Here is a 115,343-nt window from a genome sequence, read left to right as displayed (position 1 = left end):
TGATCACCGGCTCGGTGGTGATCGATATGTATTTTTCGACCGGCGGTATCGGAAAATTCTTCGTCGATTCCGCGCTCAACCGTGACTATGCCGTGATGATGGGCATTACCATTCTTCTCGGCACGCTCACCATCCTGTTCAATCTTGTCGTCGATATCCTTTACGCATGGATCGACCCGAAAATCAGGTACTGAGCCATGCTGATCGAAAAACAGAAAATGGAAAGCCTCTCCGAGGCGATGAATGAGGAAGCGGAAAAGGGCAGATCGCCCTGGGCGGATGCGCGTGTTCGTTTCTTTAAAAACCGGCAGGCCGTTATCGGCCTCTGTCTGCTCATCTTCGTTCTCGCCTTTGCAATTTTCGGACCGTTCATTGCCCGCTGGCCAATTGATGAGATCGACTTCATGGTCATGGGCGATATTGCCCGCGATGGCGGACCTTCCTTTGCAAATGGCCATTATTTCGGCACGGACGATCTGGGGCGCGACCTGTTCGCGCGCACCGTCCTCGGCACCCAGATTTCGCTGGCAGTCGGCCTAATTGGCGCGGCCATTGCCGTGCTGGTCGGCACAGTCTACGGCGCAGCCTCGGGCTTTTTTGGCGGCCGCACCGATAACGTCATGATGCGGATCGTCGATATCCTGCTCGCTATTCCCTATATGTTCGTTCTGATCCTGCTTCTGGTGATGTTCGGACGATCTCTGGTTTTGCTGTTTGTCGGCATCGGCCTTCTTTCATGGCTGGAGATGAGTCGGATCGTGCGCGGTCAGACGCTCAGCCTCAAAGGCCGAGAGTATATCGAAGCCGCGCGCGCCACCGGCGTTCCTTCAGCCACGATCATTCGCCGCCATATCGTGCCGAACCTCCTCGGGGTGGTTATTGTTTACGCAACATTGCTCGTGCCGGGTATGATCCTGCAGGAAAGTTTCATTTCCTTCCTCGGCCTCGGTGTTCAGGAACCGCTGACCAGTCTCGGCGCACTGATCTCCGAAGGGGCGGCAACCATGAATTACGGCACGCTGTGGCAGCTGATCTTCCCGTTATTCTTCTTCATCGTCACGCTTTTTTCATTCTTCTTTCTTGGAGATGGACTGCGTGATGCACTCGATCCGAAGGACCGCTGACATGTCTCTTCTCCAGGTCAGAAACTTAGGTGTTGAGTTCGAAACAAATGCCGGCCCAGTCTTCGCTGTCCGTGGTGTCGATATGAACCTAGACCGCGGCGAAACACTGGCGATCGTTGGCGAAAGCGGCTCTGGCAAAAGCCAGGCTGTATTCGCCATGATGGGTCTTTTGGCGGCCAATGGCCGGGCCAGCGGCTCAGTCAAATTCGATGGCACCGAGATTCTCAATGCCCCGCCCAAGGTGCTGAACCCGATCCGGGCAAACCGGATGGCAATCATCTTTCAGGATCCGATGACCTCGCTGAACCCTTACATGCGGGTTTCAGAGCAGATGATCGAGGTTTTGAAGCTGCATAAGGGTATGGGCAAACGTGAGGCTATGGCCGAATGCGTGCGCATGCTGGATGCCGTTAAAATTCCGGATGCAAAATCACGCGTCAATCTCTACCCGCATGAGTTTTCCGGTGGCATGCGCCAGCGCGTGATGATCGCCATGGCGCTGCTCTGTCGCCCCGATATGCTGATCGCAGATGAGCCAACCACCGCGCTTGACGTGACGGTACAGGCCCAGATCATGCGGCTTCTGGCGGACCTGCAGCGCGATTTTGGCATGGCGCTCATTCTGATCACACACGACCTTGGTGTCGTTGCGGGATCGGCAGAGCGCGTTATCGTCATGTATGGTGGGCAAGTCATGGAAAAGGGCCCGGTGGGCGAAATGTTTCAGACGCCGAGCCACCCTTATACGCGTGGCCTGTTGTCCTCTATTCCCCGAGTCGATCAGCGCGAAGACCAGCTTCGCTCTATCCCGGGCAATCCGCCCAACATGGCAAAACAGCAGGCGGGCTGCCCCTTTGCGCCGCGCTGTGATTTTGCCGGCGAAGACTGCCTGACCCACCTTGATGCGCTGACCGGATTTGCACCGGGTCGTGAACGCGCCTGCAACCGCCCGGCGGAGCAGGTTATGGGAGCACCGGCATGAAAAACGATGTGCTTTTGAAAGCGGAAGATATCCGCGTCACCTTTGAAATTCATCGCTCCGGAGCCATGCCATGGGAAGAACCGCAGGCACTTCACGCTGTTAATGGCGTGAATTTCGAATTACGGCCCGGCGAGACACTCGGTGTCGTCGGTGAATCGGGCTGCGGCAAATCCACACTTGCCCGCGCTGTGATCCGCATGGTGCCAGCCACTGGCAAGGCCATCTTTGAAGGCGACACCGATATCCTGAAGCTTTCTCCGAAAGAAATGCTGCGATACCGCGCCGATATCCAGATGATTTTCCAGGATCCTCTGGCCAGTCTCAATCCGCGCATGCAGGTTGGCGACATTATCGCCGAGCCTCTGAAAACACACCAGAAGGGCCTATCGAAAGCCGAGGTTCGCGAGCGTGTTCAGGAAATGATGAGCCGCGTCGGCCTGCTTCCCAACCAGATCAACCGCTACCCGCACGAGTTTTCAGGCGGACAATGCCAGCGCATCGGCATCGCCCGCGCCCTCATCGTGCGGCCGAAGCTGATCATCTGCGATGAGCCGGTATCAGCGCTTGATGTGTCAATCCAGGCGCAAGTCATCAATCTTCTGGTCGAGCTGCAACGCGAACTCGGCCTTGCACTGATGTTCATTGCGCATGACCTATCGGTGGTGAAACATATCTCGACACGGGTCATGGTGCTTTATCTTGGTCGGGTGATGGAGATTGCTTCCAGCGATACGCTGTATGAAAACCCGCAGCACCCTTATACGCAGGCGCTGCTTTCTGCTGTTCCGATCCCCGATCCTGAAATCGAGCGAAGCAAAACAGTGTTGCCGATTGAGGGTGACCTTCCAAGCCCGCTTAATCCGCCGTCAGGCTGTGTATTCCGCACCCGCTGCCCGCGCGCGACTGCGCTCTGTGCCGAAAAGGAACCACCGCTTGAGCCGGCGGCAACCAGCGATGCAGCACATCGTGTGGCCTGCCATTATCCCGGCGCTCCGGCTGAGTGAAAAATTAAAATTGACCAGCAAGGCGGGGCCAGTTCCCGCCTTTATCAGCTGTAAAAATCGACGATCCGCTTGCCGTTGAAATTCGTGACAGCAAACGGCGTATCGAAAATCCGCTCCAGCATCGCTTCCTCGATGATTTCGTCCGGTGTGCCTTCTGCGGCGATGCGGCCATTTTGCATGGCAACGATACGATCTGAGTATGCAGATGCGAAATTCAGATCATGCACAACCAAAACCACAGTTTTGCCGAAGTCCCGCGCCATGCGGCGAATGAGCTTCATGGTTGAAACAGCGTGCTTGACGTCAAGATTGTTCAGTGGCTCGTCAAATAAGACACATTCCGTGTCCTGAGCCAGAACCATGGCAAAGAAGGCGCGCTGACGCTGACCACCTGAAAGCTGATCCAGGAACCGGTCTGTAAAAGCGCCGAGATCAGTGAAGGCGATGGCCTCATCAATGTGTTTTTCATCTTCTGCCGTCAGGCGCCCGCGCGAATATGGAAATCTGCCGAAACCGACAAGATCGCGCACCGTCAGTCTCGCCGCAATGTGGTTTTCCTGCCGCATGATCGAGAGTTTACGTGCAAGCACATGGTCGGCCGTTTGCGATACATCCAGCCCGCCAACAGAAACCGTTCCACTATCAGCTTTCAGCAACCGGCTGACGACTGCAAGCAACGTTGATTTGCCAGCACCATTCGGTCCGACAATGCTGGTCAGGCCACCTTCCGGAATTGTAAGCGAAACATTGTCGAGGACTTTCGTCGTGCCATACGCTTTATTGATCTGACGAACTTCGATCATCTGGCCTTTCCCCGCAACAACAAAGCAATGAAGAAGATACCACCGGCAAACTCGATAATGATGGAAAGCGCCGTACTGAAAGAAAAGATGCGCTCCAGAATTGTTTGCCCACCCACCAGTGCGATTACCGACATGAGAACCGCGGCGGGCAAAACCAGCCGATGCCGGCCACCGGGCATAACGATATAGGCAAGGTTTGCCACCAACAGGCCGAAAAAAGTGACCGGCCCGACAAGCGCGGTAGAGACTGACACCAGGATGGTGACCACAAACAGCGTTATTGTTACGACACGCGCATGTGAAACACCAAGCCCGATGGCTGTCTCACGGCCTGTCAACATCACATCAAGCTCCGGCAAAAGCCGCCACGCCAGCAGCGAAACAGCCAGAATAATGATCGCGGAGATGCCAAGAAGGTCGGTGTTCACGGTATTGAAGCTGGCAAAGAAACGATCCTGCAGCACGACAAAATCCGTTGGGTCAATCAACCGCTGCATGAAGGCTGACAGGCTGCGAAACAGTCCACCGAAAAGAATACCGACCAGCATAACCAGATGAATGCTGCGTGTGGCGCCGGAAAACAACCAGCGAAAGAGGATCAGAGCAAAGCCGGTCATCGCCACGGTTTCGATTATGAACATCAAACGCGGGTCGACCGCGTTCAGCCCGCTGGCCCCCAGTACAAAGACGAATGCCGTTTGCAATAACAGGTAGAGCGCATCAAACCCCATGATGGAAGGCGTCAGAATACGATTGCCAACCACGGTCTGAAACAGAACCGTGGATACCGCGATCGCGTAGGCCACCAGCAAAAGTGACGCCAGTTTGACGCCACGAAAGCTGAGCACAAAAGCCCATGAACCTCTGGCCCCCAGCGTCATAAACGCAATTATGCAAAGCACAGATAAGCCAGCCAGAACCAGCAGGATCATGTTTGCTCTTCGTTGATGAATATCAGCGTGCATGCGCCTCCTGCCTTAAAAGGAGGTACAGGAAGATCGCGGAACCGAAAACGCCCATCATCGTGCCAACCGGAATTTCATATGGGGCGATGATGATCCGCCCAAGAATATCGCAGGCAAGCACCAGCATGGCACCGCTATAGGCAATCCAGGGCAGCGTCCTGCGTAAGTTGTCGCCCATGACAAGGCTGATCACATTCGGAACGATCAGCCCCACAAATGGTATCGACCCGACTGTCACCACGACCGAGGCAGAAATCAGCGACACAATGGAAAGTCCTGTCAGCATCGCACGGCGATAATTAAGCCCCGAGGAAACAGCGACGGCTTCTCCCAGTCCGGCCAATGTGAACTTCGCAGCCGTCCAGTAGGCCAGCACACCAAGCGCCATTGAAATCCACAAAAGCTCGTAACGGCCCCGCAGCACCATGGAAAAATCACCATTCGTCCATGCGCTGAGAGACTGAATAAGATCATACCGGTAGGCGATAAAACTTGTAACGGCACTGATCACACCACCGAGCATGATTCCGGTGAGCGGCACCATCAAGACCGACCGTGCCGGGATCTGCCGCACAAGCCTGAGGAACAATCCGGTTCCGGCCATGGCGAAGACGGCCGCCAGCGCCATTTTCCCCATCACTGGCATCGATGGAAAAACCAGCATGGCTGTCAGCATTCCAAGGGCTGCGGATTCCGACGTGCCTGCCGTTGATGGTTCGACGAAACGATTTTGTGCCAGCATCTGCATGATCGTTCCGGCAATCGCCAGACCACTGCCCGCCAGCACAAGCGCAATTGTGCGCGGCAGGCGGCTGGCGAAAAGTACCAGCGCTGTTTCCCGCGATCCATCATCCCTGAAAAGGGAGCCAAGATCGAGTGAAGTCACGCCCGTCATAAGGCTGGCGAGGACAAGAAAAACACAAAGGCAAACAGCGGAGAAAATGCGGATCATAAGGGTCAACTTTTCATCAGCCTGACTTATGAAGCGGAAGCTTTCCTGAGGTCAAGAGCCGACCATGATGCGATCACGCCGATTTTAGTATTTCACAATCTTTCATGCCTTGTCAGCGAAGACGAAATCAATATGTTGACTGCAAAACTCATATAAAGGAGACCCTTGTGAATACTTTGGCATCGGGATTACGATCAGCCGCACTTGCAAGCGGACTGTTGCTGGCATCGACCCTCGCTCCAGCCATTGCAAGCGCTGAGACAATGGATATTTCGCATGCAAGCGGCACAACGGCAGTGGAGAAGAATCCGAAAACCGTCGTTGTTTATGATCTTTCCGCGCTCGATACTCTGGATGCGCTCGGAGTCGACGTCGCAGGTGTGCCTGATGCGCCCATGCCCGCATCGCTTTCCACATTTTCATCGGATGATTACGAGAAGGTTGGCTCCCTGTTCGAGCCTGACTTTGAGGCTGTCAACGCGCTTCAGCCCGACCTGATCATTGTCGGTGGCCGTTCACAGGCAAAATATGAAGACCTCTCGAAAATCGCACCAACGATTGACCTGACGATTTCGAATGATGCGTTCCTGGAAGGTGTTGAAGACAATGCCAGAACGCTGGGCGATATCTTTGGCAAACAGGATGAAGCCGAAGCTGAGATCGCAGACCTTGAAGCATCGCTCGATGAGCTGCAGTCCCAGACCGCAGATGCCGGCTCCGCTCTGGTGTTGCTGACAACCGGCGGCAAGGTTTCTGCCTTCGGCCCCGGCTCGCGCTTTGGCGACGTCTATGACCTCTATGGCTTCACGCCTGCTGATGCCTCGCTGGACGTCGGCAACCACGGTCAGGCCGTTTCGTTCGAATATATCATGGAGCAGAACCCGGACTGGCTTTATGTGCTGGACCGCGATGCCGCAATCGGACGCTCCGGCGAAGCGGCCGAGCAGCTACTGGATAATGAACTTGTCGCCCGCACCAATGCCTGGAAAAACGATCAGGTGATCTATGCCGATGGTGGCCTGCTCTATCTGGCAAGCGGTGGTATTCGCGCTCAGAAGGCACTGGCCGATCAGGTTATCACTGCCCTTCAGGAATAAGCTGGAACAGCATTCACACCTTCAAAGGCCGTTCCGTAGCTGGTTTTACGAAGCGGCCTTTTTGAAGTTTCTTTTCTTCAAAAAGCCAGACGTGCGGAAGGATCGGCAGCATCGATCATCATCCGGGAAGCACCGTCATTCGACAGAAGCACAAGCTCTGCTGCCAGATTGGCGACCACACAGGCGTGGTTGGGATAAATCAGAAGCCGGTCACCGATCTCAAGTCCGGTTCCCTGACGCCCAACAATCCCATGCTCCTCGGAGAGCTTTTCAACAATCAGCGGACGGTCAAGCTTTTCGGACCAGGCTTCACCATAACCTGTCACACCGGCCACACTGTGCGGCCCGAGATCGGAACTGAGCGTCTTTGATCCGGCGTCCACGATATAGGACTCGCTGTTGGCGGAAATGATTGTCGCCACCACGGCCAGAGCAATCTGCCCGCGGTTGACTATACCAAGGCGCACGGCTGTCATATCATAAAAAACGTAATTGCCCGGCCGCACCTCATCAATACCATCAAATCCGGCATTGGCAATCAGCGTCGGCGTGCTCCCGACAGAAACAAGCGGCACAGACACACCAAGGCCCATGAGCTTCGCTTTCAGCGCTTTCAGGATTTGCGCTTCCCCTGATGCAACAGCACGAACGCCATCCAGCCCGCCAGCGCCATAGGAATGTCCGGCATGGGAAAGCAAACCGGCAAAGACCAGATGCGACGCCCCATGGATCGCCTTCGCAACGCTGCCTGCCTCTTCCGTCCCAGGATCGACGCCACAGCGATGCAGCCCTGTATCGACCTTCATGAAGACATCTACGGTTTTTCCCGTGTCCTCAGCCGCAGCTGCGAGCGCAGCCACGCCGGCGTAACTGTCTGCAATGAAGCGCAGCTTCACACCACACTGGCTCCCAAGTTCCAGAAGCTTTGAAAGCGGCTCGGCCTCGATCACCGGATAGGCAAGCGTGACTGGCGAAAACCCGGCACGCACAAAGACCGCCGCTTCTGCCGGATGGGAGGCCGTGACACCCTTTGCCCCTTCTACGCGCTGAAAATCGGCGATTGCAAGCGACTTATGCGTTTTGATATGCGGATGCAGAGCCACACCACCAGCATTTGCGATCGTCTGCATCTCAGCGATGTTTTTCGCCAGACGCAGCTCATCAATGACTACGCAGGGGCTTGCCAGCGATCCCGCATTCGGGAACGCGCCCGCATTCGGATATTCCTTTGCAGTTGTCATGCAATTACCAGACGATCTTATGCGTTTTGCCAGTGGCAACGTTGACCAGCCCTTCCGGCGCATAATCGGAAGGCGCGACCAGAACCCAGCGCCATGGAGCGCAGGTCAGTGTTGCAAAGGCCAGACGCTCGGGGAATCCTGCCCACCAGCGCGGAGAAGACGACGGCTCGAACATCCACTCGATCTTCTCGCCCTCGGCATACAGTTTCTGCATATCGGCATCGAGATCTTCAGCAGAGCGCTGCGACATCAGCCCGGCGACCTCGTAGCGCACCGTTGCCACAATCTCATTGTCACGCACAAGCGCCCATCCGCCGCCGATTTCACTGAGTGCATTGACGGCCTTGGCCATGGCCTCATCGGATGAACCGACGCACCAGATATTGTGCTTGTCGTGGGCAAGTGAGCTGGCCAGTGCACAATCCGGCGTTTTCGGACCGGTACCGGCCCAGAACATTCTGGAAACGGCCTTTTGACCGGAGAAACGATCGACAATCGCAAACTTGGTGATCGCCTTTGCCGCATCGCGCTGCACGAAGCCAGCCTCCACCGGTAACTCATAAGTTAGGAAATCATCCTCCCAGAAAAAGGGACGCAGGACCGCCGCTGTCATGGTTTCCCGTCCGGGCTCAGCACGGATCGCAAAGTCTTCAGCGCTGAACTGTCCACCAACATTGACCGTATTTGTCGCCCATTCCGGCCAGTCGATCTCCGGCACGGGCAGAATATAGTCGTTGCCGCGGGAAACCTGTTTCCCGTCCGCCCAGACCTCAGCAATTTCAAAAGTCTTCAGATCGGACAGCAGGACAATGTCAGCAAACCGGCCCGGCGCGATCATACCAACCCAAGGGGTCAGCCGCATATGCCGTGCGGGATTGATAGTAACGCATTGAATCGCAATTTCCGGCTGGAGACCGGATTGAATCGCGAGGCGGACATTATAATCGGTTGCGCCCTTCTGAAGTGTTTCAGACGCACTCCGGTCATCCGTCGCAAAAGCAATCTGAGACCAGTCAGCCAGCCCGCGTTCCAGAAGCCCGCTGATCACGTCCGGCATAGAATGCGGGCGAAGTTCAGCAAAAAGACCGTGCGTGAGCTTGTTCCAGAATTCCTCTGCCGTCCATGCTTCATGATCAGAGGCCATACCAGCCGCAGCAAAGGCATTGATCGTCGGCAGGTCTTTCAGACCGGCAGCATGACCTTCAACAACGCCGCGCGCGGCGAACGTGGCCTCAATCATACCCCAAAGGCGCTCATGGGAAGGATTCTCCGGATTCCAGACGGCAGGCCAGTCCATGACTTCGTCCAGCCCGGCCACCATCAGGCTTCCGGCCAGAAAGTCACGCTGCTCATCATGCCCAAGCCAGCCGCCACCATGTTCATAGGCCGTCGGTGGAACGGCAGAACCGGGGAGCGGAAAGATTTTCAGCGGTGAGCCATGCTGACGCGCCGTCATCCAGAAATCCAGCGTCTTCGATCCGCGCACATTGGAAAACTCATGGCTGGCTTCGCATGTCCAGGTATTGCCTCGCGGCATCACCAGAGCCGCCTCCCATTCAGGCGTAAGATGCGAGCTTTCAATATGCTTATGCACTTCGCCCAGACCGGGAATGGCCATCATATCCGGGTGCTCATCAATGGTTTCGCACGTTCCCGGCCAGGATCCGGCGGGGCCGACATAAGCAATGCGCTCGCCCTTGATGACAATATCCTGATTTTCACTCCATGTGCGCGTTGCCGTATCAAGCAGCTTGCCGACGCGCAGGATACGGTCGGCAGATACCTTGCCCAGAGCAACAAGCGTTAGCTGCTGGCGCAGCCGGACTTCGGATTTTGCATCAATCATAATTACACCGTGAGATGGTCCGGCGCATCGCCCGAACCGGAATAGCAGATGGAAAGGATACGCGCGCCTTCCGGCCCGCTGGCATAAAAACCGTGTTCGGAGGCCGCATCGAAATAAACCGTTTCACCTGTCGCCAGCACTGTTGGCGCATAAGGTTCCATTTCAAAAACCACGCTGCCAGAAACAACGTAGACAAACTCTTCGCCGCTATGCGCACTTCGCGCTGGCGTGGCACCGGGCGCCAGCGGCGGAACATCAATAATCATCGGTGTCAGTGCCTTGGCCGCAAGATCGGTGGAGAGCATCCTGTAGCGTCCCATGTCGTTCTTCAGCATCCGGCCTTCGCCATCACGGTTGATAACACGCACAGCACGGGCGAAAGGTGTGCGCGAGGACTTTCCCTCAAGAAGATCGGAAAAATCCAGACCCAGCCCACTCGAAAGCCGGGTCAGCACCGAATAGGCCGGATGACTCTGACCATTTTCGATCTTCGAAAGTGCTGAAATGGATACGCCTGTTCTTTTGGAAACCTCAGCAAGCGTCCAGCCATTATCGTGCCGCAGATCTGCAAGGATACGGCCAACAGAATGCGCACCGCCCTCATCCAAAACCGTTTCACGCTGGTTCATTCCAGCCCCTCCCCGCTTTCATGTCCGCCCATTGCCTTACAGCATCGGTCCGAAAATCGGAATCGATTTTCGGAAAGCACGATGCGTAGTTTCAATAGGTTAGAGCGTCCTTGGTACCCCGAATTGATGGACGGCGCTCTAGCTCGTTAACGGTCCTCTGTTTTCGACAATCAGGCGATAGTGCTCAGGTTCGCGATGCCGCGCGAAATCAAAGATCGTCTTGCGATAGAGTGCGGCCATATCGAGATCGCACTTTGCCACGACCACCTCATCATCCGTCGACGTCGCCATCGCAACAATCTGACCGGAGGGCGCCACAATCATCGACTGCCCGATCAGGTTCGATCCTTCTTCATGCCCGGCTTTGGCTGTCGCAATCACCCAGTTGGAATTTTGATAGGCACCGGCCTGTATGGAAAGCTGGTTGTGAAACTGCGTCAGGCTGTCAAAATCGAAATTGCCTGTGTGATCGTCCGGCGTATTATAGCCGACAAGGATCATTTCGGATCCTCTCAGTGCCATAACACGATAGGTTTCGGGCCAGCGGCGGTCATTGCAGATCGCCATGCCAACCCGTGTGCCAAACGCCTCGAAAACATTGAAGCCCAGATCGCCCGGCTCAAAGTAGTACTTCTCAAGGTGCTGGGATTTGAGATCCGGCTGCGGCGCATCCCAGCCCGGCAGGTGGATTTTCCGGTATTTGCCGACGAATTCCCCGTCCCTGTCAACAAGGATCGAGGTATTGAAGCGACGCTTCACGCCGTTTTCGACGACGAGCTCAGCATATCCGAGATAAAAACCGATTCTGAGCTTCTTTGCGGCCTCAAAAAGCGGCAGCGTTTCCCGGCCCGGCATTTCAGTCTCATAAAATGCATCAATCTCGTCCGGGTCGGTCATATACCAACGTGGGAAAAAGGTCGTCAGTGTCAGTTCGGGAAACACCACCAGTTCCGCCCCGCGTGATGCCGCTTCATGCAGCAATGCGATCAGGCGTGCAACGACCTCGCGTCTGGTATCAGAGAGCGCGATCGGCCCCATCTGGGCCGCAGCGGCAACCAGTGTCCGGCTCATGCGAAATCCCCTTCATCTTCGAGGATGCAGCACTGATCAAAATTAAACGCGATACCGACATTGCTTTCCGCTTCAATCGGATTTTGCAATGAACCATTGGCCACCAGCATACCGGCAGCCGTTTCGACCTTATACTGATAGGCACGTCCGAGATAGGAACGCATACGGGTCTGACCGGAGATTGTGTTTTCGCTCGCAGGCTCTGCCAGGCTCAGGCCCTCGGGCCGTGCACCGACAATGAATTTCTCAGGCAAGGGACCTGTTTTAGCCTCATCCAGCACCACGGAACCACCACCACGATTTTCCGCTGTGACCTTCGAACCATTGCGCGCGCTCACCTGCATCGCAATCAGATTGTCAAAGCCCACAAAACGGGCGACAAACGCGTTCACCGGGCGGGTGTAGAGCACTTCCGGCGTATCCAGCTGAACGATATTTCCGGCATTCATGATCGCGACCCGATCCGAAATCGAAAACGCCTCTTCCTGATCATGCGTCACATAAATTGCCGTCCGGTTATTGGCCTTCTGCAGCTCACGGATCTCGACGCGCATATCAACCCTGAGCTTGGCATCAAGGTTTGACAAAGGCTCATCAAACATCAGGAGCGGCGGATCAATTGCCAGCGCCCGGGCAACTGCGACACGCTGGCGCTGACCACCGGAAAGAGCTGCTGGCAGACGGCCGGCAAAGCCGGTCAGCCCGACACGGGCCAGCATGTCTTTCGTGCGGCGCTCGCGTTCTGACGGCTCAACCTTGCGCTGTTTCAGCCCGAAACCGACGTTTTCGGCAACAGTAAGATGCGGAAACAGGGCATAGTTCTGAAACACGATCCCGGCATCGCGCTTGTGCGGCGGCAGGCCTGTGACATCGCGCCCGGCAACCGAAATACTGCCGCCTGTGGGCTGCAGAAAACCAGCCAGCAAACGCAGTGTCGTCGTCTTGCCGCAACCACTCGAACCAAGAAGCGACACCAGTTCGCCCTCACCCACTGAAAGGTTCAGACCGTGCAGAACCTGCGTGGAACCGTAATGTGCGGTTACATCTTTCAGAATAACGGCGTTTTCAGCCATTTTAACTCCTATTGAACGGTCTTTGACAGGCCGAGACTGCGCTCGATCAGAACCATGACAAGAATGGTGACGCCCATCAGCAGAACAGAAACCGCGCTGACGGTCGGATCGAAAAATTGCTGAACATAGGTGAAAACCTCAATCGGCAGAGTGGAAATCCCCGGCCCTGTCAGAAACAGGGCAACTGCCATGTCATTCAGCGAGGTAATAAAGGCAAGCACCATGCCTGCAATCACACCGGAGCGAATGTTGGGCAGCACGATTGTCCAGAATGCCTTTGCCGGATGCATGCCCAGACTGACGGCGGCTTCTTGTATCGAAAAGTCAAAACCGGCCAGACTGGCACCGATAACCCGCACCATGTAGGGCAGGCAGAGGATGGAATGCCCCAGGATCAGCGAGGGCAGGATCGGCAGTTCAAACTGCACAATCAGCGTTTTGAGCAAAGAAAAGCCGAACACGATCTCCGGAATGAAGAACGGCAGAAAGAACACCGATCCATACCAGCCCGGAATGCGCATCTTGTAGCGCGAGAGCGCATAAGCTGCAGCAAGGCCTGTTACCAGCGCTATCAGCGTGCCGCCAACCGCCACCTGCATGGAGATAATGAAGGTGTCGAGAAAGCCGCTATGCTGAAAAACATTGGCATACCATTTGAGCGTGAAGCCTTGCGGCGGAAAAGCCAGAAACGGCGTATCGCTCACCGATGTGCCGATCACGATAATGATCGGCCCGGCCAGAAACAGAATAACCAGCCAGCCGAAGGCTTTCGAGAGCGGGTGAATGCGACGCGACATCATTGGACTGTCCTCCGTGCTGCAAGACGCCCGGCCAGCGAACCGACGACGACGACACAGAATATCGCAGTTCCCATCATGATTGCAGCGATGGTATTGGCCACGCCCCAGTCAAACGAGATCATCGCTTTTTGATAGAGCAATGTTGCAAGCGTCATCTGCGGCTCACCGCCAAGAAGAGTCGGCGTTACAAAGGTCGCAAGTGAACCGGTAAACACCAGGATCGAACCGACCATCATCCCTGGCACAGCCAGCGGCAGCGTGACCTGAAAAAAGACGGCGACCGGGCTGGCACCGAGCGATCCGGCAGCAAGATAAAGATCGTCTTCGATGTTTTCGAGAACGCCGACCAGCGACAGGATCATCAACGGCGTGAACAGATAGGCCAGACCGGCAATCACTGCCCCTTGCGTGAAGAGCATTTCGAGTGGTTCACTGATCAGGCCCATCTTCATCAAAGCGGTATTGACCACGCCATTGCGCCCGAGGATCGCCATAAACGAAAAGGAACGAACCACAACGCTGGTGAGAAGCGGAAACACCGACAGGATCAGAAGCACACGCTTCAGGCCAAGCGACGCATTGGCAATCATATAGGCACCGGCGAACCCCAGCACCAGCGCAACCATTGTAGAGAAAAACGCTATCCGGAAAGACCGGAGCATCACCGTCCGGTTATAGGCATCTGCGAAGAAGTCGCGATAATTCGCAAAAAGCCCGGCGGGATTGGAGAAACTTTCAGCCAGCGTACCGGCAACCGGCAGGACCAGAACAAAAAGCAGGACCGCGGTTGCCGGAAAAACCAGCAGCCACGGACCGAGCGCGCATATGCGCTTTATTGGTGAGACGCGCTGAGACAATATTCTAAACCGTCAGCGTCCGAAAACAGCATTCCAGCGGCTTTCCCAGTCATCATTGACCTTCAGCAGCTTGTCGTAAGGCGTTGGCTGCATGCTCATGACTGCCTCTTCACCGTAAACCAGACTGGAAGCCTGCTCCGGTGTCAGCTCAACGGTCTTGTTTACCGGGCCTGAGCCGCTGACAAGCTCGACAGCGGCATCTTTCTGGGCCTGCCGCGAAAGCGAAAAGTCGATAAAGGCGAGCGCCAGCTCTTTATTCTTCGCATTCTTCGGAATGTTATAGGTGTTCATCATCCGGAAGTCGCCTTCCTTCAGTTCAGCCCAACCGATATTCGGGTTCGCCGCCTGGATAGCCGGGAACGCATAATCCTGCGCCAGACCGATAAAGGCCTCACCCGTTGAAAGAAGATTGGTCAGCTCGGAACCGGACGAAAATGTCTTCACAATATTCGGTTTCAGCTCTTCCATCTTGGCAAAGGCTGCATCAGGGTCCTCAAAAGCATCCGTACCGACGCATTTGGCGGCCATCATGACCGTCAGTGGACCGCCCGTGGTGTTAAACGCCGGCATGGCAATCGACTTTTCAAAATCGGGACGCCACAGATCACACCATGAGGTAATCGGTGTATCCGTGCGGGTTTTGTCATAAACAATACCATAACGGCCGAAAGTATAAGCCGGACCGTAGTCACCCTGCGGGTTCTTGGCCGCATCATAAAGCTCATCGAAATTGGAGAGCTTCGAACCGTCGATTTCTTCAAATGCCCCCTGATTAATGCCAATCTGGGAGAACTTGTCCGTCAGCAGGATCACATCGACACCACCACGAATACGCGCCTTGTTCAGCCGCTCAGGGGCACCACCCGTTTCTGTGACCACCTTAACATTGTGTGCCTTTTCGAAGGGTTCGAAAATAAAGGGCTCATAAAAGTCGTTGGAGTAACCCCAGTTGGAAACAACAAAGGTATCCTGTGCCTGAGCAACAAAAGCAGGCAGGGAGACAAGCGCGGCAACCGCGGTTGCACGGGCAAAAATCGACATATGCGGCATGCGGTGATGTCCTTCGAACTATCGGAACGGAAAACTTTTTTCTTTTTAGAAAAAACTAACCCATGTGTCAATTTTTGAGCACTGAATTTTCATGCTCAAGAAATAGCCATCCACATATTTGACAAAGTATGAAAGCCAGAATTTACGAACCGCTATGCGGCGAAAGCAGCTCCTGCAGATGGAAGCGCTCGGCGAAGAAATCACCGAAGACATAAGGCACCGCTGTCCATACACCAGCCCATAGGATTGCGCCGACGATATTGGCCAGCACAAACGGCCTCCACCGCATCGCCATCGTACCGGCAACGATACCGTTTAGCTGCCGCAAGATGACCACAAAACGCGCCCCCACAACGACCATCGGTCCGCGCCGTTCATAAAGCCCTGCAACCCACTGATGCCGTTTTGGCGTCATGCCGATATAGCGGCCATAGCGCTCAATCAAAGTTTTACCGCCAAAGCGGCCAATCAGATAGCCTGTGTTGTCGCCAAGCACGGCACCAACGACAACGACCACAAAAACCCCTTCAATCGGAAACTGACCGGCACTGGCCAGAAGCGAGGCACCAATCACGCCGCTCTCCCCCGGAAGAGGGGCGCCGAGCGATTCCAGATAAACAATCACCAGCAACGCAAAGAGACCATAGTGACGCAGGTATGGCTCAAGCGTTGTGATCGTATCGTGGATAAGATGCATAACGTCTCCGGAAAGGCAGAAGAAGGCAAACGGATCCGGCGCTCGGCAACAGGGAACGACACGGCATCGAAGCGTCAGCGCCAATGACAGGCGTCGGCTTTGTTAAAAGCTGACGCCCGATCACTATCCTCAAGGGCACTTTGCCTTGTACTGGTTACCGTTCTGATCGCGGTAATAGCACTGATTGTTGCTGTCCTGGACACGCCCGATAAGCGCTCCACCGGCAGCACCAAGAGCGCCAGCCGCCAGGGTCTGGCCGGTGCTGCCACCAAGCAGCATCGAGGTTGCCGCAGCACCGCCGCCTCCGATGGCCGCACCCTTTTGTGTCGACGAGCAGGCAGCAGCTGAAACAGCAAGACCACCAACCATCACGACCGTCATGAGCTTCTTAAGCATATGATCTCCTTTTTGCATATTGCCAGAACACTGTTCCACAAGACACCGCGTTCCGGCAACCAGATTTAAGGATTTTACAAAAGAGCAACACGCGACGGCAGAGCAGATCAGGAAATCACCAGCCCTTTGACGAACAGTATCTCCAGATAACGCGCGGCATCTTCATAGCGCCCCTCACCGGATAACCCCTCACCCAGCACCGCACGGACCTGAACATCAAAGTCGGCATAATGCTGTGTCGTGGACCAGATTGAAAAGATGAGGTGATATGGATCCACCTTTCTGAGCTTTCCGGAGCGCTGCCAGGCACGAATCACCTCGGCCTTCTCGTCGACGAGTTGCTTCAGCTCTCCACGCAAAAGCTCTTCCACGTTCGGTGCCCCATGAATAATCTCATTGGCAAAAATACGGCTTTCGCGCGGGAAATCACGCGCCATTTCCAGCTTTCGACGGATGTATGAGCGTATCTCGCTCTCAGGATCATTGGCAGGGTCGAAAAAGCGTAAAGGATCGAGCCAGACCTGCATAACGCGGTCGATCAATGCGGTGAACATCGCTTCTTTCGTCCGGAAATAGTAGAGCACATTCGGCTTCGACATACCCGCTGTCTCGGCGATCTGATCGACTGTCGATCCTTTGAAACCATTGGCCGAAAACACATCAAGCGCTGCTTCAAGAATAATCTCTTCTTTTGCCTGTTGAATACGCGTCCTGCGCTGTGTTTTCGCTGCTCTTGGAATCATCAAGCCCTGCCCATTGCTCTTACTATCTGGCACAACTTTGCACAAAAACAAATCATGCACACGCTTTAGGCCATTTTTTCGAAAAAACGTCGCGGAAATTGATCATATGCACTTGAGCAGATGACGGGAAGCTGTAAAGTTTAACCAACCGGTCAAAAACCGGAGGGGAACTGAAAAGAATTATCTTCCCTCGATGCAAGACAACACCATGCTCATGATGGCAAACGAGCACCGTGCGGAAAACAAGAACGCGAGGACGGAAACGATATGGTTGCAAAAGCGGGCGAAAACATGCGGGTCAATGGTGACCGGCTTTGGGATGCGTTGATGGAGATGGCGAAAATCGGCCCCGGCGTTGCTGGCGGCAATAATCGCCAGACACTGACAGATGAAGACGCCGAAGGCCGTGCCCTGTTTCAGAAATGGTGCGAAGATGCCGGCCTGACCATGGGCGTGGACAAGATGGGCTCAATGTTCATGACACGCCCCGGCACTGACCCTGAGGCCCTTCCCGTTTACGTCGGCTCGCACCTTGATACGCAACCAACGGGCGGCAAATATGATGGTGTGCTCGGCGTATTGTCTGGGCTGGAACTGGTTCGCACGCTGAATGATCTGAATATCAAGACCAGACATCCGATTGTCATTGCCAACTGGGCCAATGAAGAAGGTGCGCGTTTTTCTCCACCAATGCTGGCATCCGGCGTTTTCGCAGGCGTTCACACACTCGACTACGCTTATGGCCGCCGCGATCCGGAAGGTCTCTCATATGGCGATGAGCTGAAACGCATTGGCTGGCTCGGCGATGAAGAGGTCGGTGCCCGCAAGATGCACGCCTATTATGAGTACCACATCGAACAGGGGCCGATCCTTGAGGCGGAGAAAAAGGAAATCGGCGTTGTGACGCACTGTCAGGGCCTGTGGTGGCTGGAGTTCACACTCACCGGCAAGGAAACACATACTGGCTCCACACCGATGGCCATGCGCTTGAATGCCGGCCTGGCCATGGCAAGGATACTGGAAGCCGTTCAGGCAATCACGATGGACTTTCAGCCCAATGCCGTTGGCGGTGTCGGACAGATGTTCTTCTCGCCCAATTCCCGCAATGTCCTGCCCGGCTCGGTCACGTTCACCGTCGATATCCGAACAGCCGATCAGGAAAAGCTGGACGGAATGCGTGCGCGCATCGAGAAGCAAGCCGCCGAGATCTGTGAAGCCCTTGGCGTTGGCTGCTCGGTGGAAGCTGTCGGCCATTTTGATCCGGTAACCTTTACCCCGGAGCTTGTCGAAAATGTCCGGGAAGCCGCAGTCGAACTTGGCTATGAGCACATGGACATTGTATCGGGCGCCGGGCACGATGCCTGCTGGGCTACCAAGGTAGCACCGGCAACCATGGTCATGTGCCCATGTGTGGATGGCCTTTCCCATAATGAGGCGGAAGACATTTCGAAAGAATGGGCCACCGCAGGTGCCGATGTGCTGCTGCGGGCCGTGCTGAAAACCGCGGAGATTGCGGCTTGAACCTGACGATCTCCATCGAACAGCCTGACCAACCCGAAATCCGGGCGCTGATCGAACTGTCCGACCGCTATATGGCCACACTTTATCCGCCTGAGGGTAATTTCGCGGTCGATATCGCAGCGCTTGGGCAAGCCGATACGACCTTCATGGTCGCACGTCTGGACGGCAAGGCGGCGGGCTGCGGTGCGGTGAAATGGCTTTCTGATACGAGCGCGGAGCTCAAACGCATCTATGTGCATGATACAGCACGCGGAAACGGTGTCGGCCGCGGACTGATGAACAGCCTGGAACAGGCCGCTCAAGATCACGGGATCCAGACGCTTTTCCTCGAAACCGGGCCGCTGAATACCGAAGCCGTCGCCATGTATCGTCGTCGAGGCTACATCGAATGCGGCCCCTTTGCCGACTACGCGGAAAATCCCTACAGCCTTTTCATGTCAAAGGTCCTGCAACCTGATGAAGCGGTCGCAACATGAGGAAGGCATCCGGCATAAAAGACAAAAAGGCGCTGCGCTCCATCGGCTTTATCGGTGCGCGTCCTGCCTCAACAGTTGCAGCGGACACGACGTCTTCAGCCGCTAAATCCGCGGCTCCGGCGAAAAGCCGGGGCGCGATCAAACCGCAGGCCTCGGCCACACCGGCAGGCCTGTCATCCAACATCCGGAAGCCGGGAGGATTTCGGCTGAAATAACTTTCAGAAGAACAAGAAGCGGAAAATCCGCCGGTTCGAACAAAAGGGAACAGCTTCATGAGCACAGTGATCAAGGGCGGGACGATTGTCACCGCAGACCTGACCTATAAATCCGACGTTAAGATCGAAAATGGCAAGATTGTCGAAATCGGCCCTGATCTTTCCGGCGACGACACTCTGGACGCAGAGGGTTGCTTTGTCATGCCCGGCGGTATTGACCCGCATGTGCATCTGGAAATGCCGTTTATGGGAACATATTCCTCCGACGACTTTGAAAGCGGAACCCGTGCAGCCATTGCCGGTGGCACAACCATGGTTGTCGACTTCTGTCTGCCCAATCCCGGCCAGTCACTGTTTGACGCGCTTAAGCGCTGGGACAACAAATCGACGCAGGCCAATTGCGACTACTCCTTCCACATGGCCATCACCTGGTGGGACAAACAGGTGTTTGAGGAAATGGAAGCCGTGGTGAAAGAGCGCGGCATCAACACCTTCAAGCATTTCATGGCCTATAAGGGCTCGCTGATGGTCAATGATGACGAGATGCTCGCCTCGTTCCAGCGTTGTGCGGAGCTGGGCGCCATGCCGTTGGTTCATGCGGAAAACGGCGATGTTGTCGCATCCATGGCAGCCAAGCTTCTGGCAGAAGGCAATAACGGACCGGAGGGCCATGCCTATTCACGGCCTGCTGAAGTGGAAGGCGAAGCCACCAACCGCGCCATTATGCTTGCCGATATGGCAGGCGTTCCGCTTTATGTGGTTCATACGTCATGCGAGCAGAGCCATGAAGCGATCCGCCGCGCCCGTCAAAAGGGCATGCGGGTCTATGGTGAACCGCTGGTCCAGCATCTGCTTCTTGATGAAAGCGAGTATTTTGATAAGGACTGGGATCATTCCGCCCGTCGGGTCATGTCGCCTCCGTTCCGTAACAAGAGCCATCAGGCTTCGCTCTGGGCAGGCCTTCAGGCCGGGTCGCTTTCCTGCGTTGCCACCGACCATTGCGCTTTTACCACCGAGCAGAAACGCTACGGTGTGGATGACTTCACCAAGATCCCCAACGGAACCGGCGGAGTAGAAGACCGTCTGCCACTTCTGTGGACCTATGGCGTTGGCACGGGCCGGTTGACGATGAACGAGTTTGTCGCCGTCACCTCCACCAATATTGCCAAGATCCTCAATATGTACCCGAAGAAAGGTGCGGTACTGGTCGGCGCGGATGCAGACCTTGTCGTGCTGGATCCTGAACGCGAAAAAACGATCTCGGCCAAAACCCAGCAGTCGGCAATCGACTACAATGTGTTCGAGGGGTTCAAGGTCAAAGGTCTGCCGCGCTATACTCTGTCTCGCGGCAAGGTCGTGGTTGATGATGGCGTGGTTAAAGCCGAAGCCGGTCACGGACAGTTTGTCGCCCGGGAGCCCTACCCGGCCGTCAACAAGGCGCTTTCCACATGGAAAGAACTGGTGGCACCGCGCAAGATCGAACGTGCCGGCATTCCGCCAAGCGGTGTTTGATAGATAAACCGGAGACAGACATGACGCTTCATGACCGGCCTGCAGATATCCGCATCGCCGTCGCCATGATCATCAACCGCCACGGTGAGATACTCACCGTGCGAAAGCGAGGCACTGCGAAATATCAGCAGCCCGGCGGCAAGATCGATCCCGGCGAGACTCCACTTGAAGCGCTGATCCGTGAACTGAATGAAGAACTCGCGCTGACCTGCTCCATGGAGAACTTTCGTTATGAGGGCAGGCATCGCGAATGGGCAGCAAATGAACCGGGCATGATCGTCGAGGCGGAATCCTATTCCTGGCTGGCCAGTCCTGATGTCACGCCACAGGCAGAAATCGAAGATATAAAATGGCTGCCGGTTAAGGGGAAAATCACTGTGAAACGCGCGGCACTGACAGAAAAACATCTGTTTCCAATCGCTGCAAAACGCTTTTTGGAAGCGGAGAATGCAGCATGAGCGAGAAAACTCCGCTTTCTGTGGTGAAGGCTGAAGACCTCTGTCTGACCTTCAACACCAATGACGGACCGGTTCACGCACTCAAGGACGTGGACCTTGATGTCAAGAAGGGAGACTTTGTCTCCTTCATCGGCCCTTCCGGCTGCGGCAAGACCACATTTCTGAGGGTTATTGCTGACCTTGAGCAGAAAACGTCCGGCAAGATCACTGTCAACAACACAACGCCGGAAAATGCGCGTCTGGACCGTGCCTATGGCTATGTTTTTCAGTCAGCCGCACTTTATCCATGGCGTACGATTGAGAAGAATATCGCACTTCCGCTGGAAATCATGGGCTACACCAAAGCCGATCAGGCGCGTCGGATCAGCCATGTGCTTGCACTCGTGGATCTTGCAGGCTTTGGAAAGAAATTCCCATGGCAGCTTTCCGGCGGCATGCAGCAACGCGCCTCCATTGCCCGTGCTCTTGCCTTTGACGCCGACCTGCTTTTGATGGACGAGCCATTTGGCGCGCTTGATGAAATCGTTCGGGACCACCTCAATGAACAGCTTCTGAAGCTCTGGGCGGCCACCAACAAAACGATCTGCTTTGTTACCCACTCCATTCCGGAAGCCGTCTACCTTTCCACCAAAATCGTTGTGATGAGCCCTCGACCGGGCCGTGTCACCGATGTGATCGAGTCGCCACTGCCGAAAGAAAGACCGCTGGATATTCGTGAGACGCCGGAGTTTCTGGAAATCGCGCATCGTGTGCGCGAAGGTTTGCGCGCGGGGCACAGCTATGAGTGAGGGCAATTAAATGTCTATCAAATCTGAGCTAGAAACATGGATTATAGAAGCGCTCCGAGATTCTGGGGGGAATGCAGCTATCTCGGATATTTGCAAACATATCTGGGAACACCACGAACATGATTTGAGGGCATCAGGAAAGCCATTTTATACTTGGCAATACGACATGAGATGGGTCGGGCAAGACCTTCAAAATTCAGGACAACTAAAAAAACAAAGAACCTATTGGGAATTGCTCAAATGATCCGTGAGCGCGTCCTTCCCATTGCCACCGTTATCGTCGCCATTCTGGCCATATGGTGCGTTTTCGTTGTGATCATGAACCGGCAGTTTGCCGAGGACCAGGCCCGCCGCGCCGGTGAAACCCTCACCTTCTCGCAACTCGTTGGCGAAACCTACAGCGCCAAACGCCCGGTTCTGCCAGCCCCGCATCAGGTCGCAGCCGAACTCTGGAAATCAACGTTCGAGACGAAAATCACCTCTAAACGCAGCCTCGTTTACCATACCTGGGTGACGTTTTCCTCGACGATGCTTGGCTTCATGATTGGTTCGGCCTTCGGCATCATTCTTGCCATTGCCATTGTGCACAACAAGACGATGGATCGCTCGATGATGCCGTGGATCATTGCCAGCCAGACAATCCCGATCATCGCGATTGCGCCGATGCTGATCGTGGTGCTGAACGCCATTGGTATTTCCGGCATCCTGCCCAAGGCGCTGATCTCTACCTATCTCTCCTTCTTCCCTGTTGCAGTCGGCATGGTCTCCGGCCTCAGGAGTCCGGATCAGCTGCAGCTCGATCTGATGCGAACCTATAATGCCGATGCGCGCCAGGTGCTTTGGAAACTGCGCCTGCCGTCAGCCATGCCCTACCTGTTCACCTCGCTGAAGATTGCCATCGCGATCTCACTTGTCGGTGCCATCATTGCCGAACTTCCAACCGGCGCGGTAGCTGGCCTTGGTGCACGCCTTCTTTCCGGCTCATATTACGGACAGACCGTACAGATCTGGGCCGCCTTGTTCATGGCCGCCATTCTGGCATCTGTACTGGTTGCCATCGTCGGGCTGGCGCAAAACGCAGTCCTGAAACGCATGGGAGGTCCGGCATGAGCAGCAGCGGTTACCTTCTTTTCGCGCTTGTTTTCTGGCTTGGCGCCTGGGCATTCAATGAATGGCTGGTGCGGCAGACATTTTCCGGCAAAACCCTCAACCGGATCGCATGGATTACCGTGCCTCTGATTTTCGGCATTGCGCTGATGGTGATATGGGAAGGGCTCGTGCGCGGGCTTGATATCTCGCCGATCCTGCTGCCTGCCCCCAGCGTCATCTGGGCCAAGATCGTCAACGCGCTTCCAACGCTTTGGAACGATTTCCGTCAAACCATCCTGAAGGCCGTTCTGGCAGGCTATGCCATGGGCTGCGGCGCCGGCTTTGTCGTTGCCATCCTGATCGACCGCTCACGCTTCCTGAAAAACGGCCTTCTGCCGCTGGGCAATTTCGTCTCAGCGCTGCCTATTGTCGGAATTGCCCCGATCATGGTGATGTGGTTCGGCTTCGACTGGCAATCGAAGGCTGCCGTTGTCGTGGTCGCAACCTTCTTCCCGATGCTGGTCAATACGATTCAGGGGCTTGCTGCGGCCAATCAGATGGAGCGTGATCTGATGCGCACCTATGCGGCAAGCTGGTGGCAAACCATGGTCAAGCTGCGGTTGCCAGCGGCATGGCCGTTTATCTTCAACGCTCTCAAGATCAATTCCACGCTGGCGCTGATTGGCGCAATCGTGGCAGAGTTTTTCGGTGCACCGACGGTCGGTATGGGTTTTCGGATTTCCACGGAAGTGGGCCGGGCCAATCTCGATATGGTGTGGGCCGAAATTGCGGTGGCGGCTTTGGCCGGTTCCGCTTTTTATGGCGTGGTGGCGCTCATTCAGCGCGCTGTCACGTTCTGGCATCCGTCCGTGCGTTCAGGCCGGGCGTAAGCCTTCAACGATGCATGTTTATAAATATCCAAAAATGGGGAACAACAGCATGAAAAAGTCAATTCTCGCGGCACTGGCCGCTTCTTCCCTGGCCGTTTTCACCGGTCAGGCCATGGCTGCAGAAGATGTCACCCTGCAGCTGAAATGGGTCACACAGGCCCAGTTTGCAGGCTATTATGTGGCTCTGGAAAAAGGCTTTTATGACGCGGAAGACCTTAACGTCACAATCAAGCCCGGCGGCCCGGACATTGCGCCAGAACAGGTGATTGCCGGTGGCGGCGCTGATGTCATCGTCACATGGATGGCTGCCGCTCTTGCCGCACGCGAACGCGGTGTGCCGCTGGTCAATATCGCACAGCCATTCAAGAATTCCGGCCTGCTCCTCACATGTCTGAAAGAAAGCGGCATTGAGAGCCCGGAAGATTTTCCCGGCCACACGCTCGGCGTCTGGTTCTATGGCAATGAGTACCCGTTCTACGCCTGGATGGCCAAACTTGACCTTCCGACGGATGGCTCGGAAGAAGGCGTTGAAGTTCTGAAACAGGCCTTCAATGTTGATCCGCTGCTGCAGAAGCAAGCCGACTGCATTTCCACGATGACCTATAACGAGTACGGTCAGGTGCTCGACGCCGGTATCACGCCGGACCAGCTGACCGTCTTCAACTATCGTGATGAAGGCGTCGGCATGCTCGAAGACGGTCTTTATGTGATGGAAGAAAATCTCGAAGACCCGGCCTTCGTCGACAAAATGGCAAAGTTCGTCCGGGCTTCGATGAAGGGCTGGAAGTATGCCGAAGAACATCCCGATGAAGCAGCAGAAATCGTCATCGAATATGACGACACCGGTGCGCAAACCCTTGAACATCAGGAATATATGATGGGCGAAGTTGCCAAGCTGACAACCGGCTCCACCGGTGCTCTGGATGTCGACGACTATAATGAGACCGTTCAAACGCTGCTTTCGGCCGTTTCGCCGGATAACCCTGCAATCACGGAAGAACCGGAAGGCGCTTACACGCTGGAAGTCACGGACAAGGCCTTCGCCAACTAAGCGATATAACCTCAGGAGAACCGGAATTCTCCTGACGTGTTGGTACATTTGTCTGAATATTGATGTGCGCTGCCCGAAACGGGTAGCGCATATTGTATTTCTGCATCAGTTTCACGTTAAATCGAACCAATCGGTTTAATTTATGCAAGAAGATGCCATATTGTGCTTGAAGCCTTCACCGGTGTGCCCGGCGTTTGGGCCCGGTGATACTGCGTGCGGAAAACCAGATCACCGCGCCAGGCGTAATTGCGACTGACTATGCATTTTGACCCGCATTGATGAGATGGCCGGATCGCGGCCCGTTTGAGGACCATGTCATGAATACCCGCCGTTTTCCCGCAGCTTCTTTTCTGATGCTTGTGCTTCTTGCATCCCCTGCGCTGGCAGCAGAGACCGGCACGCCCGGCGAGAATAACCTGCCAGCGATTGTCGTCACCAGTGCCACGCCACAGCAACTGACAGAACGTGTGCTGGGAACTGGCATTGTTGAACCTGTCGACGAGGTGTTTGTGCAGCCACTGGTCGAGGGACTTTCGATTGAAACCATCGAAGCGGAAATCGGCGACCGTGTGGAAAAAGGCACGGTTCTGGCGACACTGCGCACCGACAAGCTTCTTCTGGAAAGAAGCAGTCAGATGGCCTCAAAGGCCAGAGCGAAAGCCAATCTTTCGCAACTGGAAGCGCAACTGAAATCCAGTGAGGCCGTGTTGACGGATGCAAGAAGGCAATATGATCGCGCAAAACGCCTGGTCGAAAATGGAACATCAACCCGCGCGGCGCTTGAACAGGCTGAAACAAGCGCGCTCAAAGCCCAGGCAAGCGCGAACGCTGCGCGTGAGGCGATTTCGGTTGCCGAAGCCGACCTTCGGGTGACAGAAGCCCAGATTGAGGATATCGATCTGCGGTTGGCACGCACGAAAATCAAGACACCGGTGTCTGGTATCATATCCGACAGGAACGCGCGCATCGGCGCCATTGCCAGCGGCTCAGCCAATCCGATGTTCACCATTATCGAGGATGGTGCCATCGAACTGGTGGCAGAAGTACCGGAAGACAGCGTCATGAAAGTCAGGCAGGGTCAGGCCGCCCATATTATGCTGGTCGGCGCCAGGGAACCGATTAACGGCAAGGTGCGTCTGGTTTCACCGGTTGTCGATGAGGCCACCCGGCTGGCCGATGTTTTCATCACAATCGAAGAGCCGGAAAGCGCCCGTGTCGGCATGTATGCCAGTGCCGAGATCATCATTGAGCAGACCAGCGCGCTCAGCCTGCCAATGACCGCAGTCAATATTGATGGCTCGGGCGCGACAGTGCGGCGGATCGTTGACGGTACTGTTGAAATCGTACCTGTCTCGACCGGCATTCAGGATGGCAGCCGCGTGGAAATCACCGGTGGCCTTGAAAGCGGCGATCAGGTGGTCGCCAAGGCCGGAGCCTATGTGCGTACCGGAGACCGGGTGCGCCCGGTTTCCAGCGAAAACGCCATCAGCGATTGAGGATATCTCTTATGAACTTCTCAGCCTGGGCAATCCGAAATCCGGTTGCCCCATTGCTTCTGATGGCGCTTCTGGTGATGATCGGTCTGCAATCCTTCAACAAACTGCCGATCACCCGCTTTCCCAATGTTGATATTCCCGTTGTCGCGGTCACGGTTGCCCAAAGCGGCGCAGCGCCGGCGGAGCTGGAACTTCAGGTTACCAAAAAGGTTGAAGACGCCATCGCCAGTATTTCCGGCGTCGACGACATCAACTCCACCATTACCGACGGAACATCGACCACATCTGTTCTTTTCCGCATGGAAGTCTCACCGGATGAGGCGCTCAGGGAGGTCAAGGACGCCATTGACAACATCAGGGCCGACCTGCCCGCCACGGCAGAAGAACCGGTCGTGCGCAAGATTGATGTCGAAGGGCAGGCCATCCAGACTTTTGCCGTTTCCTCCCCCAACATGTCTCTTGAAGAGCTTTCCTGGTTTGTTGACGACAAAATCGAACGGGCGCTGCAGGGCATTCAAGGGGTTGGGAAGGTGGACCGCTACGGCGGTGCTGACCGCGAAATCCAGATATCGCTCGATGAAAACAAGCTGTCCAGTTATGGCATCACCGCAGCTGATGTGAATACCCAGCTTGCAAGCGTTAATGCTGACCGTGGTTCCGGGCGTGGGCAGGTGGCAGGCTCGGAACAGACGATCCGAACTCTGGGCGACGCGCGCAATGTCTCAGAACTCGGTAACACCATGATTGCGCTCGGAAATGGCCGTTTTGCCCGCCTCTCGGCACTTGGAACCATTACCGACACTTATGAAGAACCGCGCACATTCATGCGCCATAATGGCGAACCGATCGTTGCGTTTGGCGTGTTCCGTTCCAAAGGGGCCAGCGAGGTTTCCGTTGCAAATGCCGTTCAAGAAGCGCTTGCAACAGTGCGCACAGAAAACCCGGACGTGTCGATCAAAATGGTCGATGATGCGGTCTTTTATACCAAAGGCAATTATGAAGCCGCGATGCACACTCTCTATGAAGGTGCGGTGCTGGCAATCATTGTCGTGTTTCTGTTTCTGCATAACTGGCGGGCGACGCTGATTGCCGCAACGGCCCTTCCACTCTCGGTCATCCCGACATTCTGGATCATGGACCTGATGGGCTTCTCGCTCAACATCGTCAGCCTGATCTCCCTGACGCTGGCCACCGGCATTCTGGTCGATGACGCGATTGTCGAGGTCGAAAATATCGAGCGGCATATCAATATGGGTAAAACGCCCTATCGCGCAGCGCTGGACGCAGCCGATGAAATCGGACTGGCGGTGATTGCCACAAGCTTCACGATTATCGCCGTATTTGCGCCGGTCTCCTTCATGCCAGGCATTCCCGGACAGTATTTTATCCAGTTTGGACTGACCGTTGCCTTCGCCGTGTTCTTTTCCCTTGTCGTGGCGCGACTGATCACGCCGGTGATGGCTGCCTATCTGCTGAAACCCGGCAAACATGGCAAGCGGGAAGACAGTGAAAGCAACGATGGTCGTTTCATGCGCGCCTACACCGGTTCAGTCCGCTGGACGACACGCTGGCGCTACGCAACACTGGTCGCAGCCATCGGCGTCCTGATTGTCTCGCTGTTCTTCATGATGCGCATTCCCGGCGACTTTCTGCCACCGGAGGATGCCTCACGAATTGTTATCTCTGTCGAGTTACCGCCAGTCACCCGACTTTCCGAAACCGAAGCGGTCACCGATGCCATGGCAGACCGGGTTGCTGCGATTGATGGTGTAGAGAGTGTCACGGTTCTGGGCGGCTCCTCTCCGATGGGATCTCTCGAATATCGCCGCGCGTCCATTACGGTCACGCTCAACCACCTCTCGCACTCGCTGGCCGAAACAATCGTTAATGAAGTTTTCGGCGGCATCCCTCTGATCGGGAAATATCTCCCGAAATTGCCAATTGATGGTCGCGAAATCCCGCAATGGCGGATCGAGGAACAAATCCTTACTGCACTGTCTGATATCCCCGACGCACGCATCACCATTTTGAACGATAATGGTGGGCGCGATGTCGAATTTAATTTCCTGTCAGACAATGACGAAGACCTTCAGGCAGCCGTCGCGACGCTGGAGGCCAAATTGCGGGCCGATCCGCTGTTGCAGAATGTCGCCTCGGAAGGCGCCTTGCCGCGACCGGAACTGAAGATCCACCCAAAGAAGGAAATCGCTGCACGCCTTGGCGTCACACCGGCCGCCATTGCCAATACAGTGCGCGTGGCAACTGTCGGTGACATTGATGCGAACATGCCGAAGATCGCGCTTGATAACCGGTTGATACCGATCCGCGTGCGCACCGACCTTGAGCTGAGACGGGATCTCGCAGCCATTCGCGCCTTGAAGATAAAGACAGCCGATGGCGGGCTTGTGCCGCTTTCTGTCGTTGCCGATGTGGAATATTCAGAAGGCACAGGCACCGTCAACCGTGCCAATCGAAATCGTGTCGTGACCATTGGCGCAAGCCTGCCGCAGGGCGTAGCGCTGGATTCGGCGACACAGCGCTTCAGGCAAATCGTTGAAGACACGGACCTGCCAGCCTCAGTCACGTTGGCGGCGGCCGGAGATGCCGAAATTCAGGCGGAAATGCAGGAAAGCTTCATGAACGCCATGATGCTGGGACTGTTTCTTGTGCTGGCTGTACTGATTCTGCTGTTTAAGGATGTCATCCAGCCCTTCACCATCCTGTTTTCGCTGCCGCTTGCGCTTGGCGGTGTTGCAATTGCACTAATCCTGACAGGCAATTCATTGTCGATGCCTGTGCTCATCGGCCTGCTGATGCTGATGGGTATTGTCACCAAGAACGCCATTCTGCTGGTCGATTTTGCGAAGGAAGCAATCTGGCGTGGGATGGAGCGGCGTGACGCGCTGGTTGAGGCAGGCCGCAAACGCGCCCGGCCGATTGTCATGACGTCGATTGCGATGTCGGCAGGTATGATTCCCGCAGCACTCGGCGTCGGCGAAGGCGCATCGTTCCGTTCTCCGATGGCCGTGGCGGTGATCGGCGGCATCATTGTCTCCACCGTTTTGAGCCTGCTGGTGGTTCCCGCCTTCTACATGATCATGGATGATTTTGCGCGGTTGCTGCGTCGCCTTCTCAGTGGCCTTGTCGGGCGACGAGACCCTGACGACGCTGTTTACTCAAACGAGGAACTCGGACGGCTGAACGAGGCGCAGAACAGAAAACTTGCAAACATCGAAAAACGTTTGGACGATATCGAGCAGGCAAGCGGAGAACCGCGAGACCATAATCCGGCTTAATGTAGAAAATTCTCAGCCAAAACAACCATATGCATAACATTGAAAGGGGCCGGCCATACACCGGCCCTTTTTGCTGTTTGGCATAGACCACCCCATGCTTTGTCCCAAACGTCAAAAAAACAGAGGCAATTGATTGAAATCAAACGTTGGTGACACGGGCGCCATTACTTTGACAGACAGCAGAAACCGGTTGGGAAGCCTTTTGGAAAGCGCTTAAGGAAAGCCACCACAACGCTGTGAGAACCGGTTGCGCTGCTCGGAATTTAAAACGGACAGCTTCGGCACATTGCTTACCCAGGACACAATGTCAAAGCTGCTCCACAGCCGGCGACATTGCGGCGTGCACTGGCTGTTCGGAAAAACGGCAATTGAGCCCTTTCGCCGCGGGATCGGGCCAGGAGACAAAACTGTGAACAGGACCCTATTGCTGAATGAACGCAAGAAAACGCTGTTTGTAGAAACCAAACTGACCGCTGCCATGGATATGGCAACGATGAACAGGCTGATGGAATGCGCGACATTTGCAAATTGCTATCCGCGCGATGTCGTTTTCCGCGAAGGTGACCCGGCGACCCATTTTTACAGCGTACTTTCCGGTTATGTCCGGCTGTTCAGGCAGAGCAGCGAAGGTCGCGAAGCCGATATCCGCGTTTGCGGCCCGGGCGACAGCTTTGGTGATGATCTGATCTTTGCCGGCGACACCTATGAATATCACGCTCAGGCTGCCGATAAGGCCATGCTTGCGCGCTATGACCTGAACAAGGTGCGCAATATCGCTGAAACGGATGGCGGCATGCTGGCCCGTGCGATTGCGTCTTCACTATCCGGCGAACTGCAGGAAACACTGGAATGCGTCGCAAATGACCGCCTGAACACCGCTGTGCAGCGCGTTGCCTATTATCTGCTGGAACAATGCGAGGGGCAGGACGCTCCCGCGTCCTTCCGGCTGGCATTCCAGAAGAGCCTTCTGGCCGGCAAGCTCGGCCTTGCTCCCGAAGCATTGTCCCGTGCATTTGCCACGCTGAAAGACCTCGGCGTGCAGGTACATGGTCGCATCATCGAGATTGAGGATATTGATGCGCTGAAACGCGTTTGAGAAACGCGGCATCTGCGCACCGATCATGCGATCACTTGAGCGGTTCATTCCCTGATGAACCCGCTCGGTATCCGGGAGGAAACAAGAACCGGCGGGTTAAAGCCCGCCGGTTTCTTTCAGAAATGCCACAATATCACTGACGCCTTCGCCGCGTTTCAGATCAGTAAAGACGGTCGGCGCGCCGGAACGCATCCGGCTGGCATAATCAGCCATCACATCCAGGTTGACTTCGACATAAGGAGCCAGATCTTTCTTGTTGATGATCAACAGATCGGATCGGGTGATGCCGGGTCCGCCCTTACGAGGGATCTCTTCACCCTGCGCCACCGAAATGACGTAGATGGTGATATCGGCCAGATCAGGCGAAAAGGTCGCCGCCAGATTGTCACCGCCAGATTCGATGAAAATCACATCCAGATCGGGGATACGCTCATTCAGTTTGGCTATGGCCTGAAGATTGATCGTTGCATCTTCACGAATAGCAGTGTGTGGGCAGCCACCGGTCTCAACGCCAACAATGCGATCTGAGGTCAATGCCTGCATTCGCACGAGGGCATCTGCATCTTCCCGCGTATAGATGTCATTGGTGACGACAGCAACGGAGTAGTCCTTGCCAATCGCTTTGCATAGCTTTTCCGTCAGCGCGGTCTTGCCGGACCCAACCGGGCCACCGATACCGACACGCAACGGACCATTTTCGGATTTCATATTTTACCTCTGAAGTTCAAGACCGGTTTCAAACCGGCAAATACAAATCACGAGCGAAACAGGCGTGAATGCTGTGTTTCATGTTTCAGCGAAGCGACATCCGCGCGGAAAGTGCAGCCACCGAGATCATCAAGGCTGGACGCGACCGCGTTGCCAGCCTGTTCGATCACCGGCCCCTCAAGTGCAGCCAGCACCGCTACACCGGTCACCTGCCCGCAAACGGAAAGCCGGATTGCCGCAGAAATATACTGTGCAATCTGTGCATGCAGATAGGCCTGGCAGGCCGCAGAAAGGCCAATGCGATGTGCTGACGAAACCGCACCAAAGGCCAGAGGCAAAGCCGGGCTTGCAGGCACGTTCAGAGCCACTGAAGCGGGCCATGCTGCCGAGGCCGCCAGAAAGGCTTCTCCCAGAGCCGTTGTCTCCAGAAAGCGCTCTTTTGACCCCGCGAGCGCTTCTGCAAGGGCAGCAATATCATCCAGAGGCTGATTTTCGCCCTGCAGGCGATGACTTTCACAAAGCAGGACAGCGTCATTCCATAAGAAACCGTGTTGCAGACCGGACAACAACCAGCTTTCCAGATCTTCGCCGCTTTGGATCAGACCGTCATGGGCAGCGCGTTCGAGCCCGCCGGAATAGGCAAAGCCCCCCAGCGGAAAGGCAGGAGACAGCCAGGACAGAAGCCTTAAAAGAACAGCACCGGAGACCGGCTGATCAGTCATGGTGGTGATGATGGCCGTGATGGTCATGATCTCCGTGCGGATGATGATGGTGCCCATGATCGTGGCCTTCATGGGAATGACCGTGATCATCATGGCTGTGGTAAGCACCACGCACCGGCTGAAAAGGTTCGACAACCTCTTTGACTTCAGCGCCGAGGCCAAGGAGCATCTGGCGAATGACATGATCCCTGAGAACCAGGATACGGCCTTCTTCAATCTGGGAAGGCAGATGTCGGTTTCCCAGATGCCATGCGAGCTCGATAAGATGCAGATTGTCGCGCGGCCGGATCTCGAACAGCTCCTCATCAGCCGCGACGATCTCGATTCTTTCGCCGTTTTCCAGCACCAGACGGTCGCCGCTGGCGAACAGCACTGCTTCCTTCAGATCGAGCATGACGCTGCCACCGTCACTTAATTTCAGTGCTTTGCGGCGCAGATGACGCTGGTCATGCGTCAACGTAACGCGGCCAGAAACAGCACCGGTTTCCGTGCCGGCCGGCTCATAGTTTTTTACTTTTTGCATTTGCCCCTCAGGCCTTCAAACCGATTTATGAAATATTCTTAACATCAAACCTGATGCGATCAAGACATGCGCTACAAAATGAAAACGGCGGCCCGAAAGCCGCCGTCGATCAGTAAGATAACAAAGCTGAAAGCCTTAAGCGGCCTTGGCCTCGCTCTTGAGGCTTTCAAGAATGTTCTGCGGCGAAGACTGGCCATAGGGGTCGGTTTCGCACAGATCGGAGAAGCCTTCTTCTTCGAACCATTTTTCAACGACACCATCATTGATGACCGCGCCATAGCGCCAGGAACGCATGCCGAAGCCGAGGTTATCCTTGTTCACGAGCATGCCCATTTTACGGGTAAACTCGCCGGAACCATCGGGTATAACCTTAACGTTTTTCAGGCCCTGCCCCTTCGCCCACGCGTTCATGACGAACGTATCGTTGACCGACATGCAATAGATTTCGTCGATTCCCAGCGCGCGGAACTCATCAGCCAGCTTTTCAAAATCAGGCAGCTGGTAGGTCGAGCAGGTCGGCGTGAACGCACCCGGCAGCGAGAACAGAATGGCGCGCTTGCCTTTGAAGAAGTCATCGGACGTCTTGTCTTCCCAACGGAACGGATTATCACCACCGATGGATTCGTCACGCACGCGCGTGTGGAAGGTCACGTTCGGAACTCGTTTACCGATCATTGCAGTCTCCTTAATGCTCAGAATCTTGGGAGCGTCGCTCAAAATTTTGCTGCCAGATACTAACAATTTTCAATCAGGAATAAAGCTATTTATTAGAATTATTCTAAAGTAATAGCTGCCTTGCACCTAGTGCATACCTGAAACTGATTGTTACTGGCGTTGACTCCCATGTCGTTTTCCAACTCCAGTGTTACAACCGCATGACCTGCGACAGAATGGCGCAGTTTTTCAGAATTTCTTATGTCAGAGATGTCGGCTCGTTGAAGATCGCGAGACGATAGTCACCGATCGGAGCAAAACCAAGGGAACGATAAGCCCGCTCGGCGGCCAGATCGTTCGTAAAAAGGATTACCTTTTTCACACCTTGCCCGAATGACGTATGAAGCATCTGACCGATCAGATAGCGCGCATAGCCACGCGAACGGTGCTCAGGCGGAGTGAAGACCGATCCCAGTTGAAGCATCTCCGGCAGCCGTGCGTTAAATCCGGCGAGCGCCACCGGAACATCATTCACCAGCAGGACAAACCGTTCAAGGGCGTCTGGATCACGCACCTCGGCAGCGACAGCTTTCTCAAGCGCACTGGTCGGCTTCTGCCCCATAGCCTCACGACGGTAGACAAGAAGCCAGGCGTGAAGCAGCTCTTGATCGACATTTGACCAATGCGTAACACTGACATGTTCCGGTCGCGGCGCAGGCATCGCCAAACGCCCGACAGAAAGGCTGAACAGCGTTTCACCGCGATTGATGGCAAAGCCGATTGGTCCAGGGTCCAGAACCCTCAGCGCGTCAACGACCTCGGCATCAGGACCGATCACACCGGCAACAGGACGCGTCATATGCTGCCGCAAAGCCGTCAGTACAGCCTGCCTGCCTGATGGCTCGGGAAGTTGCACGATTACATTGCCATTGCTGTAATGGGCAGCGACACCGATAAGATCATGTGCCTCGTCAAAGGCACCCCAATAGTCTCCACCATAGCGTAAATGCGGGTTTTCGATCCCGTCGGCAGCCAGATTGGAAAGCAGGAACATGCTGCTTTCCGCATAAGCCGACAAAAATGAAACCAGCAAATCCTTATCCAGGGATCGCAACGGCCTGACCGCAACCATCAACTTCTCCATCAAGCGCAATGAGCGCAATGAGCGCAATGAGCGCAATGAGCGCAATGAGCGCAATGAGCGCATAATGGTTTCAAGTTCCCCCGAAAGAAAGCTGGTTTATGGGTGGGTTAGATGAAACTTTATGATCCGGGTTTCACAGAAAATGATCTAAAAAGCCGCATCTCACCCGGCATTGCCAAAGCAGTCATGCTCAGTGACGTGAAAGCGCCATTGAACCACCTGCAAGGATCAGCGCGCCGCCGACCATGCGGTTAAGCTGCACAAACATCCGGTTCGATGTGATGAACCGCCCAAGCAGCACGCCGCCTGCAATATAAAGGCAAACGCCTAAAGCCTCCATCGCAAGAAAAGCGAGCCCCATGGCTGTCAGCTGCGGCCAGATCGGCGCACCTTCCACGATAAACTGCGGAAAAAGGCCGTGAAAATTGCAACAGCCTTTGGGTTTGTGATGGCAATCGAGAAATCGCGCTTCATCAAGGCGGCGATACTGGCATCGGTGGCCTGCATCTCCGCCAGTGTCTTCGCCTTCAAGAGAATCCGGATCCCAACATAGACGAGATAAACTGCGCCAATCAGCTTGATCACCAGAAGCGCAGAGGTCGAAGCTGCGAGCACCGTACCCAGCCCGGCGATTGTGATCGCGATCAGAAAGGCGAAAGCGGGCATGCGCCCCATGCTACCGGCAAAGGCCCGAGCCGGACCGAGCCGCGCGCCGTTGGAAAATGCCAGCATATTGTTCGGTCCGGGAGCGCAGTTCAATGCAAAACAGGCTGGAATGAACAATTCCCATGCAATCATAGTACTGCTCCCGGAAACGAGGTCTTGTCGATGCTCTAGAACAGGAAATACCGTTGTGCCATTGGCAGAACATCCGCAGGTTCACATGTCAACACTTCGCCATTGGCCCGCACCTCATAGGTTTCCGGGTCAACGGAGATATCAGGCGTTGCGCTGTTATGCACCATAGCCGCTTTGGAAATGCCGCCACGGGTATTTTTCACAGCAACAAGCTGTTTTGAAACACCGAGCTTATGCGCAATTCCTGCATCCAGCGAAGCCTCGGAAACAAAAGTAACCGACGAATTCGTGCGGGACTTGCCGTAAGCGCCGAACATATGGCGGTAGTGCATCGGCTGCGGTGTGGGGATGGAGGCATTCGGATCGCCCATCTGGGCTGCCGCAATCGTACCGCCGATGATAATCATGTCCGGTTTCACGCCGAAAAGCGCCGTGTTCCAGATCACCAGATCAGCGCGTTTGCCAACCTCAATCGACCCGATCTCATGGGAAAGCCCCTGCGCAACGGCCGGATTGATCGTATATTTCGCAATATACCGCTTCACCCGGTAATTATCGTTATCGCCGGTCTCCTCGGGAAGTGGACCGCGCTGACGCTTCATCTTGTCTGCGGTCTGCCATGTGCGGATGATCACCTCGCCGACGCGACCCATGGCCTGACTGTCGGACGAAATGATCGAGAATGCGCCCATATCATGCAGTATATCTTCTGCTGCGATTGTCTCTTTGCGGATACGGCTTTCCGCAAAAGCGATATCTTCAGGGATTGATGGCGAAAGATGATGGCAGACCATCAGCATATCGAGATGTTCAGCAATCGTGTTCTGCGTATATGGCCGGGTCGGGTTGGTCGAAGACGGAATGACATTTGACAGGCCGCAGATCTTGATGATGTCCGGCGCATGGCCGCCGCCAGCCCCCTCGGTGTGAAACGCATGGATCGTGCGCCCCTTGAAAGCGTCGACCGTATCTTCCACGAAACCGCTTTCATTCAGCGTGTCGGTGTGAATCATCACCTGCACATCATACTGATCGGCAACCGACAGGCAGTTATCGATTGTGCCCGGCGTTGTGCCCCAGTCTTCATGCAGCTTCAGTGCCGCAGCACCACCCAGGATCTGCTCCTCAAGCGCACCCGGCAGTGAGGCATTGCCCTTGCCAGCAAAGGCGAGGTTCATCGGAAACGCATCTGCCGCTTCGATCATCCGCGCAATGTGCCATGGTCCGGGCGTGCAGGTGGTCGCCAGTGTGCCGTGGGCAGGGCCTGTGCCACCACCAAGCATGCAGGTAAGACCGCTCATCAGCGCTTCTTCGATCTGCTGCGGACAAATGAAGTGGATATGGGCATCCATGCCACCAGCGGTAACGATCTTGCCGTCGGCGGCAATCACTTCCGTTCCGGGACCGACGATAACATCCACACCCGCTTGTGTATCCGGGTTGCCGGCCTTGCCAATGCCTGCGATACGACCGTCTTTGATGCCGATATCAGCCTTGACGATGCCCCAGTGATCGATGATCAGCGCATTGGTCATCACCGTGTCAACAGCGCCTTCAGCACGGGTAGACTGGCTCTGCCCCATGCCATCACGGATCACCTTGCCGCCGCCGAATTTCACTTCATCGCCATAATGGGTGAAATCCTTCTCCACCTCGACAAAAAGCTCTGTATCGGCCAGCCGCACCTTGTCGCCGGTCGTGGGACCGAACATGGAGGCATAAGATGCGCGGGACATTTTAAACGGCATGGATCACTCCCCTGGAGTTTTTTCTGGTTTCGGTTCGCGCTTTTAAAAGCTGCGGGACCGGATATTTCAAAAAATCAAAGCTTGCCCATGACTTCCTGACGAAAGCCGTAGACATTGCGGTTTCCGGCAAATGGCACGAGCGTGACATCGCGTGTCTGGCCGGGTTCAAAACGAACGGCCGTGCCCGCTGCAATATCCAGCCGCATTCCGCGCGTCTTTTCGCGATCAAACGTCAGCGCCGGATTGGTTTCAAAAAAATGATAGTGGCTGCCAACCTGAACGGGCCGATCGCCGGTGTTTGAAACCGTGACAGTCACAGTTTCCAGTCCGGCATTGATTTCGATTTCGCCTTCGGCGGGGATCATCTCACCTGGGATCATGGTTTATCTCCTTCGTCACCGGATCGGCTCATGCACTGTCACCAGTTTGGTGCCATCGGGGAAGGTCGCTTCCACCTGTACATCGTGGATCATTTCCGGTACGCCTTCCATCACCTGATCGCGGGTAATCACATGGGCACCGGCTTCCATCAGCTCGGCCACGGGGCGACCATCACGCGCGCCCTCGATCACAAAGTCGGTCACCAGAGCGATGGCTTCCGGGTAGTTCAGCTTGACGCCCCGCTCCAGCCTGCGGCGCGCCACCATCGCGGCCATGGAGATGAGCAGTTTGTCTTTTTCACGCGGCGTCAGGTTCATACGTCCCTCAACTCCCTCAAAAATTTCAAAGATGCCAGACTTTCGGCAGATTTTCGTTTTCCCGCAAGACCTTCAATGCGGGGATCAGGCTTTTTCTCAAGCTATAGCCATCCGGCGCGACAATCCGCGCCACCAGTTTGCCATTCCACTCCGATGCTCCGCCGCCCATTTCGCCAAGCGCCGCGCGAACTTTCGGAAGCAGAGCTTCGCCGCGTTTGCCGCAATATAAAAGCGTGGCAAAGGCCACCTCGCCGCCCAGAACGGCGGTCTGCGCAATCAGGTTTTCGATATCGCCGGTCATGCGCACATCTTCGGCGTGGATCAGCGTGCCGGATCGGCGCACACGCCAGCGATCACGAAACTGGCCGTAGCGCACAGCCTCCCCCATCGCCTTGCGGCCGAGCAGCACCGCCTCAATAGCCAAAAATTCAGAGGTTTCCGCCAGATCGACATCAAGCCGCCGGTTCAGCGAAGCATCATCAAACAGAATGGTTTCCTGTGGCAGCCAGTCCAGTCGTGCGCCCTCGCCGACGCGCAATTCAGTATCGATGACCGCGGGACCACCGTCAGAGCGGTAGATTTTTTCACAAGCCTGCGTGGTCGCTGTCAGCGTTGTCCCATCGGCGGCATCCATCACCCAGTTCAACCGGTCACCGCCGGTCAGACCGCCGGATGTATTGATCAGAACGGCTTCCATGCTGCCATCGAAGCTTTCAGGAATTCGGATTTTTGCGGCACCTTCCTGATAAAACTCATCAAGACGGGTCTTGCCACCGGCCTGTTTTGCAGTCACCTGCCCGCGCCCATAGGTCCGTTGCGGCGGTGCTGTCATGCCGGGCGTCAAAACGCCCACTCCGCCCTGCATTTTGCCTCCTCTTCGCCGCATCTCGTCGCACCACACATTGCCGATCCTTTTTTGCACTTTCTTTATAAAAGAGCCGAAGCAATATTCATGCCGCTTGGCAGGGTGCAGGCGTTTTTTACATCCAAAACGCTTTGTACCCGTAAAGCGCTCGACAAACATAAAAAAGCGCGAACCGCTCAGTCTCCGGTCCGCGCCCAAAAACTTCGCAAATTGCGTTAAGAAGCATCACACAGTCAGGTGCCGGCGTGCCTCATCGGTATCCAGTGTTTCGGCAGCCCCCTCATGCACGATCTCGCCACGGTCCATGATATAGACCTGATCAGCAAGTTCCCGACAAAAATCAAGATATTGTTCCACAAGCAGAATCGCCATTCCGGTGGAATCCCTGAGGTAACGTATCGCCCGGCCGATATCCTTGATGATCGAAGGCTGAATGCCCTCCGTTGGTTCGTCCAGAACCAGAATTTTCGGTCGCATAACCATCGCCCGGCCGATAGCCAGTTGCTGTTGCTGACCGCCGGAAAGGTCGCCGCCGCGCCGTGAAAGCATTGTTTGCAGCACCGGAAACAGGCTGAAAATATCCTCTGGAATGGTCCGTTCACGCGCTGGCAGCGGAGCAAGACCGGTTTCCAGATTTTCGCGTACCGTCAGCAGCGGAAAGATTTCACGCCCCTGCGGCACATAGCCCACGCCACACTTGGCCCGCGCATAGGGCGCCAGACCGTCAAGCGGCTGATCCTGAAAGCGGATCGCGCCGCCCGATGTCGGGTGCTGGCCTGTTACCGCTCTAAGCAGCGAGGACTTGCCAACCCCGTTGCGGCCCAGAACACAGGTAATTTTGCCCATCTCTGCGGAAAGCGAAACATCGCGTAAAGCCTGAGCAGCACCATAGTGCAGATTGACGTTTTCGATTGTCAGCATGGTCACCCTCACCGCCCGAGATAGTTTTCAATGACCTTCTGGTCACTGGATACGAAATCAATGGAGCCTTCCGCCAGAACCGAGCCTTCCGCAAGGCAGGTCACTTTCACTCCCAAATCCCGGACAAAGCCCATATCGTGCTCCACCACGACAACAGCACGGGTCTGCGCGATCTCGCGCAAAAGCCGCGCCGTCTCTACCGTTTCGGCATCGGTCATGCCAGCCACCGGTTCATCGACCAGCAGAAGTTTCGGCTCCTGTGCCAAAAGCATGCCGATTTCCAGCCACTGCTTCTGGCCATGAGAGAGATTGGCAGCGAGTTCTTGCCTGCGAGCCGTCAGGCGGATGATCTCGAGAACTTCATCGATCCGGTCCTGGTCCTCGCCGGAAAGCCGGTAAAACAGTGTGGCGAACACACCACGTTTGCGGTTCAGCGCCAGTTCCAAATTGTCCCAGACTGTGTGGCCTTCAAAAACGGTCGGCTTCTGAAACTTCCTGCCAATGCCAAGCTGCGCAATGTCGGCTTCGTCGCGCCGGGTCAGATCGATCGTGTCAGAGAAGAAAACCTCCCCCTCATCCGGTCGTGTCTTGCCGGTGATGATATCCATCATTGTCGTCTTGCCAGCCCCGTTGGGACCGATGACGGCGCGAAGCTCACCGGGCTCAATCACGAAGGAGAGGCTGTTGAGCGCTTTAAAGCCATCAAACGAGACTGAAACATTATCAAGATATAGAAGGCTTTTGGCGCGTCTTTCCTGCGGGCTCATCGTGCTGCCTCCCCTTCTGCTGGTAGATCCGTATCGATTCCGGCTTCGACATCCACTGATTTTTTCTTTGCGTCAGGATCATCATCCTTTTCACGCCGTTTTGAAAAATATCCGGCAAGCGTTCCGACGATGCCTTTCGGCAGAAACAGTGTTGTGGCCACAAACAGGCCACCGAGTGCGAACAGCCAGAAAGCGGGAAACAGACCGGTGAAGATCGTTTTGCCGCCATTCACAAGGATTGCACCAATGATCGGCCCTATAAGCGTTGCGCGACCGCCAACCGCCGTCCAGATCACGATTTCGATGGAGTTGGCAGGGGCAAACTCGCCGGGATTGATGATGCCAACCTGTGGCACATAGAGTGCACCGGCAACCCCGGCCATCATCGCCGAGGTCACAAAGGTGAAGAGCTTGTAGTTCTCCACCCGGTATCCAAGAAAACGCACCCGGCTTTCCGCGTCGCGCACCCCGACCAGAACCTTGCCGGTCTTTGAACGCACAATGGCAGATGCAATGAAAAGGCCCAGCGCCAGAAACAGCGCCGAGGCCGCGAACAGGGCTGCACGCGTGGTATCTGCCTGCACGGAAAATCCGAGAATATCCTTGAAGTCCGTCAGACCGTTATTGCCGCCGAACCCCATATCATTGCGGAAAAAGGCCAGCAGCAGGGCGTAGGTCATCGCCTGCGTGATGATCGAAAGATAGACGCCATTGACGCGGGAGCGGAAAGCGAACCAGCCGAAGGCGAAGGCCAGTACGCCGGGCACCAGCAGCACCATCAGCATGGCGAACCAGAACATATCAAAGCCATGCCAGAACCAGGGCAGCTCTTTCCAGTTCAAAAACACCATGAAGTCGGGCAAAACGGGATCTCCGTAAACGCCCCGCGAGCCGATCTGACGCATCAGATACATACCCATCGCATAGCCACCCAGCGCGAAAAAGGCTCCGTGGCCGAGCGAGAGAATGCCGCAAAAGCCCCAGACCAGATCAAGCGACAATGCAAGCAATGCATAGCAAAGATATTTGCCGAACAGCGAAACGAGATAAGTCGGCAGGTGAAAAGGGCTGCCAGCCGGAATGAAAAGGTTCAGAAACGGCACGAGCAGTGCTGCAACAAACAGGACACAGATGGCGACAAGAACTTTGCGATCAAGTGACCGGAGAAGATAAGCCGTGATCATGATTCAACCGCCCTTCCCTTGAGTGCGAACAGACCACGCGGTCGTTTCTGGATAAACAGGATGATGAAGACGAGGACCAGAATTTTGCCGAGCACAGCGCCGGCATAGGGCTCAAGAAACTTGTTCAGAATGCCGAGCGAGAAAGCGCCGACCAGCGTGCCCCAGAGATTGCCGACGCCCCCGAACACCACAACCATGAAACTGTCGATGATGTAGGACTGGCCCAGATTGGGCGACACGTTATCAATCTGCGAAAGCGCCACACCGGCCAGCCCGGCGACACCGGACCCAAGCGCAAAGGTGAAGGCATCGACCCAGGGTGTACGGATACCCATGGAGGCTGCCATCCGCCGGTTCTGCGTTACGGCGCGCATCTGAAGCCCGAACGCAGATCGCTTCATCAGAAGAAGAAGCCCGGCAAAAACCGCCAGCGCAAAAACGATGATCCATAGCCGCGACCACGTGATGACCAGACCGCCGAGATCGAATGAACCCGACATCCATTCCGGATTCCCGACCTCTCGGTTCGATGGCCCGAAAATCGTCCTGACCGCTTGCTGCAGGATTAGCGAAACGCCCCATGTTGCCAGCAGTGTTTCCAGCGGGCGACCATATAGAAAACGGATAACCCCGCGCTCAATGATCAGGCCAACCGCCCCGGTGATCAGAAAAGCGACAGGCAGGGCAATCGCAAGAGACCAGCCAAAAAGGTCCGGATAGGTGGTGCGGATCACCTCCTGCACCATGTAAGTGGAATAGGCCCCCAGCATCACCATCTCACCATGGGCCATATTGATAACGCCCATCACGCCAAACGTGATGGCAAGACCGATGGCCGCCAGAAGCAGGACTGAGCCGAGTGAAAGTCCGTACCAGACATTCTGGGCAGCATCCCAGAACGCCAGCCGCTTTTCGATTTTCGTCTGTGCAGCATCAATTTCGGCCTGAAGGTCAGCATCCAGGTCGCCACGGGCCGACAAAAGAATGGAAATCGCATCGCGACCGCCAATCTCGGCAATATCGGCAATCGCCTGCTGCTTTTCTTCGAAACTGCGTGAGGAATTGAGAACCGAAACGGCGCGCGCCTGACGCAAGGCAGCGCTTACCTCTGAATCTTCCTCGCTGGCAAGAGCGTCTTCAACCAGCGCAAGATTGTCCTTACTCGGTGCATTGAGAAGCTCGTGAGCAGCGGCAAGCCGCACGTTGCGGTCCGGGCTTTTCAGCGTCATACCGGCCAGTGCGGCGTTGATTGAACCGCGCAGATTATTGTTGACTTTAATTTTCTCAAGATCGCGCTTCGACAGCTCCCCGGCCTCTTCACCTGTCAGGGGATTAATCAGCAGCAGGTTGCGACGTGATTCAGCATCAGCCGTTATAAAGACCTTGCCGTCATCTTCGCGGTAGTAGAGATCACCATCGGCCAGTGTCTTGAGCACCGGAACAACGGCCGGATCACCGGTGGCAGCCAGCGCCTGAACCAGCTCCTCCGTCTGGCTGAAATTCTTCGACTGCGAAAACTGCGCAATCAGTTCCTCGATACCTTCGGCCGCACGGGCCGGAGAGGACGCGCATGCCAGAATAAAAAGCAGCGGAAATACAAGTGATCTGAAATAACGTATGCAGGAAAAAGCGGACATGCACGCCCCCGAGTTTGACAGCGCACAGCTCCGTGAACGCGCCGTCCCCCTGTTCACCCGGCACGGCAATGGTTCTGCATCGCCATGCCGGGCAATTTCTAAGCTGGAAAGGGCTTATTCAGCCGCCATGCCGCCGCACTGTCCGGTTTCGACATTGAAGTTCCCGCAGGACATAGGCGCGCGCCAGTCGGAGATCAGGTTTTTCGAGTCCGGAAGATAATCGGACCATGCATCGCCAACCACGAGACCGGGGGTCTCATAAACGATATCGAACTGACCATCGTCCTGAATTTCACCGATCATGACCGGTTTGGTGATGTGGTGGTTTGGCATCATCGTCGAATATCCGCCCGAAAGGTTCGGTACAGACACCCCGATAATCGCATCGATCACGGCATCCGGATCGGTTGTGCCAGCCTTCTCGACGGCCTTTGCCCACATATTGAAGCCAATGTAGTGGGCTTCCATCGGGTCGTTGGTCACACGGGTATCGTCACCGGTGAAAGCGTGCCAGGCATCGATGAAGTCGTAATTGGCATCAGTGTCGACGGATTCGAAATAATTCCAGGCGGCCAGATGGCCAACCAGCGGGCCGGTATCGAGTCCAGCCAGCTCTTCTTCACCGACGGAAAAGGCCACCACCGGAATGTCGGATGCGTCAATCCCCTGATTGGCAAGTTCCTTATAGAACGGGACATTCGCATCACCGTTGATGGTGGAAACCACAGCGGTTTTCTTACCTTCAGAGCCGAAGTTCTTGATCGACGCAACTTCCGTCTGCCAGTCGGAGAAACCGAAGGGCGTATAGGTAATCATGATGTCTTCATCGGCAACGCCATGATCTTTCAGGTAAGCTGCAAGGATCTTGTTGGTCGTGCGCGGATAGACATAGTCGGTTCCTTCCAGAACCCAGCGCTCGACACCCTCATTCTCCATCAGATAGTCGACGGCCGGAATGGCCTGCTGGTTCGGTGCGGCACCGGTGTAGAACACATTGCGCTGGCTCTCCTCACCCTCATACTGGACAGGGTAGAAGAGAAGGCTGTTCAACTCTTCAAAAACCGGCAAAACGGCTTTGCGGGAGGCTGATGTCCAGCCACCAAAGACCACATCAACCTGATCGCTCTCAATCAGCTGGCGGGCTTTTTCTGCAAACATCGGCCAGTCAGAGGCCGGGTCGACAACAACCGGTTCAAGCTGCTTACCCAGAAGACCGCCTTTTTCGTTCTGCTCTTCAACGAGCATCAGCATGGCGTCTTTCAGGGTCGTTTCAGAAATCGCCATCGTTCCTGAAAGCGAGTGCAGAATGCCGACTTTGATCGTGTCTTCCTGTGCGAGTGCGCTGGTCGCGGTGGAGGCGGTCAGAGCCGCCAGAAGCGCCGCGCCGGTCAGTGCTTTCTTGAATTTCATGTTTTCCCCTCAACGGATTGTCACCTGATAGGCGTATGGAAATCGCAGGCGTCCATCGAAGAACACCTGCGATAACTATCGTTGAGGAAGCCTTGAGCCCCCATACGTCATTTGACGTAGTTGAGGAGGAAAGTTGCGCCGGGAGCGCTGTTTAGTTCCGGTTTCGAAGCGCTTCGGCCTCGGCATAAAACTTCTTTTCCCAGTCCTTGTGGTTGTCGAGACCTTCGCGGATGAAGGGCGTGAAGATCGCCATATTCATCAAAATCCAGTTGACGAACTTCGCCGGAAAGCGCGTCGGTTTGACGAAATCGACAAACAGCACCACGCGGGTTTTGTCGGTATGGTTCCAGGCTTCGTGCTCATAAGCATCATCGAAGATCAGCACCTTGCCCTCTTCCCAGTGGCAGATCTGATCCTTGACCCGGATCGCGAGCTGATCGGGTTCGGCCTCCGGCACGATCATGCCAAGGTGAAGGCGCAGCACGCCATTATAAGGGCCGCGATGCGCCGGCAGATGCTTGCCTGGTTCAAAAATCGAAAACATGATCGTTTTCAGGCCCGGTATCTTCTGCATGGCCTTCCATGTCTCGGGGCAGGCCTTGATGTTCTGCTCAGACGAGATGCCGTAGCCCAGCAGGAAAAACGTTTTCCAGTGACTGTCGTCAGAAATGGTCTTAACATCGGTCGAGATGTCCTGAAAGCTTGGCAACTCGGCCTGTCGTTCAAGCACTTTCTCAAGCTCTTTTCGAATAGCCGGCGCGGCTGCCTCAATGTCTTTCGACCATGGGAAGGTGGCGTTGTCATAAACCGGCGGGTTGCCATGAATGGCATACTTGAAATTGAGTTTTTCAGCCCAGTTGACGATCCCCATGAAGAAGCGGGTCATTGCGCTCGGCCGCTCCATCGGTTTGATTCCATCCGTGCCAAAACTCTGGCCCGTATTGTCCGACGCCGTTTTGACCATGTCCCCGTTCCTTTCAAACACTGCTCTTGATACTCTGCGCTTATCACCTGAAAGTGCTTAAGGCTAACATTGAGTGACATGATGGAGAAAGTGCGGCAGAAGCGCAGCGGCAAGACACTCTTTTTACTTGCCAAATGCAGCTCTGATCTGAACACTGCGCCGAAGACACATTTTTGTCACCCTCTCATCAGCCCCTTTTAAAAAAGCCAGCCAACTGCTTCATGACCGCACGCCAACGCATCATCCCTGTCCGGCGCGAATATAACCGCTGGGTTGCCAACCAGACACTGGAAGATTACGCGTTGCGCTTTACCGCCAAAAGCGCCCGGCATTTTTCATCGGGCCGGATTTCCCAAACAGCGATCGGGGCCATCTCCTTTCTGGCCCTTGAGGCTATTGGCGGCACGATTACGCTTTCATACGGAACGACAAATGCGTTCTTTGCAGCCCTTGTCGCTGCAATTGTCATGCTTCTGGCAGGCTTTCCGATCGCCCGCTATGCCATCCGTCACGGCGTCGACATCGACCTTCTGACGCGTGGTGCTTCCTTCGGCTATATCGGCTCCACAGTGACCTCGCTGATCTATGCCAGCTTCACCTTCATTCTGTTCGCCATCGAAGCCTCGATCATGTCCGGTGCGCTCAGGCTCGCCTTCGGAATACCCTTGTGGATCAGCTATGTGATCTCCGCCATCGTCGTCATTCCTCTGGTGACCTATGGTGTCAGGATGATTTCGAAATTTCAGCTGGTGACACAACCTTTCTGGATTATCCTCAATATTCTGCCATTTATTTTCATCGCCTTCATGGATTTCGAGAAATTCGAACTCTGGAGAGCTTTCGGCGGCGTGCGCCTGCCCTCGGCAGAACCGGGAATGGCAGCGCCGTTCACGCTGGCAGGCTTCGCCGCTGCTGCGGGGGTGATTTTCGCCCTGATGCCCCAGATCGGCGAGCAGGTGGACTTCCTCCGCTTTCTGCCTGCAGAAGGGAAAAGACGCCTCCATCATCGGCTTGCGATCTTTCTGGCAGGCCCCGGCTGGGTGGTCGTCGGTGTTCCAAAACTGATGGCTGGTTCATTTCTGGCCTATCTGGCCTTTTCCACCGGAATGCCGGTGACTGAAGCCGCGGATCCCGCGCATATGTATGTTGCGGCCTTTGGCTACATGCTTCCCAATGAAACCGCGGCCATGCTGCTGATGGCCGCCTTTGTCGTCGTCTCTCAGCTCAAGATCAATGTGATGAACGCCTATGCCGGTTCTCTGGCCTGGTCGAACTTTTTCTCCCGTCTCACACACAGCCATCCAGGGCGCGTGGTCTGGCTGGTTTTCAACGTCGCAATAGCGCTTCTCCTGATGCAGCTGGGCATTTACCGGCTGCTGGAAGCCTCTCTCAGCGTTTTTTCGATTATCGCAATGGCGTGGCTTTCAACGATTTCAGCAGACCTTTTCATCAACAAGCCGCTGGGTCTGTCACCGCCGGGCATCGAGTTCAAACGTGCTCATCTTTACGATATAAATCCTGTCGGCCTCGGCGCAATGTTTATATCCGGCGGCATCGCGCTGCTCGCGCATTTTGGTCTTTTCGGCTCCCTTGCAGTCAGTTTCGCACCCTTTATCGCGCTTTTTGCGGCTCTGATTGCATCGCCGCTTCTGGCGTGGCTTACGGATGGAAAATACTATCTGGCACGCAAACCGCGCAAAGGCTGGCAGACAAAAACGGCAATCACCTGTTCGATTTGTGAACATCCTTTTGAGCCGGAGGATATGGCATGGTGCCCGGCTTATGCTGCACCGATCTGCTCGCTTTGCTGTTCGCTTGATGGCCGCTGCCATGACATGTGTAAACCCAAAGCACGGCTCAATGCTCAGGTCGCCGCAGTCGCACGCAAACTCCTGCCGGATGGCATTGTTGCGCAGCTGGCCACGCGGCTTGGGCGCTATGGCATGGCATTTGCCGTTTCGATCATGGCAATTGGCGCAATCCTTGGCATGATTGCCTATCAGATGGCGCTTGCAGCACCTGAAACGGCATCAGTCGTTTTTGATACAGCCCTGATTGTATTTTTCGTTTTCGCCCTGATTTCAGGCGTTGTCGCCTGGTTTTTCGTGCTTGCCCATGATAGCCGCATGGTGGCTGAAGAAGAATCCTCCCGACAGACCACGCTGCTTTTGAAAGAAATCGCCGCACACGAAAAAACCGATGCAGCGCTTCAGGCGGCAAAGGAAACCGCAGAGGCAGCCAACCGCGCGAAAAGCCGTTACGTCGTCGGCCTTTCACACGAACTGCGAACACCGCTCAATGCTGTCTCCGGCTATGCACAGCTCCTCGAACGCGATCCGGAGATGCCTTTGGCCCGCAAACCGGCAGTCAGCTCGATCCGGCGGTCTGCCGATTACCTCTCCGGGCTGATCGACGGGCTTCTGGATATATCGCGGATTGAGTCGGGCCGGCTGGAAGTGTTCTCCAACGAGATCAATCTGACCGAGTTTCTCGACCAGATTATGGACATGTTCGAACCACAAGCACGCCGGGCGGGTTTATCATTTTATCACGAGCGTGACCCGAGATTGCCTGCCTATGTCAGGACTGACGAAAAACGCCTGCGGCAGATTCTGGTGAACCTCATCTCCAATGCGATCAAATTTACAGACGAGGGATCGGTCCGGTTTTCTGCCCATTACCGCAATCAGGTCGCGACCTTTACCGTCGCAGATACCGGCAGCGGCATTGCCCCGGACGATCTGGAGCATATTTACGAGCCTTTTGAACGCGGCTCGCAGAACGGCAACGGGCAGATCAAACCCGGTCTTGGGCTGGGCCTGACGATCACACAACTTCTGGTCAACACGCTTGGTGGCGACATTGATGTCAAAAGCAGAACCGGTGAAGGCACGATTTTCACCGTGCGCCTGATGCTGGCCTCGGTCGACCGCCCCGTGCGGCCGGCTGGCCTTGAAGCGACGGCTGGACGTTATGAAGGTATGCCGCTTTCAATCATGGTCGTGGATGACAATGAAGATCACCGCCTGATGATGCAGGAAATTCTTTCATCGCTCGGTTTTTCTGTTGTTCTGGCTGAAAGCGGGGAGGCATGTCTCGCCCAGCTGGCAACGAAGGCGATCGATCTGTTCCTGCTCGATATCCGGATGCCCGGCATGAACGGTTTTCAGCTGGCCACAGCCTTGCGCGACCGTGACATCACAAGCCCGATTGTCATGCTGTCCGCCAATATCGGCGACGATGCCATTATCGGGCGCGGCGATGACAGCCATAACGACACGCTTTCAAAGCCTGTCGATCTCAATCGTCTGCGTGATGTACTGGCCACCCAGCTGCATCTCGAATGGTCGATCCACCGTAACGAAAGCAGGCCTGAGACAAAGGCAGAACCGGCGCAACCATCGCTTCCGGCAAAAAGCGACATGCAGGAATTGCTGAGGCTTGCCGAAATCGGTTACCTGCGCGGAATCAGAGTGAAGCTTGATCAGCTTTCCAAAAACGACGGCCTGAAGGCTTTTTGCGATGAGGCGAATGGCTATGTCGTCAGTTTTGATATTGAAGGGCTGACGCGCTTTATCAAATCTGCCGGTCAAGACCGGCGAGAGGATGGGGAAAATCAGAAACATGGATGATGGCACTCAGGAAATCGTCCTTCTGGTGGATGACAGCCCGGATGCACTCAACTTTCTCACCGAAGCGCTTGAGCAGGCCGGTTTCTCTGTGCTGATTGCAACCTCCGGCCAATCGGCACTGGCGATCGTTGAGCGCATCACGCCCGATATCGTGCTGATGGATGCCATCATGCCGAAAATGGATGGTTTTGAGGCCTGCAGACGCCTGAAGGGAGGGCCTGCCGCCGCTGCGCCTGTTATATTCATGACCGGACTTTCAGAAACCGAACACATTGTGCACGCCCTGGAATCCGGCGGTGTTGACTACCTGACCAAGCCGATCAACATCGACGAACTGCGTGCACGCATTCGGGTGCATCTGGCCAATGCGCGCTCGGCCCAAAGCGCCCGTGTCGCGCTTGATGCGACCGGACGGCACCTGATGGCTGCAGGCCCTGATGGCGTTCCTTTATGGATGACGCCACAGGCAACAAAGCTTGTTCAGGATGCTTTGGGTGGAGAACCAGATTTGGCCTCCGTGACCGACCAGATCAGACAGTGGTTTTTGTCTGACGGATCAGAAAACACATCCGGTGACATGGCTGTTCTGCCGATCCTCAAAGATGGTCAGAAACGTTTCCAGCTCGCTTTTTTGGAACAGGCCGGGCCGGAAGAATTCCTTTTTCGCGTCACAATCGCCAATCCGCTCAGCGAGGACGCCGTGCTTCGACAGCATTTTCCGCTGACGGTGCGCGAATCCGAGGTTTTGCTATGGATTGCAAAGGGAAAGGCCAACAGAGACATCGCGGAAATTCTGGGACTTTCCGCCAGAACCGTGAACAAGCATCTCGAGCAGATCTATATCAAGCTCGGTGTTGAAAATCGGGCGTCTGCGGCCGTCAAGGCCGCCTACGTGCTGCACGACCTTTAAAAACATAAAAGGCGCAGATGATCACATCTGCGCCTTTTATAATCAGATTAAGGATCAGACAAAGGCCGTTACTGGCCAAGCCCTTCAAACAATGCGGTCGACAGATAGCGCTCTGCAAAAGACGGAATAATGATCACGATGTTCTTGCCCTCATTTTCCGGGCGGGAACCAACCTCAATCGCTGCCTTCAGCGCCGCACCGGAAGAGATGCCAACCGGAACACCTTCCAGTCGAGCCACTTCACGTGCCAGAGCGAAGGCATCATCGTTATCGACTTGAACGATTTCATCATAAACCGATGTATCGAGTACGCCCGGCACAAAACCGGCCCCGATACCCTGAATTTTGTGGGGCGCTGGCGAACCGCCCGAGAGAACCGGAGAGGCTGAAGGCTCAACTGCAATCACCTTCACATCAGGCTTCCTTGATTTCAGCACCTGTCCGACACCGGTGATCGTGCCGCCGGTTCCAATACCGGAAACGAAGAAGTCCACCGCACCGTCGGTGTCGTTCCAGATTTCCTCTGCCGTGGTATTACGATGAATTTCCGGGTTCGCCGGGTTTTCAAACTGCTGCGGAATAACCGCATTTTCAATTTCGGCAGCCAGCTCTTCTGCCTTGGCGACAGCGCCCTTCATGCCCTTTGGCGGGTCGGTCAGCACCAGCTCAGCACCAAGTAGAGCCAGCATTTTGCGACGCTCGATCGACATCGATTCCGGCATGGTCAGGATCAGGCGATAACCCTTGGCAGCAGCGGCGAAGGCCAGCGCGATACCGGTATTGCCGGATGTCGGCTCCACCAGAACGGTTTTGCCAGCTTCAATTTTCCCGGCTTTCTCCAGCGACTCAATCATGGCAAAGCCTATACGATCCTTCACCGAAGCAATTGGATTGAAGAATTCGAGCTTGGCCAGAAGATTGGCCTTCACGCCCTTTTCCTTCGCCAGCTTATCAAGGCGCACAATCGGCGTATCGCCGATGGTTTCCAGGATAGAGCTGTAGATTTTCCCGCGACCGGGCTTGCCATTCTGTTCCATGATATCGCTCCCTGAGTGACTTACCCTTAGTTAGGGTCCACTGCAGAAAAATTCGAGGTAAGAAACCACTTGCCCAGCGACCGTAATGAAATCTCATTTTAATTATACAGCGTTTCATGGAACGTGATTTCACGCGCGAACAACGGCGCTGCTTTTAACCCCAAAATGCCAGAAAACCGGCAAAGCAGGCACCACCGATGGCAATGACGCTCAGGGTCACCAATGCCAGCATCCAGCCATAAAGACGGGTTCCGCTGCCAAAGGCCAGAACGACCTTCGTCACCAGGTTGGAACAGGTGGCCAGCAAGACAGCAATCGCCGCCGTATTGAGTGGCACGGATGTGCCAGCCAGATGCGCTGTCGACAAGGTAATCGCATCAAGGTCCGGAATGCCGGAAACGAGCGCGATGACAACGATACTGTCAGGTCCGAGGAACCGAACGAGTGTTTTCGCGAGAAAGCTGACTGCTCCCAGCAATGCGCCGAACCGCAGAACGGAGCCGAGTTCAAACGGATTGGTGAGCTTTAGGTCAGTGCTGGCATCGGCGCGACCAGTTTTGCCAATCAAAATCAGGCTGGAGACGATGAAGACGGCAAGACCGGGCCCCAGAGCAACAGCCAGCGGCAGCAGCAATTGCGGCGCAACCGCTGAACCGATGATAAAACATCGCACGAGTGATAGGCCGCCTGCAATTGAGGCAGCACCGGCGAGTTGACGCGAAAGCCCCGGTTGCGCAGCTGAAATATGCGCGAAAGAAAGTGTTGTCGCGGTGGAAGATACAATGCCGCCTGTGGCGCCAGCAAACAGAATTCCGCGCTCCGGACCTGCCACGCGCATAGCCACATAGCCGGCATAGGAAAGCGCTGCGATCAGCACTGTCATCAGCCAGACCGAGAAAGGATTAAATCCGCCCCATGGATCAACCGCGTGATTTGGCAAAAGCGGCAGAACGACAAAACTCATCGCCAGCAACACAAGTGCCGAGCGCAACTCCAGCCATGTCATGGTTTTAAGAAAACCATGACATGGCTGTGACGGGCAGCCAGAAGCACTGTGGTGACAACGCCACCGGCTGCCGCGAGACGCATATCACTGGTGACTGAAACAATGCCCAAAGCAAAGACAACAAGGCCCGCGACCACGCTGGTCGCGCTGAAATCATGCTGAGGCTCAGCCGCCCGATAGCTGAAGACAATCAGCGTCAGTGTCAGCGCAACCCCGAGCATGGATGGAACCACCGGACCGACGACCGGCCCAAGATACCCTGCAAGACCACCGAGAAGGCCAATCAGTGCAAAGGTGCGAATGCCTGCAGCACGCGCGCCGTCAGCCATCTCACGCTCCTGCCAGCCGCGCTCGATCCCAACCAGAAGCCCGATTGCGAGCGCCAGAGCGACACGCTGGAAAGCTTCCATCATCTCCATGGCAGTCAACCTTAAAACCGCTTCGATGCGTCCAGTCTAGCGCAGCCACCGGGAAACGGAAGTGCAACAGACACCGTACTTTATCATATGCCTGTCGACCCGAAGCCACCCTCACCACGCATCGTTTCCGTAACATCATCAACGACTGTTACCGGCATTTGCGTCACCGGAGCGATGATCACCTGGGCGATGCGCATGCCGCGTTCGATAGCGAAGTCTTCGTCGCCGAGATTGATGAGCAGCACCTTCACCTCGCCGCGATAATCGCTGTCGATGGTGCCGGGCGTGTTGAGGCAGGTGATGCCATGCTTGAAAGCAAGGCCGGAGCGCGGGCGGATCTGCGCCTCGAAGCCTTCCGGAATCTCGAAGATGAAGCCGGTCGGCACCAATGCACGCTTGCCCGGTGAAAGGATCAAAGGCGCCTCAACAGCGGCGCGGATATCCATGCCGGCGGAGCCGGTCGTTTCATAAGCCGGAGGCTCGATACCTGCAGCATGATCAAGACGTTTCAGTTTCAGTATCATGGAATTTTCCGTCGTTGTTGATATGGGCGGCATCCTTGTCACGCAGGCATCACAGGTCAATTGCATCGCGATGCGATAATCGCTACACAGTCGACCATCAACAGGATTTAACGTTCAATGCCCGAGACCATTGCCGAGGCGGTCGCCCGCCGTCGTACTTTCGCTATCATCTCCCACCCGGACGCCGGTAAAACCACGCTGACGGAAAAGCTGCTGCTTTTTGGCGGTGCGATCCAGCTTGCCGGTGAAGTGAAAGCCAAGAAAGACCGTATCCAGACCCGATCCGACTGGATGAAGATCGAGCGTGAACGCGGTATTTCCGTCGTCACATCGGTAATGACGTTTGAATATGAGGACACCGTCTTCAATCTGCTCGACACGCCCGGCCACGAAGACTTCGCTGACGACACTTATCGCACGCTGACGGCCGTGGACGCGGCGATCATGGTGATCGATGCGGCCAAGGGTATTGAGCCCAGAACGCTGAAGCTGTTTGAAGTCTGCCGACTGCGCGATATTCCGATCATTACCTTCGTCAACAAGATGGACCGCGAAGCCCGCGACACCTTCGAAATCCTTGAGGAAGTGTCGGAGAAGCTGGCGCTTGATACCGTGCCGATGACCTGGCCTATCGGACAGGGCAAGAGCTTTTGCGGCACTTATCATCTCGCTGAAAGCGCCATTCGCCACGGCGATGACGAGCGCGAGCTGACCAAGGTCAACGGCCCTGAAACCGTTGCGGAGAAGCTGCCCCAACATGAGCGCGAAGACTGGGCAGAGGGCACAGAACTGGCCATTGACGGTTATCCGGCATTTTCAAAAGAAGCATTTCTTGAAGGCCATATGACCCCGGTCTATTTCGGTTCTGCGCTTAGGAACTACGGCGTACGCGACCTAATTCATGCACTTTCCGAATACGGCCCGCCGCCGCGTGCTCAGGTAGCGGACAAGCGCACAGTCGAAGCCACCGATCCCAAAATGAGCGCATTCGTGTTCAAGATTCAGGCCAATATGGATCCGAACCATCGCGACCGCATTGCCTTTGTGCGTGTGTGTTCCGGCGAGTTGAAGCGCGGCATGAAGGCCAAGCTTGCCCGTACCGGCAAACAGATGGGCCTGACGGCGCCGCAATTCTTCTTCGCCTCGCAGCGCCAGATTGCCGACACCGCCTATGCAGGCGATGTTGTGGGTATTCCCAACCACGGCGCCTTGAGGATCGGCGACACGCTCACCGATGGCGAACAGCTTGTATTCCAGGGCGTGCCGAACTTCGCGCCGGAAATCCTGCGCCGCGTGCGCCTGGAAGATGCGATGAAGGCGAAAAAGCTTAAAGAGGCCCTGCAGCAGATGGCAGAAGAAGGCGTCGTTCAGCTGTTTACGCCAGAAGATGGCTCGCCAGCCATTGTCGGCGTGGTCGGCGCTCTTCAGCTTGACGTTCTGAAAGAACGTCTTCGTGCAGAATATGGTCTGCCGGTTTCTTTTGAGATGGCGCGTTTTTCAACCTGCCGCTGGATTTCGGCGGAAAAGCCCGCCGATGTCGAAAAGTTCGTCGACAGCCATCGCGGCGATATTGCTCGTGACCTTGACGGGGACCCGGTTTTCATGGCGCAGGATGGTTTCTCGCTCAACTATGAGAGCGAGCGCGCACCAGAGATCAAGATGGTTGCCATTAAAGAATATCAGCAGGGCAAAGCAGCCTGAGGGACGATGATGAACGATAGGGAAGTCATTGGCATTTGCGGCGTCGGCCGAATGGGCAGCGCCATGGCTGCGCGCCTTGCAGGACAGAGTTTCAAACTAGTTTTGTGGTCGCGCAGCGGCGTAACAGATGCCTTTGCTTCGGATAACGGTGCGGAGATCGCTTTTTCTCCGGCAGCTCTGGCCTTCAAGGCCGATATCATCATCACCTCGCTGATCAATGACAGTGCCGTTGAAACGGTCCTCGATCAACTGGTTGAGACATCCCTGCCCGGCAAGCTGGTTGTCGAAATGTCCACGGTCAGCCCGAAAACGCTGAAAAACTATTCCGAGCGTATCAAGGCCAAAGGCGGCAGCGCAATTGATGCACCTATTTCCGGTGGCCCTGAATTCGTCATGGATGGCAAAGCAGGTGTCTATATCGGCGGCGCAGATGTCGACTACAAGCGGTTCAGGCCGATTGCAGAAGCGCTTTCCGACCGGATTCATCACACCGGCTCATTGGGTACAGGTGCGGCGGCCAAAGTCGTCAACAACATGATGCTGTGCGGTTACTGGGAGGTGCTCAAAGAAGCGCTGCTGACAGGAAAGCAAGCCGGACTTTCAGTCGAGACCATGCTCGACGTTTTGTTGACCAGCCCCGGCGGTTCACCGGCACTTAAAACCCGTGCGCCTCGCATTCTCGGCGAAGATACGAGTGTTGGCTTTCCGGTCAAGGGCGCGTTGAAAGATGCGAAACTGTTTGCCAGCGTGGCCGATAGTTTCGGGATCGAAACACCGGCCATTGATGCTGCTGTAAAAAGCTATTCCGCCTGCCTGGATGCCGGTCATGGCAATGAAGACCTGTCAGCCATGGTGCGCACAGCGCTCGCGTCTGAAGATCACTAGAGCGCCGTGCATCCGAATGGATGCACAAAGGACGCTCTAACCCATTGAATCTACGCATCGTGCTTTCCGAAATTCGATTCCGATTTTCGGGCCGATGCTGTAGGCGCCAGCTTTTCAGCTTCTCAGCATTTTCCCGGAACAGGCCATCTGAGCTTGAACAAGGAAGCATGGACCATCAAATAGATGGTATCATCTGATTGGAGCCAGGCGATGAATATCGGGCATGCAGCAGAAAAATCGGGCCTACCGCCGAAGACAATCCGCTACTATGAAGAAATCGGCCTCGTCGTTGCAGACCGTGCATCAAATGGCTATCGCAGCTATTCAGATGATCACATCCATCGCCTGAACTTCATTCACCGCGCGCGTGATCTGGGTTTTTCAGTCGAAGAGTGCCGACAACTCCTCTCACTTTATGACGATAACGGACGGGAAAGCGCCGAGGTTAAGGCGCTGGCGCTGGCAAAGATCGCAGAGATCGAAGAGAAGCTTAAAAAGCTGGATTCGCTGAAGACGACGCTAAGGCATCTTGCAGACAACTGCCACGGCGACCACAGACCGGACTGCCCGATTCTGGAAGAGCTTTCCGGCGAAAAGGACGGTTGCTGCCGCTCGCACTGAAGACGCTCAGCGCGTCGGCACCGGCTCTTCCCCGCGGTAATCGTAAAATCCACGACCAGCCTTTCGACCCAGCCACCCGGCATCGACATATTTCACCAGAAGCGGGCATGGCCTGTACTTGTCGTGACCCAAACCGTCGTGCAACATCTGAATGCCTGAGAGGCAGACATCAAGACCGATAAAATCGGCCAGCTCCAGCGGCCCCATGGGGTGACGCGCACCGAGTTTCATGGCCGTATCAATTGAATCGACCGAACCTACACCCTCATAAAGAACGTAGATTGCTTCATTGATCATCGGCAGCAGCACACGATTGACGATGAAGGCCGGAAAATCCTCCGAGACCGTCGGGGTCTTGTCTAAAGAGCGTACGAAAGTCTTCGCCGTTTCAAAGGTCACTTCTTCGGTGGCAATCCCGCGCACAAGCTCAACGAGCTCCATTACCGGAACCGGGTTCATGAAGTGAACGCCCATGAAGCGTTCCGGCCGGTCTGTTGAAGCGGCCAGTCTTGTGATGGAAAGTGTCGATGTGTTTGTTGCCAGAAGTGCTTCCGGCTTCAGGATCGGGCAGATTTTTGCATAAAGCGCACGCTTCTCGTCTTCATCTTCCGAGATCGCCTCAACCGCCATATCCACTGGCGCAAGGTCCTGCAAATCAGTGGAGGCGGATATACGGCCAAGCGCCTGCTTGCGCGCATCGTCACTCAACTTTCCGCTGGAAACCTGCCGCGCAAGATTGCCGTTGATTGTCGCAAGCCCACACTCAAGCTGTTCGCGCGACAAATCAATCAGATGCACATCATATCCCGCGACAGCGCAAACATGAGCCACACCGCAGCCCATGGCACCGGCACCGATCACACCGATTTTCCTGATCTCTTCGGCCATTGTGAGCTCCCTTGCATGATATTCGACAGGCAGATGACGCGACGCTCCATCTTCCCGCTTCAAAAGGTTAGGCTTTCTCAACCCGCATTGCCAGCATTTCAGCGCAGAACATGTCTTTAGAAACGCGGATTTTTCGCGCGCACACTACCGCGCGGAAAAAAACTGGTCTAGGACCGGACTGTCTCGTTTCAAACGATAATTTCAGGCGATCATGACACAAAGACGCATTGCCGTTTTCGGCGCAACCGGCTCCATCGGCGTCAACACGCTGGATGTGATTAACCAGCTCGGCGGGCAGGATGCCTTCACTGTTTCCGCGGTGACGGGCAACAGAAATGTTGAAAGGCTCGCACAGCAGGCCATTGACCATAACGCAGAAATGGCTGTCACGGCTGATGAACAACAGTATGCGGCGTTAAAGACGGCACTCTCCGGCTCTGGCGTGCGCCCCGCTGCCGGTGCTTCCGGGCTGATCGAAGCTGCGGTGATGAACAATGATCTCGTCATGGCCGCCATTGTTGGAACGGCCGGGCTAAAACCTGCCCTTGCAGCAGCCCGCGCCGGTGCCGATATCGCTCTGGCAAACAAGGAATGCCTGGTTTCTGCAGGCCCTCTGTTTTTGTCTGCCGTTCATGAGGGTGGCGGGCGACTACTTCCGGTCGATAGCGAGCATTCCGCCATTTTTCAGGTTTTGGAACAAAATCAGCGCCGGGCGCTGGAGCGTGTCATCATCACGGCCTCGGGTGGCCCTTTCCGCACCAAAACGCTAGAAGAAATGCGTCATGTCGACGCCGCAACCGCACGCGCTCATCCCAACTGGTCGATGGGCCTCAAAATCTCGATCGACAGCGCCTCAATGTTTAATAAGGCGCTGGAAATGATCGAAGCGCTTCACCTTTTTTCGCTCCGGCCGGATCAGGTCGAAGTGATCGTTCACCCGCAATCGATCATTCACTCGATGGTGGGATATGCTGACGGTTCTGTTCTGGCGCAGCTCGGCTGCCCGGATATGCGCTCCGCGATTGGCTATGCCCTTGCTTATCCGCATCGTCCGCCGCTCAACGTTGAACGGCTGGATTTTGCAAAATTGGCGCGTCTCGATTTTGAATCCCCGGATGAACAACGCTTTCCAGCACTCAAACTGGCACGCATTGTGATGGAACGCGGCGGCCTTCAGGGCGCAATCCTGAACGCTGCAAAAGAAATCGCGCTTGAAGCCTTTATTGAAGGACGGTGCGGCTTTCTGGAAATGGCAGATATCACCGGACAGGTGATGGAAAACATGCGCGGCGCACCCTCTGCCTGTGGCATTGAGGACATCTATGCCGCCGACGAAGAAGCGCGACGGCAGGCCGCCGGGCTGATCAGAGCCTAGAGCGCCGTGCTTCCATTCGGATGCAAAAAGCACGATGCTGTAAGCTGCCACTTTACCATTCAATTTCGCTGCCATCATAGGCAAGAAAAATACCGGTACGCCCGTTCGCCACACCATTGAGCGCCCTCAGCATATCGGCAGCGGCCTGAGCCGCCTCGACACGCCGGTTTCCCGCAGCAAACGGCTCGGAAAGCGGTGTAGCCACGGTTCCGGGATGAAGCGCCACAAGTGACAGCTCAGGATATTTGCGCTTCGCTTCGATCGAGCTTGTGCGGATGACCTGGTTCAGCCCGGCCTTGGCTGTGCGATAAGACATCCAGCCACCGATATGATTGTCGCCGATGGATCCCACACGCGCAGAAAGACAGGCAAAGATCGCTCTCCTGTCTTTCGGCACCAGCGGCAGAAAATGTTTCAATACCATGGCCGGCCCGACGGCATTGACCGCAAACTGTTTCATCATCGCATCCGCCTCAACCGCACGAACAGACTTCTCCGGTCCGACGCCATCAATATGAAGCGCCCCGGTCGCAACCAGCACCAGATCAAACTTTTCTCCGGAAAGGTTCTTCGTCGCAGCAGCGATACTGTTTTCATCGGTGATATCGAGTCCGTCACGGCGTCGGGAAATCCCGGTGACGCTGCCGCAGGCAGGGTCCGCTTCAAGTGCCTGAATAAAAGCTGAACCGATGCCACCGGAAGCCCCGAGCACCAGTGCCTTATAATCTGACTGCAGCGTATCCACCGAATGTCCGGCCATCAGAATTCTCCCGCTTTTGAAGAACTTTACGGAGAAAAACGGTTTGCAGATCAGAGATCGAAGACAGCACGCCAGATATCGAAGGGGTAAGCGCCATCGCAGCCTTCGGGCGCAGTGTTGGTCATCGCGACTGCGACAGTTCCTGTTGCCGGGTCATAGCACCAGCGATTGCCATAAACACCGCCCCATGAAACAGCACCATCCGGCAGAGGAGAATTGTCGAGGGCTGCATCTTCCGTGACAGCGCCGAAGAAACCAAATTTCACGCCCGGTCGGACGTTGAGGGCGCCAATCTGGTTTTGAATGGCCGAAGCGACGGTTTCCGGCTTAAGGACCCCATCGCCCCCTTTTCGGATCATTTCCAGCAACCGGATCACATCGCCTGCCGTCCCGGCCATTCCGCCGCCGCCACCCTGAAAGGCATGGCGGTTGAAGATACGGGCAGGCGAAAAACAGTAGACGACATCATAAGGGCCCGGCACGCGCTCCGGTTCGTCCATGGCACGCGGCGCCGGCGACGCATTCACGTAAGGAACGGCGACGCGCTCCCCGTCAACAGCAACAAAACCGGTATCGGCAATTCCAAGTGGCGAAAATACGTAACGCCGGATTGCATCTTCCACGCTGCCGCCATCGATTGCCGACAAGACCGCTCCCAGGATATCGGTTGCAATCGAATATTCCCAGGCTGTTCCGGGAACATAGGAAAGCGGAACCGTATTCAGCCGCGAGAAATTCTCCTCCAGCGTCAGCTCGGTATTTTCGAGCCCGATCAACACCGGATCATGCGGTGGCAAAACGCCTGCGCCTGGACGATAGTTGAGCCCGGCTGTATGCGTCAGCAGATTGCGGATGACGATTTCAGCCGTCCGGCCATCTGGCCCCGGAGGATGAAACCACGGCAAATAGTCACTGACACGATCTTTGAGAGACAAAAGGCCTTGATCTATCATGGCCAGAGCTGTCGCAGCGACAAATGGCTTGGTCACAGACGCGAAACGAAAAATCGTATCCAGTTGAGTTGCCCGGCCCGCTTCCCGGTCGGCAAACCCGGCGGCGCGCTGGTAAACCGGCTGACCTTCGCGCCAGACCATCACCACACTGCCAACAATACGCGCTTCGTCAATGGCGCGATCAATCGCACCGTCAATCCGTTGAGCCAGTTCCATCACAAATCCTCCGGGCAACAAACCTGTTGCCCGCTTGATCAGAAAAGCCGGAGTTTCTGTCAAGTCAATTCAAGGGCCCGATCAGGCTGCTGGAGGGCGCTGTCAGGCGACAGCGCGCGCCAGCGCACATTGCGACCAGAGACTGTGAAGCGAGGAAACAAGATGCTCGATATCGGCATCACTGTGCAGTGGCGTCGGCGTGAACCGAAGCCGTTCGGTTTTGCGCGGCACGGTCGGGTAGTTGATCGGCTGAACATAAATGCCGAAATCATCCAGAAGAATATCGGAGATCCATTTGCACTTGGCAGCATCGCCGACCATGACGGGAACGATGTGGCTTGGATTATCCATATGCGGAATACCCATCGCATCAAGCCGCTTGCGCAGCGTCTGCACCCGCTCCTGATGCCGTAACCGCTCGATCTGGCTTGTTTTCAGATGCCGGATCGAGGCAACAGCACCGGCGGCCAATGAGGGCGGAAGCGCAGTTGTGAAGATAAAACCGGATGCAAACGAGCGAACGAAATCGACCAGAGCCTGAGACGCGGTGATGTAACCGCCCATCACGCCGAAAGCTTTTCCAAGCGTACCTTCAATAATCGTCAGACGGTCCATCAGGCCTTCGCGCTCGGCAACGCCACCACCGCGCGGTCCATACATGCCGACGGCATGAACCTCGTCGAGATAGGTCATCGCGCCATACTTGTCGGCCAGATCACAGATTTCCTTGATCGGCGCAATATCACCATCCATCGAATAGACCGACTCAAAGGCAATCAGCTTCGGCGCATCGGGATCAGCAGCTTTGAGCTTGGCCTCCAAATCTGCAAGATCGTTATGCTTGAAGATCACGCGCGGACACTTGCCGTGGCGGATGCCTTCAATCATAGAAGCGTGATTAAGGGCGTCGGAGAAAATAATCAGGCCGGGAATTTTCTGGCCAAGAGTGCCCAGTGTGGCCCAGTTGGACACATAACCGGAGGTGAAGATCAGAGCAGCTTCCTTGCCGTGCAGATCTGCAAGCTCGTCTTCCAGCTGAACATGGTAGTAATTCGTGCCGGAAATATTGCGTGTTCCGCCAGCCCCTGCACCACATGCGTCGATCGCCGCTTTCATGGCGTCGACCACGGTGGGACACTGCCCCATGCCAAGATAGTCGTTGGAACACCAGACCGTCACATCAGATGCAACACCATTCTTGTATCGCGAAGCACGCGGGAATTCACCGCGATGACGCTTGAGTTCGGCGAACACGCGGTAGCGGCCTTCCTCATGCAGTCCATCCAGTTCTGACTTAAAAAATGCTTCGAAATCCATTGCTCGAGTGCTCCAACCGCAGCCTTATGTTTTATCAAACAACATTTGACGAAGTTTACCTTACGTCAACCCGACGAGCCCCGAAATCCGGCCCGTGCGTCAATTGGCCCTTGTTTGAATTATTCCAAACTGCTTCTACACGCAACAGCGATGACCAAAACTTGACCGTAGTCAAATTGTCGAAAAACAATTTCCTGCATCCTGAACATTTCGTGGAAGCCGCAGTTTATACACCGGTTTTCACTTCCAGCCCATTCGCTTATCCTGTATGGAAAAGGATGGCGGCCACGTCGGCTCCAGTCAGAATAAACTGGATTCAATCGGGCATGTTTGCCAATGGCCAGCCGCTATGTGACCTTTTTGGCAACCGTAGTGAGGGATGAATGAAAAAGATCTTTGCTGGACTGATTATTGGCGTTTCCGCGCTGGCTGCAACAGCCTGCACACCGACACAGGAAGGTGCTGCCATTGGCGCAGGCACCGGCGCTGCCGGCGCTCTGCTTCTGGGCGGCAATGCTGGCGAAACGCTGGCTGCAACGGCAGTTGGTGCTGCCGCTGGCGCGCTTATCGGCCGCACACAGGAAGGTAGCAACAAGTGTTATTATCGCGACCGTTATGGTCGTGAATATGTTGATTCCTGCCCTTCCGGCTATCGGTAAGAGCATAACAGAAACCGCCGGCTCTTAAGGGATCCGGCGGTTTTGCGAAAAGACCGGCAACCACGGCTGTAACCAATGGTTAACGATGCTGCGAAACGGCACCGCACAAAAGCCTGTCTGGTGCGTTTTTATGTTAAACTGCCAAAGCTTTGAACATATTACGGCCGTATTGCCGTCGTTGCGACACGGCTTGTTCTGATCTGCGTAATAGTCGCGCCCACCCCTCGGACTTGTCCGGAGCCTGACCTGAGTGTTTTTTGAGTATCAGATGGTAACCCGCTTCAGAAAAGACCGATCCAGACGATCAGCTCCACTTGGCAAGGGATTGCTGCTGGCTGCAGGGTTGTCTGTGGGGCTCTCATTCAGCGTTCAGGAAACATATGCTTTTTCTCTTTTTGGCGTTCATCTTTTCGGCGAAAAGGAAGAAGAAACACAGGATGTTCAGGATCCTGTTCGCTACACGGTCTCGTTTTCGGTCGAGGGCGGCAATAGTGAGCTTGAAAGCTTCCTGAAACGACGCTCCCTTCTGATCAACGGCGAGAATAGCCCCGTCGATGGTGACCTTGGCGTTGTCGTGCGTGCGCGCGACGACCTTCAGCTTCTCGTGGGCTCCCTTTTTGAGAAGGCCTATTATGGCGGTGTCGTCAATATCGTTATTGACGGCAGACCCCTAGATGAAATTGCCGGGGTTCCGTCTTTCGGACGCATTGATCCTGTTCCGGTGAAAGTGAACATTCAGGCTGGCCCGCAGTTCACCTTCTCCACGATTGACCTTCAGGACGATGCAGCTCAGTTTAATCCAGCAGACCTTGGCCTCGTAACAGGAACTCCTGCTTACTCGACGGCCATCCTGTCAGCGGCGCGAACCATCACGGCGGACCTGAAAAGCGACGGCCACCCGTTTGCCAAGATCACCAATCGTGAAGTGATTGCCAATCATGCAAGAAACACGGTCAAGGTGGTCATCAGTGCGCTTGCCGGACCAAAAGCCAATCTCGGTCCGATTGCAATTCAGGGGTCTGAGGCCGTCGATCCGGATTTCATTCGCACCTATTCACGCCTCAAGGCTGGCGAAACATACTCACCGGAAGAACTGAACGAGGCGGCCAACCGTCTCCGCAAGCTAAATACGTTTCAGACCGTCAATATCGTGACCGGTGACACGCTGGACGAGAATGGTCAGCTGCCAACCACGATTAATGTCAGAGATGGCAAGTTCCGTTATTTCGGCTTCGGTGCGCAGGTTTCATCGATCGATGGGCTTGGCCTTGAAGGCTACTGGGGACACCGCAACCTCTTTGGCCATGCGGAAGGTCTCCGCCTTGAAGCTTCTGTGTCGCGTATCGGTGAAGCATCTGATATCAGCGATCTGGATATTGCAGGGGGTGTCACCTACACCAAACCCGGTTTTCTCAGCCCGTCAGGCACGCTGAAAGCGAGCCTGATTACCACTTCAGAAAACCCGGATCCTTATGACGCGCTTTCTGTTGCTGCGACGCTCGGCTACACTTTTGAGCAAAGCGATTACAACACGATCACCCTTTCTACAGCAACGACCTACTCCAACATCAAAGACGCCTTCGGAACAGAAGACTACCTGACGCTGTCGGCTCCGCTCGGCTTTGATCGCGACACACGCGACGACGCCCTGAACCCGACCAAGGGTGTTTACCTGATCACGACGGCTGAGCCTGCTTATGATTTTCTGGGCAATACATTCTACACCAGTTTTGATGCCATCGGTTCGACCTACTTTACGCCGGGTGAATCCGACCGGCTGACACTGGCAGGCCGGGTTGGTGTCGGTACGATCGTTGGCGGAGACAGCCTCAAATCGATCCCGGCCACACAGCGTTTTTACGCCGGTGGCGGTGGTAGTGTTCGCGGTTACGCTTATGAAAGCATCTCTCCGCGCACGGCTGATGGGCAAGCCACCGGTGGCCGCTCTTATGTTCAGGCAAACCTGGAGGCCCGGATCGGCATTACAGAGAACATTCAGATTGTTCCGTTTATGGATGCTGCCGATGTATCTGACAAAAACTTCCCGGACTTCAGCAATGTCAAAGCCAGTGCCGGTCTGGGCGTACGGTATCTGACGGGCTTTGGCCCCATCCGGCTTGATGTCGCATTGCCTCTTGACCGTTACCCGGACGGCGACCGATACGGAATTTATGCCGGGATCGGCCAGAGCTTTTAGTGCTTCGTCAGAGCAGTCAGGCAACTGCAACCCAAACGCTTCCAACACAGCCTTAAATATGGTTTACGGCCTTATCTGTTAGCATTTTCATGTCATATAAATGCTTGCAGATAACGCTCAAAGAAAGATGGCTTCGACGCGATGCGCAAGAAAACAGGCCCATTCAGATTTCTTTTCCGGATTGTTGGCGGACTCGTCCTTGCCATCATCCTTCTGATCGCCGCCGTATTCATCACCGTTGGCTACACTGATTTTGGTGCCAATTTTGCTGTCCGTGAGATCACCAAACGCATCGCGTCTCCGAACCTTTCTATTCGCGTCGGCGAAGTCAGTGCACCGCTGACCGGGCACTTCACAGTTTCATCGGTCGAAGTTTCTGACAAGAATGGCCCCTATGTGACGGTTGAGGATATTGATCTTCAGTGGTCGCCAATGGCGCTGTTCAGCCGGCGGTTTTCAGCCGCAAGTCTTTCGGCTGCATCGATTGATCTGAAGCGCCTGCCTGAAAGCGATGTGACAGAAAAAGAGCAGGCAAGCACAGGCGGTGGCTTTTCCCTGCCCATCGAGATTGCAGTCGACCGGTTTGACTTTCCGAAAATCGATATCGGGGAGCCGGTTCTGGGCGAGGCTTATCCACTCTCAGCAACGGGGCGCGCGGAAGCACTGAGCAACCGCATTTCCGCCGTTCTTGATGCGCAGCATCGCGCCCGCCCGTCGACTTATGTCAGCGCAGATGTCGACTATGCTCCGAACGAAAACCGTCTCGATATCAAAGCTGAAGTGAACGAGCCACAGGGCGGGCTCGTGGCAACGCTGATGAAATTGCCGGGTGCCCCGGCCCTGAACATTCAGGTCAATGGCGGCGGCCCTTTAAACGACTGGTCCGGCAATATTGATGCGAAGCTCTCAGGTAATGATCTGGGTTCTGTGACTGTTACACACGCGCTGAACCAATCGGGCGAGCGAACCGTCACCGTATCGGGAAGCGGACAGTTCGCACCACTTGCTCCCGAGCCCTTCAATGCTCTGGTAGAGGGTACGACCGACCTCGATATCGCAGTCTCAATGGCACAGACTGGCCGGATTTCGGTCCGAAAGGGTTCTGTAAGCACCGGAAGTTTCAAGCTATCAGCCAGCGGCGCCTATGATCCCAAAGGCCAAAACGACCTGCGGGCAAACCTTTCCGGTATTGATGGCGCAGCAATCCCGTTCTCATGGCCGCTGGGTGACGACGCACTCGATCTTGCCATCGGTGGCGCTGATGTCACGCTTACGGGCAGCGCCGACAATGCCAGCCTCTCGGCCAATATCAGCCTGAACCGGCTCGCAGCGCCGCAGGCAACAATATCCGGCATCGCACTGACCGCAGCCGGTCAAGGCATCAACCTGCAGAACCAGACCGGTAAAATCGAAACGGCCCTGTCGGTGGATGACATCGCGCTTGCCAATGCGAGTATCGCCCCATTTGTTCAGGCACCGCTGACACTCGAAGCACCGGTTATGCTGAAAGCCGGCAGCATTTCGGCTGACCCGCTGACGCTGGAAAGCGGCAGTATTGGCGCAACCATCAATGCCGCTTTCGATAAAAGTGCGAAGACCGTCGACGGCCATGCCAAAATCTTTGTTCTGGCTGATGCTTTGCCTGCAGCTGCCTCAGAGATGATTGACGGCGTGACCCGGCTTGAAAGCGGATTCTCCGCTACGATGGACGGCAATCTTAAACTTTCCGGACTTGAAATCGAAAACAACCTCCTGAAAGCCGATGGCAATGTGGCTCTGAACGATGGAACGCTTGATGCGAGCCTGAACACTGCCTTCAAGGATCTTTCCCGTCTGGCTGGCCAGCTTGCCGGCAAAGCGACACTTTCTGTGTCCGCGAATGGTGCAGTTGCCAGTCCTGACATTCGTGCTGATCTGCAAACGGATACTTTGCAGATATCAGGCGAAACCCTTAAGGACTTCTCGCTCGCACTGAACGGCAACGCCGACCCTGCGGCCCCGTCCGGAACGCTGAAAGCCACCGGTACCTATGCCAATGCGCCGCTTTCTCTGGCTGCAAACGTCGCCACATCTGACGGAATGATCAACATTGGCAACATTGAAGGGAAGGTTGGCAACAACCAGCTCGCCGGTGATGTGACACTGAACGGCAAGTTTCTTCCCGCCGGTCAGGTCAGTTTTGATTTCCCGGATCTCAAATTGCTTGCGGGACTGGCAGGACAGTCGGCCAGCGGCGGTATTTCCGGCAAGGTTGCGCTCGATAATACATCAGACAAGCTCGGCCTGTCGTTAACCGCAAAAAGCGACAGCGTAACGTTTTCCGATATCACAGCGCGTGCGATCAATGCCGACATTGCCGTCTCGGACGCCGCCGCGCTCAAGGCATCAGGCTCGATCAATGTTGGCTCAGTTGCTGTTGCAGGCAAAACAGTCTCTGACATCGCCCTGACCGCTTCCAATGCCGGATCATCCACGGATTTCAACCTCTCTGCGAAGTATGAGAACGACCCTGTTGAAATTGCTGCCAGCGTTGTTCGCGGGCAAACAATGGAGATCGACCTCACCAAGCTGGAGGGGTCACCGATGGCGCTAGCACTCAGCCTTGCGGAGCCGGGCCGCATCGTTGTTTCCAATGGCACAGCGGATATCAGGAACTTTGCCATCGGTATTGGCGGCGGAACCGTCAGCGCCAGTGGAACGGCTGGCAAGAACCTTAATCTCAGGATCGCCATCAATGGCGTTTCACCGAGCCTTGCCAATACATTCGTCCCCAATCTGGGAGCGCAGGGCGCCATTTCCGGCACAGTCAATGTTTCAGGCCAGGCCTCAAACCCTGTTGTCGATTACGATATCCGGCTGACCAACGGCAATGTTGCGCAGAGCAGAAACCTCGGCGTCCCGCCCATAACACTCGCAACAACAGGGCGATATGCGCAAAACCGCGTGACGACCAACACAACCGTTACCAATGCGCGCGGACTGAATTTAACGGCCAGTGGTTCCGTCGGTCTTGGCGGGAACATGCCTCTCGATCTTGCGGTCAGAGGCGACTTTCCGCTCACGGTTCTGTCTGACATGGCTGCCGATGCGGGCTTCGCCGTTTCCGGCAGTGCCAATGCCGACCTGACCATTGGCGGACAGGCCTCCAATCCCTCGTTTGGTGGCGGGATTAACCTCAACATTCGCTCTGTCACCGATCTCAGACGGAATATCTCCCTGAACAATATCAATGGCAGGTTGTCATTCAGCGGCAACCGAATTCTGACGGAAAACATCAAGGGGAACCTCAGTGGCGGTGGCACAATTGCTGTCGATGGCACAATCGACCTCACAGGCCAGTTCCCCGCATCGCTAAAGCTCACGGCGGACAGAGCGGTCATTACCGATGGCTCTCTTCTGTCGACCACAGCAGATGGCAATCTTTCGCTGGATGGCCCGCTTCTCGGTGAACCAACGATTTCAGGTCGCATAGGTCTTTCGCGCACAGCAATCACCATTCCTGAGCGTCTGCCTGCCTCGATTTCAGAAATCCGCATTGTTCATGAAGATGCCTCTTCTGCTGTTCTGCGACAGGCCGAAGCGATTCAGCCGGGTGAAGCGACTGAAGCACGCACCGCATTCAAGCTCGACATTACCGTTTCTGCCCCCAATGCGATTTTCGTGCGTGGTCGTGGTGTCGATGCGGAGCTGGGCGGTGAGGTCGGGATCACCGGCACAACGCTTAATCCTATCGTGTCCGGCGGTTTTGAGCTGGTGCGTGGCCGGTTGTCCATCCTGAACCGGCGCCTCGATTTTGAAAGCGGGCGTATCACCTTTGGCGGATCTCTGGTCCCGATCATCGATCTGCGTGCCGTCACATCGGCAGACAGCACCAACATCACCATCACATTACAGGGGGTTGCAACCAACCCGCAGGTGGAGCTCAGCTCTTCCCCTGCCCTGCCTCAGGATGAAATTCTGGCAAGACTTTTGTTCAATCGCCCCTCGGCCAATCTGTCCGCACTGCAGATTGCACAGCTTGCCGATGCCGTCATTCAGCTGACCGGTGGAACGGAACAGTCGCTGTTCAACTCCCTGCGTGACGTCTTGGGTTTCGACAATCTTGACCTTTCCACCGATGAAAGCGGCAACACCTCAGTCAGCGTCGGCAAATATCTGAACGAAAACACCTATCTGGAAATCGAGCAGAGTCAGGACACGGGAACACAAGCCAATGTGAACATCGATATCGGCCGGAACTTTATCCTGAAAGGTTCCGCCGGATCACGTGGTGAAGCTTCCGGCGGCATATTCTACGAGCGGGAGTACTAGAGCGCCGTGCATCCATTCGGATGCACGGCGCTCTAACTTATTGAATCTACGCAGGTGGCGATCGGCAACGTGGCGTTCGCGTTCGGATCGCGGAAGATTTCAGAAACAGGCAGAACCCGGTTTCTGCCCCTGTCAGACGTATAAAAGCCAGTAGCGGCGCAGTGTGTTTTTGACACTGAACCGGGGTTCATCCCATGCCTTAAATGAATTGCTGAAAATACCACCCGAATTTGTCGCAATGTGGCCCCATGCGGGCTTTCAGACAATCGCGCAGATCGGAATAGATCTCCTCGCTGATCACCTGAAAGGGCGAGGAAACGGCCTCAGAAAACAGAGCAAGATCGACCTCTGGCACGACAACACGATAATGCCCTGCTTCGATGTTTTCAGCGATATATATGGCAGCGACGGCAAAGGTTTGAAGATCCCGCCGCATACAAACGCAAATGACATTGTCGATCATCGCTGATGGCCGCTAAATTGTGAGTGTCATTCCCACTCGATTGTACCCGGCGGTTTGGATGTAACGTCATAGACCACGCGATTGATGCCGCGGACTTCATTGATAATACGCGTGGCCGCCTTACCAAGGAAGTTCATGTCATACTGATAGAAATCCGCCGTCATGCCATCAACAGATGTCACGGCGCGCAGCGCACAGACAAACTCGTAGGTCCGCCCATCCCCCATCACCCCGACAGTCTGGACCGGCAGAAGAACAGCAAAAGCCTGCCAGATGACATCATAAAGGCCAGCTTTTCGGATCTCATCGAGGTAAATCGCATCAGCCTCGCGCAGGATATCCAGTTTTTCGCGGGTCACGCCACCGGGAAGCCGGATAGCCAGCCCTGGCCCTGGGAAGGGATGCCGGCCAATGAATGAATCCGGAAGCCCCAGTTCACGGCCAAGCGTTCGCACTTCATCCTTGAACAACTCACGCAGCGGTTCAACAAGCTGCATGTTCATGCGCTCCGGCAGACCGCCAACATTGTGATGGGATTTGATTGTGACCGACGGACCACCGGAGAATGAGACACTTTCAATCACATCCGGATAAAGCGTTCCCTGTCCCAGGAAATCAGCCCCTCCGAGCTTCGCGGCCTCTTCCTCGAAGGTTTCGATGAACAGCCGACCGATAATCTTGCGCTTGGTTTCCGGATCAGCCACGCCTTCCAGTTCGCCCACGAACTTATCGACGGCATCGACGTGGATGAGGTGCAGGTTATAGTGTTCGCGGAACATGGCGACGACTTCGGCCGCCTCGTTCTTGCGCATCAGTCCGTGATCAACAAGGATGCAGGTTAACTGCTCGCCGACGGCCTCATGAATGAGGAGCGCGGCGACAGACGAATCGACTCCACCGGAAAGCGCACAGATGACCTTCTTGTCACCCACCTGATCGCGGATCTTCTGAACCATCTCAGCGCGGTACGCAGCCATGGACCAGTCAGATTTCAGACCGGCAACGTTGTGAACGAAGTTTGCCAGAAGCTTTGCACCATCAGGTGTATGTACGACTTCCGGGTGGAACTGAACGCCGTAAATCTTGCGCGCCTCATCCGCGATGAAGGCAAACGGAGCGTTGTCGGAAACCGCCAGCACTTCAAAACCTTCAGGCAAGGCGGTGACCCGGTCACCATGGGACATCCACACCTGATGCTCCGAACCGACGGACCAGAAATTGCTGAAGATCTCGGAAGGCTTCTCGACGCGCAATTGTGAGCGACCGAACTCGCCGTGGTGGCCCGCTTCCACCGTGCCGCCGAGCTGGTGACACAGCGCCTGCTGGCCAAAGCAAATCGCAAAGGTCGGCAATCCGCTTTTAAGAATGGCATCCGGCACGAGCGGGGCATTTTCATCAAGAGCAGAGGCCGGGCTTCCCGAAAGGATCAGCGCCTTAGGCTTCAGGCGCTCCAATCCCTCTTCCGCTTTCTGAAACGGCACGATCTCGCAGAACACGCCGGTCTCGCGCACGCGGCGGGCGATCAGCTGCGTAACCTGGCTGCCGAAATCGATGATAAGAACGGATTCGGGATGCGTAATCTCTGTCATGACATGACCTTCTGTCGGCGAAAGGAAGGGCTAAAAGCTGGCTTTAGATGGGAATCGCCCCGGTTTCAATGGCGTGATCGAGCCGATCGACAATCGCTGCCAGTTTTTCATCGATTATGCTGAGATATTGAGTCCAGTCATCAACATGTTTGAGTTCTTCCCGACCGTCGGAAATGCCGCGAAGCGCCAACAGCGGCACATCAAAAGCCTGACAGGCGCGCAAAAGCGCAAAGGTTTCCATATCAACCATATCCGCGCTGATCGCATCATAGGCCTTGCCGGAGATCACCTGACCGCCGGTAGAAAGGCTGGCCGATGTAACGCCGGGCAGCCGGAAAGGCAGTGAGACATCGGCTGGCAGATCGAGAAACGGCGTGCGTCCTTTCTCAAAACCCAGCGGCGAAGCATCGATATCCCGGTAACTGACGCTGACAACCTGATAGACCTCTGTCTGCTCCAGTTTTGCCGAGCCGGCAGAGCCTAGCGAAACGACAAGATCAGGCAGGCCACCGTCCACACCCGCCTCTGCGAGTGCTTTGGTCAGTTGAACAGCGCCTTCAACAGGACCAATCCCGGTCATCAGCGGATCGATCCTCGCTCTCAGATATTCGCCATACTCTGCCGATGCGGCCATCACGAAGAGAACCTTTCTGCCGCCAATCTGGTCCATACGCATTTTATTCCTCAAACCCTTCACGCCCTCTGAGAACCATGCTGGTCCCGGTCATGGAGGCAATCAGCTTGGCTGGACCATCGCCAATGGCATAGCCGCGCCCGTCCGTGACGATGATGTTGCTGCCGGGTTTGGTCACTTCGCCGCGAAACAGGAAACGACTTCCGCGCCCGGGCGACATCATATTGACCTTGAACTCGATTGTCAGCAAAGCCGCGTCAGTATCAATCACCGTATAGGCGGCATAATTGCAGGCGGTATCCAGCCCGGCCGCAATAATTCCGGCATGGAGAATACCATGCTGCTGCGTCAGCTTCCTGTCGAACGGAAACTCGATCTCGACAACACCATGGCTGATGCGTGTCAGCTCTGCGCCGATCATCGCCATAGCGCCCTGACTGGCAAAACTGTTCACGATCCGGGCGTGAAAATCGCCGTGTTCATATCCCGTCATGCTGCACCCCTTATCCTGTCGGAACAGTGGCATGCAGCGCCGTGTGCAACAAGCAGGCGTTCAGTAATTCCTCAGTTGAGGTAAACGATGGCCCCGTTGAGCACCATCGCAAAACCAACCCAAAGCACATAGGGCATGAAAAGGATCGCCGAGAAACGCTCACGATGCCACGCCAGAGCGATGAAGGCGATGATGCCAATGAACATAAAGAGGATGATCAGGAAGGCCGCGAAGGTGAAATGCAGGCCAAAGAAAACCGGCGACCAGCTGAAGTTCATGACCAGAAGTACAATCCAAAGCCAGAACAAGACAGCTCTGTCCTGACGCCGCAAAAACAGGCGTGCACCGACCCAACCGATCAAAACATACAATAAAGACCATGCCGGAGCGAACAACCAGTTCGGCGGATTGAACGATGGCTTTGCCAGCGACTCATACCATTCACCAGGCATATTGGTCATGCCGATGATGAAACCGGCCACAAGCACGGCGCATATGAAAAAGGCGTGCGTATAAATTCTGCTCATCATCTCACCCCATAACGCCTTTCAGGACATTTACCCTGCAAGTCTTTGTATATGCTGATCGAATGCGACATCATGGTGGCGTCCGTGAAACTGGCCATCATAGGTGCCGACGGCAAAACCGTGATCAGCAGCGGCTATACCGGCGGCTTTCGGCATCCTGCCAGACGATATAAAGCGACCGTTGCGCTCATCCAGTGTCACCACCATACCCGTGCCCTTCGGCGAGGCAAGCCCGATCAGTCCATCACGCTGGTTATAGGCGATTGCGCCCACATAATTGCCGAGCCCAATGGTGATGACCTCCGGCAATTCGGCAAACCGGATTGCCTCGCCGGGTGCAAAATGTCCCGCCAGTGGCGGCAAATCATTGCGCGGGCCTTCAAACTGGCAGGCAAACCACACCCTGCCATTTTCACCGATGGCCAGATGACGTGTCGAAAGCTGCCGCAGTTTTTCCGGCAGGTCATGCTTTTCGACCAGATCTCCGCTTGCTGCATCGATAAGCGCCAGAGATGGCTCCATATGATCAAGGTTAAGCTTTGTCCGGCCAAAGTCCGGATGCGTTTCAATACCCCCGTTCGCAGCGACCAGATAGGCGCCATCCGGCGAAACGGTGAGGTCGTGCGGACCGATACCATAGGTCGGGTATTCCCCCACACGACGAAAACGGTCTTCAGCGTCGTAAAGACCGATTACGCCTCGGCGATTCTCAAAATCGTTTTCGCTTATGTAAAGCAGGCGGCCGTCAGGCGAAAAAGCGCCGTGACCATAAAAGTGTCGCCCGGGGACGGAATGAAACACCAATGGGCTGCGGTGTCCGGCTGGCGAAAACGCCATGACAAATGTTCCGGGACGACGGGCAAAGGCCGCAGCCATTCCGGTTTCAGGGGAAAATGCCAGACCATGGATGCGATCCGGCAAGGCGATCTCGGATATGAAGTCGCCATTTTCGCTCATCAAAGCGAGGGCAAAGCTGCGATCGGGCTTGCGAATACCTGTGGCATAGACCGCATCTGCACGGGAAAGCGCGAACGCAGCGGCAGGAGACAGCGACAGCAGGAATGACGCTCCTGCTGCCTGCATGAAATGCCGCCGGTCCATGAGCCCCGAGCGCGTCATTGATCAGTCTCCGTCAGAAAACGAAAAGCCTGCGCCAAGGCCGATTGCACCACCGTAGTTATCATTCAGCCTGAGAATCAGGTCTTTGGTGTTGATCAGCAGGAAGTCGAGCTTGGCACGTTGTTCCGGATCATCCAGAACCGCCTGAATATCCGGGTTCAACTGCTCCACGACACCATCCAGGGACGAAAACAGGAAGTTGATCGACGATACAATCGAACGAACACCGGGATCGAGCAAATCGACCATATCGGAACCATTCAAGAGCGCCTGCAAACCATCCAGATTGGCCAGAATGGAAGGCCACGTGTTTTCTGACCGCCAGTAGATCGCACGCTTGGCAAAGTTCGGCCCATCTTCGCCCCGATAGAAATACTCAATGCGATAGTCGCGCACAGTTTCTGTTCCGTGCACAAGAATACCAAGAAGAGCCGTCAGCGCCTCATCATTTGTGCGAAACAGAGGATTGTCAGGCCCGGGCGTCTTCCAGTCTTTGGCAACGCCGTCAGGGTCATTCCATGCAGAGGTCAGTTCGCCTGCAATATTGTGCATATTGGTAGCAATCGTCTCACCATAGTGGCAGCGATAGGTCTCTGATTCCGCCATCATGGTTTCATACTGCGTGCCGAAAAGCACGAATTCGAGCGCAAGCAGCCCCTGCATCGCAACGCTTTTCTGCGGCAGATATTCAGGATCAAGCGCTGTCTCATCCTTTTCAATGATGGCCGCCTGAACCTGTTTCAGGCCGATACTCTTGCGATCAGGATAAAACAGGATCCGCTCGAAACGGTGGTCACGAATGACAGGTCCGGTTCGTACGATCTCGATATTCGACCAGGAAAGTACCGTTTCGTCAAAAGCGGCGCGCGCTTTGCCATAGGTCTCATCACCCGGCGCGGCGCAAAAGGCATCCATGGCGGTGACCATATTGCCCGTTGCCACCTCGAACCGCTCGTAACCGGGGCGGATAAATCCATCCACGGCCGTTTCAAGAACCCTGGGCACTGCCTCTTCATTCATGGCGCAGGCTGAACCTGCCATAACCGGAAAAGCAGCAAGGGCGGCGAGAAATGGTCCGGCGAAATGTTTCACAGCGACTCCAGAAATTTGATCAATGCATCACGATCCTGCTTCGGCGCGTTGGCAAAGGCCTGTTTGGCGCGCTCCGCCTCGCCGCCATGCCAGAGGATGGCTTCTTCACGATTGCGCGCTCGGCCATCATGGAGAAAGAACGAGTGGCCGCTGACAACTTCCGTCAGTCCGGTACCCCAAAGCGGAGCGGTGCGCCATTCATAGCCATCGGCAACGCCAACCTGCTGATGATCAGCCAGCCCTGGTCCCATATCATGTAACAGAAAGTCAGAGTAAGGCCAGATCAGCTGGAAACGATGCGCCTTGTTCTCTGCATCTCTGCTGGTGACATATTTCGGCGTGTGGCAGGCGACGCAACCGGATTCGTAAAAGACCTGTTTGCCGCGCAGCACCTGCGGATCATCCACATCACGGCGGGCGGGAACAGCAAGATTTTCAGCATAAAATGTGACCAGTTCCATCACCGGATCAGGTGCCTCGGTGTCGCCCAGACGCGCCTGGGCACCATGCGGCATAGCCAGACAATCCTCCTGCGCCTTGGTACAATCGCCCCAGTTTCCGGGCGCATCCGGCGAGGAAAGCCCCATATCTCCATTAAAGGCACCGGAAGACTGATCTCGGACGGATGCATTCTGTGCCTTCCACCCAAAGCGGCCAAGCTTGATTTCACCGGTTCTGTGGTCACGCACGATGGCGGGCTTTCCTGAAATACCATCGCCGTCTTCATCATCGGGATCGGCCTGCGTCAGAATATCGGCCGGATGGATGGCCTGTATCAGCCCAAGGCCGGGCATCTGATTGGCAATGCGTGGTGAAAGCGTCGTGTCTTCACCCAGCGGCCCATATTGCGGATTATCGATACTATAAGTGGGCTCACGCAACATAACGACGGTTCCATCGCCGAGCGTGACCGGAAAGTCTTCATAGGTGATTTTCATATGCCCTTCGTCTGCCAGACCGGGAACGGCATAGTCCTGAAGTTGACCGCCATACATGGCATCAGGAAAGTTCACCACCTCGAAATTATCGATTTTCGCCTGCTCTTCCGGCGTGCGCGCCGGTCGCGCCAGTCGCAGGAACATCGAAGTGGTGTCGCTGTCGCCTTCAGGCGGATGACCGCGCCCATCCTTTAAATGACAGCTCTGGCATGAGCGCGCGTTGAACAGTGGGCCAAGACCATCAGAGGCTTGCGTGGACGACGGCGAGGACACCCAGAATTTACGAAACAGGGCATTGCCCAGCTTGAACGTTTCTTCTTCTGCAAAGGTGATATTATCGGAAGACTGGGAAAACACATTCCGGTTCACTGTGGCCTTGGTTGTGGCTGCACCACCCTGCATGGTTTCAAACCGTTCGGCCTTGGAGAAATCCGTCGTCGGGCGGGTGACACCCTCCACCCGCGCCTTGTCTTTGTCAGACAGATCGGTGCGTGTCTGCGGAAGAGGCAATTCTTCGGCCAGACCGGCAGAAAAACCAAAACAAGCGGCAAGCGCCGCCAGACAAACCGTTCGGAAATGCATATTCAGCATCGGACTTCACATCACCTGAAAAAGACGCCCTGCCGCGGAATCCGGCAGGGCGCTGTTCTTAATCTTATTGGAAAACAGCGTCGGGATTGTCGAGGCTGTCGGACCCTTCAAGTTCGATCTGGCCAAGCTCCAGAGACGCGATGGCGCGCTCAATCGATGGCGTCTGAGCAATCAGGCCGTCGATAGCCGCCTGCACAACGGCATTGCCTTCGGTATTGCCTTCGCCGATCATCTGATCGTAGGCCTCAACCTCTTCAGCGCGGGCAGCCATGGCTTCCATCGCTTCAACCGTATCGATCAGCTTGACGCGGATTTCCTTGTCCAGTGCCGGGTCGTTTGCAACAACAAGATCGGAAACAGACGGGCCTGTGATTTCCGTACCGTCTACGCGGGTATAGTCGCCGGTATAGGCCTGGAAGATGCCGATGGCGTCGTTAAGATGCGAAGCATGCGTGTTGTCCGAGAAGCAATCATGTTCTTCTTCCGGATCGTGGAGCAAAAGACCCAGCTTCATGCGTTCACCGGCCAGCTCACCATAGGAAAGCGAACCCATACCCGTGAGGATGGCAGAAAGGCCGGTTGCAGGGTTCTCCGTAACATAGCTATAAGCTTCGCCGCCCTCTTCCCAGGCCGCAACCATATCTTCCAGATCCGCGATCAGAAGTTCGGAAGCAGCAGACAGATAGGCTGCACGGCGGTCGCAATTGCCGTTGGTGCAGTCTTCAAGGCTGTAATCGGTGTAGGGACGCTCCCCGGCTCCGGCATCCGTGCCATTCAGATCCTGCCCCCACAGGAGGAATTCAATGGCATGGTAGCCGGTGGCTACATTGGCCTCGATCTCACCGGCTTCATGCAGCGTGTTGGCCAGAAGCTCCGGCGTGATTTCGCTGGCGTCAACCGTCTCGCCATTGATCTGAATTTCAGGATTGGCGATCACGTTGGCGGTGTAAAGTCCGTTCACATCGCTTTCCATGCCGTAGGAAGCATCGACATAGTCGATCAGACCCTCGTCAAGCGGCCATGCATTGACCTTCCCTTCCCAGTCATCAACAGCCGGATTACCGAAGCGGTAAACTTCTGTCTGCTGGTAGGGAACGCGCGCGATAATCCATGCTTCCTTTGCGGCAGCGAGCGTCTCTTCGCTCGGCTCTGCCAGAAAAGCATCAATGGCACTGTCGAGCGCTTTGGCTGTAATCAGCGAATCTTCATATTTTGCATGCGCAACATCAGCGTAGTGGTCCACTACCGTTTGCGGCGTTACATCCTGAGCCATGACCGGCATAGCGGTCAGAACTGTCGAAGCGGCAAAGGCCGCCAAAGCAGCGCGCATCTTCGTCGTTGCTGTCATAAATCCCTCTCCTTCAAAGAAGACAAACATCATCTCCTGTAACGGTTTAAATGAAGGAAAAAGAAACTTGTGTCAAATAATCAGGTTAGAAATTTCACATATCTACAGTTGATGAAACCAAAACCTGACAATCGTCAATATCGGCCCATTTCAGCTCTTTCGGCGCAAAAGTGCCGAAAAGAAACCATCTGTACCGGTTTTCGCAGGCGTCAGGGTTGCAAAGCCAGCTGCTGAAAAGTGCGGACTCGTCCCGGCGGATGGAAACTGCCCGGACCAAACCTCTTGTAGCGAAACGATTTCAAACTGATTGTTATGTTCAAGAAAACGCTCAATCTGGTTCTGGTTTTCAGACGGCAGCAGAGAGCAGGTGACATAGGAAATCAATCCGCCCGGCTTCACATAGCCACAAGCGGAATCCAGAACCTCAGCCTGTTGGGCTGTGCGCTCCTCAAGGTTCTTTTCCGAAAGCCGCCACTTGATATCAGGACGGCGGCGCCAGGTGCCGGTGCCCGTGCAGGGTGCATCGATCAGCACCCGGTCAAACCGGCCCTCCATGCCCTCCAGACCGGAAGCGGCATCATGGACCTGAACATTGCGGGTTCCGGCACGGCGCAACCGCTCTATTATCGGCGCCAGTCGTGTGCGGTCGGCATCATAGGCATGAATCTGTCCGGCATTTTCCATAAAAGCCGACAGTGCGAGCGTCTTTCCGCCACCACCGGCGCAGTAATCCAGCACCTGCTGGCCACTTTCGGCACAGGCGAGTGCTGCAACAATTTGAGAACCTTCATCCTGCACTTCGAACCAGCCTTTCTGGAAGGCAAGCTCTGCGGTAACATTGGGCAACCGGTCTGCCCCCTCGCCGGGGGTGATGCGCAAGCCATCCGGCGCGATCTTGGCAAATTCAGCACCGGCACGCGACAGCGCCTTCTTCACCTTCTCAGGTGTGGCCTTCAGCGTGTTGACTCTCAGATCCAGCGGTGGACGCCGATTCAGCGCTTCAGCCTCTGAAAGCCATCCTTCACCGAAATTTTCCTGAAATGCAGGCAGAATCCATTCCGGCAAATCTCCCCGAATATAGTCCGGAGCATCGGCCAGATCACGGTTTGCAAAAGCCTGAAGCGTCTCTTGCGCCAGTGGCGCAGGTGCGAACTTATCACCCTCAAGCTTTGCCGCGAGTGTCTCTGGCGTAAACCCCCACTGCCGGAAAAACACCGCATGGGCCAGCGCTGAGGGAGCATCACTATCCATCATCCAGGCATGCGAAAGTTTCAGCCGCAGCGCATCATAGACAATATTGCCTATGGCCGCGCGGTCACCGGAACCTGCAAAACGGTGGGCAGTACCCCAGTCTTTCAGCGCATTGGCAATCGGTCGGCGCCGCGTTTCGACATCTTCCAGAACTTCAATGGCACCCGCCAGGCGTCCGCCTATGCGCATTCACTCTCTCCCGATTGAAAAACAAAAACAGAGCTTGCCGGCCGCCTAAGCGAACAGCCCGAAAGTTGCCAGCCCTGCAAGGTAAACGAGCACCAGCACGACCAGCCACAGCGCTGCCCGGCCAGAGCGTGTATGGCGCGCTTCAGCGCGGCCAATCGCATCAGCTGTTGCCTCATCAAAGCGCAAGCCATTCTCACTCATCGCAATGATCTCATTGTGAAACTTCTCGGTCTTGTCAGCAATTTCCGGCACAGCCTCGGCCAGTTTCAACGCCGCTTTCAGGCCTTCACGCATATCGTCAAGAACGCGTTTGGGGCCCAGGTTATCCTCAATCCACTTCGACACGACAGGCTCAGACGCCTTCCACATATTGAAATGCGGATCCAGCATGCGCGACACGCCTTCAACAACCACCATGGTTTTCTGGAGGTTGATCAGCTGTGTCTGGGTCGACATATCGAAGATTTCGGTAATCTCGAACAACAGCGTCAGCAGTTTACCCATAGAAATGGTCTCAGCTGACTGGCCGTGGATCGGCTCACCAATCGCGCGGATAGCCTGTGCAAAAGAGGCCTTGTCGTGGTGGGCAGGAACATAACCGGCTTCAAAGTGCGCTTCGGCGACGCGCATGTAATCGCGCGTAATAAAGCCATAAAGGATTTCTGCGAGAACCCGGCGTTCCTTTTTGCCCAGACGCCCGACAATGCCCATATCGACTGCGACGATCATCCCGTCCGGGTCAACGAACAGATTGCCGGGGTGCATATCGGCATGGAAAAAGCCATCGCGCAGCGTGTGGCGCAGGAAGGACTGGATCAGAGTGACTGCCAGCTCCTCCAGGTTATGCCCTGAGGCGCGCAGGGCCTCAATATCCGACATCTTGATACCATCGATCCATTCCATGGTAACGACATCGCGGCCGGTACGCTCCCAATCGACTTTCGGCAGACGAAAGCCCGGATCGCCGGCGGTATTCTCCGTCATCTCGGAAATCGCCGCAGCTTCCAGACGCAAATCCATCTCGATCTTGGTCGTGCGTTCGAGCGTGCGTGTAACCTCCACCGGACGCAAACGGCGGCTGGAACGCACAAAACGCTCCTGAAGCCCTGCAACCAGATACATCGCGCCAAGATCTTCATTGAAACGCTGACGGATACCTGGGCGGATCACCTTGACCGCGACTTTCCGGGTGGAGCCATCAGCAGCCTTCACTTCTGCAGGATGCACTTGCGCAATCGAGGCAGCCGCGATCGGACCATCAAAGCGTGTGTAAAGCTCATCAACCGGACGCCCGAGCGAGCCTTTGATGGTGGATTTGGAGGCCTCGGTGGGGAAAAAAGGCATCCGGTCCTGAAGCTGGGCCAGATCATTGGCAAAGCCATCCCCCACGACATCAGGCCGGGTCGCGAGAAACTGGCCCATCTTCACATAAGACGGGCCGAGGCGAGCAACGGCCTTGCCGATCCGGTCAGATCGGGCCTCTTTACGCGCCTTCGGGCGCGCCAGTGGCACCATCATGGTTTTCGCCAGCTTCACCAGTGGCGGCAAACCATCCGACGGCAGGGCATTGATCACGCCTTCGCGCATCAACACCCAGCCAACGCCGAGAAGGTTCATATAGGATCGGAATGCACTCATAAAACTGCCTGAGACCTAGAGCTTCCAGCCGGAATGAAGGGCGGCGATGCCACTTGAGTAATTTGTGTACTTCACGCGCGAAAACCCTGCGCGTTCAATCATTTTCGCAAAATCACCCTGATTGGGAAACTTGCGGATCGATTCGACCAGATAACGATAAGGCTCTCCATCACCAGCCACGACCTTGCCAATGGCAGGGATCGCATTGAACGACCAGAGATCATAGACCTTATCGAGAATCGGTGCCTCAACCTCGGAAAATTCCAGCACGAGCAAACGGCCACCACGTTTCAAAACACGGTAGGCTTCCGACAACGCCTTGTCGATATGCGGTACATTTCGAATGCCAAACGCAATGGTATAGGCATCGAAGGTCTTGTCTTCAAAAGGCAGTTCTTCTGCATTGGCCTCCACAAAGGTGCAGTTTTCAGCAAGGCCTTTCTTTTTTGCCCGGTCTTCACCGACGGAAAGCATGGAACCATTGATATCCAGCACGGTCGCCTTCGCCATCTTGCGGGACGCCTCAACGATACGAAATGCAATATCGCCGGTTCCGCCAGCCACATCAAGAATCCTGTATTCAGGATCCGGCGGCGGATTGAGCGCAGAAATCATGGCATCTTTCCACGCCCGGTGCAGCCCTGCCGACATCAGATCATTCATCATGTCATAGCGCTTGGCGACCTTGTGAAAGACATCATTGACAAGCGGCTGCTTGTCTCCATCAGCAACATCTTTAAAACCAAAGGATGTTGCCATGCCACCATCGGCTCTGGTCCGGTTTTCCGCCATATTGTGCACCTCATCTTCTCCCGGGAACAGATAGGTCAAGACCATAGCGAAATCAAAATCAATGCGCTATCACGGCTGCTCTCGGGAAGGCAGCCTTCTGTCTGAAGCGGCTATAAACCGAAATGAACCAAAGCGAAACGTCAAAGGCTTTAAAAAACCATGCCGGAACTGCCAGAAGTCGAAACTGTACGCCGTGGACTGGCGCCGGCCATGGAGGGAAGCCGGCTGGAACGGCTGGAACTCCGCCGGGCAGACCTGCGCTTTCCGTTTCCTGCCAACTTTGCCGGCCAGACGGAAACACACGATATTTTGGCATTGGGCCGACGGGCCAAATATCTTCTGATCGACCTCGATAATGGCAAAACCATCATTGCGCATCTCGGCATGTCGGGTTCCTACAGAGTGGAGAACGACACAGCCACGACAACACCGGGAGACTTTCATATCCCGCGCGGACAATTGTCACAGCATGATCACGTCATTTTTCACCTGAGTCGAAATGGCGAGAGATGCCGTGTCATTTATAACGACCCGCGCCGGTTCGGCTTCATGAAACTGGTTGAACGTGCCGCGCTTGAAGACGACCCGAGCTTTTTCAGTCTTGGCCCAGAGCCGACCGGAAATACCCTTGACGCCGATTTTCTTGCCAGCCGTTTTGCCGGCAAGACCCAGGCAATCAAGTCTGCCCTGCTGGATCAGCGCAATATTGCCGGGCTTGGCAATATTTATGTCTGTGAAGCGCTCTGGCGCGCTCGGCTTTCTCCATTCCGGGCTGCCGGACATCTGGTGACGGCCAAGGGGAAGCCAGCGGCAGGTCTTCAGCGCCTTGTCCCCGCAATTCGCAACGTCATTGCCGAGGCCATTGACGCCGGAGGCTCAACACTGAGGGACCACCGCAAAACCGACGGGACGCTTGGCTACTTCCAGCACGCCTTCTCAGTCTATGACCGGACCGGCACAGCCTGCCGCCATCAAGACTGCAACGGCACGATTACGCGCGCCGTTCAGTCGGGTCGTTCAACGTTTTACTGCCCTGCCTGCCAGAAGGGCTGAGGTATCAGCGCATCGTGATCGGGTGCAATGCTTCGCCGTTGTCTTCATAAGCGGAGATATTGGCAATCGTCGTGTGAGCGATATTGATCAGCGCTTCCTGCGTGAAGAAGCCCTGATGTCCGGTAATCAGCACATTCGGAAAGGTCAGAAGGCGGGCAAAAATATCATCGCGGATGACAGTGGAAGACAGGTCACGGAAGAACAGGTCTTCTTCTTCTTCATAAACATCCAATGCCAGCGATCCGATCTTGCCGGACTTCAGCCCTTCAATCACCGCCAGCGTGTCGATCACACCGCCGCGACTGGTATTGATCAGCATCTTGCAGCGCTGCATGGCGTCAATCGCATCTTCATCAATGAAATGCCGTGTATCGGGCGTCAGCGGGCAGTGCAGAGATATGATCTCAGCCTTCTCCATCAGTTCATCCTTATCCACGTAGCGCGCGCCAAGAGCCTTGGCCTCGTCATTGGGATAAGGGTCGAACGCAATAATCTTGCAGCCGAAGCCGGAAAATGCGCGAATGACGTTACGGCCGATACCACCGGTTCCGACAACACCAATCGTCTTGCCATGCAGATCAAACCCCAGAAGGCCGTTAAGTGCGAAATTCCCCTCTCTGACCCGGTTATAGGCCCGGTGTATCTTCCGGTTCAGCGTCATCGCCAGGGCCAGCGTATGCTCGGCAATGGCATAAGGAGAATAAGATGGAACGCGGGCGGCATGAATGCCAAACCGGTCAGCGGCTGAAAGATCCAGCCGGTTAAACCCGGCGCAACGCAGCGCAATCAACCCGACACCTGCTTTTTGCAGTTCCGAGAGGGTCGACGCGCCAAGGTCGTCGTTGACGAAGGCGCAGATTGCTATCGATCCGGCTGCCAGTTTCGCAGTTGGCGCATGCAAAGGTGCTTCTGTGAAAACCAGATCATGCCGGTCTTCATTTGCATGTTTAAGAAACTCTTCGTCATAGGGCTTGGCGGAAAAGACGGTGACACGCATAGCCGGTCCTTAAGGGTAAGATATCTGAAGAATCGCCTGCATTCGTATTGCAGGAACTCGGTGTTGAAGTTTAAGCCTGATCACCATAAAGACAATGACAATGGCCTTCAAAAGCCCGAAAAGTCCTTATGAACCGGCTATTCACCGGATTCCTCGCTTTTGCGCATTGACGGAAGCCACGGAAGCCGTTATATCGCCGCCCACAGTATTGAAAGCTTTTAAAGCTTGATCAATGGCTCCCGTCACAAAAGTGATCTGCGCCTTTCGCGGTGTTCAGCCGTGACAGGAGCGCGACAGAATTCGAAGAGAGACTAACATGGCAAATACAACTTCGGCGAAAAAGGCGACCCGCAAAATGGCCCGCCGTACCGCCATCAACAAAACACGTCGTTCGCGTGTTCGTGGTTTCGTACGCAAGGTCGAAGAAGCAATCGCTTCCGGTAACGCTGATCAGGCAAAGGCTGCCCTGCAGCTCGCCGAGCCGGAGCTTGCACGTGCCGCTGGCAAGGGCGTTCTTCACCGCAATACAGCATCGCGGAAAGTTTCCCGTCTTGCCCAGCGCGTAAAGGCAATCTCTGCCTGAGAACGTTTTAAATTACATGTTTTCGAAGAACCCGGCTTTCAGGCCGGGTTTTTTTGTTATGTCTGAATGGCTTGGCTATTGTGACATCTACATTTCAGGATCATGTCATCAAAATGACGAGCTTTTTCCCTTAAAATCAAACCTTTACGGGAGAAGGCCATATTTTCTCCCGATTCCTGAGACGTTCTTCAACTCAATTTCATGTCAAGCCAAATTATTTTTTCGAAGGCAGAATCCCACATCTGATTTCAGTAAAAAATGAATCTCGTTGATTCAAAAGCGATTCTTCGTTTCACCCGTTTTACGAGTCAAAAACGGCTATCAGAGTCAATGCAAGCAGAGCCGCTTCGCCAAAAAATCCCTGTTGAAATCGATGTCCATTCTTGCCTAAATGCTTTTCAGAACAGCGGACGGGTTGAGCTTCCATTCGAATGGAAGGGGCATGCATTCCTCAATGTATGCTGTCATCCGAAAGCTGGAGGCGAAGCTTCCTGGTTTCGTTTTCCCAACATCTTCTGATTGATCTTCGGTGTTTCAGCATGAAATGCCGACGGGGACTTTTTGTGCCTTTTTCAGGCACCGACAACGAGGGGAGAGACAATGCAGAAGGAAAGACAAAAAGAGCGAATAATAACCTGACACTCAGAGTCGTGTCCGGCAACGAGGGCCGGAGATAACACTGAACAGTCAGGCAACCCGGTCAGCCATGGCCGGGAGAATTATAAAAGCCGAGCAAAACGGCAGAATGATAAACGGCGACGGACACGCAAGCTGTCTGCGCCGGGGTGATGACTTCGAAAGGCGGCAAAATGAAAATGAGAGTGGTGGCCTCCCGGCTTAACAATGATGCGGAGATTTCGGGAGAGCAGCATGGCGCGCAGGCGTCTTCCATGCCCATGCAAACCGAGCCGGATGAAGGCGACGATGTTTTCTTCGAGCGCTTTTGTGTTGCGCTGAAAGCGCATGTCGGTGCTGATATCTACGCCAGCTGGTTTGGCCGGCTGAAACTGCATACGGCATCCAAGAGCGTACTGCGTTTTTCTGTCCCGACCGCGTTCCTGAAATCCTGGATCAACAACCACTACATCGATCTGATGACCGAACTGGCTCAGTCTGAACGCCCGCATGTCCTCAAAGTCGAGGTTCTGGTTCGCTCTGCCACGCGCTCACCGCGGCCTCAACCTGTTGCAGAAAAGCCCAAAGCGGCGGCCTCGGAGCGACCAGCAAGCTCAATCCGTCCGGCCTCCCGCGCGCAGGCTGCCAATCAGCCCCTTATGCCGGAACCTGAAAGCCCGACGCAGCGTTCTGCCGGCGGTGGTGCGACGACAGTCTTCGGCTCCCCGCTTGATCCCTACTTCACCTTTGACAGCTTTGTCATGGGCGCCTCCAATCGCGTAGCGCTGGCAGCCGCCCAGGCTGTGGTTGAATCCGGCTCCGCCGCCGTGCGCTTCAACCCGTTGTTTATCCATTCCTCTGTTGGCCTTGGCAAAACACACCTGTTGCAGGCCATTGCCAATGCGGCAATCAATGCCCCGGAACAGCCGCGTGTGGTCTATCTGACGGCAGAATACTTCATGTGGAAGTTTGCCTCCGCCATTCGGGATAATGATGCACTGACGCTGAAGGATTCGCTGCGCAATATCGATCTTCTGGTTATCGACGATATGCAATTCCTGCAGGGCAAGATGATCCAGCACGAATTTTGCCATCTGCTGAATACGCTTCTGGATAGCGCTAAACAGGTTGTCGTTGCTGCCGATCGAGCTCCTTGGGAGCTGGAATCGCTTGATCCACGTGTGCGTTCACGCCTGACCGGCGGTGTATCGCTGGAGATCGAAGCACCGGACTATCAGATGCGCCTTGAAATGCTGAAGCGCCGTCTGTCACAGGCTCAGACTGACGATCCATCCATCGATATTCCTGCTGAAGTACTGGAACACGTTGCCTCCAAGGTTACGGCCAGCGGTCGTGAACTCGAAGGTGCCTTCAACCAGCTTCTGTTCCGTCGTTCGTTTGAACCAGACCTTTCGATCGAACGTGTAGATGAGCTGCTTGTTCACCTTGTGGGCACCGGAGAACCGAAACGTGTGCGCATCGAGGATATTCAGCGCGTTGTTGCCCGCCATTACTGCGTGACACGGCAGGAGCTTGTATCCAACCGGCGCACCCGCGTCATCGTCAAGCCGCGCCAGATTGCAATGTTTCTGGCAAAAACCATGACGCCGCGCTCTTTCCCGGAAATCGGTCGCCGGTTTGGCGGTCGTGATCACACCACGGTGCTACATGCCGTGCGCAAAATCGAAGATCTTCTGGATCAGGACTCAAAGCTTTCGCAGGAAGTTGAGCTTCTGAAACGCCTGATCAACGAATGACAATCTGAACTGTTTTGAGGATTTGAAAGCCCGGTCGAAAACCGGGCTTTTTTCATGACCTCCTGCTTGCTATAGCCAGTGTCAGTCTGAAACCTTTCTGAAGGCAAGCCCATGTCTGTCACGCTCTATGGTATCAAGAACTGCAACACCATGAAGAAAGCCTGGACCTGGCTTGATGAGCGAGGGATCGATTACACCTTCCACGACTACAAAAAGGCCGGGATCGAACGGGATCATCTGGAAGACTGGTGCAGCAAGGCGGGCTGGGAAAAGGTCCTGAACAAGACCGGCATGACATTTCGAAAATTGCCCGACGATAAAAAAGAGAACCTTACGCGCGAGAGCGCGATTTTGCTGATGCTTGAACAAACGTCCATGATCAAGCGTCCTGTGCTTGAGAAGGACGATGCCATACTGATCGGTTTCAAGCCCGATGCCTATGCAAGTTTCTTCGAAACGGACTGAGGATCATGGCGAAAACAACTCGGGCAACACAGTTTCTGAACAAAGCTGGAGTCACCTTCACCGTCCAGCAATATGACTATGACCCAAACGCCTTCAAGGTTGGCCTGCAAGCGGCAGAAGCCATTGGCGAGCCGGCAGACCGAGTGTTGAAAACACTGATGGCCGATGTCGATGGCAAGCCGGTATGCGCAGTAGTGCCCTCCAACGCGGAAGTTTCGATGAAAAAGCTGGCTGCAGCTTTCGGCGGCAAACATGCTCACATGCTTGAAGCACATGATGCGGAACGGCTGTCCGGATATCATGTTGGCGGCATCTCGCCGTTTGGCCAGAGAAAGCGCCTGCCGGTCGTATTTGAGGAAAAGGCGCTTTCAGAACCCTATATTATCATGAATGGTGGCCAGCGTGGTTTGCAGGTAAAGCTTGCCCCGGCCGACGCTGTGAGCGCACTTTCAGCCATAAGCACCGGCGTGGTTGCCTGAGCGAGCGCGAAAGGCCGAAATAAACCGGCCCGTTCCGGCGCTAATCCAAGACTTGGGTTGCACCATGGCGCTTCAATTTCATGGCAAGACGCACTAGATAGTCATACAGCAGAAACCACTAGCATGAGGCAGTCATGACCGGCGAAACCAAGCTTCCCCACCCGATCAATACGAAAAAGCTGGAAAAACTGGCCGAAGTCGCCGTCAGGGTCGGCCTTAACCTCGAAGACGGCCAGGACCTGATCATGACGGCGCCGATTGAAGCGCAACCGCTGGCCCGTTTGATTACACGTCATGCTTATAAGGCAGGTGCGGGGGTGGTCACCACGATTTACTCCGACCCGGAATCCACACTGGAACGCTTTGAAAACGCAAACGATGCCAGCTTCGACAAGGCCGCTGGCTGGCTTTATGAAGGCATGGGGAAAGCCTATGCCAATGGTGCTGCGCGCCTTGCGATCTCCGGTGACAATCCGATGCTTCTGGCCGCTCAGGATCCGGAGAAGGTCTCGCGGGCGAACCGTGCAAACTCCACCGCCTACAAGCCAGCGCTCGAGAAAATTGCCAATTTCGACATCAACTGGAATATCGTCTCGTACCCTTCACTCGCGTGGGCCAAGACCGTGTTCCCAGGTGATCCGGATGGCATGGCCGTGGCCAAGCTGGCGCGGGCAATCTTCGCCGCGTCGCGCGTTGACCAGCCCGATCCGGTTGCTGCCTGGAAAGAGCATAACGATACCCTGCACGCTCGTTCTTCCTGGCTGAATGGCAAGCGGTTTTCAGCACTGCGTTACACCGGTCCTGGCACAGACCTGACCATCGGTCTGGCCGATGACCACGAATGGCAGGGTGGCGCCTCTCCAGCCAAAAACGGAATCATCTGCAATCCGAACATCCCGACCGAGGAAGTGTTCACGACACCGCACCGGCTGCGCGTGGAAGGCCATGTTTCCTCGACAAAACCGCTTTCCCACCAGGGTACGCTGATTGATGATATCCGCGTCCAGTTTGAAAAAGGCAAGATTGTTCACGCTGCCGCGGCCAGGGGTGGCGATGTGCTGAACAAGGTTCTGGATACAGATGAAGGCGCTCGGCATCTGGGTGAAGTGGCGCTTGTGCCCCACTCCTCTCCGATTTCCCAGAGTGGCATCCTGTTTTACAACACGCTATTTGATGAAAACGCCTCTTGCCACATCGCACTCGGCCAGTGCTACTCAAAATGCTTCCTGAACGGCGCATCGCTTTCTGCCGATGAAATCGCAGCCAAGGGCGGCAACGCATCATTGATCCATATCGACTGGATGATCGGTTCCGACAAGACCGATATCGATGGCATCGATGCCGATGGGAATGCGACTCCGGTTATGCGCGGTGGTGAATGGGCCGATTGAGGGCCAGACCCTGCGATCTATTTTAAAGATAAAACAGCCCGCCTCACCCGCTTGAGGTGGGCTTTTCTTTGCCGGTCGGTTGAACTGTCGACGCCATGCATATTGACCATGCGAAACCCCGGCATTTTCGGGCAGTATGAGCGTGTGCCGCGCTTCAAAAGTCGCCGGACCGGATGTCCCATGTAAAGATTGACCACCCACCAGGGCGTGCCGGTGGTGGTAAAGGCCCAGACATAATCCAGATTGCCGAGCGCTGGCTTGATAAGCCCGCCGGTGGGATTGTGCTCAAAGCCGATACCGGGGGCAAAAATACGGTCGAAAAACCCCTTCATCATCGCTGGCATATTGAAGCTCCACTGCGGGAACACCAGAAACAGACCATCTGCGGTGCGAATGCGGCGGGCAATATCATCGACACCAGAACTATCATAAGGATCATCGTAATAGCCACGCCGCTCGGAAGCACTTAAGCGGGGATCAAAGTCTTCGGCATAGAGATCGAGAAAATCGACCTCATGACCGTTTTCGGACAAGGCTTTTCTGATTTCAACTGCAATAGCCGCATTAAAACTTTCGGCCAGCGGATGGGCCAGAACAAGAAGAATACGCATCAAAATCCGGTCGTCTTTTCAAAGGCTGAGGACCGGGAGACAACATCGCGGCAAAACGACGGTTTTATCCCGATCCGGATAAACCTGTCCGGCAGACAGGAATACGCCTTTTCCAACCGGAACCTTGTGAAACATCAGGGCTTACAGCAGCCATATCTCACATTCACATCAAAACAGGCTGCCCTGCTCGGGAGGATTCCGGGTTTTCTTCTTTTTTGCAACTGGCTTTTTTGCCGCATCAGGTTCAGCTTTCAGCGGTACCTCTGGTTCAGACACAGAAGCGGCTTGCGCATCTGGCGCCCCTGCACCGGTAATCGCACTGACGCGACCATCGGCAAATTCGATTTCGACCCTTACCCGATCACCAAGACCGGAAGCACGCGGCAGAGGTACATTGTTCTCGTCGCGCACAACAGCAAAGCCACGCGAGAGAACGTTCTTGTAAGACAGCGAATTCAGCACCCGCTCCTGCCCGGCAATGGCGGCGCGGCGCGCCTTGAAATCGGCATTCATGGCTGTATCGGCCCTGCGGGTTAAAACACCAAGCCGCTCGCGATCCCGCTCGACCATCATTGCAAGACGGCGCGGCAGCGCAGAAAGCCCGGCGGCCCGTCCTTCAAAGGCTCGGCGTTTGTTGATGGTATTGAGTTCCAGCGCACGTGTCAGCCTGAGGGCTGCTTCATCAAACCGGCGGCGCGGCAGTGCCAGTATCTGATCGATCGACGGCAGCCCCCGCGCAAGCCCTGTCAACCGCTGCCGGCGAAAGTCCGTCAGGCGCGTCATCGCCGAAGCAAGTCTTGCAACAGTGCGCGCATGATTGGCGACAAGCTCGGCTTTGACAGGTACTGCCCGCTCTGCTGCCCCCGTGGGTGTCGGCGCGCGATAATCGGCAGCATGGTCGATCAGCGTCCAGTCGGTTTCATGACCGACGGCAGAAATCAGCGGAATATCGCTTTCATAGGCCGCCCGCACCACCGCCTCATCATTAAAGCCCCAAAGGTCTTCAAGAGAACCGCCGCCGCGCGCCACAATCAGCACATCCGGGCGCGCCACCGGCCCGCCGGGAACGGCTGCATTAAAGCCGCGAATGGCAGCGGCAACAGCATCGCCGGAACCTTCTCCCTGCACTTTAACCGGCCAGACAACCACATGAACGGGAAAGCGATCCGTGATCCGATGCAGGATATCGCGGATAACCGCTCCTGTTGGCGAGGTAATAACACCGACAACGTGCGGCATGAAAGGCAGCGGCTTTCTGTGCGCCTCATCAAAGAGCCCCTCGGCTGCCAGTTTTTTCCGGCGCTCTTCCAGCAGTGCCATCAGCGCACCAGCACCGGCAGGTTCCAGCGTCTCGATCATGATCTGGTATTTCGAAGCGCCGGGAAAGGTTGTCACCTTGCCTGTAGCGATGACTTCCATACCCTCTTCCGGCTTGATCTTCATCTTCGAAAAAGCACCGCGCCAGACCACAGCATCAATGCGCGCGCGCTCATCCTTCAAAGAAAAATAGGCATGACCAGATGAATGCGGGCCGCGATAGCCAGAGATTTCGCCACGCAGACGTATACGGTCAAAGCGGTCCTCAATAGTCCGCTTGATCGAGCCGGAAAGCTCGGAAACGGTAAACTCCGTCAGATTGGTTGCCGAATCGGCTGAGAATAAATCGTTCATGGACTTAGTTTAGCGAAGGATTTTGTCAGCATCATCCCCGACACGGCCTATCCACGAAAATCGGAAACCGCCATCCGGCAAACAGCGGCTTCCGTTTAAAAATCAGGTGGCACTCAGACTGTCTGCCAACCGTCTTTTTCTCCGGCGCGATAGATCGCATCAATCAGTTTCTGGTTCTTCACTGACTGTTCAAGCGTAAAGATCTCCGCTTTTTCACCGGCAGCGGCGTGTGCAAACGCCTCAACCTGCAGCATATACTGGCGACTGTCCTGAAAACGAAAGATCTGCGTTTCAGAATGGGACTGGTTGGAAAGCAGAACGCTTTCCTCCCCCCAGCGATTGGCATTGAACGGAGCGGTCACGTCGATCAGCCCCTTTGTGCCATGAAAGGCCATCGTCTGACGGTTGGCAAGCTGGGTGGAGATATAGAAGCTCAGCTCAAAATCCTTAAAGGCTGCTCGAACCGAAGCGTAAACATCAGTTCCGAATGCCTTGTCGAAGCGCACCGTTGCCTGCACCTGCTCAGGCTCCTGGCCTGTGGCAAAACGTGTCGTCACTGTTGGATAAACCCCGATATCAGGCAGACCTCCACCGCCAAGCTCAGGCTTATTGCGCATATTTTCAGCGTCTTTGTTAAAGTAGGAAAACGCCCCCTGAACCTGCACCAGATCACCAATCGCCCCCTCTGCAATCAATGAGCGGACCTTCTTCCAGACCGGAGAATAGGTCACCATGAAGGCTTCGCTGATCAGCACCTTGTTGCGATCACGCGCGGCGATAACGGGCGCAATCTCGTCGGCCTTCAAAGCCAGTGGCTTTTCGACGAGAACATGCTTGCCTGCATCCGCCGCCCTGATGGCCCATTCCACATGTTGTGACGTCGGCAACGGAATATAGACCGCATCGATCACATCGCTTTCCAGCATCTCTTCATATGAACCGAAAGCGTGCCCGGCGCCAAAACGATCTGCCATGGCGCGTGCGCGCTCCTTATCCCGGCTGGCAACAGCAGAGATCACAGCATTGCCAGCATCAGCAATGGCAGGTGCGACCAGTTCGCGACCGATTTTGGCCGTCGATAAAATTCCAAAACGAAGCATGATTATTGTTCCTCACCATTCATCCCAAAGAGCATAGGAATGGTATGCGGCCGGTGCAAGCCATGACCGGCTATGGAACTGATGCTTTTCATTGTCATTAATCTTAACGGCGCCTAGGCTTAAACCGAACAAAGCGCAGGGCTATGCGCGCACCGATGACCATGGAGGAGATTATGCAAAAACGAACGCTGGGCCGGACCGGCATCGAAATCGCGCCGGTCGTCTTCGGCGGCAACGTGTTTGGCTGGACCGCCGATGAGAAGACATCGTTTGATCTTCTGGACCGCTTTATCGAGGCAGGCTTCAATGCGATCGATACCGCAGATATCTATTCCGCCTGGGTTCCGGGCAACAAGGGCGGCGAATCTGAAACCATCATAGGAGACTGGCTACAGCGCAGTTCCGTCGCGCGCGATGATGTTGTGATCATCACCAAGGTCGGTTCGGAAATGGCACCCGAAAAGAAGGGACTCAGCGAGAAATGGATTCTTCAGGCCGTTGAGGATTCTCTGAGCCGCCTTAAGACAGACTATATCGATGTCTACCTTGCGCACTGGCCCGATGAGAACACGTCTTATGACGAGACGATCGGAGCGTTCACCAGATTAAGAGAACAGGGGAAGGTGCGGGCCATCGGCGGCTCCAACCTCGATGCCGGGCAGCTGGAAGAAGCACTTCGTATTGCAGAACACACTGGCCGAGCGCGCTATGATGTTCTTCAGCCAGAATACAATCTCTACACCCGTGACGGATTCGAGGGCGCGCTCGCCGAACTGTGTGTCGAGCACGATATCGGCGTGATCCCGTATTTCAGCCTCGCGGCAGGCTTCCTGACTGGTAAATACAAATCATCGGATGACATCAGAGGCGTCGCCCGCGAAAGCGCTGTCGGCAAGTATTTCGATGAACGCGGTGAGCGAATCCTGAAAGCGCTTGAGATCGTTTCAAAGGAGGCCGGCGAGCACCCGGCCAGTATTGCACTTGCCTGGCTCATGACCCGGCGCGGTGTGACCGCCCCCATTGCCAGCGCCTCCAAACCAGAACAGCTGCAAAGCCTGTTCCGCGCGCCGGACATCGAACTTGATACCGACGCGCTGCAGCTGCTTCAAAAAGCCGGAGAATGACCGGCTTTTACTTGGTTCCGTACATCCGGTCACCCGCATCGCCGAGGCCGGGAACGATATAGCCTTTTTCATTCAGATGGCTGTCGATTGACGCTGTATAAACGGGAACATCGGGATGGCTTTCGCGGAATTTTTTAATGCCTTCCGGGGCAGCGAGCAGGCATAGAAAGCGCATATTGGTAACGCCGCGTTCTTTCAGCCGGTCGATTGCGGCAATCGCTGAATTCCCGGTGGCAAGCATCGGATCAACGATGATAACGAGACGCTCAGCGATATCTTCGGGCGCCTTGAAAAAATACTCGATCGCTTCCAGCGTTTCATGATCGCGATAAACGCCAACATGCGAAACACGCGCCGAGGGCACCAGATCAAGCATGCCTTCCAGCAATCCGTTGCCCGCACGAAGGATCGATGCGAAAACCAGTTTCTTGCCCTCAAGAATTGGCGCTTCCATCTTCGTCATCGGCGTTTCGATCGTCTCATGCGTCATTTCGAGGTCGCGTGTCACCTCGTAGCAGAGCAATGTCGAAATTTCCCGAAGCAGGCGACGGAAACCGGCCGTTGAGGTTTCCTTTTTCCGCATGATGGTCAGCTTGTGCTGAACGAGAGGGTGATCGATGACTGTAACGCCGTCCATGGCTTGCATCCCGCTTTTCGTGTGTCTTTGCATCCGTTATGGCGCAAAACAGAGGATTGCGGCAAGAAACACAGGCCAAATTGCCGAGATATCAACCGTTTCCGTTCTCAAGACGCGCCAAAAGCTGCGCGCGGGTTGCTTCATCCACAAACGCAGCATTGATGGCGGTTCGTGTCATCTCATCAATTTCAGAACCTGAAAAACCAAGGACGCCTTCAGCGAGATCATATTCGCGCTGAAGCGTGGTATGGAAAAATGGCGGATCGTCAGAATTCAGTGTCACCTTAACACCGGCATCATAAAGCCTGCGCAACGGATGGGCGCTAAAATCGGGATAAACCGAAAGGGCGATATTGGAGCCGGGACAGACTTCCAGCACAGTGCCAACATCAGCAATGCGGTTGACCAGTTCGCGATCCTCAACTGCACGAACACCGTGACCGATCCGGTCCGGGCGCACGATATCAAGCGCATCGCGCACTGAAAACGCCCCGCACACCTCACCGGCATGGATTGTCAGCTTAAGCCCGGCATCACGGGCGATGTCAAAGCCACGTGCAAAATCAGCCACCCGACCATGACGCTCCTCACCGGCGATATTAAAACCGGTCAGCAGCGGAAAATCGCAAGCGGCGGCATAAGCGGCGGCACCTTCAACCTGCTCAGGCCCCATATGCCGTTCACCAATCATCACCATACGGCACTCAATACCGGTATTCGCCTTTGCAGCCTCGATACCGGCTGTGATCGCACGCATGTAGCCATCACGCGACAGACCGGCCAAAAGCCCCTGCTCCGGCGAAACGAAAAGCTCGCTGTAAATCGTACCATAGCCTGCAAGCTCTGTGAGATAGGCTTCAGCCAGATCGGCAAAGTCTTCTTCGGCACGGAACACATTCGCGATGGCGGCATAACAGGCTATGAAGCTGGAAAAATCATTCCAGACATACTGGCCGTCACGCAGATAGTCGGACAGATCGACGCCATATTTTATCGCCAGTCTTGCCGCGAGCTGAGGCGGCGCAGCCCCTTCAATATGACAATGCAGTTCGGCTTTCAGTCGCTTTTCACTCATAGGAATGATGTCCCATACTGGCCCGGCGCCAGTTTCAGATGGTGTGCAATGCTTTCGCCGATATCGGCATAGGTCGAACGGATGCCTGCCGACCCTGCTCGGATGCCTGCGCCGAACATGAGTGCGGGAACCCGCTCGCGCGTATGATCACTGCCACGCCATGTCGGGTCACAACCATGATCGGCCGTCAGGCATAACAGGTCGCCCGGCTTCATGCGTTTTGTGATTTCACCGATGCGGGCGTCAAAAGCTTCCAGCGCTGCGGCATAGCCAGGCACATCGCGGCGATGACCGTAGACCATATCGAAGTCCACGAGATTGGTGAAAACAAGCGATCCGTCATGAGCGCCTTCAATTGCCCGCAGGCTCGCATCCACAAGCGCTTCATTGCCATCGGCTTTAAGATGATGGGTGACACCCTTGCCTGCGAATATATCTGAGATTTTGCCAACGGCGATCACATCGCGGCCTGCTGCCACGAGCCGGTCAAGAAGGGTTTCTTCCGGCGGTGAAATGGAGAAATCACGGCGATTGCCAGTGCGTTTGAACGTTTCAGCCGTTTCACCGACAAACGGGCGGGCAATCACACGGCCGATATTATAATCATAGGTGTGCCTGCGCACGATTTCGCAAAGCTGCAGCAACCGCTCCAGCCCGAAATGATATTCATGAGCGGCAATCTGGAAGACAGAATCTGCCGAGGTGTAGAAAATTGGCTTGCCGCTCCAGATATGCATCTGGCCAAAACGCTGAATGATATCCGTTCCCGAGGCGTGGCAATTGCCAAGACTGCCCTCAAGACCGGCCTCTTCAAAGATTGCTGAGAGCAGAGCCTCTGAAAAACATTCTTCCTCATCCGGGAAATATCCCCAGTCAAATCGGACGGGCGTTCCGGCGATTTCCCAGTGACCGGACGGCGTATCCTTGCCGCGTGAAACCTCGCTTGCGGCGGCATACCGGCCATATATCCGGTTTGCTTCAACCATGCCTGCCGGCCAGTTTCCTGTGCTCATCTTTGCAGACTCAAGCAACCCAAGCGCCGCCATATTCGGCAGATGCAGACTGCCTTCGCGAAGACCACTGCGATCCCCCAGCCCGGCCGCGCAGAATTCCGCGATATGTCCAAGCGTATCGGCACCAAGGTCGCCATAGGCCTTTGCATCCGGCGCACCACCGATACCAAAAGAATCGAGAACATAGACAAATGCACGCGCCATGAAGCTATTTTCCTGCAAGGCTGAAACGGTTTTCAGCCTTTCTAACCTGCCCCGCCCCCCTTGGCAAACAGGGAACTGTTCTTGTGTTTCAGACGTTTAGAAAACGCTAACCTTATTTCTTAACGGCATAAGAAGGTGAAAACGCGATGCTTACAGCATTGAAGATCAACAGACCGTTAGACCTCATGCCACAGCGTTACGAAACCGGCCGCAAATCTATTTCCGGCAGCCAGACAACAGAATTTGCACTGATCGCCACCGCCGTGATTGCCGCAATCGGCGTCGTGGTTGTGGCTGCTGTCCAGCTTTATCTGGCCATGTAAGGATTTCAAGCCGCAAGCCGCATCAGCGCTGCGAGCATCAGCTCAGCCCCTTTTTCGATATCCGCCCATTCTGAGTGCTCTTCCGGTGCGTGCGAAATGCCATCGCGGCTAGGTACAAAGATCATGGCAGACGGGCAAAACGCCATCATTGTCTGTGCGTCGTGACCCGCACCGGAAATCATCCTTCTGGCGGCGAACCCAAGTCTTTGCGCCTCTTCATCCAGCATACTGACAAGCGCCTCATCAAAGGCAACAGGTGGGATGCAGCTTTTTTCCTCAATCTCAAATGTGAGGCCATGCTGACCGGCGACGGCACTCACGACATGGCCGAAAAGCGTATTAAGCCCCTTCATCACCTCTTCCGAAGAGTCCCGGATGATCACCGAAAAGCGTGCCTCACCGGGAATGGTGTGTGGGTGGTTCGGCAAAAGCTCAACCTTCCCGATTGTGATCCGGGCAATCTCTGAACCGGTTCGCTCAATCATCGCCGGGATTTGCGTTGCAATTTCCGCCAGCCCGGCAAAGGCATCGGCACGCATATCCATTGGCGTGGTGCCGGAATGATTCGCTGTGCCTTTCAGCGTCACAGACAGGTTGATAACACCGGTTGCGCCTTCCGGCAGGCCAACGGGCAGCTTTTCCCGTTCCAGAACCGGACCCTGCTCGATATGCAATTCCAGAAATGCTTTCACCGAGCCCTTTTTACGGGCCGCATTCAGCAACGCGCTCGGTTCCAGACCTTGTTTACGCATGGCATCGGTGAGCAACACACCATCCGCATCGGCCGCCTGCTCCAGCCAGTCGCGCGTTACCAGACCGGCGATGGCCTGTGAGCCAAGCATACCACCGAAACGTCCCTCTTCTTCAGAGGTTGCCACCACTTCAACCGGCACTTTCGGCGTGACACCCGCCTCTTTCATTGCCCGTACGCATTCCAGTGCCACCGCAACGCCAAGCGAACCATCAAAGGCACCGCCATCAACCACTGTGTCGAGGTGAGAACCAACCATCACAGAGGCCCCGGTGTCAGGCCCGAAGCGCCCGAACAAAGAGTTTGCCCCGTCCCGCGAAACCTTCAGCCCGTCTTTCTCCATCTCGTGCGCAAACCAGTCACGCACGGCAATATCGGCGTCAGAAAACCCGACCCGGTTAAAGCCGCCCGAACGATCAGGCGCCCCGAATGTGTTGATGCCGTCGAGAAGTGCACGCAGACGTTCCGGATTAATCTTGGGTTGGCTGGTCATTGTCGCTCGCTCATCATTGCTTCGGCCCGAACTGGCCATATTGGCGTGTTGCGACAATTGATTATAATAAATAAACAAATTCTGCAAAATTTTAGTAATAAATCGATTGTCCGGCGTTTGTCCTCATGAGGAGGCACGGATCAGAAAAGTCCGGCACACAAAGGCATGTACCGGACAGAACAACAAACCAGATCTTGAGCGCGATTATCCACGCAGCCCCTGATGCAAAGCCCTAAGCATCACGAGATGAGACTCGATGAAGGGCACCAGCACCGTCGAAATGGTTTTCGCAATGCCCTCATCCGCCGAGGCAGCCTCAGCTTTCTGTATCATCAAAAGCTCCTGATGCCCCTCGATTTCCGCGACGAGATACATACGGTCAAATCGGTCACCGGCGTCCATCTTGTTCAGCTTGGCCAGCGTATCTGCGAAAGGTTTTGGCCGCTCCGGCTTTGAGGCCCCTGCCCCCAGGAGAAGACCACCGACGGCGCTCGCCTCGTCATATTCGAGCGATGCAAATTGCTTCACCTGAGAGTGGGATGCCTTGTTTTCCGCCAGCGCACTGATGTCACCTGAAAACAAGCCGATTTTCAGTGTCTCCTCTGCATAGTCCGCATTCAAAGCGCCAGCAGAGGCAGCCGAAGCCAGAGAGGGCGCAAGTCCTGCCAGCGCTGCCGTCATGGCTCCGCCTATCAGCAGTCTTCTGCGAGAAACAGTCTGCCCGCTCAGGGCAAGCCCATCAATATTTCCGAAACGCATGATCAGCTTCCTTCCAGATGGATAACACGTTTTTGAATTCACTATAGGTAGTATAAATACAATAAATACCATTTTTCCGTGTAAACTCAATTCATGTCATTTCGAAGGCCTGAAATCCGGTGCAGTTGCACTGACATCGCGGTTATCCCGAAAATGCAGAACATCAGAAAAACGCGTTCAACCGGGTGAGCAACGGCTCGCTCAATTTTGTCCATTGAAAATTTATTATAATCAATCCTTGAAAATTACCGAACTTTCATAATTAATTGAGTCAACACCAACAGAGGAGAACTGACATGAAACGCCTTCTCGCCGCAGCGTTTGCGGCAGCGACGCTGATGTTCAGCGCCCCGGCTTTCGCGCAAACACCGCCCAATGTTCTGATCGTCGGGCAAATTGCAGAGCCGAAATCACTCGATCCGGCAGTCGATACCGCGGTTAACGACTTCCGAATTCTGGTCAACATGTATGACGGTCTCGTCCGCTACAAAGACGGAACGCTCGAGGTTGAACCCGCACTGGCAAAGAGCTGGGACATTTCCGAAGACGGCAAGACCTACACCTTCAAGCTGCGCGAGGGCGTGGAGTTTCATGACGGTTCGCCATTCAATGCCGAAGCGGTGAAATTCAATTTCGACCGGATGCTGAACGAAGACAGCGAGTATCACGACACCGGTCCGTTCCCGCTCTCCTTCTTCTTTTCAGCTGTCGACACTGTTGAAGTCGTTGACGATATGACCGTGAAGTTCACGCTGAATGAGCCTTACGCGCCTTTCCTTTCCAACCTTGCTTATCCGACCGGCCTGATCGTTTCACCGGCTGCAGTAAAGGAATACGGTCAGGATTATGGCCGTCACCCCTCCGGCACAGGTGCCTATAAGTTTGAGGAATGGGACCCGAATTCCCGCGTCGTCGTTTCACGAAACGAAGACTACTGGGATGGTGTACCCGATCTGGAAGCCGTGGTTTTCCGCCCGGTGACCGACGCCAATACCCGCGTTGCTGAAATGATGTCAGGTGGACTTGACGTTATGGTTGAGGTTCCGCCGGATTCCCTTTCCCAGTTTGCCGATGACCCGAATTACACGGTTTACGAGCAGGCCGGACCGCATGTCTGGTTCCTGATCCTGAATACCAAGGACGGTGTTTTCGCAGACAAGACGATCCGTCAGGCTGTGAACTACGCCATCAACAAGGAAGCCATCGTCAATGATATCCTGCAAGGCACTGCTGATGTCGCGGCTGGCCCGACGCCTCCGGCCTTTGCATGGGCGCATGATGACAGCCTGTCGCCCTACCCTTATGATCCGGAAAAGGCCAAACAGTTGCTGGACGAAGCCGGTTATGACGGTTCGGAACTGACCTTCTACGTTACCGAAGGCGGATCGGGCATGCTGGAGCCGCAGGCCATGGCCACCCAGATTCAGGCAGACCTTGAAGCCGTTGGCGTCCCGGTCAAGATCGAAACCTATGAGTGGAACACCTTCCTTGGAAAGGTTAACCCCGGCCTTGAAGGCAAGGCTGACATGGCTGAAATGGCATGGATGACCAATGACCCGGACACGCTGCCCTTCCTGGCGCTGAGAACCGATGCCTTCCCGGAAAAGGGTGGTTTCAACTCCGGCTATTATTCAAACCCGGAAGTCGACACGCTGCTTGAAGAAGCCCGCACCGCGACCGATCAGGCCAAGCGCGCCGAGCTTTACAAGCAGATGCAGGCGATCGTTCATGACGATGCACCATGGGTTTTCGTTGCCAACTGGAAACAGAATGCTGTGACCAAAGCCAGCGTTGAAAACTTCAAACTGCAGCCGTCTTTCTTCCTGCAGCTTCAGGACGTCGCAAAGCCGAACTGATATCTGCAGATGGCAGCTTTACACGACAAAATCCGGCAGATCTGTCTTGATCTGCCGGAGACCTTCGAACAGGAGGCCTGGGGCGATCCCACATTCAGGGTTCGCAACAAGATTTTCTGCATGGTGAAACAGGGGGATGGCCGGATTTCAGCCTGGATCAAAGCCCCGGAAGGCATGCAGCAGGTTCTGATCGACGCGGCCCCCGAACGCTTTTTCCGCCCGCCTTATGTCGGCCACAAGGGCTGGGTCGGCATCAGGCTTGATGATGCGCCCGACTGGGCAGAAGTCGTTATGCATGTGCGCCGGAGCTATGACCTGATCGCACCTGAAAAGCTCCGCAGGCAGAAAGACGATCCCGACAAGCGAGAATAACTCATGGCACGTTATATCCTGCGGCGGCTTTTGACCGTCATACCGGTGCTTTTCGGCCTGACCATCATCGTCTTTCTGATCATGGCGATGATCCCCGGCGATCCGGCAACCGCTATTCTGGGCGCCTATGCGACGCCTGAAAATGTTGATCGCATCAATCGCGCTCTTGGCCTCGACAAGCCGTTGTTCCAGCAGTACTTCATCTGGCTCGGTAATATTCTTCAGGGCGATTTCGGCCGCTCCTATACCCAGAACCGGCCTGTCATCGACATCATTTCCGAACGCTTTGGCAATACGCTGATCCTCGCTGGCACCTCGCTGGTTCTATGTTCCATCCTCGGTCTTCTGGCGGGCATCATCTCGGCTGTGCGCCAGTATGGCCTCACGGACAAGCTGGTGACGTTTTTCGTTCTCATCGGCATTTCCATTCCATCCTTCTGGCTCGGCCTGCTGCTCATCCTCGTTTTCGCCGTCAATCTGAAATGGTTTCCGGCCAGCGGCATGTACGCCATTTATGGTGGCGGGGGGCCGATGGACCTGCTGCGCCATCTCGTTCTGCCGGCCTTCACGCTCGCCGTTGTTGCAACCGGTGTCATTGCCCGCCTGACCCGGACCTCGATGCTCGAAGTTCTCAGGCAGGATTATATCCGCACCGCCCGCGCCAAGGGGCTGAAAGAACGTCGCGTCATCCTGCGCCATGCCTTCAAGGCGGCACTGGTTTCCGTCATTCCTGTACTCGGCATTCAGGCCGGCTTTGTGCTCGGCGGCGCGGTCTATATCGAAACCGTGTTCCAGTGGCCCGGTATCGGCTCAATGCTCGTAACAGCAATCTCAACCCGCGACCTTCTGGTCGTGCAGGGCGGTGTTTTGGTGGTGGCAGCCGCTTATGTCCTTTTCAATCTGGCCGCAGACGTGGTTCAGACCATGATCGATCCGAGGTTGCGCTGATGACCGATACGACAGCAAACACCGCCCCGAAGGCGAAGAAGCAGAGCAGTCGCCCCAGCGCGATCAGCCTGCTTTTGAACAACACACTGGCAACCGGCGGCCTGATCGTGTTCACCATCATCGTGCTTGTGGCTCTGGCCGCTCCGATCCTGCCGCTTCAACCGCCGAACATCACAGATCCTTCGGTACGCCTGACCCCGCCTTTCTCGGAAGGCCACCTTCTTGGGACTGACGCGCTCGGTCGCGATCTGCTCTCCCGGTTGATCTGGGGAACACGCGTCAGTCTGGCGGTCGGCATTTCTGCGACCCTGATTGCAGCCTTTTTCGGCTCTCTGATCGGTCTGGTCGCCGGTTATGCAGGGGGGCGGGTTGATAATGTGCTGATGCGCGGCATCGATATGGTCATGGCCTTTCCGTATATCCTTCTGGCACTGGCGATCGTTGCAGTGCTGGGACCGGGGCTTTTGAACGCGCTTTATGCCATCGCCATTGTCAACATCCCGTTCTTTGCCCGAAACATTCGTGGCATGACGCTGGGGCTTTCAAGACGTGAGTTTGTTGATGCTGCCCGGCTTTCCGGTATGTCGCATACGCGCATTCTGTTCACCGAAGTACTGCCAAACGTGTTGCCGGTGATCATCATCACCATGTCGACCACCATCGGCTGGATGATCCTGGAGACGGCTGGTCTGTCCTTCCTCGGTCTGGGCGCACAGCCGCCGCAGGCCGATCTGGGTTCTATGCTTGGTGATGGCCGCAAGGTTCTGTTTACAGAGGCTTATGTTTCCATCGTACCGGGATTGATGATCTTTGCGCTGGTGATGAGCATCAACCTTCTGGGCGACGGCATTCGTGATGTTCTGGACCCCCGGCTGAAATCCGGGGCGCTGGCAAGACCGGGTGCACGCACTGCGGTCAAACGCGAAAATACCCCGAAGGACGGTCCAAAAGAAGGAACGGTACTTGATGTGCAGCAGATGCGCACCGAGTTTCACATCGGCGGCAGCATATACAAGGCTGTTGGCGGCGTCGATCTTCACCTGCGTGAAGGCGAATGTCTCGGACTGGTGGGTGAATCCGGCTCTGGCAAGTCCGTGACGGCGATGTCGCTGATGGGACTTGTGCCGACACCGCCTGGACGGATTGCAGGCGGTGCTGCCTGGCTCAATGGTGAAGACCTGTTTGCCACAAGCGACGAACGCATTCGTCAGCTGCGCGGAGCGGATGTGTCGCATGTGTTTCAGGATCCGCTGTCCACATTGCACCCGCTTTATACAGTTGGCGATCAGTTGGTGGAGGCCATTCAGGCGCATCAGCCATTGTCCAGGTCCGAAGCGCGCCAAAAGGCCACCGATCTTCTGGAATCGGTCCGCATCCCCAATGCCGCGAACCGGTTAGATGCTTTTCCGCATGAGCTTTCCGGCGGCATGCGTCAGCGTGTTTCGATTGCCATGGCACTGGCCAATGATGCCAAGGTGATTGTCGCCGATGAGCCGACCACGGCACTGGATGTGACGGTTCAGGCGCAGATACTGGAGATGATGGATACACTGCGCCGCGAACGCCAGACGGCGATCCTGTTCATCACCCATGATTTCGGTGTGGTCTCAGCGATCTGCGACAGGGTTGCGGTAATGTATGCCGGACGCATTGTTGAAACAGGCACAACGGCTGAAATCCTTGAAAGCCCTGCGCACCCCTATACCGCAAAGCTGATCGACTGTGTGCCGGTTCTGGGTGAACCGGAACGCCGCCTTGATGCCATCGAGGGCCGCCCGCCGGTGGTCAACAATCTGCCGGAAGGCTGTGCCTTTGCAGATCGCTGTCCCTTTGTTCAGGATGACTGCCGCAAGGGCGATATCGCGCTGACAGCGCTTGGTGAAGAACGCGGGGTACGCTGCCTGCATCCGCTGAATCGGGAGAACGCCCATGGCTGATGATCTGCTGATGGAAATCAATGGCGTTGAACGCACATTCGGCGGCGGAAAATCCCTGTTTGGAAAACCAAAACCGGCAGTTCATGCGGTTCAGGATGTCACGCTGGAGGTCAAAAAGGGCGAAACACTTGGCATTGTGGGTGAGTCCGGTTGTGGCAAATCCACTTTGGCCCGCGTTCTCTCCGGTCTCGACAATCCGACGGAAGGCCGAATAAAATTTCAGGGCAAAGACCTGATCGAAGAAGCGCGGAAAAATCCGCGTGAGCTGGCCCGTCAGGTTCAGTATGTGTTTCAGGATCCGGTGTCTTCGCTCAACCCGCGCAAGAAGATCCGCACCATTCTGGAAGCGCCGCTGATCCACCTTCTTGGAATGAAGAAGGCTGAACGCGCAGAACGACTGAAAACACTGATGGATGCGGTTAACCTTGCACCGGAGTTTCTGGATCGCTACCCGCATGAATTTTCCGGCGGTCAGGCCCAGCGTATCGGCATTGCCCGCGCACTGGCTGCCAGACCGGAGGTTATCGTGCTCGATGAGCCGGTTTCCGCCCTCGATGTCTCAGTTCAGGCGCAGGTCCTGAACATTCTCGATAATCTGAAAGCCCGCTTTGGACTGACCTATCTGTTTATCAGCCACGATCTTTCCGTTGTCGAAACCATTTCCGACCGTGTTGCAGTGATGTATTTTGGCCGGATTGTTGAACTCGGCACCCGCGACAAGGTGTTTGCCGAGGCACGCCACCCCTACACGCATCTGCTGCTGAATTCTGCACCTGCACCTGGCCGCAAGGCCGTTTCGGGCGGAGACAGGGAGGCGGAACTGCCGGACCCTTACAACCCTCCGCCCGGATGCGCGTTTTTCGCGCGCTGCCAGAATGCGGCTGATGACTGTCGGAACGCCGTGCCGTCACTTAGCGAAACGAGCGATGGCGCCGGCCATGGTGCCGCCTGTTTTCATCCCATGACGAAAAAGACAGTATGATCGAACCCAGAAAAAGCCGACACGAATTTGGCCCGCCTCTGGCCGAAAAGAAGCGCAAGCGGCCTGATATTACCGCTGATCGCCTGCGTGAACGCATGATTGAGGACGCGCTGAAGCCGGGAGATCGCATACCGGCCAACTGGCTGGATCCGGAGGCTCTGGGCATTTCTCGCGGGACACTGCGCGAGGCGCTGAAGATTCTCGAGTTTCAGGGCATGATCGCGACAAAAACCGGCCCCGGCGGGGGTGTCTTCGTGCGCCAGATCGAGCCATCCGAAGCCATTCAGACGGTCACCAATCTGTTTTTGCAAACGCCGCCCTCTATTGCCGACATCTATGCGCTTCGAAAAAAGCTGGAACCGGAACTGGCTGCCGATGCCGCACGTGATTTCCCCCTCGACAAGATTGAAGAGCTGCAGGAAACTATTCGACTTTATGAGGCGCAGCCGGAAACAGGGGAAGAAGAATATATTCAACGCCTTGCCGAGCTGGACTTTCATGCCGAACTCGCGCGCCACGCCGCAAACACGGTCCTCGGCTTCACCTGCGGGTTGCTGCTGAACCTGTTACGCGATCTGGCAGAATGCCGGGCAATTTACGAAACGCCCAATCCGGGCTTGCGCGAGACCGGTATTTTATATCAAATCTCTTTGATCAGAGCGATCCAGGCACGTGATGCTGAAGAGGCGCACCGGATTATGCATGAGCATATGACCGAGGCAGAGAGCTACATGCTGCAACGTGCCGAGATCAACAAAAAGCGCATACGCGGCGAAGCTTGATTGCTTCCAGAGGAGTGACCGGGAAAATGCATATCGGGCACAGGCACACCATTCATGATCATGACGGACATCTGGGCTGGAACCGCGCCCTGCAGCCGGTCATGCGTGCAGTCTCTGGCGACACCATCACCTTCTGCTGCCGTGATGCCGGGAACGGCCACTATCATCACGGCTCTACCGCCCATGATGTTCTGACAGCTGACCCGCACGCATCCAATCCGCTCACCGGCCCCTTGTTTGTCGAGGGGGCAGCACCCGGCGACGCGCTCAAGGTCACGATCCATGAGTTCGCACCATCGGGCTTTGGCTGGACAGCGATCATTCCCGGTTTCGGGCTTTTGTCCGATCAGTTTCAGTCTCCGAAGCTGAAACTCTGGGATTACGACACCGGCATTTCGAAACCGGCCGTCTTCAATGCCGATGCCAGCCTGCCATTGAAACCGTTCATCGGCACGATTGGCGTTGCACCAGCAGAACCGGGAACGCATTCGGTCATTCCCCCTCGTCGTGTCGGCGGCAATATGGACATCCGCGACATCGCAGCCGGAACAGTGCTCTATTTGCCTGTCGAAGTGGAAGGTGCACTGTTATCGATTGGCGATACCCATGCCGCACAGGGCGATGGCGAGGTTTGCGGCACGGCCATTGAAAGCGCCATGGATGTTTCCGCCACGGTGGAGGTGATCAAGGATGCGGCTCCCAAAACGCCATATTTCACGACGCCCGGCCCTATCACACGCCATCTCGATGGCGCAGGCTATGATGTGACAACAGGCATTGGCCCGGACCTGATGCAAGCGTCTCGCGATGCGGTTTCCGCCATGATCGATTTTTTGGCGCGAACACGAAACCTCAGCGCCGAAGACGCCTATATGCTTTGCTCAGTCTGCGGCGATCTGAAAATCAGCGAAATCGTCGATGCGCCGAACTGGGTCGTCTCGTTTTATTTCCCGCGCATCGTGTTCGGCTGAATTCACTCAGGCATGGCCTGAGTGATGGGGATGTTCCGGATCGTCAATCTTTCCGGTTTCGACATCGGCTGAAAGCTCCTGATCGGCCTTGCCGGTCGGCTGCCGGGTAAAACCAGTCATCGGGCCGTGCTGCTGAAAGTCGCGTTTAATCTCGACATCCGACGTCAGATAGGCAGTGATAAGCTCTGCCAGCGATCTGAGCGCATGCATATGAATACGCTCATAGCCGTGAGAAGCGTCAACGCCGAAGGTGATCAACGCCGTGCGCACATCGGCCCCTGCTTCCACAGCGCTGGCTGAGTCAGAACGATAGTAACGGAAAACGTCTTTCTGATAGCGGATATCGTTGTGGCGGCAGAGATCGACGAGTTTTTTCGTGAGATGAAAATCAAACGGCCCGGTCTGGTCTGCCATGGCAATCGTCACGCCGAATTCCGATGAGTTCTGTCCCGGTGCGCTTGTTCCGTTGTCTACCGACACCAGTGAGGCAACGTCGTGGTCAACGATCGATGACGCGCCAACCCCCACCTCTTCGGCAATCGTAAACAGCCAGTGTGTTGCCACTGGCGTTTCGATCTTTTCATCCTGCATCGCTTTGAGCGCCGCCAGCATCAGGGCCACACCAGCCTTGTTATCGAGGTGGCGCGAAACGATGAAACCATTGTCCAGAAATTCCGGCTGCGGGTCGATGGCAACGATATCGCCAATCTCAATGCCCAGCTTGTCCAGATCTTCCTCATCGCGCGTTAAGGCATCAACACGCAGTTCGACATAGCGCCAGCCGACCGGGAGTTCATCGATTTCGTCGTTATAGGTATGGCCGGAGGCCTTGAGTGGCAGGATTGTGCCGCGATAGGCGCCTTTTTCGGTAAAGATCGTCGCACGCGCGCCTTCTGCAAAACGCGCAGACCATGTGCCAATCGGCACCAGTTCCAGCCGGCCATTGCCTTTGAGATACTTAACCTGCGCACCCAGCGTATCAACGTGAGAGACGATGGCACGCGCACCGCGACTGTCGATACCGCGGCGAATGGCGCGAATGGCACCACGGCGGGTCAATTCAACATCCAGACCAAGCTTTTCGAGTTCGCCGGTCACAAAACGAACGATCGGGTCGGTGTAACCTGTCGGGCTGGGGATCGAAAGCAAGGCTTTCAGGATGTCGGACAGGTATTCGGCATCAATCGTCAGACGTTTCATTGCTTACTCGCTTTTTGGCCCCTCGCGCGCTGAAAGCCGCGCAGATGCGGGCATTGAAAGAGGAAACAGCAGGTCAACAAACCGTTCGGCTGTCGGCTGTGGCTCATGATTGGCGAGGCCGGGTCGCTCATTCGCCTCGATAAAGGCATAGTCTGGGTTTTGGGGCGACTTGATCATCAAATCAATCCCCACGACGGGAATATTTATCGCCCGCGCTGCGGAAACCGCTGCATCCACAAGCTTGGGATGGATGATATCGGTCACGTCATGGATCGTGCCGCCCGTGTGCAGGTTGGCCGTGCGCCGCACCCGGATTTCGGTGCCTTCTTCGGGGACATCGGCAAAGGTGTAACCGGCAGCGCGTACGGTTCGTTCTGTTTCTGCATCCAGCGGTATCGAGGATTCTCCGCCCGTTGCCGCAGATCGCCGGGCACTCTGCGTGGCAATCAGCTGCTCGATGCTGGAGTGACCATCGGCAACAATTCTGGCCGGGCGGCGAACGGCAGCGGCGACCAGCCGGTAGTTGATCACAATCAGCCGAAGGTCCTCGCCTTCAACCATTTCTTCGATCAGAACTGTATCACAATAGGCTTTTGCTGCCTCAATGGCTTCACGAATTTCCTCAAGCGTCGTTACACCGACAGAAATGCCCCGCCCCTGCTCGCCACGGGCTGGCTTGACCACCAGTGCGCCTGCCTGCTTCAAAAACCCCTCAATGGCCTCTTCGCCCGCATCGGAAGTCATCTGCCGCGGCACCCGCACACCTGCCGCCTCGACAAAGCGCCGCGTGACGGATTTGTCATCACAGATCGACATCGAAACCGCCGATGTCAGCTCAGACAGGCTTTCCCGGCAGTGGATTGAGCGACCACCGTAGGACAGCCTGAAAAAACCGCCCGCTGCATCGGTGATTTCGGCCGAAATTCCTCTTCTGTGCGCTTCGGCAACAATCAACCGTGCATAGGGATTCAAAGCTTCATACTCTTCCTGCTCGGGTCCGGTGAAAAGCTTTTCGTTGATGTGGTTCTTGCGTTTAACCGTGAAAAACGGAACCCGTTTGAAGCCAAGCTTTTCATAAAGCCGGATCGCCGGGTTATCATGCAGGACAGACAAATCAAGGTAGGCCGCGCCGCGCGCCATGAAATGCTCAGCCAGCCGACGCACCAGCGCCTCGCCAATGCCGCGATGACGGGCCTGCGGGTCGCTTGCCAGACACCAGAGCGATGCCCCGCGTTCGGGATCATTGAAAACCCGCGAGTGATCGATACCAGTGACGGTGCCGAGAACATCACCGGTATGCTCGTCTTCGGCGACAAAATATACGATCGAACGGGCATCACGCTGACGCCAGAAGAAATCAGGACGCACCTGTACCATGGACCTTGCGGCATAGATCCGATTGATGGCTTGTGCATCGATCTCGGAGGTCAGACGCCGGATGAAAAAACCGTGAGGTGGCTCGGAAGCCGAACGATAGGTCGAAAAATCCAGCCGGTAAGTATGCGAGGGATCCAGAAACACTTCCTGCGGCGCCGTCGCCAGAACCACATGCGGATCGCGGACATAGATCGCGATGTCACGATGGTCCGGCACTTCCGCACGCAGCGTTTCGATCAGAAGCCTGGTATCAGAAAAGGTCTGGCCGAAGACGATCCGGCCCCAGCCGCAGTCAACAGAGACATCCTGCTTCGGCCGGTTCTGCTCTTCCTGCCCGCCAATCGGCGGTTTCATCCCCTGTTCGCGCATCCGCTTCAGGCGATGTTTGTAGGCTTCGCGATTGCGATGATCCCGGCCGCCGTGATCATGCGGCTCTTTAGGCCCCTTGTCGGATGTCATCCGCCTGCTCCCCTAGATATCGTGGGACTGCAACCACATTTCCAGCAAGGCAACCTGCCAGAGTTCCGATCCACGCAGCGGCGTAATATGGTTGATCGGGTCTATGAACAGATCATCGAGATAGGACTTCTTGAACAGGCCACGCTCGCTGGAAACCTGACTGGTCAGCGTATCACGCACCATATCGAGATATTCACCCGAAATATATTTCAGCTGCGGCACCGGGAAATAGCCCTTCTTGCGATCAATGACCTCATGCGGAACAACCTTGCGCGCAGCGTCCTTCAGAACCCCCTTGCCACCATCATTCAGCTTGAACTCCGGCGGAATCGTAGCCGCAAGCTCTGCCAGCTCATGGTCCAGGAAAGGCACACGCGCTTCCAGCCCCCAGGCCATCGTCATATTGTCCACACGTTTCACCGGATCATCGACCAGCATAACCTGACTGTCGAGCCTCAGTGCCCGATCCACCGGGCTTGCGGCACCCGGCTGCAACAGATGGCTTTCGACAAAAGCCCGGCTGACATCTTCTTCCGCCAGCCATTCCGGCGAAAGGTGGCGCGCCATCTTGGCATGATCTCGGTCGAAAAAGCCCTTGGCATAATCACCAACCACATCATTGGAGTTTTCGAGCGGAGGATACCAGTGATAGCCCGCAAAGATCTCGTCCGCCCCCTGCCCCGACTGCACAACCTTGATGTGCTTCGACACCTCCCGCGAAAGAAGGAAGAAACCGATATTGTCATAGGAGACCATCGGCTCTGACATCGCATTGATCGTATCCGGCAATGCGCTCATCAGATCCGATGACGGCACGAAAATCTTGTGGTGATCCGTACCGAAGCGTTCGGCGATCAGGTCGGAATAGCTGAACTCGTCACCCTTTTCGCCATTGGCCTCTTCAAAGCCGATAGAAAACGTCATCAGGTCTTTCTGGCCTTCTTCTGCCAGAAGCGCTGTAATGATCGATGAGTCCACACCGCCAGAAAGAAGAACACCAACCGGCACATCCGCCACCATACGGCGGCGCACGGCCAGACGCAGGGCCTCGAGCACCCGGTCACGCCACTCCTCACGCGAAAGCTTGGCCGTTTCGGGATCGCGCTCATGGTTTGGCGACCAGTAACGAATATCTTCAAACGTGCCGTCAGGTTCAAAGCAGCGGATCGTTGCCGGTGGCAGCTTGCGAACGCCCTTTAAGATTGTATAAGGCGGGGGAACAACCGCATGAAACGACATATAATGGTGCAACGCCACCGGATCGATAGTCTTGTCGATGCCACCGCCTTTCAAAAGTGCAGGCAGTGTGGATGCAAAGCGGATATTTTTGCCGCTCGTGGTGTAATAAAGCGGCTTGATGCCGAAACGGTCACGCGCAATCATAGCGCGACCGCTTTCACGCTCCACCACCGCAAAGGCAAACATGCCATGGAAGCGTTTCACGCAATCGCGTCCCCAGGCATGATAGGCTTTCATGATCACTTCGGTGTCGCCGGTGGAGAAAAAGTGATAGCCAAGCGAAATCAGCTCTTTGCGCAACTCCGGATAATTATAGATGCATCCGTTGAACACGATCGTCAGCCCCAGATCAGGGTCTGTCATCGGCTGGGCTGCCTTTTCTGACAAATCAATGATCTTCAGCCGGCGATGGCCGAACGCGAACCGTCCCTGCGCGAAAATCCCGCTTCCATCGGGCCCGCGCGGCGCGAGTGCTTCAGTGATGCGCGCCACGGCTTCGGCGTCTGCAAGCGTTCCATCGAATCTGATTTCTCCGGCAATACCACACATGATCTGGTCGGGCTCTCCTGTGAGATGCAGTTAACGGGCGAATGCCCAGTGAGGGTTGCAATTTAATTACAACAAAAATTGTTTGAGTTCAAATGATTTCTACTGTAATGAAATGGTATGACCAGCAACAGGAACTTCGGACTGAATCGAGACAACTCTGTGGCACCCGGAAATGCGCAGTCAGTGATGAAGTCAATTCGCCGCATTGCCCATGCCATCGACACGCGATCGAAAAGGATCGGCCGCGAAACAGGCCTGACGATCCCGCAGATTGTTGTGCTGCAGGCCGTCCATGACCAGGGCGCGCTGACGACAGCGGCCATCTCGAAGCAAGCTGATTTAAGCCCGGCAACGACTGTTTCCATTCTGGACAAACTGGAAGCAAAGGGACTGATCGAGCGCAAACGCTCCTCGACAGACCGGCGCAAGGTGCAGGCGGTTTTGACGGATACGGGCACCGAAACGCTGAAACACGCCCCTGACCTGTTCGCCCGTGGGTTTGCGGAGGAGTTCTCGGCCTTTACCGATGGCGAACAGAAAGCCATCGTCACGGCTTTTCTCAAAGTGGCAGACCTGCTTGACCCGCAGGACACCGAAGCGGGCACGCTGCCGGAACCGGCATATCGCGACATCTGAATTTTCTGACCTGCCACTGCCATGCCCCTACGCTCCCCGGTCAGTGGTTGCGCAGGGCAGAGACGAGTTCACTCTTATTCATTCTCGAACGCCCATCAATGCCGATCTCCCGCGCGCGATTGTAAAGATCTTCGCGTGACCAGGCTTCATATGGACCAGAGTGACCACCTCTTTTCGATGGTTTCATCGTGCTGTTTGCCTGTGCATTGGCGATGCGCGCCGCCTTCTCTTTGGAAGCGCCTTCGCGCCGCAACGCCTGGTAGGTCTCTTCGTCTTTCACCGACGGCCTTTGGTCCTGAGCTGCCATAATACATCCCTTTCCATTGCGCTTCAAAACGCCGCAGAAAGGGGGATTGTTCCACGCAAGCTCCAAGAACCCGCCATTTTCAGCTGTTTGAACGCGCCTCGGCACCTTCGACAATCGCGCGGAGCGTCTCTGCGAAACGATACTCATGGGCGAAGGCACCATCAGGTTCGAGGCCCGGGTCTTCGGACTGCTCCTTGACGGTTAGAAGACCATCGAGTGCTGCGCGAAAACACGTCTGTGCCTCACCTTCGGGCAGAGATACCGCCAGCGCAATCAACACTTCCTGATGTGCGGCCAGCTGTGCCTCAAGCCGCTGCAATCGTTCTTCGGTCATTTTCACTCCTCTCAGACTGTTCCTTCGAAGTGGCGATCATAGGCCGATAATCAATGGCAAGCTTGAAAAACATCACTTTGTCCGCCGAACAATCCGTCATAAAAATCATTGTAGAGAAGTGAAATGCTAAGCCTGCGCGTGTCCCAGCAAAAGCCGAAAGCGATTCAATGAAGCCGAATATTCTGCTGATTACCGCTGACCAGTGGCGGGGTGACTGCCTCGGCGCAACCGGTCACCCGACCATCAAAACACCGAATATCGATGCACTTGCCAGTGAAGGCGTTGTCTTCCGGCGCCACTATGGCGGGGCTGCTCCATGCTCTCCCGCCAGGGCAAGCCTTTATACCGGGCTTTACCAGATGAACCACCGGGTCTGCCGCAACGGGACCCCGCTTGATGACCGGTTTGACAATATCGCGCGGCTGGCACGCCGTGCCGGATATGACCCGACACTGTTTGGCTATACAGACACCGCACCGGATCCCCGCGGCTTGTCGGAGGCCGACCTTGCTTTGAAAAGCTATGAAGGCGTGCTGCCGGGCTTCACTGTAAGGCAGCTTTTGCCTGAGCATGAAAAACAGTGGCTTTCATGGCTGCGGATACGCGGCTATGACGCGGCGAAAGATCGCAGCATCCACACACCTGAAAAGACCGGGGAACGAGCTGCAACCAATGCGCCGCCGCGCTACAGCTGCGATGAAACGCAAACAGCTTTTCTCACCGATGAATTTCTGCGCTGGCATTCCGAGCAGGATGAGGCCTGGTTTGCACACCTTTCCTTCGTGCGCCCACACCCGCCCTATGTGGTGCCCGAACCTTATAACACCATGTTTTCGACAGAGCAGAATATCGGCTTTGCCTGCGCGCCAGATCGCGAAGCCGAAGCTGAACTGCACCCGTTTCTGGCCTGGCAACTGGAACAGCAGGGCGCCAAGAAAAAGAAGAAATTCCTGCCCGGCACGAAAGGTCGCATACGCGACTGGACGACCGATGACTTTGCCACCATCCGCGCCGTTTATTATGGGATGATTGCCGAAGTCGACGCCCAGATCGGGCGGATTTTGGATAGGCTGCGACAATCCGGTGAATGGAACAACACGATCATAATCTTCACCTCGGACCATGGTGAGATGATGGGCGATCATTGGCTATTGGGCAAAGGTGGTTTCTTTGATGCCAGTTATCATATTCCGCTGGTGATCCGTGACCCGAAATTCATCAAAGGTCATGGTCGCAAGGTCGATGCCTTCACATCTGCCGCCGATCTTATGCCGACAATTGCGAACCGGCTTGGCGAAGGCCCGGAGAACCACACTGATGGCGGCTCGCTGATGCCGTTTGTGCGCGGCAAGAAACCGTCGAACTGGCGCGACGCCGCATTTTTCGAGTTCGATTTCCGCGACATTGCGAAGGAAAAGGCTGAGAGCCATTTTGATCTGCCGTCCGCACGCTGCAATCTGGCGGTTTTACGCGACGCAGCTTTTAAATATGTTCATTTTGCCGGGCTTCCGCCGCTGCTGTTTAACCTGAAAGATGACCCGCAAGAGCTCCATAATCTTGCCGAAGACCCGCATTACTTTCAAAAAAGACTGGAATATGCCGAACGCCTGCTTGATCTGCGCGCCACCCATCTGGATCAGACCATGGCCTCACTGGAAATGACAGATGAAGGTCTTGTGCGACAGGGCGGGGGAACCTGATACCCGCGTTTGACGTTTGACAGGAAACCAGTCCAAGACCGTCCTCCGCCTTTCTATGTAAGAAACGAGGCGGGCGCGGCATTCTGGTTTACCCGTCAACATCGCCGGTTTCGCAGTCTCTTGCCTGTGTCACCTGACCATTGGAGTTCGTATCGTGAGTGAAGCCAGTCAGACCAGCGAAGACCATCTGGATTCTCTCACCAGCATTGTCGAGCGTACGATCTCTGCGACCAGTGGCCGGAAGATTTCCGTAGGAGACCTGCTGAGCTCGTTCGGACACACCTCTTTCGCGCCATTGCTGATCCTGCCTGCGCTGATTCTGATCACGCCTTTAAGTGGTATTCCCGGACTGTCCACAGTGTGCGGCCTGATCATTATGCTGATCGCAGGCCAGCGGCTTGCCGGGCACAGGCAGATATGGCTTCCGGGATGGATCACGCGGCGCGAACTTAAAACAGCGCGACTGCATCAGGGGCTGAAACAGATCCTGCCGTTTACCCGCTTTATAGACCGGCACAGCCGGAAGCGTCTGACGTTTTTGTTCAAGCGTCCGCTCT

General features: G+C 55.5%; 110 protein-coding genes (2 of these 110 cut by a window edge). 45 read left to right on the top strand and 65 right to left on the bottom strand.

The window, feature by feature from the left end; genetic code table 11:
• The 4 genes in view from oppB to EDC90_RS05515 are tightly spaced (at most 3 nt apart) and all read left to right on the top strand, a layout consistent with a single transcriptional unit that may run on beyond the window.
• Positions 1–194 carry the 3' portion of an oligopeptide ABC transporter permease OppB gene (gene oppB, locus EDC90_RS05530; protein WP_132309398.1) on the top strand. Its footprint begins 733 nt before the window's first position, so the window shows 194 of its 927 coding nt (coding positions 734–927); the start codon falls outside the window, past its left edge; the stop codon is at positions 192–194.
• Between the two features lie 3 nt (positions 195–197).
• Positions 198–1,124: an ABC transporter permease subunit gene (locus EDC90_RS05525; RefSeq protein ID WP_132309396.1), complete on the top strand. Its 927-nt coding sequence runs from the start codon at positions 198–200 to the stop codon at positions 1,122–1,124.
• 1 nt (position 1,125) lies between these two features.
• Positions 1,126–2,106, top strand: a complete 981-nt coding sequence (locus EDC90_RS05520; protein ID WP_132309394.1) for an oligopeptide/dipeptide ABC transporter ATP-binding protein — start codon at positions 1,126–1,128, stop codon at positions 2,104–2,106.
• A complete protein-coding gene (locus EDC90_RS05515; RefSeq protein WP_132309392.1) occupies positions 2,103–3,110 on the top strand; it encodes an ABC transporter ATP-binding protein in 1,008 nt (335 codons plus the stop codon). Before EDC90_RS05520 ends, EDC90_RS05515 begins: the two co-directional genes overlap by 4 nt.
• Before the next feature lie 44 nt (positions 3,111–3,154).
• Here the strand turns inward: EDC90_RS05515 and EDC90_RS05510 are convergent, their stop codons facing one another.
• Genes EDC90_RS05510 through EDC90_RS05500 form a run of 3 tightly spaced genes read right to left on the bottom strand, consistent with a single transcriptional unit; the run spans position 3,155 to position 5,830 of the window.
• Positions 3,155–3,913, bottom strand: a complete 759-nt coding sequence (locus EDC90_RS05510; RefSeq protein ID WP_132309390.1) for an iron ABC transporter ATP-binding protein — start codon at positions 3,911–3,913, stop codon at positions 3,155–3,157.
• Positions 3,910–4,866 carry an iron chelate uptake ABC transporter family permease subunit gene (locus EDC90_RS05505; protein WP_207903851.1) on the bottom strand — a complete coding sequence of 319 codons (957 nt, stop codon included), beginning with the start codon at positions 4,864–4,866 and terminating at the stop codon, positions 3,910–3,912. Before EDC90_RS05505 ends, EDC90_RS05510 begins: the two co-directional genes overlap by 4 nt.
• 1 nt (position 4,867) lies before the next feature.
• On the bottom strand, positions 4,868–5,830 hold the full coding sequence (locus EDC90_RS05500; protein ID WP_132309462.1) for an ABC transporter permease: 963 nt from the start codon (positions 5,828–5,830) through the stop codon (positions 4,868–4,870).
• Positions 5,831–5,997: 167 nt separating this feature from the next.
• On the opposite strand from EDC90_RS05500, the gene EDC90_RS05495 reads away from it, so the two are divergent.
• Positions 5,998–6,927, top strand: coding sequence for a siderophore ABC transporter substrate-binding protein (locus EDC90_RS05495; RefSeq protein WP_245510946.1), 930 nt, complete (start codon positions 5,998–6,000; stop codon positions 6,925–6,927).
• A 77-nt stretch (positions 6,928–7,004) separates the two neighbouring features.
• Here EDC90_RS05495 and EDC90_RS05490 read toward each other — a convergent pair whose 3' ends face one another.
• From EDC90_RS05490 to EDC90_RS05440, 11 genes are all read right to left on the bottom strand, one after another.
• The gene (locus EDC90_RS05490) at positions 7,005–8,168 is read right to left on the bottom strand and encodes an alanine racemase (RefSeq protein ID WP_165972749.1); all 1,164 of its coding nucleotides are present in this window, start codon (positions 8,166–8,168) and stop codon (positions 7,005–7,007) included.
• 4 nt (positions 8,169–8,172) lie between these two features.
• Positions 8,173–10,014, bottom strand: coding sequence for an adenine deaminase (locus EDC90_RS05485; RefSeq protein WP_132309382.1), 1,842 nt, complete (start codon positions 10,012–10,014; stop codon positions 8,173–8,175).
• Between the two features lie 2 nt (positions 10,015–10,016).
• A complete protein-coding gene (locus EDC90_RS05480) occupies positions 10,017–10,643 on the bottom strand; it encodes a helix-turn-helix domain-containing protein (protein WP_132309380.1) in 627 nt (208 codons plus the stop codon).
• Between the two features lie 138 nt (positions 10,644–10,781).
• The gene (locus EDC90_RS05475; protein ID WP_132309378.1) at positions 10,782–11,714 is read right to left on the bottom strand and encodes an N-carbamoyl-D-amino-acid hydrolase; all 933 of its coding nucleotides are present in this window, start codon (positions 11,712–11,714) and stop codon (positions 10,782–10,784) included.
• A complete protein-coding gene (locus EDC90_RS05470; RefSeq protein ID WP_132309376.1) occupies positions 11,711–12,787 on the bottom strand; it encodes an ABC transporter ATP-binding protein in 1,077 nt (358 codons plus the stop codon). The genes EDC90_RS05475 and EDC90_RS05470 overlap by 4 nt, the downstream gene beginning before the upstream one ends.
• 8 nt (positions 12,788–12,795) lie before the next feature.
• Positions 12,796–13,587: an ABC transporter permease gene (locus EDC90_RS05465; protein WP_132309374.1), complete on the bottom strand. Its 792-nt coding sequence runs from the start codon at positions 13,585–13,587 to the stop codon at positions 12,796–12,798.
• Complete coding sequence (locus EDC90_RS05460) at positions 13,584–14,444, bottom strand: ABC transporter permease (RefSeq protein ID WP_132309372.1); 861 nt, start codon at positions 14,442–14,444, stop codon at positions 13,584–13,586. The genes EDC90_RS05465 and EDC90_RS05460 overlap by 4 nt, the downstream gene beginning before the upstream one ends.
• A gap of 12 nt (positions 14,445–14,456) precedes the next feature.
• Entirely contained in the window at positions 14,457–15,494 is a 1,038-nt protein-coding gene (locus EDC90_RS05455) for an ABC transporter substrate-binding protein (RefSeq protein WP_132309370.1), read from the bottom strand.
• 142 nt (positions 15,495–15,636) lie between these two features.
• The gene (locus EDC90_RS05450) at positions 15,637–16,191 is read right to left on the bottom strand and encodes a DedA family protein (protein WP_132309368.1); all 555 of its coding nucleotides are present in this window, start codon (positions 16,189–16,191) and stop codon (positions 15,637–15,639) included.
• Between the two features lie 129 nt (positions 16,192–16,320).
• Positions 16,321–16,587, bottom strand: a complete 267-nt coding sequence (locus EDC90_RS05445; protein WP_245510945.1) for a hypothetical protein — start codon at positions 16,585–16,587, stop codon at positions 16,321–16,323.
• 107 nt (positions 16,588–16,694) lie between these two features.
• Entirely contained in the window at positions 16,695–17,330 is a 636-nt protein-coding gene (locus tag EDC90_RS05440) for a TetR family transcriptional regulator C-terminal domain-containing protein (RefSeq protein WP_207903850.1), read from the bottom strand.
• A gap of 267 nt (positions 17,331–17,597) precedes the next feature.
• Between EDC90_RS05440 and EDC90_RS05435 the strand changes: the two genes are divergently transcribed.
• The 13 genes from EDC90_RS05435 (at position 17,598) to EDC90_RS05375 (ending at position 31,218) form a co-directional block, all read left to right on the top strand.
• A complete protein-coding gene (locus EDC90_RS05435) occupies positions 17,598–18,851 on the top strand; it encodes a Zn-dependent hydrolase (RefSeq protein ID WP_132309364.1) in 1,254 nt (417 codons plus the stop codon).
• A complete protein-coding gene (locus EDC90_RS05430; RefSeq protein WP_165972748.1) occupies positions 18,848–19,327 on the top strand; it encodes a GNAT family N-acetyltransferase in 480 nt (159 codons plus the stop codon). The genes EDC90_RS05435 and EDC90_RS05430 overlap by 4 nt, the downstream gene beginning before the upstream one ends.
• A complete protein-coding gene (locus tag EDC90_RS05425; protein ID WP_132309360.1) occupies positions 19,324–19,542 on the top strand; it encodes a hypothetical protein in 219 nt (72 codons plus the stop codon). The genes EDC90_RS05430 and EDC90_RS05425 overlap by 4 nt, the downstream gene beginning before the upstream one ends.
• Positions 19,543–19,599: 57 nt before the next feature.
• Positions 19,600–21,054: a dihydropyrimidinase gene (gene hydA, locus EDC90_RS05420; protein ID WP_132309358.1), complete on the top strand. Its 1,455-nt coding sequence runs from the start codon at positions 19,600–19,602 to the stop codon at positions 21,052–21,054.
• A gap of 20 nt (positions 21,055–21,074) precedes the next feature.
• On the top strand, positions 21,075–21,512 hold the full coding sequence (locus tag EDC90_RS05415; protein WP_165972747.1) for an NUDIX hydrolase: 438 nt from the start codon (positions 21,075–21,077) through the stop codon (positions 21,510–21,512).
• A complete protein-coding gene (locus EDC90_RS05410) occupies positions 21,509–22,300 on the top strand; it encodes an ABC transporter ATP-binding protein (protein ID WP_132309354.1) in 792 nt (263 codons plus the stop codon). Before EDC90_RS05415 ends, EDC90_RS05410 begins: the two co-directional genes overlap by 4 nt.
• A gap of 10 nt (positions 22,301–22,310) precedes the next feature.
• The gene (locus EDC90_RS05405) at positions 22,311–22,544 is read left to right on the top strand and encodes a hypothetical protein (RefSeq protein ID WP_132309352.1); all 234 of its coding nucleotides are present in this window, start codon (positions 22,311–22,313) and stop codon (positions 22,542–22,544) included.
• Positions 22,541–23,410 carry an ABC transporter permease gene (locus EDC90_RS05400; RefSeq protein ID WP_132309350.1) on the top strand — a complete coding sequence of 290 codons (870 nt, stop codon included), beginning with the start codon at positions 22,541–22,543 and terminating at the stop codon, positions 23,408–23,410. The genes EDC90_RS05405 and EDC90_RS05400 overlap by 4 nt, the downstream gene beginning before the upstream one ends.
• Positions 23,407–24,279 (top strand): ABC transporter permease, encoded by an 873-nt coding sequence (locus EDC90_RS05395; RefSeq protein ID WP_132309348.1) that lies wholly within the window; start codon positions 23,407–23,409, stop codon positions 24,277–24,279. Before EDC90_RS05400 ends, EDC90_RS05395 begins: the two co-directional genes overlap by 4 nt.
• A 49-nt stretch (positions 24,280–24,328) precedes the next feature.
• Positions 24,329–25,330 (top strand): ABC transporter substrate-binding protein, encoded by a 1,002-nt coding sequence (locus EDC90_RS05390; RefSeq protein WP_132309346.1) that lies wholly within the window; start codon positions 24,329–24,331, stop codon positions 25,328–25,330.
• Positions 25,331–25,647: 317 nt separating this feature from the next.
• Positions 25,648–26,826, top strand: a complete 1,179-nt coding sequence (locus tag EDC90_RS05385; protein WP_132309344.1) for an efflux RND transporter periplasmic adaptor subunit — start codon at positions 25,648–25,650, stop codon at positions 26,824–26,826.
• 11 nt (positions 26,827–26,837) lie between these two features.
• Positions 26,838–30,122 (top strand): efflux RND transporter permease subunit, encoded by a 3,285-nt coding sequence (locus EDC90_RS05380; RefSeq protein ID WP_132309342.1) that lies wholly within the window; start codon positions 26,838–26,840, stop codon positions 30,120–30,122.
• Between the two features lie 409 nt (positions 30,123–30,531).
• Positions 30,532–31,218 (top strand): Crp/Fnr family transcriptional regulator, encoded by a 687-nt coding sequence (locus EDC90_RS05375; RefSeq protein WP_245510944.1) that lies wholly within the window; start codon positions 30,532–30,534, stop codon positions 31,216–31,218.
• A 96-nt stretch (positions 31,219–31,314) separates the two neighbouring features.
• On the opposite strand, the gene ureG is transcribed toward EDC90_RS05375, so the two are convergent.
• The 17 genes from ureG to EDC90_RS05295 all read right to left on the bottom strand — a co-directional run bounded on the left by ureG (position 31,315) and on the right by EDC90_RS05295 (position 45,961).
• Positions 31,315–31,926, bottom strand: a complete 612-nt coding sequence (gene ureG, locus EDC90_RS05370) for an urease accessory protein UreG (RefSeq protein ID WP_132309340.1) — start codon at positions 31,924–31,926, stop codon at positions 31,315–31,317.
• A gap of 47 nt (positions 31,927–31,973) precedes the next feature.
• Positions 31,974–32,648, bottom strand: a complete 675-nt coding sequence (locus tag EDC90_RS05365) for an urease accessory protein UreF (protein ID WP_132309456.1) — start codon at positions 32,646–32,648, stop codon at positions 31,974–31,976.
• A complete protein-coding gene (ureE, locus tag EDC90_RS05360; protein WP_132309338.1) occupies positions 32,641–33,171 on the bottom strand; it encodes an urease accessory protein UreE in 531 nt (176 codons plus the stop codon). Before ureE ends, EDC90_RS05365 begins: the two co-directional genes overlap by 8 nt.
• Positions 33,172–33,306: 135 nt before the next feature.
• Positions 33,307–33,846, bottom strand: a complete 540-nt coding sequence (locus EDC90_RS05355) for a peroxiredoxin (RefSeq protein ID WP_132309336.1) — start codon at positions 33,844–33,846, stop codon at positions 33,307–33,309.
• A 238-nt stretch (positions 33,847–34,084) separates the two neighbouring features.
• The gene (locus tag EDC90_RS05350) at positions 34,085–34,918 is read right to left on the bottom strand and encodes a GNAT family N-acetyltransferase (protein ID WP_165972745.1); all 834 of its coding nucleotides are present in this window, start codon (positions 34,916–34,918) and stop codon (positions 34,085–34,087) included.
• A gap of 241 nt (positions 34,919–35,159) precedes the next feature.
• Entirely contained in the window at positions 35,160–35,366 is a 207-nt protein-coding gene (locus EDC90_RS21165) for a hypothetical protein (protein WP_245510943.1), read from the bottom strand.
• Positions 35,336–35,767 (bottom strand): LysE family translocator, encoded by a 432-nt coding sequence (locus tag EDC90_RS05345; protein WP_245510942.1) that lies wholly within the window; start codon positions 35,765–35,767, stop codon positions 35,336–35,338. Before EDC90_RS05345 ends, EDC90_RS21165 begins: the two co-directional genes overlap by 31 nt.
• Before the next feature lie 35 nt (positions 35,768–35,802).
• Positions 35,803–37,515 (bottom strand): urease subunit alpha, encoded by a 1,713-nt coding sequence (gene ureC, locus EDC90_RS05340; RefSeq protein ID WP_132309332.1) that lies wholly within the window; start codon positions 37,513–37,515, stop codon positions 35,803–35,805.
• A gap of 74 nt (positions 37,516–37,589) precedes the next feature.
• Positions 37,590–37,895, bottom strand: a complete 306-nt coding sequence (locus EDC90_RS05335; protein WP_132309330.1) for an urease subunit beta — start codon at positions 37,893–37,895, stop codon at positions 37,590–37,592.
• Positions 37,896–37,910: 15 nt separating this feature from the next.
• Positions 37,911–38,213 (bottom strand): urease subunit gamma, encoded by a 303-nt coding sequence (locus tag EDC90_RS05330; RefSeq protein WP_132309328.1) that lies wholly within the window; start codon positions 38,211–38,213, stop codon positions 37,911–37,913.
• A 25-nt stretch (positions 38,214–38,238) separates the two neighbouring features.
• Positions 38,239–39,078, bottom strand: a complete 840-nt coding sequence (locus EDC90_RS05325) for an urease accessory protein UreD (protein ID WP_132309326.1) — start codon at positions 39,076–39,078, stop codon at positions 38,239–38,241.
• A 225-nt stretch (positions 39,079–39,303) separates the two neighbouring features.
• Positions 39,304–39,999, bottom strand: coding sequence for an urea ABC transporter ATP-binding subunit UrtE (urtE, locus tag EDC90_RS05320; RefSeq protein WP_132309324.1), 696 nt, complete (start codon positions 39,997–39,999; stop codon positions 39,304–39,306).
• A gap of 8 nt (positions 40,000–40,007) precedes the next feature.
• On the bottom strand, positions 40,008–40,766 hold the full coding sequence (gene urtD / locus EDC90_RS05315) for an urea ABC transporter ATP-binding protein UrtD (protein WP_132309322.1): 759 nt from the start codon (positions 40,764–40,766) through the stop codon (positions 40,008–40,010).
• Positions 40,763–41,950, bottom strand: a complete 1,188-nt coding sequence (urtC, locus tag EDC90_RS05310; RefSeq protein WP_132309320.1) for an urea ABC transporter permease subunit UrtC — start codon at positions 41,948–41,950, stop codon at positions 40,763–40,765. Before urtC ends, urtD begins: the two co-directional genes overlap by 4 nt.
• Complete coding sequence (urtB, locus tag EDC90_RS05305) at positions 41,947–43,587, bottom strand: urea ABC transporter permease subunit UrtB (protein ID WP_132309318.1); 1,641 nt, start codon at positions 43,585–43,587, stop codon at positions 41,947–41,949. Before urtB ends, urtC begins: the two co-directional genes overlap by 4 nt.
• Before the next feature lie 114 nt (positions 43,588–43,701).
• Complete coding sequence (gene urtA, locus EDC90_RS05300) at positions 43,702–44,997, bottom strand: urea ABC transporter substrate-binding protein (protein WP_132309316.1); 1,296 nt, start codon at positions 44,995–44,997, stop codon at positions 43,702–43,704.
• A gap of 151 nt (positions 44,998–45,148) precedes the next feature.
• Complete coding sequence (locus tag EDC90_RS05295) at positions 45,149–45,961, bottom strand: aspartyl/asparaginyl beta-hydroxylase domain-containing protein (RefSeq protein WP_132309314.1); 813 nt, start codon at positions 45,959–45,961, stop codon at positions 45,149–45,151.
• 221 nt (positions 45,962–46,182) lie between these two features.
• Between EDC90_RS05295 and EDC90_RS05290 the strand changes: the two genes are divergently transcribed.
• Positions 46,183–49,593: a hybrid sensor histidine kinase/response regulator gene (locus EDC90_RS05290; RefSeq protein ID WP_132309311.1), complete on the top strand. Its 3,411-nt coding sequence runs from the start codon at positions 46,183–46,185 to the stop codon at positions 49,591–49,593.
• Positions 49,586–50,503: a response regulator transcription factor gene (locus EDC90_RS05285; RefSeq protein ID WP_132309309.1), complete on the top strand. Its 918-nt coding sequence runs from the start codon at positions 49,586–49,588 to the stop codon at positions 50,501–50,503. The genes EDC90_RS05290 and EDC90_RS05285 overlap by 8 nt, the downstream gene beginning before the upstream one ends.
• 68 nt (positions 50,504–50,571) lie before the next feature.
• On the opposite strand, the gene cysK is transcribed toward EDC90_RS05285, so the two are convergent.
• From cysK to dut, 4 genes are all read right to left on the bottom strand, one after another.
• Positions 50,572–51,540 carry a cysteine synthase A gene (gene cysK / locus EDC90_RS05280; RefSeq protein ID WP_132309307.1) on the bottom strand — a complete coding sequence of 323 codons (969 nt, stop codon included), beginning with the start codon at positions 51,538–51,540 and terminating at the stop codon, positions 50,572–50,574.
• 154 nt (positions 51,541–51,694) lie between these two features.
• Entirely contained in the window at positions 51,695–52,546 is an 852-nt protein-coding gene (locus EDC90_RS05275; protein WP_245510941.1) for an MgtC/SapB family protein, read from the bottom strand.
• On the bottom strand, positions 52,543–52,965 hold the full coding sequence (locus EDC90_RS21160; protein ID WP_245510940.1) for an MgtC/SapB family protein: 423 nt from the start codon (positions 52,963–52,965) through the stop codon (positions 52,543–52,545). Before EDC90_RS21160 ends, EDC90_RS05275 begins: the two co-directional genes overlap by 4 nt.
• Before the next feature lie 83 nt (positions 52,966–53,048).
• On the bottom strand, positions 53,049–53,489 hold the full coding sequence (gene dut, locus EDC90_RS05270) for a dUTP diphosphatase (protein ID WP_132309305.1): 441 nt from the start codon (positions 53,487–53,489) through the stop codon (positions 53,049–53,051).
• Between the two features lie 117 nt (positions 53,490–53,606).
• On the opposite strand from dut, the gene EDC90_RS05265 reads away from it, so the two are divergent.
• The 3 genes from EDC90_RS05265 to cueR all read left to right on the top strand — a co-directional run bounded on the left by EDC90_RS05265 (position 53,607) and on the right by cueR (position 56,696).
• Entirely contained in the window at positions 53,607–55,190 is a 1,584-nt protein-coding gene (locus EDC90_RS05265) for a peptide chain release factor 3 (protein WP_132309303.1), read from the top strand.
• A gap of 6 nt (positions 55,191–55,196) precedes the next feature.
• On the top strand, positions 55,197–56,075 hold the full coding sequence (locus tag EDC90_RS05260; protein WP_245510939.1) for an NAD(P)-dependent oxidoreductase: 879 nt from the start codon (positions 55,197–55,199) through the stop codon (positions 56,073–56,075).
• 210 nt (positions 56,076–56,285) lie between these two features.
• Positions 56,286–56,696 carry a Cu(I)-responsive transcriptional regulator gene (cueR, locus tag EDC90_RS05255; RefSeq protein WP_132309299.1) on the top strand — a complete coding sequence of 137 codons (411 nt, stop codon included), beginning with the start codon at positions 56,286–56,288 and terminating at the stop codon, positions 56,694–56,696.
• Between the two features lie 6 nt (positions 56,697–56,702).
• Here the strand turns inward: cueR and EDC90_RS05250 are convergent, their stop codons facing one another.
• The gene (locus EDC90_RS05250) at positions 56,703–57,584 is read right to left on the bottom strand and encodes a 3-hydroxybutyryl-CoA dehydrogenase (protein WP_132309297.1); all 882 of its coding nucleotides are present in this window, start codon (positions 57,582–57,584) and stop codon (positions 56,703–56,705) included.
• 211 nt (positions 57,585–57,795) lie between these two features.
• Between EDC90_RS05250 and dxr the strand changes: the two genes are divergently transcribed.
• Complete coding sequence (gene dxr / locus EDC90_RS05245; protein WP_132309295.1) at positions 57,796–58,959, top strand: 1-deoxy-D-xylulose-5-phosphate reductoisomerase; 1,164 nt, start codon at positions 57,796–57,798, stop codon at positions 58,957–58,959.
• 52 nt (positions 58,960–59,011) lie between these two features.
• Here dxr and EDC90_RS05240 read toward each other — a convergent pair whose 3' ends face one another.
• The 3 genes from EDC90_RS05240 to hemA all read right to left on the bottom strand — a co-directional run bounded on the left by EDC90_RS05240 (position 59,012) and on the right by hemA (position 62,205).
• On the bottom strand, positions 59,012–59,719 hold the full coding sequence (locus EDC90_RS05240; protein WP_132309293.1) for an SDR family NAD(P)-dependent oxidoreductase: 708 nt from the start codon (positions 59,717–59,719) through the stop codon (positions 59,012–59,014).
• 50 nt (positions 59,720–59,769) lie between these two features.
• Entirely contained in the window at positions 59,770–60,888 is a 1,119-nt protein-coding gene (locus EDC90_RS05235; RefSeq protein ID WP_132309291.1) for a serine hydrolase domain-containing protein, read from the bottom strand.
• Positions 60,889–60,990: 102 nt separating this feature from the next.
• A complete protein-coding gene (hemA, locus tag EDC90_RS05230; RefSeq protein WP_132309289.1) occupies positions 60,991–62,205 on the bottom strand; it encodes a 5-aminolevulinate synthase in 1,215 nt (404 codons plus the stop codon).
• 383 nt (positions 62,206–62,588) lie between these two features.
• On the opposite strand from hemA, the gene EDC90_RS05225 reads away from it, so the two are divergent.
• The 3 genes from EDC90_RS05225 (at position 62,589) to EDC90_RS05215 (ending at position 69,372) form a co-directional block, all read left to right on the top strand.
• Positions 62,589–62,864, top strand: coding sequence for a glycine zipper 2TM domain-containing protein (locus tag EDC90_RS05225; protein WP_132309287.1), 276 nt, complete (start codon positions 62,589–62,591; stop codon positions 62,862–62,864).
• A 268-nt stretch (positions 62,865–63,132) separates the two neighbouring features.
• Positions 63,133–65,061: an autotransporter assembly complex protein TamA gene (locus EDC90_RS05220; RefSeq protein ID WP_132309454.1), complete on the top strand. Its 1,929-nt coding sequence runs from the start codon at positions 63,133–63,135 to the stop codon at positions 65,059–65,061.
• A 141-nt stretch (positions 65,062–65,202) separates the two neighbouring features.
• The gene (locus tag EDC90_RS05215; RefSeq protein ID WP_132309285.1) at positions 65,203–69,372 is read left to right on the top strand and encodes a translocation/assembly module TamB domain-containing protein; all 4,170 of its coding nucleotides are present in this window, start codon (positions 65,203–65,205) and stop codon (positions 69,370–69,372) included.
• Positions 69,373–69,571: 199 nt separating this feature from the next.
• Here the strand turns inward: EDC90_RS05215 and EDC90_RS05210 are convergent, their stop codons facing one another.
• The 12 genes from EDC90_RS05210 to ubiE form a co-directional block, all read right to left on the bottom strand.
• Complete coding sequence (locus EDC90_RS05210; RefSeq protein ID WP_132309283.1) at positions 69,572–69,835, bottom strand: hypothetical protein; 264 nt, start codon at positions 69,833–69,835, stop codon at positions 69,572–69,574.
• Between the two features lie 26 nt (positions 69,836–69,861).
• A complete protein-coding gene (guaA, locus tag EDC90_RS05205) occupies positions 69,862–71,424 on the bottom strand; it encodes a glutamine-hydrolyzing GMP synthase (RefSeq protein WP_132309281.1) in 1,563 nt (520 codons plus the stop codon).
• A gap of 43 nt (positions 71,425–71,467) precedes the next feature.
• Positions 71,468–72,100: a 5'-methylthioadenosine/S-adenosylhomocysteine nucleosidase gene (locus EDC90_RS05200; protein ID WP_132309279.1), complete on the bottom strand. Its 633-nt coding sequence runs from the start codon at positions 72,098–72,100 to the stop codon at positions 71,468–71,470.
• Between the two features lies 1 nt (position 72,101).
• Complete coding sequence (locus EDC90_RS05195) at positions 72,102–72,551, bottom strand: PaaI family thioesterase (protein ID WP_132309277.1); 450 nt, start codon at positions 72,549–72,551, stop codon at positions 72,102–72,104.
• A gap of 71 nt (positions 72,552–72,622) precedes the next feature.
• Positions 72,623–73,081 carry a TspO/MBR family protein gene (locus EDC90_RS05190; RefSeq protein ID WP_348633665.1) on the bottom strand — a complete coding sequence of 153 codons (459 nt, stop codon included), beginning with the start codon at positions 73,079–73,081 and terminating at the stop codon, positions 72,623–72,625.
• 27 nt (positions 73,082–73,108) lie between these two features.
• Positions 73,109–74,197, bottom strand: a complete 1,089-nt coding sequence (locus tag EDC90_RS05185; protein WP_132309273.1) for a DUF1513 domain-containing protein — start codon at positions 74,195–74,197, stop codon at positions 73,109–73,111.
• 3 nt (positions 74,198–74,200) lie between these two features.
• Positions 74,201–75,238 carry an imelysin family protein gene (locus EDC90_RS05180; protein ID WP_132309452.1) on the bottom strand — a complete coding sequence of 346 codons (1,038 nt, stop codon included), beginning with the start codon at positions 75,236–75,238 and terminating at the stop codon, positions 74,201–74,203.
• Positions 75,239–75,285: 47 nt separating this feature from the next.
• The gene (locus EDC90_RS05175; protein ID WP_165972744.1) at positions 75,286–76,818 is read right to left on the bottom strand and encodes a di-heme oxidoredictase family protein; all 1,533 of its coding nucleotides are present in this window, start codon (positions 76,816–76,818) and stop codon (positions 75,286–75,288) included.
• Between the two features lie 64 nt (positions 76,819–76,882).
• Positions 76,883–78,166: an imelysin family protein gene (locus tag EDC90_RS05170; RefSeq protein ID WP_207903849.1), complete on the bottom strand. Its 1,284-nt coding sequence runs from the start codon at positions 78,164–78,166 to the stop codon at positions 76,883–76,885.
• A 150-nt stretch (positions 78,167–78,316) separates the two neighbouring features.
• Positions 78,317–79,606, bottom strand: coding sequence for an RsmB/NOP family class I SAM-dependent RNA methyltransferase (locus EDC90_RS05165; RefSeq protein WP_132309271.1), 1,290 nt, complete (start codon positions 79,604–79,606; stop codon positions 78,317–78,319).
• 45 nt (positions 79,607–79,651) lie between these two features.
• Positions 79,652–81,244: a 2-polyprenylphenol 6-hydroxylase gene (gene ubiB / locus EDC90_RS05160; protein WP_132309269.1), complete on the bottom strand. Its 1,593-nt coding sequence runs from the start codon at positions 81,242–81,244 to the stop codon at positions 79,652–79,654.
• Between the two features lie 15 nt (positions 81,245–81,259).
• Positions 81,260–82,036 carry a bifunctional demethylmenaquinone methyltransferase/2-methoxy-6-polyprenyl-1,4-benzoquinol methylase UbiE gene (gene ubiE / locus EDC90_RS05155; protein ID WP_132309446.1) on the bottom strand — a complete coding sequence of 259 codons (777 nt, stop codon included), beginning with the start codon at positions 82,034–82,036 and terminating at the stop codon, positions 81,260–81,262.
• A 159-nt stretch (positions 82,037–82,195) separates the two neighbouring features.
• Between ubiE and mutM the strand changes: the two genes are divergently transcribed.
• Positions 82,196–83,089, top strand: a complete 894-nt coding sequence (mutM, locus tag EDC90_RS05150) for a bifunctional DNA-formamidopyrimidine glycosylase/DNA-(apurinic or apyrimidinic site) lyase (protein WP_132309267.1) — start codon at positions 82,196–82,198, stop codon at positions 83,087–83,089.
• A gap of 4 nt (positions 83,090–83,093) precedes the next feature.
• Here mutM and EDC90_RS05145 read toward each other — a convergent pair whose 3' ends face one another.
• Positions 83,094–84,086 carry a 2-hydroxyacid dehydrogenase gene (locus EDC90_RS05145; RefSeq protein ID WP_132309265.1) on the bottom strand — a complete coding sequence of 331 codons (993 nt, stop codon included), beginning with the start codon at positions 84,084–84,086 and terminating at the stop codon, positions 83,094–83,096.
• Positions 84,087–84,402: 316 nt separating this feature from the next.
• Between EDC90_RS05145 and rpsT the strand changes: the two genes are divergently transcribed.
• From rpsT to EDC90_RS05120, 5 genes are all read left to right on the top strand, one after another.
• Positions 84,403–84,669: a 30S ribosomal protein S20 gene (gene rpsT / locus EDC90_RS05140; RefSeq protein WP_132309263.1), complete on the top strand. Its 267-nt coding sequence runs from the start codon at positions 84,403–84,405 to the stop codon at positions 84,667–84,669.
• An 890-nt stretch (positions 84,670–85,559) separates the two neighbouring features.
• The gene (gene dnaA / locus EDC90_RS05135) at positions 85,560–87,041 is read left to right on the top strand and encodes a chromosomal replication initiator protein DnaA (RefSeq protein WP_432419988.1); all 1,482 of its coding nucleotides are present in this window, start codon (positions 85,560–85,562) and stop codon (positions 87,039–87,041) included.
• 111 nt (positions 87,042–87,152) lie between these two features.
• Positions 87,153–87,506 (top strand): ArsC family reductase, encoded by a 354-nt coding sequence (locus tag EDC90_RS05130; RefSeq protein WP_132309261.1) that lies wholly within the window; start codon positions 87,153–87,155, stop codon positions 87,504–87,506.
• A 5-nt stretch (positions 87,507–87,511) separates the two neighbouring features.
• The gene (gene ybaK / locus EDC90_RS05125) at positions 87,512–87,985 is read left to right on the top strand and encodes a Cys-tRNA(Pro) deacylase (protein WP_132309259.1); all 474 of its coding nucleotides are present in this window, start codon (positions 87,512–87,514) and stop codon (positions 87,983–87,985) included.
• Between the two features lie 134 nt (positions 87,986–88,119).
• Complete coding sequence (locus tag EDC90_RS05120; protein ID WP_132309257.1) at positions 88,120–89,376, top strand: aminopeptidase; 1,257 nt, start codon at positions 88,120–88,122, stop codon at positions 89,374–89,376.
• 17 nt (positions 89,377–89,393) lie between these two features.
• Here the strand turns inward: EDC90_RS05120 and EDC90_RS05115 are convergent, their stop codons facing one another.
• The 3 genes from EDC90_RS05115 to EDC90_RS05105 all read right to left on the bottom strand — a co-directional run bounded on the left by EDC90_RS05115 (position 89,394) and on the right by EDC90_RS05105 (position 92,758).
• Positions 89,394–89,987 (bottom strand): NAD(P)H-dependent oxidoreductase, encoded by a 594-nt coding sequence (locus EDC90_RS05115; RefSeq protein ID WP_132309255.1) that lies wholly within the window; start codon positions 89,985–89,987, stop codon positions 89,394–89,396.
• Positions 89,988–90,155: 168 nt separating this feature from the next.
• Positions 90,156–91,658: an exodeoxyribonuclease VII large subunit gene (gene xseA / locus EDC90_RS05110; protein ID WP_132309253.1), complete on the bottom strand. Its 1,503-nt coding sequence runs from the start codon at positions 91,656–91,658 to the stop codon at positions 90,156–90,158.
• Between the two features lie 113 nt (positions 91,659–91,771).
• Positions 91,772–92,758: a Gfo/Idh/MocA family protein gene (locus EDC90_RS05105; RefSeq protein WP_132309251.1), complete on the bottom strand. Its 987-nt coding sequence runs from the start codon at positions 92,756–92,758 to the stop codon at positions 91,772–91,774.
• Positions 92,759–92,931: 173 nt separating this feature from the next.
• Here EDC90_RS05105 and EDC90_RS05100 point away from each other — a divergent pair, with 173 nt between their 5' ends.
• The gene (locus EDC90_RS05100) at positions 92,932–93,882 is read left to right on the top strand and encodes an aldo/keto reductase (RefSeq protein WP_132309249.1); all 951 of its coding nucleotides are present in this window, start codon (positions 92,932–92,934) and stop codon (positions 93,880–93,882) included.
• A gap of 7 nt (positions 93,883–93,889) precedes the next feature.
• Here EDC90_RS05100 and upp read toward each other — a convergent pair whose 3' ends face one another.
• The 3 genes from upp to EDC90_RS05085 form a co-directional block, all read right to left on the bottom strand.
• Positions 93,890–94,519: a uracil phosphoribosyltransferase gene (gene upp, locus EDC90_RS05095; RefSeq protein ID WP_132309247.1), complete on the bottom strand. Its 630-nt coding sequence runs from the start codon at positions 94,517–94,519 to the stop codon at positions 93,890–93,892.
• 91 nt (positions 94,520–94,610) lie between these two features.
• Complete coding sequence (locus tag EDC90_RS05090; RefSeq protein WP_132309245.1) at positions 94,611–95,594, bottom strand: adenosine deaminase; 984 nt, start codon at positions 95,592–95,594, stop codon at positions 94,611–94,613.
• Complete coding sequence (locus EDC90_RS05085; protein ID WP_132309243.1) at positions 95,591–96,811, bottom strand: phosphopentomutase; 1,221 nt, start codon at positions 96,809–96,811, stop codon at positions 95,591–95,593. Before EDC90_RS05085 ends, EDC90_RS05090 begins: the two co-directional genes overlap by 4 nt.
• Positions 96,812–96,957: 146 nt before the next feature.
• Between EDC90_RS05085 and EDC90_RS20830 the strand changes: the two genes are divergently transcribed.
• A complete protein-coding gene (locus tag EDC90_RS20830; protein WP_165972743.1) occupies positions 96,958–97,134 on the top strand; it encodes a hypothetical protein in 177 nt (58 codons plus the stop codon).
• Between the two features lie 5 nt (positions 97,135–97,139).
• On the opposite strand, the gene EDC90_RS05080 is transcribed toward EDC90_RS20830, so the two are convergent.
• Together EDC90_RS05080 and EDC90_RS05075 are read right to left on the bottom strand one after the other, a co-directional pair.
• A complete protein-coding gene (locus EDC90_RS05080) occupies positions 97,140–98,378 on the bottom strand; it encodes a Zn-dependent hydrolase (RefSeq protein WP_132309241.1) in 1,239 nt (412 codons plus the stop codon).
• 204 nt (positions 98,379–98,582) lie between these two features.
• Positions 98,583–99,137: a DUF4142 domain-containing protein gene (locus EDC90_RS05075; RefSeq protein WP_165972742.1), complete on the bottom strand. Its 555-nt coding sequence runs from the start codon at positions 99,135–99,137 to the stop codon at positions 98,583–98,585.
• 296 nt (positions 99,138–99,433) lie between these two features.
• On the opposite strand from EDC90_RS05075, the gene EDC90_RS05070 reads away from it, so the two are divergent.
• From EDC90_RS05070 to EDC90_RS05040, 7 genes are read left to right on the top strand one after another with little or no spacing between them, the layout of a single operon-like run.
• Positions 99,434–100,993: an ABC transporter substrate-binding protein gene (locus EDC90_RS05070; RefSeq protein ID WP_132309237.1), complete on the top strand. Its 1,560-nt coding sequence runs from the start codon at positions 99,434–99,436 to the stop codon at positions 100,991–100,993.
• Positions 100,994–101,002: 9 nt separating this feature from the next.
• Entirely contained in the window at positions 101,003–101,365 is a 363-nt protein-coding gene (locus EDC90_RS05065) for an MmcQ/YjbR family DNA-binding protein (RefSeq protein ID WP_132309235.1), read from the top strand.
• 3 nt (positions 101,366–101,368) lie between these two features.
• The gene (locus EDC90_RS05060; protein ID WP_132309233.1) at positions 101,369–102,313 is read left to right on the top strand and encodes an ABC transporter permease; all 945 of its coding nucleotides are present in this window, start codon (positions 101,369–101,371) and stop codon (positions 102,311–102,313) included.
• The gene (locus EDC90_RS05055; protein WP_132309231.1) at positions 102,313–104,250 is read left to right on the top strand and encodes a dipeptide/oligopeptide/nickel ABC transporter permease/ATP-binding protein; all 1,938 of its coding nucleotides are present in this window, start codon (positions 102,313–102,315) and stop codon (positions 104,248–104,250) included. The genes EDC90_RS05060 and EDC90_RS05055 overlap by 1 nt, the downstream gene beginning before the upstream one ends.
• Positions 104,243–105,232: an ABC transporter ATP-binding protein gene (locus EDC90_RS05050; protein ID WP_132309229.1), complete on the top strand. Its 990-nt coding sequence runs from the start codon at positions 104,243–104,245 to the stop codon at positions 105,230–105,232. The genes EDC90_RS05055 and EDC90_RS05050 overlap by 8 nt, the downstream gene beginning before the upstream one ends.
• Entirely contained in the window at positions 105,229–106,014 is a 786-nt protein-coding gene (locus EDC90_RS05045; RefSeq protein WP_132309227.1) for a FadR/GntR family transcriptional regulator, read from the top strand. The genes EDC90_RS05050 and EDC90_RS05045 overlap by 4 nt, the downstream gene beginning before the upstream one ends.
• Before the next feature lie 26 nt (positions 106,015–106,040).
• The gene (locus EDC90_RS05040; RefSeq protein ID WP_132309225.1) at positions 106,041–106,985 is read left to right on the top strand and encodes an acetamidase/formamidase family protein; all 945 of its coding nucleotides are present in this window, start codon (positions 106,041–106,043) and stop codon (positions 106,983–106,985) included.
• Between the two features lie 6 nt (positions 106,986–106,991).
• On the opposite strand, the gene EDC90_RS05035 is transcribed toward EDC90_RS05040, so the two are convergent.
• The 3 genes from EDC90_RS05035 to EDC90_RS05025 are packed head-to-tail and all read right to left on the bottom strand — an operon-like array spanning position 106,992 to position 111,809.
• Positions 106,992–108,185 (bottom strand): osmoprotectant NAGGN system M42 family peptidase, encoded by a 1,194-nt coding sequence (locus tag EDC90_RS05035; RefSeq protein ID WP_132309223.1) that lies wholly within the window; start codon positions 108,183–108,185, stop codon positions 106,992–106,994.
• A 3-nt stretch (positions 108,186–108,188) separates the two neighbouring features.
• Positions 108,189–110,021, bottom strand: a complete 1,833-nt coding sequence (gene ngg / locus EDC90_RS05030) for an N-acetylglutaminylglutamine synthetase (RefSeq protein WP_132309221.1) — start codon at positions 110,019–110,021, stop codon at positions 108,189–108,191.
• Positions 110,022–110,033: 12 nt separating this feature from the next.
• Complete coding sequence (locus EDC90_RS05025) at positions 110,034–111,809, bottom strand: N-acetylglutaminylglutamine amidotransferase (protein ID WP_132309219.1); 1,776 nt, start codon at positions 111,807–111,809, stop codon at positions 110,034–110,036.
• 186 nt (positions 111,810–111,995) lie between these two features.
• On the opposite strand from EDC90_RS05025, the gene EDC90_RS05020 reads away from it, so the two are divergent.
• Complete coding sequence (locus EDC90_RS05020; protein ID WP_245510948.1) at positions 111,996–112,445, top strand: MarR family winged helix-turn-helix transcriptional regulator; 450 nt, start codon at positions 111,996–111,998, stop codon at positions 112,443–112,445.
• Between the two features lie 40 nt (positions 112,446–112,485).
• Here EDC90_RS05020 and EDC90_RS05015 read toward each other — a convergent pair whose 3' ends face one another.
• Both EDC90_RS05015 and EDC90_RS05010 read right to left on the bottom strand, forming a co-directional pair.
• Entirely contained in the window at positions 112,486–112,752 is a 267-nt protein-coding gene (locus EDC90_RS05015; protein WP_132309215.1) for a DUF7218 family protein, read from the bottom strand.
• A gap of 79 nt (positions 112,753–112,831) precedes the next feature.
• Positions 112,832–113,086 (bottom strand): hypothetical protein, encoded by a 255-nt coding sequence (locus tag EDC90_RS05010; RefSeq protein WP_132309213.1) that lies wholly within the window; start codon positions 113,084–113,086, stop codon positions 112,832–112,834.
• Positions 113,087–113,253: 167 nt separating this feature from the next.
• Between EDC90_RS05010 and EDC90_RS05005 the strand changes: the two genes are divergently transcribed.
• Both EDC90_RS05005 and EDC90_RS05000 read left to right on the top strand, forming a co-directional pair.
• Positions 113,254–114,786: an alkaline phosphatase family protein gene (locus tag EDC90_RS05005; RefSeq protein WP_132309211.1), complete on the top strand. Its 1,533-nt coding sequence runs from the start codon at positions 113,254–113,256 to the stop codon at positions 114,784–114,786.
• Between the two features lie 154 nt (positions 114,787–114,940).
• Positions 114,941–115,343: the 5' portion of an exopolysaccharide biosynthesis protein gene (locus EDC90_RS05000; protein WP_245510937.1), read on the top strand. Its footprint extends 209 nt past the window's final position; only the first 403 of its 612 coding nucleotides appear in the window; it begins with the start codon at positions 114,941–114,943; its stop codon lies beyond the right edge, outside the window.

The organism is Martelella mediterranea, from assembly GCF_004342225.1.
GTDB lineage: Bacteria > Pseudomonadota > Alphaproteobacteria > Rhizobiales > Rhizobiaceae > Martelella > Martelella mediterranea_B.
Note: the sequence above shows the minus strand (reverse complement) of the source record. Positions and strands in the feature narration are given on the sequence as shown.

Bases quoted from the DNA above. Each gene is read 5' to 3' on its own strand.
- EDC90_RS05050 (WP_132309229.1), top strand. From the start codon at position 104,243: ATGGCTGATGATCTGCTGATGGAAATCAATGGCGTTGAACGCACATTC.
- EDC90_RS05490 (WP_165972749.1), bottom strand. From the start codon at position 8,168: ATGACAACTGCAAAGGAATATCCGAATGCGGGCGCGTTCCCGAATGCG.
- EDC90_RS05470 (WP_132309376.1), bottom strand. From the start codon at position 12,787: ATGGCTGAAAACGCCGTTATTCTGAAAGATGTAACCGCACATTACGGT.
- EDC90_RS05520 (WP_132309394.1), top strand. From the start codon at position 1,126: ATGTCTCTTCTCCAGGTCAGAAACTTAGGTGTTGAGTTCGAAACAAAT.
- EDC90_RS05180 (WP_132309452.1), bottom strand. From the start codon at position 75,238: ATGGCAGGTTCAGCCTGCGCCATGAATGAAGAGGCAGTGCCCAGGGTT.
- ybaK (WP_132309259.1), top strand. From the start codon at position 87,512: ATGGCGAAAACAACTCGGGCAACACAGTTTCTGAACAAAGCTGGAGTC.
- EDC90_RS05500 (WP_132309462.1), bottom strand. From the start codon at position 5,830: ATGATCCGCATTTTCTCCGCTGTTTGCCTTTGTGTTTTTCTTGTCCTC.
- EDC90_RS05010 (WP_132309213.1), bottom strand. From the start codon at position 113,086: ATGACCGAAGAACGATTGCAGCGGCTTGAGGCACAGCTGGCCGCACAT.
- EDC90_RS05005 (WP_132309211.1), top strand. From the start codon at position 113,254: ATGAAGCCGAATATTCTGCTGATTACCGCTGACCAGTGGCGGGGTGAC.
- EDC90_RS05415 (WP_165972747.1), top strand. From the start codon at position 21,075: ATGACGCTTCATGACCGGCCTGCAGATATCCGCATCGCCGTCGCCATG.
- EDC90_RS05410 (WP_132309354.1), top strand. From the start codon at position 21,509: ATGAGCGAGAAAACTCCGCTTTCTGTGGTGAAGGCTGAAGACCTCTGT.
- EDC90_RS05290 (WP_132309311.1), top strand. From the start codon at position 46,183: ATGACCGCACGCCAACGCATCATCCCTGTCCGGCGCGAATATAACCGC.
- EDC90_RS05345 (WP_245510942.1), bottom strand. From the start codon at position 35,767: ATGATTGCATGGGAATTGTTCATTCCAGCCTGTTTTGCATTGAACTGC.
- EDC90_RS05115 (WP_132309255.1), bottom strand. From the start codon at position 89,987: ATGCGTATTCTTCTTGTTCTGGCCCATCCGCTGGCCGAAAGTTTTAAT.
- EDC90_RS05485 (WP_132309382.1), bottom strand. From the start codon at position 10,014: ATGATTGATGCAAAATCCGAAGTCCGGCTGCGCCAGCAGCTAACGCTT.
- EDC90_RS05070 (WP_132309237.1), top strand. From the start codon at position 99,434: ATGAAACGCCTTCTCGCCGCAGCGTTTGCGGCAGCGACGCTGATGTTC.
- EDC90_RS05190 (WP_348633665.1), bottom strand. From the start codon at position 73,081: ATGATGAGCAGAATTTATACGCACGCCTTTTTCATATGCGCCGTGCTT.
- EDC90_RS05260 (WP_245510939.1), top strand. From the start codon at position 55,197: ATGATGAACGATAGGGAAGTCATTGGCATTTGCGGCGTCGGCCGAATG.
- EDC90_RS21160 (WP_245510940.1), bottom strand. From the start codon at position 52,965: ATGGAGATGATGGAAGCTTTCCAGCGTGTCGCTCTGGCGCTCGCAATC.
- upp (WP_132309247.1), bottom strand. From the start codon at position 94,519: ATGGACGGCGTTACAGTCATCGATCACCCTCTCGTTCAGCACAAGCTG.
- hemA (WP_132309289.1), bottom strand. From the start codon at position 62,205: ATGGATTTCGAAGCATTTTTTAAGTCAGAACTGGATGGACTGCATGAG.
- EDC90_RS05090 (WP_132309245.1), bottom strand. From the start codon at position 95,594: ATGAGTGAAAAGCGACTGAAAGCCGAACTGCATTGTCATATTGAAGGG.
- EDC90_RS05085 (WP_132309243.1), bottom strand. From the start codon at position 96,811: ATGGCGCGTGCATTTGTCTATGTTCTCGATTCTTTTGGTATCGGTGGT.
- EDC90_RS05080 (WP_132309241.1), bottom strand. From the start codon at position 98,378: ATGACCAGCCAACCCAAGATTAATCCGGAACGTCTGCGTGCACTTCTC.
- urtB (WP_132309318.1), bottom strand. From the start codon at position 43,587: ATGTCCGCTTTTTCCTGCATACGTTATTTCAGATCACTTGTATTTCCG.
- ureC (WP_132309332.1), bottom strand. From the start codon at position 37,515: ATGCCGTTTAAAATGTCCCGCGCATCTTATGCCTCCATGTTCGGTCCC.
- EDC90_RS05330 (WP_132309328.1), bottom strand. From the start codon at position 38,213: ATGAACCTGACGCCGCGTGAAAAAGACAAACTGCTCATCTCCATGGCC.
- EDC90_RS05435 (WP_132309364.1), top strand. From the start codon at position 17,598: ATGGTTGCAAAAGCGGGCGAAAACATGCGGGTCAATGGTGACCGGCTT.
- EDC90_RS05220 (WP_132309454.1), top strand. From the start codon at position 63,133: ATGGTAACCCGCTTCAGAAAAGACCGATCCAGACGATCAGCTCCACTT.
- EDC90_RS05295 (WP_132309314.1), bottom strand. From the start codon at position 45,961: ATGGTCAAAACGGCGTCGGACAATACGGGCCAGAGTTTTGGCACGGAT.
- EDC90_RS05145 (WP_132309265.1), bottom strand. From the start codon at position 84,086: ATGCGTGTCACCGTCTTTTCCGCCAAGCCCTATGACGAAGAGTTTCTT.
- ureE (WP_132309338.1), bottom strand. From the start codon at position 33,171: ATGCAAAAAGTAAAAAACTATGAGCCGGCCGGCACGGAAACCGGTGCT.
- EDC90_RS05045 (WP_132309227.1), top strand. From the start codon at position 105,229: ATGATCGAACCCAGAAAAAGCCGACACGAATTTGGCCCGCCTCTGGCC.
- EDC90_RS05475 (WP_132309378.1), bottom strand. From the start codon at position 11,714: ATGAGCCGGACACTGGTTGCCGCTGCGGCCCAGATGGGGCCGATCGCG.
- EDC90_RS05265 (WP_132309303.1), top strand. From the start codon at position 53,607: ATGCCCGAGACCATTGCCGAGGCGGTCGCCCGCCGTCGTACTTTCGCT.
- dut (WP_132309305.1), bottom strand. From the start codon at position 53,489: ATGATACTGAAACTGAAACGTCTTGATCATGCTGCAGGTATCGAGCCT.
- EDC90_RS05165 (WP_132309271.1), bottom strand. From the start codon at position 79,606: ATGCGCATAGGCGGACGCCTGGCGGGTGCCATTGAAGTTCTGGAAGAT.
- EDC90_RS05175 (WP_165972744.1), bottom strand. From the start codon at position 76,818: ATGCTGAATATGCATTTCCGAACGGTTTGTCTGGCGGCGCTTGCCGCT.
- EDC90_RS05170 (WP_207903849.1), bottom strand. From the start codon at position 78,166: ATGACAGCAACGACGAAGATGCGCGCTGCTTTGGCGGCCTTTGCCGCT.
- EDC90_RS05380 (WP_132309342.1), top strand. From the start codon at position 26,838: ATGAACTTCTCAGCCTGGGCAATCCGAAATCCGGTTGCCCCATTGCTT.
- EDC90_RS05055 (WP_132309231.1), top strand. From the start codon at position 102,313: ATGACCGATACGACAGCAAACACCGCCCCGAAGGCGAAGAAGCAGAGC.
- EDC90_RS05510 (WP_132309390.1), bottom strand. From the start codon at position 3,913: ATGATCGAAGTTCGTCAGATCAATAAAGCGTATGGCACGACGAAAGTC.
- EDC90_RS05405 (WP_132309352.1), top strand. From the start codon at position 22,311: ATGTCTATCAAATCTGAGCTAGAAACATGGATTATAGAAGCGCTCCGA.
- EDC90_RS05025 (WP_132309219.1), bottom strand. From the start codon at position 111,809: ATGTGTGGTATTGCCGGAGAAATCAGATTCGATGGAACGCTTGCAGAC.
- EDC90_RS05445 (WP_245510945.1), bottom strand. From the start codon at position 16,587: ATGCTTAAGAAGCTCATGACGGTCGTGATGGTTGGTGGTCTTGCTGTT.
- urtC (WP_132309320.1), bottom strand. From the start codon at position 41,950: ATGATCACGGCTTATCTTCTCCGGTCACTTGATCGCAAAGTTCTTGTC.
- EDC90_RS05355 (WP_132309336.1), bottom strand. From the start codon at position 33,846: ATGATCGGTAAACGAGTTCCGAACGTGACCTTCCACACGCGCGTGCGT.
- EDC90_RS05195 (WP_132309277.1), bottom strand. From the start codon at position 72,551: ATGACGGGATATGAACACGGCGATTTTCACGCCCGGATCGTGAACAGT.
- EDC90_RS05015 (WP_132309215.1), bottom strand. From the start codon at position 112,752: ATGGCAGCTCAGGACCAAAGGCCGTCGGTGAAAGACGAAGAGACCTAC.
- EDC90_RS05480 (WP_132309380.1), bottom strand. From the start codon at position 10,643: ATGAACCAGCGTGAAACGGTTTTGGATGAGGGCGGTGCGCATTCTGTT.
- ureG (WP_132309340.1), bottom strand. From the start codon at position 31,926: ATGAAATCCGAAAATGGTCCGTTGCGTGTCGGTATCGGTGGCCCGGTT.
- mutM (WP_132309267.1), top strand. From the start codon at position 82,196: ATGCCGGAACTGCCAGAAGTCGAAACTGTACGCCGTGGACTGGCGCCG.
- EDC90_RS05120 (WP_132309257.1), top strand. From the start codon at position 88,120: ATGACCGGCGAAACCAAGCTTCCCCACCCGATCAATACGAAAAAGCTG.
- EDC90_RS05040 (WP_132309225.1), top strand. From the start codon at position 106,041: ATGCATATCGGGCACAGGCACACCATTCATGATCATGACGGACATCTG.
- EDC90_RS05210 (WP_132309283.1), bottom strand. From the start codon at position 69,835: ATGATCGACAATGTCATTTGCGTTTGTATGCGGCGGGATCTTCAAACC.
- dnaA (WP_432419988.1), top strand. From the start codon at position 85,560: ATGCCCATGCAAACCGAGCCGGATGAAGGCGACGATGTTTTCTTCGAG.
- EDC90_RS05075 (WP_165972742.1), bottom strand. From the start codon at position 99,137: ATGCGTTTCGGAAATATTGATGGGCTTGCCCTGAGCGGGCAGACTGTT.
- EDC90_RS05200 (WP_132309279.1), bottom strand. From the start codon at position 72,100: ATGCGTATGGACCAGATTGGCGGCAGAAAGGTTCTCTTCGTGATGGCC.
- EDC90_RS05515 (WP_132309392.1), top strand. From the start codon at position 2,103: ATGAAAAACGATGTGCTTTTGAAAGCGGAAGATATCCGCGTCACCTTT.
- EDC90_RS05425 (WP_132309360.1), top strand. From the start codon at position 19,324: ATGAGGAAGGCATCCGGCATAAAAGACAAAAAGGCGCTGCGCTCCATC.
- EDC90_RS05185 (WP_132309273.1), bottom strand. From the start codon at position 74,197: ATGACGCGCTCGGGGCTCATGGACCGGCGGCATTTCATGCAGGCAGCA.
- EDC90_RS05275 (WP_245510941.1), bottom strand. From the start codon at position 52,546: ATGACATGGCTGGAGTTGCGCTCGGCACTTGTGTTGCTGGCGATGAGT.
- xseA (WP_132309253.1), bottom strand. From the start codon at position 91,658: ATGAACGATTTATTCTCAGCCGATTCGGCAACCAATCTGACGGAGTTT.
- cysK (WP_132309307.1), bottom strand. From the start codon at position 51,540: ATGGAACAGAATGGCAAGCCCGGTCGCGGGAAAATCTACAGCTCTATC.
- EDC90_RS05395 (WP_132309348.1), top strand. From the start codon at position 23,407: ATGAGCAGCAGCGGTTACCTTCTTTTCGCGCTTGTTTTCTGGCTTGGC.
- ngg (WP_132309221.1), bottom strand. From the start codon at position 110,021: ATGACATCCGACAAGGGGCCTAAAGAGCCGCATGATCACGGCGGCCGG.
- EDC90_RS05335 (WP_132309330.1), bottom strand. From the start codon at position 37,895: ATGATCCCAGGTGAGATGATCCCCGCCGAAGGCGAAATCGAAATCAAT.
- EDC90_RS05525 (WP_132309396.1), top strand. From the start codon at position 198: ATGCTGATCGAAAAACAGAAAATGGAAAGCCTCTCCGAGGCGATGAAT.
- EDC90_RS05385 (WP_132309344.1), top strand. From the start codon at position 25,648: ATGAATACCCGCCGTTTTCCCGCAGCTTCTTTTCTGATGCTTGTGCTT.
- EDC90_RS05035 (WP_132309223.1), bottom strand. From the start codon at position 108,185: ATGAAACGTCTGACGATTGATGCCGAATACCTGTCCGACATCCTGAAA.
- ubiE (WP_132309446.1), bottom strand. From the start codon at position 82,036: ATGGCGGAAAACCGGACCAGAGCCGATGGTGGCATGGCAACATCCTTT.
- EDC90_RS05455 (WP_132309370.1), bottom strand. From the start codon at position 15,494: ATGCCGCATATGTCGATTTTTGCCCGTGCAACCGCGGTTGCCGCGCTT.
- dxr (WP_132309295.1), top strand. From the start codon at position 57,796: ATGACACAAAGACGCATTGCCGTTTTCGGCGCAACCGGCTCCATCGGC.
- EDC90_RS05225 (WP_132309287.1), top strand. From the start codon at position 62,589: ATGAAAAAGATCTTTGCTGGACTGATTATTGGCGTTTCCGCGCTGGCT.
- EDC90_RS05285 (WP_132309309.1), top strand. From the start codon at position 49,586: ATGGATGATGGCACTCAGGAAATCGTCCTTCTGGTGGATGACAGCCCG.
- EDC90_RS05215 (WP_132309285.1), top strand. From the start codon at position 65,203: ATGCGCAAGAAAACAGGCCCATTCAGATTTCTTTTCCGGATTGTTGGC.
- EDC90_RS05365 (WP_132309456.1), bottom strand. From the start codon at position 32,648: ATGACTGATCAGCCGGTCTCCGGTGCTGTTCTTTTAAGGCTTCTGTCC.
- EDC90_RS20830 (WP_165972743.1), top strand. From the start codon at position 96,958: ATGCTTACAGCATTGAAGATCAACAGACCGTTAGACCTCATGCCACAG.
- EDC90_RS05325 (WP_132309326.1), bottom strand. From the start codon at position 39,078: ATGCAGGGCGGAGTGGGCGTTTTGACGCCCGGCATGACAGCACCGCCG.
- urtA (WP_132309316.1), bottom strand. From the start codon at position 44,997: ATGAAATTCAAGAAAGCACTGACCGGCGCGGCGCTTCTGGCGGCTCTG.
- EDC90_RS05235 (WP_132309291.1), bottom strand. From the start codon at position 60,888: ATGGAACTGGCTCAACGGATTGACGGTGCGATTGATCGCGCCATTGAC.
- EDC90_RS05465 (WP_132309374.1), bottom strand. From the start codon at position 13,587: ATGATGTCGCGTCGCATTCACCCGCTCTCGAAAGCCTTCGGCTGGCTG.
- hydA (WP_132309358.1), top strand. From the start codon at position 19,600: ATGAGCACAGTGATCAAGGGCGGGACGATTGTCACCGCAGACCTGACC.
- EDC90_RS05105 (WP_132309251.1), bottom strand. From the start codon at position 92,758: ATGCTTCGTTTTGGAATTTTATCGACGGCCAAAATCGGTCGCGAACTG.
- EDC90_RS05240 (WP_132309293.1), bottom strand. From the start codon at position 59,719: ATGGCCGGACATTCGGTGGATACGCTGCAGTCAGATTATAAGGCACTG.
- guaA (WP_132309281.1), bottom strand. From the start codon at position 71,424: ATGACAGAGATTACGCATCCCGAATCCGTTCTTATCATCGATTTCGGC.
- EDC90_RS05020 (WP_245510948.1), top strand. From the start codon at position 111,996: ATGAAGTCAATTCGCCGCATTGCCCATGCCATCGACACGCGATCGAAA.
- EDC90_RS05450 (WP_132309368.1), bottom strand. From the start codon at position 16,191: ATGCATCTTATCCACGATACGATCACAACGCTTGAGCCATACCTGCGT.
- EDC90_RS05130 (WP_132309261.1), top strand. From the start codon at position 87,153: ATGTCTGTCACGCTCTATGGTATCAAGAACTGCAACACCATGAAGAAA.
- EDC90_RS05065 (WP_132309235.1), top strand. From the start codon at position 101,003: ATGGCAGCTTTACACGACAAAATCCGGCAGATCTGTCTTGATCTGCCG.
- ubiB (WP_132309269.1), bottom strand. From the start codon at position 81,244: ATGAGTGCATTCCGATCCTATATGAACCTTCTCGGCGTTGGCTGGGTG.
- EDC90_RS05100 (WP_132309249.1), top strand. From the start codon at position 92,932: ATGCAAAAACGAACGCTGGGCCGGACCGGCATCGAAATCGCGCCGGTC.
- rpsT (WP_132309263.1), top strand. From the start codon at position 84,403: ATGGCAAATACAACTTCGGCGAAAAAGGCGACCCGCAAAATGGCCCGC.
- urtE (WP_132309324.1), bottom strand. From the start codon at position 39,999: ATGCTGACAATCGAAAACGTCAATCTGCACTATGGTGCTGCTCAGGCT.
- cueR (WP_132309299.1), top strand. From the start codon at position 56,286: ATGAATATCGGGCATGCAGCAGAAAAATCGGGCCTACCGCCGAAGACA.
- EDC90_RS05390 (WP_132309346.1), top strand. From the start codon at position 24,329: ATGAAAAAGTCAATTCTCGCGGCACTGGCCGCTTCTTCCCTGGCCGTT.
- EDC90_RS05060 (WP_132309233.1), top strand. From the start codon at position 101,369: ATGGCACGTTATATCCTGCGGCGGCTTTTGACCGTCATACCGGTGCTT.
- EDC90_RS05250 (WP_132309297.1), bottom strand. From the start codon at position 57,584: ATGGCCGAAGAGATCAGGAAAATCGGTGTGATCGGTGCCGGTGCCATG.
- urtD (WP_132309322.1), bottom strand. From the start codon at position 40,766: ATGAGCCCGCAGGAAAGACGCGCCAAAAGCCTTCTATATCTTGATAAT.
- EDC90_RS05400 (WP_132309350.1), top strand. From the start codon at position 22,541: ATGATCCGTGAGCGCGTCCTTCCCATTGCCACCGTTATCGTCGCCATT.
- EDC90_RS05440 (WP_207903850.1), bottom strand. From the start codon at position 17,330: ATGATTCCAAGAGCAGCGAAAACACAGCGCAGGACGCGTATTCAACAG.